Origin of the sequence: Agrococcus pavilionensis RW1, assembly GCF_000400485.1 — a bacterium.
GTDB classification, from domain to species: domain Bacteria; phylum Actinomycetota; class Actinomycetes; order Actinomycetales; family Microbacteriaceae; genus Agrococcus; species Agrococcus pavilionensis.
The window spans coordinates 1-110,329 of the sequence record NZ_ASHR01000032.1; the positions used below are offsets into that span (position 1 = coordinate 1).

The 110,329-nt window shown below is 73.2% G+C and carries 115 protein-coding genes, 3 tRNA genes and 1 riboswitch (1 of these 119 cut by a window edge); of the genes, 35 read left to right on the forward strand and 83 right to left on the reverse strand.

Annotated elements, in window-relative coordinates; genetic code table 11:
- Positions 1–276: 276 nt before the first annotated feature.
- The 3 genes from L332_RS26255 to L332_RS26260 form a co-directional block, all read right to left on the reverse strand.
- Positions 277–468, reverse strand: a complete 192-nt coding sequence (locus L332_RS26255) for a hypothetical protein (protein ID WP_021011309.1) — start codon at positions 466–468, stop codon at positions 277–279.
- On the reverse strand, positions 468–599 hold the full coding sequence (locus L332_RS30885; protein WP_021011310.1) for a hypothetical protein: 132 nt from the start codon (positions 597–599) through the stop codon (positions 468–470). Before L332_RS30885 ends, L332_RS26255 begins: the two co-directional genes overlap by 1 nt.
- A 16-nt stretch (positions 600–615) precedes the next feature.
- Positions 616–691: transfer RNA gene (locus L332_RS26260), tRNA-Asn, on the reverse strand.
- Positions 692–787: 96 nt separating this feature from the next.
- Here L332_RS26260 and L332_RS26265 point away from each other — a divergent pair.
- Both L332_RS26265 and L332_RS26270 read left to right on the forward strand, forming a co-directional pair.
- The gene (locus tag L332_RS26265) at positions 788–1,960 is read left to right on the forward strand and encodes an RtcB family protein (RefSeq protein WP_021011311.1); all 1,173 of its coding nucleotides are present in this window, start codon (positions 788–790) and stop codon (positions 1,958–1,960) included.
- Between the two features lie 295 nt (positions 1,961–2,255).
- Entirely contained in the window at positions 2,256–2,945 is a 690-nt protein-coding gene (locus L332_RS26270; protein ID WP_021011313.1) for a hypothetical protein, read from the forward strand.
- 10 nt (positions 2,946–2,955) lie between these two features.
- Here L332_RS26270 and dnaG read toward each other — a convergent pair whose 3' ends face one another.
- From dnaG to L332_RS26290, 4 genes are read right to left on the reverse strand one after another with little or no spacing between them, the layout of a single operon-like run.
- Positions 2,956–4,821: a DNA primase gene (dnaG, locus tag L332_RS26275; protein WP_021011314.1), complete on the reverse strand. Its 1,866-nt coding sequence runs from the start codon at positions 4,819–4,821 to the stop codon at positions 2,956–2,958.
- Between the two features lie 7 nt (positions 4,822–4,828).
- Positions 4,829–6,070, reverse strand: coding sequence for a deoxyguanosinetriphosphate triphosphohydrolase (locus L332_RS26280; protein ID WP_021011315.1), 1,242 nt, complete (start codon positions 6,068–6,070; stop codon positions 4,829–4,831).
- Positions 6,060–7,211, reverse strand: a complete 1,152-nt coding sequence (dusB, locus tag L332_RS30790) for a tRNA dihydrouridine synthase DusB (protein WP_021011316.1) — start codon at positions 7,209–7,211, stop codon at positions 6,060–6,062. The genes L332_RS26280 and dusB overlap by 11 nt, the downstream gene beginning before the upstream one ends.
- The gene (locus L332_RS26290) at positions 7,208–8,587 is read right to left on the reverse strand and encodes a glycine--tRNA ligase (RefSeq protein WP_021011317.1); all 1,380 of its coding nucleotides are present in this window, start codon (positions 8,585–8,587) and stop codon (positions 7,208–7,210) included. Before L332_RS26290 ends, dusB begins: the two co-directional genes overlap by 4 nt.
- A 189-nt stretch (positions 8,588–8,776) precedes the next feature.
- Between L332_RS26290 and L332_RS26295 the strand changes: the two genes are divergently transcribed.
- Complete coding sequence (locus tag L332_RS26295) at positions 8,777–9,403, forward strand: hypothetical protein (protein WP_021011318.1); 627 nt, start codon at positions 8,777–8,779, stop codon at positions 9,401–9,403.
- A gap of 151 nt (positions 9,404–9,554) precedes the next feature.
- Here L332_RS26295 and L332_RS26300 read toward each other — a convergent pair whose 3' ends face one another.
- The 16 genes from L332_RS26300 to hrcA all read right to left on the reverse strand — a co-directional run bounded on the left by L332_RS26300 (position 9,555) and on the right by hrcA (position 24,776).
- The gene (locus L332_RS26300) at positions 9,555–10,328 is read right to left on the reverse strand and encodes an isoprenyl transferase (RefSeq protein ID WP_021011319.1); all 774 of its coding nucleotides are present in this window, start codon (positions 10,326–10,328) and stop codon (positions 9,555–9,557) included.
- Positions 10,325–11,056 (reverse strand): DNA repair protein RecO, encoded by a 732-nt coding sequence (gene recO, locus L332_RS26305; RefSeq protein WP_021011320.1) that lies wholly within the window; start codon positions 11,054–11,056, stop codon positions 10,325–10,327. Before recO ends, L332_RS26300 begins: the two co-directional genes overlap by 4 nt.
- Before the next feature lie 3 nt (positions 11,057–11,059).
- Positions 11,060–12,823: a 2-isopropylmalate synthase gene (leuA, locus tag L332_RS26310; protein ID WP_021011321.1), complete on the reverse strand. Its 1,764-nt coding sequence runs from the start codon at positions 12,821–12,823 to the stop codon at positions 11,060–11,062.
- 150 nt (positions 12,824–12,973) lie between these two features.
- Positions 12,974–14,374 (reverse strand): ABC transporter permease, encoded by a 1,401-nt coding sequence (locus L332_RS26315; protein ID WP_021011322.1) that lies wholly within the window; start codon positions 14,372–14,374, stop codon positions 12,974–12,976.
- Positions 14,371–15,114 (reverse strand): ABC transporter ATP-binding protein, encoded by a 744-nt coding sequence (locus L332_RS26320; RefSeq protein ID WP_021011323.1) that lies wholly within the window; start codon positions 15,112–15,114, stop codon positions 14,371–14,373. The genes L332_RS26315 and L332_RS26320 overlap by 4 nt, the downstream gene beginning before the upstream one ends.
- Before the next feature lie 102 nt (positions 15,115–15,216).
- A complete protein-coding gene (locus L332_RS26325) occupies positions 15,217–15,960 on the reverse strand; it encodes an alpha/beta fold hydrolase (RefSeq protein ID WP_021011324.1) in 744 nt (247 codons plus the stop codon).
- A 13-nt stretch (positions 15,961–15,973) separates the two neighbouring features.
- Complete coding sequence (locus L332_RS26330; protein ID WP_021011325.1) at positions 15,974–16,621, reverse strand: response regulator; 648 nt, start codon at positions 16,619–16,621, stop codon at positions 15,974–15,976.
- Entirely contained in the window at positions 16,618–17,835 is a 1,218-nt protein-coding gene (locus L332_RS0115585) for a sensor histidine kinase (RefSeq protein ID WP_021011326.1), read from the reverse strand. The genes L332_RS26330 and L332_RS0115585 overlap by 4 nt, the downstream gene beginning before the upstream one ends.
- Before the next feature lie 97 nt (positions 17,836–17,932).
- Entirely contained in the window at positions 17,933–18,823 is an 891-nt protein-coding gene (era, locus tag L332_RS26335) for a GTPase Era (RefSeq protein ID WP_021011327.1), read from the reverse strand.
- A complete protein-coding gene (locus tag L332_RS26340; RefSeq protein ID WP_021011328.1) occupies positions 18,820–20,097 on the reverse strand; it encodes a hemolysin family protein in 1,278 nt (425 codons plus the stop codon). The genes era and L332_RS26340 overlap by 4 nt, the downstream gene beginning before the upstream one ends.
- The gene (gene ybeY / locus L332_RS26345) at positions 20,097–20,573 is read right to left on the reverse strand and encodes an rRNA maturation RNase YbeY (RefSeq protein ID WP_021011329.1); all 477 of its coding nucleotides are present in this window, start codon (positions 20,571–20,573) and stop codon (positions 20,097–20,099) included. Before ybeY ends, L332_RS26340 begins: the two co-directional genes overlap by 1 nt.
- A complete protein-coding gene (locus tag L332_RS26350; RefSeq protein WP_021065087.1) occupies positions 20,573–21,544 on the reverse strand; it encodes a PhoH family protein in 972 nt (323 codons plus the stop codon). The genes ybeY and L332_RS26350 overlap by 1 nt, the downstream gene beginning before the upstream one ends.
- A 34-nt stretch (positions 21,545–21,578) precedes the next feature.
- Positions 21,579–21,923, reverse strand: coding sequence for a histidine triad nucleotide-binding protein (locus tag L332_RS26355; RefSeq protein ID WP_021011331.1), 345 nt, complete (start codon positions 21,921–21,923; stop codon positions 21,579–21,581).
- Positions 21,924–21,948: 25 nt separating this feature from the next.
- Positions 21,949–22,674, reverse strand: a complete 726-nt coding sequence (locus L332_RS26360) for a 16S rRNA (uracil(1498)-N(3))-methyltransferase (RefSeq protein ID WP_021011332.1) — start codon at positions 22,672–22,674, stop codon at positions 21,949–21,951.
- The gene (gene dnaJ, locus L332_RS26365) at positions 22,674–23,762 is read right to left on the reverse strand and encodes a molecular chaperone DnaJ (protein ID WP_021011333.1); all 1,089 of its coding nucleotides are present in this window, start codon (positions 23,760–23,762) and stop codon (positions 22,674–22,676) included. Before dnaJ ends, L332_RS26360 begins: the two co-directional genes overlap by 1 nt.
- Complete coding sequence (gene hrcA / locus L332_RS26370) at positions 23,763–24,776, reverse strand: heat-inducible transcriptional repressor HrcA (protein WP_021011334.1); 1,014 nt, start codon at positions 24,774–24,776, stop codon at positions 23,763–23,765. It abuts the gene before it with no gap.
- Positions 24,777–24,942: 166 nt separating this feature from the next.
- Here hrcA and L332_RS30940 point away from each other — a divergent pair, with 166 nt between their 5' ends.
- Positions 24,943–25,764: a DUF4870 domain-containing protein gene (locus L332_RS30940; protein ID WP_021011335.1), complete on the forward strand. Its 822-nt coding sequence runs from the start codon at positions 24,943–24,945 to the stop codon at positions 25,762–25,764.
- Between the two features lies 1 nt (position 25,765).
- On the opposite strand, the gene hemW is transcribed toward L332_RS30940, so the two are convergent.
- From hemW to lepA, 3 genes are read right to left on the reverse strand one after another with little or no spacing between them, the layout of a single operon-like run.
- Positions 25,766–26,971: a radical SAM family heme chaperone HemW gene (gene hemW / locus L332_RS26380; RefSeq protein ID WP_021011336.1), complete on the reverse strand. Its 1,206-nt coding sequence runs from the start codon at positions 26,969–26,971 to the stop codon at positions 25,766–25,768.
- A gap of 1 nt (position 26,972) precedes the next feature.
- Entirely contained in the window at positions 26,973–27,608 is a 636-nt protein-coding gene (locus tag L332_RS29570) for a DUF1990 family protein (protein WP_021011337.1), read from the reverse strand.
- Positions 27,605–29,455 carry a translation elongation factor 4 gene (gene lepA / locus L332_RS26385; protein ID WP_021011338.1) on the reverse strand — a complete coding sequence of 617 codons (1,851 nt, stop codon included), beginning with the start codon at positions 29,453–29,455 and terminating at the stop codon, positions 27,605–27,607. The genes L332_RS29570 and lepA overlap by 4 nt, the downstream gene beginning before the upstream one ends.
- Before the next feature lie 219 nt (positions 29,456–29,674).
- Between lepA and rpsT the strand changes: the two genes are divergently transcribed.
- The gene (gene rpsT / locus L332_RS26390) at positions 29,675–29,935 is read left to right on the forward strand and encodes a 30S ribosomal protein S20 (protein WP_021011339.1); all 261 of its coding nucleotides are present in this window, start codon (positions 29,675–29,677) and stop codon (positions 29,933–29,935) included.
- A gap of 237 nt (positions 29,936–30,172) precedes the next feature.
- Here rpsT and L332_RS26395 read toward each other — a convergent pair whose 3' ends face one another.
- Genes L332_RS26395 through speB form a run of 4 tightly spaced genes read right to left on the reverse strand, consistent with a single transcriptional unit; the run spans position 30,173 to position 33,620 of the window.
- Positions 30,173–30,844 carry a cyclase family protein gene (locus tag L332_RS26395; protein ID WP_021011340.1) on the reverse strand — a complete coding sequence of 224 codons (672 nt, stop codon included), beginning with the start codon at positions 30,842–30,844 and terminating at the stop codon, positions 30,173–30,175.
- Positions 30,834–32,210 (reverse strand): purine-cytosine permease family protein, encoded by a 1,377-nt coding sequence (locus L332_RS26400; protein ID WP_021011341.1) that lies wholly within the window; start codon positions 32,208–32,210, stop codon positions 30,834–30,836. Before L332_RS26400 ends, L332_RS26395 begins: the two co-directional genes overlap by 11 nt.
- Positions 32,211–32,251: 41 nt before the next feature.
- Positions 32,252–32,650, reverse strand: a complete 399-nt coding sequence (locus tag L332_RS26405; protein ID WP_021011342.1) for a nuclear transport factor 2 family protein — start codon at positions 32,648–32,650, stop codon at positions 32,252–32,254.
- The gene (gene speB, locus L332_RS26410; RefSeq protein WP_021011343.1) at positions 32,628–33,620 is read right to left on the reverse strand and encodes an agmatinase; all 993 of its coding nucleotides are present in this window, start codon (positions 33,618–33,620) and stop codon (positions 32,628–32,630) included. The genes L332_RS26405 and speB overlap by 23 nt, the downstream gene beginning before the upstream one ends.
- A gap of 102 nt (positions 33,621–33,722) precedes the next feature.
- On the opposite strand from speB, the gene L332_RS26415 reads away from it, so the two are divergent.
- Positions 33,723–34,307, forward strand: coding sequence for a helix-turn-helix domain-containing protein (locus tag L332_RS26415; RefSeq protein ID WP_021011344.1), 585 nt, complete (start codon positions 33,723–33,725; stop codon positions 34,305–34,307).
- Between the two features lie 3 nt (positions 34,308–34,310).
- Here L332_RS26415 and holA read toward each other — a convergent pair whose 3' ends face one another.
- The 4 genes from holA to leuS all read right to left on the reverse strand — a co-directional run bounded on the left by holA (position 34,311) and on the right by leuS (position 40,748).
- Positions 34,311–35,294 carry a DNA polymerase III subunit delta gene (holA, locus tag L332_RS26420; protein ID WP_021011345.1) on the reverse strand — a complete coding sequence of 328 codons (984 nt, stop codon included), beginning with the start codon at positions 35,292–35,294 and terminating at the stop codon, positions 34,311–34,313.
- Positions 35,295–35,303: 9 nt separating this feature from the next.
- Complete coding sequence (locus L332_RS26425; RefSeq protein WP_021011346.1) at positions 35,304–37,502, reverse strand: ComEC/Rec2 family competence protein; 2,199 nt, start codon at positions 37,500–37,502, stop codon at positions 35,304–35,306.
- Positions 37,502–38,080 carry a ComEA family DNA-binding protein gene (locus L332_RS26430; protein WP_021011347.1) on the reverse strand — a complete coding sequence of 193 codons (579 nt, stop codon included), beginning with the start codon at positions 38,078–38,080 and terminating at the stop codon, positions 37,502–37,504. The genes L332_RS26425 and L332_RS26430 overlap by 1 nt, the downstream gene beginning before the upstream one ends.
- A 124-nt stretch (positions 38,081–38,204) precedes the next feature.
- A complete protein-coding gene (gene leuS, locus L332_RS26435; RefSeq protein WP_021011348.1) occupies positions 38,205–40,748 on the reverse strand; it encodes a leucine--tRNA ligase in 2,544 nt (847 codons plus the stop codon).
- Between the two features lie 112 nt (positions 40,749–40,860).
- On the opposite strand from leuS, the gene L332_RS26440 reads away from it, so the two are divergent.
- The 3 genes from L332_RS26440 to L332_RS26445 all read left to right on the forward strand — a co-directional run bounded on the left by L332_RS26440 (position 40,861) and on the right by L332_RS26445 (position 42,699).
- Positions 40,861–41,340, forward strand: a complete 480-nt coding sequence (locus tag L332_RS26440; RefSeq protein WP_021011349.1) for an SRPBCC family protein — start codon at positions 40,861–40,863, stop codon at positions 41,338–41,340.
- A 73-nt stretch (positions 41,341–41,413) separates the two neighbouring features.
- Entirely contained in the window at positions 41,414–42,361 is a 948-nt protein-coding gene (locus L332_RS30455) for an SRPBCC domain-containing protein (protein ID WP_021011350.1), read from the forward strand.
- The gene (locus L332_RS26445; RefSeq protein ID WP_021011351.1) at positions 42,358–42,699 is read left to right on the forward strand and encodes an ArsR/SmtB family transcription factor; all 342 of its coding nucleotides are present in this window, start codon (positions 42,358–42,360) and stop codon (positions 42,697–42,699) included. The genes L332_RS30455 and L332_RS26445 overlap by 4 nt, the downstream gene beginning before the upstream one ends.
- A gap of 18 nt (positions 42,700–42,717) precedes the next feature.
- On the opposite strand, the gene L332_RS26450 is transcribed toward L332_RS26445, so the two are convergent.
- Positions 42,718–44,007: an anthranilate synthase component I family protein gene (locus tag L332_RS26450; RefSeq protein WP_021011352.1), complete on the reverse strand. Its 1,290-nt coding sequence runs from the start codon at positions 44,005–44,007 to the stop codon at positions 42,718–42,720.
- Between the two features lie 12 nt (positions 44,008–44,019).
- Between L332_RS26450 and L332_RS26455 the strand changes: the two genes are divergently transcribed.
- Together L332_RS26455 and L332_RS26460 are read left to right on the forward strand one after the other, a co-directional pair.
- A complete protein-coding gene (locus tag L332_RS26455) occupies positions 44,020–44,796 on the forward strand; it encodes an aminotransferase class IV (RefSeq protein ID WP_021011353.1) in 777 nt (258 codons plus the stop codon).
- A complete protein-coding gene (locus tag L332_RS26460; RefSeq protein WP_321163275.1) occupies positions 44,793–45,515 on the forward strand; it encodes a DedA family protein in 723 nt (240 codons plus the stop codon). The genes L332_RS26455 and L332_RS26460 overlap by 4 nt, the downstream gene beginning before the upstream one ends.
- Positions 45,516–45,518: 3 nt before the next feature.
- On the opposite strand, the gene L332_RS26465 is transcribed toward L332_RS26460, so the two are convergent.
- On the reverse strand, positions 45,519–46,163 hold the full coding sequence (locus L332_RS26465; RefSeq protein ID WP_021011355.1) for a TetR/AcrR family transcriptional regulator: 645 nt from the start codon (positions 46,161–46,163) through the stop codon (positions 45,519–45,521).
- Positions 46,164–46,212: 49 nt separating this feature from the next.
- Between L332_RS26465 and L332_RS26470 the strand changes: the two genes are divergently transcribed.
- From L332_RS26470 to L332_RS26485, 4 genes are all read left to right on the forward strand, one after another.
- Entirely contained in the window at positions 46,213–46,905 is a 693-nt protein-coding gene (locus tag L332_RS26470; RefSeq protein WP_031224149.1) for an SOS response-associated peptidase, read from the forward strand.
- Positions 46,906–46,940: 35 nt separating this feature from the next.
- Positions 46,941–47,978, forward strand: coding sequence for an App1 family protein (locus tag L332_RS26475; RefSeq protein ID WP_021011357.1), 1,038 nt, complete (start codon positions 46,941–46,943; stop codon positions 47,976–47,978).
- Complete coding sequence (locus L332_RS26480) at positions 47,975–48,409, forward strand: NUDIX domain-containing protein (RefSeq protein ID WP_021011358.1); 435 nt, start codon at positions 47,975–47,977, stop codon at positions 48,407–48,409. Before L332_RS26475 ends, L332_RS26480 begins: the two co-directional genes overlap by 4 nt.
- 109 nt (positions 48,410–48,518) lie before the next feature.
- The gene (locus tag L332_RS26485) at positions 48,519–49,016 is read left to right on the forward strand and encodes a hypothetical protein (RefSeq protein ID WP_021011359.1); all 498 of its coding nucleotides are present in this window, start codon (positions 48,519–48,521) and stop codon (positions 49,014–49,016) included.
- Here the strand turns inward: L332_RS26485 and L332_RS26490 are convergent.
- Positions 49,013–49,627 carry a hypothetical protein gene (locus L332_RS26490; protein ID WP_021011360.1) on the reverse strand — a complete coding sequence of 205 codons (615 nt, stop codon included), beginning with the start codon at positions 49,625–49,627 and terminating at the stop codon, positions 49,013–49,015. The two genes, L332_RS26485 and L332_RS26490, sit on opposite strands and share 4 nt — an antisense overlap.
- Before the next feature lie 40 nt (positions 49,628–49,667).
- Between L332_RS26490 and L332_RS26495 the strand changes: the two genes are divergently transcribed.
- Together L332_RS26495 and L332_RS26500 are read left to right on the forward strand one after the other, a co-directional pair.
- Positions 49,668–50,552: an acyl-CoA thioesterase gene (locus tag L332_RS26495; RefSeq protein WP_021011361.1), complete on the forward strand. Its 885-nt coding sequence runs from the start codon at positions 49,668–49,670 to the stop codon at positions 50,550–50,552.
- A complete protein-coding gene (locus L332_RS26500) occupies positions 50,552–51,127 on the forward strand; it encodes a GNAT family N-acetyltransferase (RefSeq protein WP_021011362.1) in 576 nt (191 codons plus the stop codon). The genes L332_RS26495 and L332_RS26500 overlap by 1 nt, the downstream gene beginning before the upstream one ends.
- 55 nt (positions 51,128–51,182) lie before the next feature.
- Here L332_RS26500 and L332_RS26505 read toward each other — a convergent pair whose 3' ends face one another.
- From L332_RS26505 to msrA, 7 genes are all read right to left on the reverse strand, one after another.
- Complete coding sequence (locus L332_RS26505) at positions 51,183–52,736, reverse strand: CoA-acylating methylmalonate-semialdehyde dehydrogenase (protein ID WP_021011363.1); 1,554 nt, start codon at positions 52,734–52,736, stop codon at positions 51,183–51,185.
- Positions 52,737–52,787: 51 nt separating this feature from the next.
- Positions 52,788–53,243 carry an acyl-CoA thioesterase gene (locus tag L332_RS26510; RefSeq protein ID WP_021011364.1) on the reverse strand — a complete coding sequence of 152 codons (456 nt, stop codon included), beginning with the start codon at positions 53,241–53,243 and terminating at the stop codon, positions 52,788–52,790.
- Positions 53,243–54,925 carry an energy-dependent translational throttle protein EttA gene (gene ettA, locus L332_RS26515; protein ID WP_021011365.1) on the reverse strand — a complete coding sequence of 561 codons (1,683 nt, stop codon included), beginning with the start codon at positions 54,923–54,925 and terminating at the stop codon, positions 53,243–53,245. The genes L332_RS26510 and ettA overlap by 1 nt, the downstream gene beginning before the upstream one ends.
- Before the next feature lie 4 nt (positions 54,926–54,929).
- Positions 54,930–55,346 (reverse strand): DUF6993 domain-containing protein, encoded by a 417-nt coding sequence (locus tag L332_RS29580; protein ID WP_021011366.1) that lies wholly within the window; start codon positions 55,344–55,346, stop codon positions 54,930–54,932.
- Positions 55,347–55,423: 77 nt separating this feature from the next.
- Complete coding sequence (locus L332_RS30460) at positions 55,424–55,573, reverse strand: hypothetical protein (RefSeq protein WP_021011367.1); 150 nt, start codon at positions 55,571–55,573, stop codon at positions 55,424–55,426.
- A gap of 72 nt (positions 55,574–55,645) precedes the next feature.
- Positions 55,646–56,143 carry a single-stranded DNA-binding protein gene (locus L332_RS29585; protein ID WP_021011368.1) on the reverse strand — a complete coding sequence of 166 codons (498 nt, stop codon included), beginning with the start codon at positions 56,141–56,143 and terminating at the stop codon, positions 55,646–55,648.
- A gap of 67 nt (positions 56,144–56,210) precedes the next feature.
- The gene (msrA, locus tag L332_RS26525; protein WP_021065090.1) at positions 56,211–56,735 is read right to left on the reverse strand and encodes a peptide-methionine (S)-S-oxide reductase MsrA; all 525 of its coding nucleotides are present in this window, start codon (positions 56,733–56,735) and stop codon (positions 56,211–56,213) included.
- An 84-nt stretch (positions 56,736–56,819) separates the two neighbouring features.
- On the opposite strand from msrA, the gene L332_RS0115625 reads away from it, so the two are divergent.
- Positions 56,820–57,071 (forward strand): hypothetical protein, encoded by a 252-nt coding sequence (locus L332_RS0115625; protein ID WP_021011370.1) that lies wholly within the window; start codon positions 56,820–56,822, stop codon positions 57,069–57,071.
- 72 nt (positions 57,072–57,143) lie between these two features.
- On the opposite strand, the gene L332_RS26530 is transcribed toward L332_RS0115625, so the two are convergent.
- The 3 genes from L332_RS26530 to L332_RS26540 all read right to left on the reverse strand — a co-directional run bounded on the left by L332_RS26530 (position 57,144) and on the right by L332_RS26540 (position 58,606).
- Positions 57,144–57,704, reverse strand: a complete 561-nt coding sequence (locus L332_RS26530; protein WP_021011371.1) for a YceI family protein — start codon at positions 57,702–57,704, stop codon at positions 57,144–57,146.
- Between the two features lie 99 nt (positions 57,705–57,803).
- The gene (locus tag L332_RS26535; protein ID WP_021065091.1) at positions 57,804–58,478 is read right to left on the reverse strand and encodes a DedA family protein; all 675 of its coding nucleotides are present in this window, start codon (positions 58,476–58,478) and stop codon (positions 57,804–57,806) included.
- Between the two features lie 55 nt (positions 58,479–58,533).
- Positions 58,534–58,606: transfer RNA gene (locus L332_RS26540), tRNA-Arg, on the reverse strand.
- 66 nt (positions 58,607–58,672) lie between these two features.
- Between L332_RS26540 and L332_RS0115630 the strand changes: the two genes are divergently transcribed.
- The 4 genes from L332_RS0115630 to L332_RS26555 all read left to right on the forward strand — a co-directional run bounded on the left by L332_RS0115630 (position 58,673) and on the right by L332_RS26555 (position 61,028).
- Complete coding sequence (locus tag L332_RS0115630) at positions 58,673–59,545, forward strand: serine hydrolase domain-containing protein (RefSeq protein WP_021065092.1); 873 nt, start codon at positions 58,673–58,675, stop codon at positions 59,543–59,545.
- Positions 59,546–59,585: 40 nt separating this feature from the next.
- Complete coding sequence (locus L332_RS26545; protein WP_021011374.1) at positions 59,586–60,227, forward strand: HAD family hydrolase; 642 nt, start codon at positions 59,586–59,588, stop codon at positions 60,225–60,227.
- Positions 60,228–60,257: 30 nt separating this feature from the next.
- The gene (gene orn, locus L332_RS26550) at positions 60,258–60,881 is read left to right on the forward strand and encodes an oligoribonuclease (protein WP_021011375.1); all 624 of its coding nucleotides are present in this window, start codon (positions 60,258–60,260) and stop codon (positions 60,879–60,881) included.
- A 71-nt stretch (positions 60,882–60,952) separates the two neighbouring features.
- A tRNA-His gene (locus tag L332_RS26555) sits at positions 60,953–61,028 on the forward strand.
- A gap of 53 nt (positions 61,029–61,081) precedes the next feature.
- Here L332_RS26555 and L332_RS26560 read toward each other — a convergent pair.
- The gene (locus tag L332_RS26560) at positions 61,082–61,372 is read right to left on the reverse strand and encodes a DUF3253 domain-containing protein (protein WP_021011376.1); all 291 of its coding nucleotides are present in this window, start codon (positions 61,370–61,372) and stop codon (positions 61,082–61,084) included.
- A 33-nt stretch (positions 61,373–61,405) separates the two neighbouring features.
- Positions 61,406–62,206, reverse strand: a complete 801-nt coding sequence (locus L332_RS26565; protein ID WP_021065093.1) for a siderophore-interacting protein — start codon at positions 62,204–62,206, stop codon at positions 61,406–61,408.
- 129 nt (positions 62,207–62,335) lie between these two features.
- Here L332_RS26565 and L332_RS26570 point away from each other — a divergent pair, with 129 nt between their 5' ends.
- Positions 62,336–62,680: a metallopeptidase family protein gene (locus L332_RS26570; RefSeq protein ID WP_021011378.1), complete on the forward strand. Its 345-nt coding sequence runs from the start codon at positions 62,336–62,338 to the stop codon at positions 62,678–62,680.
- A gap of 5 nt (positions 62,681–62,685) precedes the next feature.
- Here L332_RS26570 and L332_RS26575 read toward each other — a convergent pair whose 3' ends face one another.
- From L332_RS26575 to L332_RS26595, 6 genes are all read right to left on the reverse strand, one after another.
- Positions 62,686–63,576, reverse strand: coding sequence for a phosphotransferase (locus L332_RS26575; protein WP_081646173.1), 891 nt, complete (start codon positions 63,574–63,576; stop codon positions 62,686–62,688).
- A 36-nt stretch (positions 63,577–63,612) separates the two neighbouring features.
- The gene (locus L332_RS29590) at positions 63,613–65,250 is read right to left on the reverse strand and encodes an HNH endonuclease signature motif containing protein (protein ID WP_021065094.1); all 1,638 of its coding nucleotides are present in this window, start codon (positions 65,248–65,250) and stop codon (positions 63,613–63,615) included.
- A 66-nt stretch (positions 65,251–65,316) separates the two neighbouring features.
- Complete coding sequence (locus tag L332_RS26580) at positions 65,317–65,784, reverse strand: nucleoside/nucleotide kinase family protein (RefSeq protein ID WP_041204098.1); 468 nt, start codon at positions 65,782–65,784, stop codon at positions 65,317–65,319.
- Complete coding sequence (locus L332_RS26585) at positions 65,784–66,542, reverse strand: energy-coupling factor transporter transmembrane component T family protein (RefSeq protein ID WP_021011380.1); 759 nt, start codon at positions 66,540–66,542, stop codon at positions 65,784–65,786. Before L332_RS26585 ends, L332_RS26580 begins: the two co-directional genes overlap by 1 nt.
- Positions 66,539–67,915: an ABC transporter ATP-binding protein gene (locus L332_RS26590; RefSeq protein ID WP_021011381.1), complete on the reverse strand. Its 1,377-nt coding sequence runs from the start codon at positions 67,913–67,915 to the stop codon at positions 66,539–66,541. The genes L332_RS26585 and L332_RS26590 overlap by 4 nt, the downstream gene beginning before the upstream one ends.
- A gap of 62 nt (positions 67,916–67,977) precedes the next feature.
- On the reverse strand, positions 67,978–68,601 hold the full coding sequence (locus L332_RS26595) for an ECF transporter S component (RefSeq protein ID WP_021011382.1): 624 nt from the start codon (positions 68,599–68,601) through the stop codon (positions 67,978–67,980).
- Positions 68,602–68,622: 21 nt separating this feature from the next.
- Positions 68,623–68,732: riboswitch (TPP riboswitch) on the reverse strand.
- Between the two features lie 45 nt (positions 68,733–68,777).
- On the opposite strand from L332_RS26595, the gene L332_RS26600 reads away from it, so the two are divergent.
- Positions 68,778–69,539 carry an SGNH/GDSL hydrolase family protein gene (locus L332_RS26600; RefSeq protein WP_021011383.1) on the forward strand — a complete coding sequence of 254 codons (762 nt, stop codon included), beginning with the start codon at positions 68,778–68,780 and terminating at the stop codon, positions 69,537–69,539.
- On the opposite strand, the gene L332_RS26605 is transcribed toward L332_RS26600, so the two are convergent.
- Together L332_RS26605 and L332_RS26610 are read right to left on the reverse strand one after the other, a co-directional pair.
- Positions 69,536–70,390, reverse strand: a complete 855-nt coding sequence (locus L332_RS26605) for a DUF3097 domain-containing protein (protein WP_021011384.1) — start codon at positions 70,388–70,390, stop codon at positions 69,536–69,538. The genes L332_RS26600 and L332_RS26605 overlap by 4 nt on opposite strands.
- Before the next feature lie 28 nt (positions 70,391–70,418).
- Positions 70,419–71,453, reverse strand: coding sequence for an LLM class F420-dependent oxidoreductase (locus L332_RS26610; protein WP_021011385.1), 1,035 nt, complete (start codon positions 71,451–71,453; stop codon positions 70,419–70,421).
- Positions 71,454–71,540: 87 nt separating this feature from the next.
- Here L332_RS26610 and L332_RS26615 point away from each other — a divergent pair, with 87 nt between their 5' ends.
- On the forward strand, positions 71,541–72,470 hold the full coding sequence (locus L332_RS26615; RefSeq protein ID WP_021011386.1) for an LLM class F420-dependent oxidoreductase: 930 nt from the start codon (positions 71,541–71,543) through the stop codon (positions 72,468–72,470).
- 64 nt (positions 72,471–72,534) lie between these two features.
- On the opposite strand, the gene L332_RS26620 is transcribed toward L332_RS26615, so the two are convergent.
- From L332_RS26620 to L332_RS29595, 5 genes are all read right to left on the reverse strand, one after another.
- On the reverse strand, positions 72,535–72,807 hold the full coding sequence (locus tag L332_RS26620) for a GlsB/YeaQ/YmgE family stress response membrane protein (protein WP_021011387.1): 273 nt from the start codon (positions 72,805–72,807) through the stop codon (positions 72,535–72,537).
- Between the two features lie 116 nt (positions 72,808–72,923).
- Positions 72,924–74,435 carry an Asp-tRNA(Asn)/Glu-tRNA(Gln) amidotransferase subunit GatB gene (gatB, locus tag L332_RS26625; protein ID WP_021011388.1) on the reverse strand — a complete coding sequence of 504 codons (1,512 nt, stop codon included), beginning with the start codon at positions 74,433–74,435 and terminating at the stop codon, positions 72,924–72,926.
- Positions 74,432–75,961, reverse strand: a complete 1,530-nt coding sequence (gene gatA / locus L332_RS26630) for an Asp-tRNA(Asn)/Glu-tRNA(Gln) amidotransferase subunit GatA (RefSeq protein WP_021011389.1) — start codon at positions 75,959–75,961, stop codon at positions 74,432–74,434. Before gatA ends, gatB begins: the two co-directional genes overlap by 4 nt.
- Entirely contained in the window at positions 75,958–76,257 is a 300-nt protein-coding gene (gene gatC / locus L332_RS26635) for an Asp-tRNA(Asn)/Glu-tRNA(Gln) amidotransferase subunit GatC (RefSeq protein WP_021011390.1), read from the reverse strand. The genes gatA and gatC overlap by 4 nt, the downstream gene beginning before the upstream one ends.
- A 37-nt stretch (positions 76,258–76,294) precedes the next feature.
- Entirely contained in the window at positions 76,295–77,266 is a 972-nt protein-coding gene (locus L332_RS29595) for a YdcF family protein (RefSeq protein WP_144061091.1), read from the reverse strand.
- Positions 77,267–77,331: 65 nt separating this feature from the next.
- Between L332_RS29595 and L332_RS26640 the strand changes: the two genes are divergently transcribed.
- Positions 77,332–78,405: an Rv2578c family radical SAM protein gene (locus L332_RS26640; RefSeq protein WP_021065096.1), complete on the forward strand. Its 1,074-nt coding sequence runs from the start codon at positions 77,332–77,334 to the stop codon at positions 78,403–78,405.
- On the opposite strand, the gene L332_RS30465 is transcribed toward L332_RS26640, so the two are convergent.
- The 4 genes from L332_RS30465 to ligA form a co-directional block, all read right to left on the reverse strand.
- Positions 78,402–78,572, reverse strand: coding sequence for a hypothetical protein (locus L332_RS30465; protein ID WP_021011393.1), 171 nt, complete (start codon positions 78,570–78,572; stop codon positions 78,402–78,404). The two genes, L332_RS26640 and L332_RS30465, sit on opposite strands and share 4 nt — an antisense overlap.
- A gap of 372 nt (positions 78,573–78,944) precedes the next feature.
- The gene (locus tag L332_RS26645) at positions 78,945–80,096 is read right to left on the reverse strand and encodes an AAA family ATPase (RefSeq protein WP_021011394.1); all 1,152 of its coding nucleotides are present in this window, start codon (positions 80,094–80,096) and stop codon (positions 78,945–78,947) included.
- Positions 80,093–80,599, reverse strand: a complete 507-nt coding sequence (locus L332_RS26650; protein ID WP_021011395.1) for a mycothiol transferase — start codon at positions 80,597–80,599, stop codon at positions 80,093–80,095. Before L332_RS26650 ends, L332_RS26645 begins: the two co-directional genes overlap by 4 nt.
- Entirely contained in the window at positions 80,599–82,983 is a 2,385-nt protein-coding gene (ligA, locus tag L332_RS26655; protein WP_021011396.1) for an NAD-dependent DNA ligase LigA, read from the reverse strand. The genes L332_RS26650 and ligA overlap by 1 nt, the downstream gene beginning before the upstream one ends.
- Before the next feature lie 142 nt (positions 82,984–83,125).
- Here ligA and L332_RS26660 point away from each other — a divergent pair, with 142 nt between their 5' ends.
- Both L332_RS26660 and L332_RS29600 read left to right on the forward strand, forming a co-directional pair.
- The gene (locus L332_RS26660) at positions 83,126–83,536 is read left to right on the forward strand and encodes a DUF4383 domain-containing protein (RefSeq protein ID WP_021011397.1); all 411 of its coding nucleotides are present in this window, start codon (positions 83,126–83,128) and stop codon (positions 83,534–83,536) included.
- A gap of 8 nt (positions 83,537–83,544) precedes the next feature.
- Positions 83,545–84,042, forward strand: a complete 498-nt coding sequence (locus L332_RS29600) for a hypothetical protein (RefSeq protein WP_021011398.1) — start codon at positions 83,545–83,547, stop codon at positions 84,040–84,042.
- Between the two features lie 11 nt (positions 84,043–84,053).
- On the opposite strand, the gene L332_RS26670 is transcribed toward L332_RS29600, so the two are convergent.
- Together L332_RS26670 and mnmA are read right to left on the reverse strand one after the other, a co-directional pair.
- Complete coding sequence (locus tag L332_RS26670) at positions 84,054–84,425, reverse strand: nuclear transport factor 2 family protein (RefSeq protein ID WP_021011399.1); 372 nt, start codon at positions 84,423–84,425, stop codon at positions 84,054–84,056.
- On the reverse strand, positions 84,422–85,546 hold the full coding sequence (gene mnmA / locus L332_RS26675; RefSeq protein WP_021011400.1) for a tRNA 2-thiouridine(34) synthase MnmA: 1,125 nt from the start codon (positions 85,544–85,546) through the stop codon (positions 84,422–84,424). Before mnmA ends, L332_RS26670 begins: the two co-directional genes overlap by 4 nt.
- A gap of 57 nt (positions 85,547–85,603) precedes the next feature.
- Here mnmA and L332_RS26680 point away from each other — a divergent pair, with 57 nt between their 5' ends.
- Together L332_RS26680 and L332_RS0115650 are read left to right on the forward strand one after the other, a co-directional pair.
- The gene (locus L332_RS26680; protein ID WP_021011401.1) at positions 85,604–86,374 is read left to right on the forward strand and encodes a glycosyltransferase family 2 protein; all 771 of its coding nucleotides are present in this window, start codon (positions 85,604–85,606) and stop codon (positions 86,372–86,374) included.
- Positions 86,371–86,964 carry a hypothetical protein gene (locus L332_RS0115650; RefSeq protein ID WP_021011402.1) on the forward strand — a complete coding sequence of 198 codons (594 nt, stop codon included), beginning with the start codon at positions 86,371–86,373 and terminating at the stop codon, positions 86,962–86,964. The genes L332_RS26680 and L332_RS0115650 overlap by 4 nt, the downstream gene beginning before the upstream one ends.
- Before the next feature lie 11 nt (positions 86,965–86,975).
- On the opposite strand, the gene L332_RS26685 is transcribed toward L332_RS0115650, so the two are convergent.
- Positions 86,976–88,103, reverse strand: a complete 1,128-nt coding sequence (locus L332_RS26685) for a cysteine desulfurase family protein (RefSeq protein WP_021011403.1) — start codon at positions 88,101–88,103, stop codon at positions 86,976–86,978.
- Between the two features lie 20 nt (positions 88,104–88,123).
- Here L332_RS26685 and L332_RS26690 point away from each other — a divergent pair, with 20 nt between their 5' ends.
- Positions 88,124–90,262 (forward strand): glycogen debranching protein, encoded by a 2,139-nt coding sequence (locus tag L332_RS26690; protein ID WP_021011404.1) that lies wholly within the window; start codon positions 88,124–88,126, stop codon positions 90,260–90,262.
- Here the strand turns inward: L332_RS26690 and glgP are convergent.
- Entirely contained in the window at positions 90,247–92,787 is a 2,541-nt protein-coding gene (glgP, locus tag L332_RS26695; protein WP_021011405.1) for an alpha-glucan family phosphorylase, read from the reverse strand. The genes L332_RS26690 and glgP overlap by 16 nt on opposite strands.
- A gap of 74 nt (positions 92,788–92,861) precedes the next feature.
- Here glgP and L332_RS26700 point away from each other — a divergent pair, with 74 nt between their 5' ends.
- Both L332_RS26700 and glgB read left to right on the forward strand, forming a co-directional pair.
- Entirely contained in the window at positions 92,862–94,853 is a 1,992-nt protein-coding gene (locus L332_RS26700; RefSeq protein ID WP_031224183.1) for an alpha-1,4-glucan--maltose-1-phosphate maltosyltransferase, read from the forward strand.
- Positions 94,850–97,051, forward strand: a complete 2,202-nt coding sequence (glgB, locus tag L332_RS26705) for a 1,4-alpha-glucan branching protein GlgB (RefSeq protein WP_021011407.1) — start codon at positions 94,850–94,852, stop codon at positions 97,049–97,051. Before L332_RS26700 ends, glgB begins: the two co-directional genes overlap by 4 nt.
- Before the next feature lie 388 nt (positions 97,052–97,439).
- Here glgB and L332_RS26710 read toward each other — a convergent pair whose 3' ends face one another.
- Together L332_RS26710 and L332_RS26715 are read right to left on the reverse strand one after the other, a co-directional pair.
- Complete coding sequence (locus L332_RS26710) at positions 97,440–98,378, reverse strand: tetratricopeptide repeat protein (protein WP_031224186.1); 939 nt, start codon at positions 98,376–98,378, stop codon at positions 97,440–97,442.
- Positions 98,378–100,294, reverse strand: coding sequence for a hypothetical protein (locus L332_RS26715; protein WP_144061093.1), 1,917 nt, complete (start codon positions 100,292–100,294; stop codon positions 98,378–98,380). The genes L332_RS26710 and L332_RS26715 overlap by 1 nt, the downstream gene beginning before the upstream one ends.
- Positions 100,295–100,493: 199 nt before the next feature.
- Here L332_RS26715 and L332_RS26720 point away from each other — a divergent pair, with 199 nt between their 5' ends.
- The gene (locus tag L332_RS26720; protein WP_021011410.1) at positions 100,494–101,561 is read left to right on the forward strand and encodes an AI-2E family transporter; all 1,068 of its coding nucleotides are present in this window, start codon (positions 100,494–100,496) and stop codon (positions 101,559–101,561) included.
- Position 101,562: 1 nt separating this feature from the next.
- Here L332_RS26720 and L332_RS26725 read toward each other — a convergent pair whose 3' ends face one another.
- The 8 genes from L332_RS26725 to rpsB form a co-directional block, all read right to left on the reverse strand.
- Positions 101,563–101,850 carry a hypothetical protein gene (locus L332_RS26725; RefSeq protein ID WP_021011411.1) on the reverse strand — a complete coding sequence of 96 codons (288 nt, stop codon included), beginning with the start codon at positions 101,848–101,850 and terminating at the stop codon, positions 101,563–101,565.
- Entirely contained in the window at positions 101,850–102,524 is a 675-nt protein-coding gene (locus L332_RS30800; RefSeq protein ID WP_235045095.1) for an aggregation-promoting factor C-terminal-like domain-containing protein, read from the reverse strand. The genes L332_RS26725 and L332_RS30800 overlap by 1 nt, the downstream gene beginning before the upstream one ends.
- Before the next feature lie 30 nt (positions 102,525–102,554).
- Positions 102,555–103,103 (reverse strand): DivIVA domain-containing protein, encoded by a 549-nt coding sequence (locus L332_RS26735; protein WP_021011412.1) that lies wholly within the window; start codon positions 103,101–103,103, stop codon positions 102,555–102,557.
- Positions 103,104–103,132: 29 nt separating this feature from the next.
- Complete coding sequence (locus tag L332_RS26740; protein WP_021011413.1) at positions 103,133–104,062, reverse strand: phosphatidate cytidylyltransferase; 930 nt, start codon at positions 104,060–104,062, stop codon at positions 103,133–103,135.
- Positions 104,063–104,084: 22 nt separating this feature from the next.
- Complete coding sequence (gene frr / locus L332_RS26745; RefSeq protein WP_021011414.1) at positions 104,085–104,639, reverse strand: ribosome recycling factor; 555 nt, start codon at positions 104,637–104,639, stop codon at positions 104,085–104,087.
- A 45-nt stretch (positions 104,640–104,684) separates the two neighbouring features.
- The gene (gene pyrH / locus L332_RS26750; protein ID WP_021011415.1) at positions 104,685–105,398 is read right to left on the reverse strand and encodes a UMP kinase; all 714 of its coding nucleotides are present in this window, start codon (positions 105,396–105,398) and stop codon (positions 104,685–104,687) included.
- Between the two features lie 139 nt (positions 105,399–105,537).
- Positions 105,538–106,365 carry a translation elongation factor Ts gene (tsf, locus tag L332_RS26755; protein WP_021011416.1) on the reverse strand — a complete coding sequence of 276 codons (828 nt, stop codon included), beginning with the start codon at positions 106,363–106,365 and terminating at the stop codon, positions 105,538–105,540.
- A 10-nt stretch (positions 106,366–106,375) separates the two neighbouring features.
- Positions 106,376–107,272 (reverse strand): 30S ribosomal protein S2, encoded by an 897-nt coding sequence (gene rpsB / locus L332_RS26760; protein ID WP_021011417.1) that lies wholly within the window; start codon positions 107,270–107,272, stop codon positions 106,376–106,378.
- 279 nt (positions 107,273–107,551) lie between these two features.
- Here rpsB and L332_RS26765 point away from each other — a divergent pair, with 279 nt between their 5' ends.
- Complete coding sequence (locus tag L332_RS26765; RefSeq protein WP_021011418.1) at positions 107,552–108,100, forward strand: murein hydrolase activator EnvC family protein; 549 nt, start codon at positions 107,552–107,554, stop codon at positions 108,098–108,100.
- Here L332_RS26765 and L332_RS26770 read toward each other — a convergent pair.
- The 3 genes from L332_RS26770 to dprA form a co-directional block, all read right to left on the reverse strand.
- Positions 108,037–108,939 carry a tyrosine recombinase XerC gene (locus L332_RS26770; protein WP_021011419.1) on the reverse strand — a complete coding sequence of 301 codons (903 nt, stop codon included), beginning with the start codon at positions 108,937–108,939 and terminating at the stop codon, positions 108,037–108,039. The two genes, L332_RS26765 and L332_RS26770, sit on opposite strands and share 64 nt — an antisense overlap.
- Positions 108,940–109,848 (reverse strand): metallophosphoesterase, encoded by a 909-nt coding sequence (locus L332_RS26775; protein ID WP_021011420.1) that lies wholly within the window; start codon positions 109,846–109,848, stop codon positions 108,940–108,942. It abuts the gene before it with no gap.
- Positions 109,849–109,912: 64 nt separating this feature from the next.
- Positions 109,913–110,329 carry the end of a DNA-processing protein DprA gene (gene dprA / locus L332_RS26780; RefSeq protein ID WP_021011421.1) on the reverse strand. It continues 789 nt past the right edge of the window, so 417 of the gene's 1,206 nt are visible here — the last part of the coding sequence; its start codon lies beyond the right edge, outside the window; it ends in the stop codon at positions 109,913–109,915.

Genomic DNA, 110,329 nt, shown 5'->3' on the forward strand with positions numbered 1-110,329 from the left:
GGGGTGCATCCACGCTTCGAGGTCGCCGGTGGTGATGAGCTCGAGGGACGGTGCGAGCTGGGTGATGGCGGTGGCGTGGAGGAGTCGGAGGCGGATGGTGCGGGGTGCTGCGCCGGTCGCGCGGAGGTGGGTCGCGTAGGCGGTGAGCAGCACCTGGGGAGTGCTGGGGTACATGACCGCATCCTGGGGTACGGGGTGGCGGCTCGCCATAGGGCGAGGGAATCTCAGTACCTCTCCCATAATCGGGACGCTGTTCGCTTGGCGTTCGCGTAGCGGTCAGGCGCGCGCGGCCGTGATGCGCGCGCAGCGCCGGCAGCGGGGGTTGTGGCTGATCTGGCGTGCGCTCGCGCTCTCGGCGACGAGAGCGCCGCAGACGGTGTGGCCGGCGTCGAGGTCGGCGGCGACGTGCACGACCGCCTCCCACGATCCTCGCCGGTAGGAGGCGGTCGTGACCACGTGGACGGGCATCACGCGCTCGGCTTCAGCGTCGAGACGATCGCGAGCTTCGCGCGCTCGGGAGCGGTGGGCGCGGTGCGCGGGTGGAGGGGCACCACGTCGGCACCCTCGCCGTTCTCGGGTGCCGACACGCCGTCTGCCACGTCATCGTGGCCTTCCTGGCTCCTCGACCAAGATTCGAACTTGGAACCTGCCGGTTAACAGCCGGCTGCTCTGCCAATTGAGCTATCGAGGATCGCTGCGGGAGCGACGACCATCGTAGCATCCCGCGCGGGCCGGGGTCACATCGGCCGACCCCGACCGGCACGCTGGCCGCCAGAAGGAGGGCTCCATGACCGTCACCCAAGTCTCGCCCAAGCTCTACAACTGGGCATCGATCATCGACGACCAGACGCTCGAGCAGGCGAAGCGGACCTCGGCGATGCCGTTCGTCCAGCCGCACCTCGCCCTCATGCCGGATGCGCACCTCGGCAAGGGCGCCACGGTCGGCTCGGTCATCCCGACCCTCGGCGCGATCATGCCGGCGGCCGTCGGCGTCGACATCGGGTGCGGCATGATCGCCGTGCTCACCTCGCACACCGCCGCCGCGCTGCCGAGCGACCGATCCATCGTGCGGACGGCGATCGAGCGCGCGGTCCCGCTCTCGGCGGGCCACTACAACAAGCGCCTCACGCCGAGCGCCGGGGACCGCGTCGCCGAGCTCGAGGCGCTCGCGCAGCGCGCCGGCTTCGACCCCGCCGAGTACGCCAAGAACTGGCGCCTGCAGCTCGGCTCGCTCGGCTCGGGCAACCACTTCATCGAGATCAGCCTCGACGAGCAGGACCGCATCTGGCTCTTCCTGCACTCCGGCTCCCGCGGCGTCGGCAACAAGATCGCGCAGCGGCACATCGCCGCCGCGCAGGCCTACGTCAAGGAGCAGCGGATCGACGTCCCCGACCGAGACCTCGCCTACCTCGAGGAGGGCACGCGCGAGTTCGACCGCTACATCGCCGAGCTCGAGTGGGCGCAGCGCTTCGCGCTCCTCAACCGCGAGGAGATGATGGACCGCGTCATCGCCGCCTTCGAGGCCTGGATCGGCGCCGAGGCGGGCGAGCGCGAGCGCATCAACTGCCACCACAACTACTCGGTGCGCGAGCACCACGCGGGCGCAGACGTCTGGCTCTCCCGCAAGGGCGCGATCGACGCGGCCGAGGGCGTCGCGGGCCTCATCCCCGGGTCGATGGGCACTCGCTCGTACGTCGTCGAGGGGCTCGGCAATCCCACCGCGCTCGACTCGGCGCCGCACGGCGCGGGCCGCGAGTACTCCCGCTCGAAGGCGCGGCGCACCTTCACGCGCGCACAGCTCGAGGAGGCGATGCGAGGCATCGAGTGGCGGCGGACGGATGCGTTCCTCGACGAGATCCCACAGGCCTACAAGGACATCGACACCGTCATGGCCGACGCATCCGACCTCGTGCGCGTGCGGCACACCCTGCGGCAGATCGTGAACGTGAAGGGCGACTGACCGCCGACCTCAGGATTCGATCCGGATTGCGGCAATCGCAGCTCGCCGCCCGACCGCGCGCGAGAGCATGGCAGCCCACAGAACGAGGGGGCAGGCCGATGAGCGACGAAGACACCGGTTGTCCGGACCTCGAGCCCGGCGAGCTCGAGGCGATCCAGGCGGAGGACCGGCGGGAGGAGCGCGCGGTCTCCGGCGACGCGAAGGGCTGACGGAGCGCGCATCGTCGTCGATGCTCCGCCGAGCCGTCGCGCGATAGCGTTCGACGCACCACCGCCACCGCTCGACTGGAGTCACGATGCCCCGCTCGACAGCCCGCCGCTCGCCGATCGCGCCGCTCGCCCTCGCGGCCGCGGCCCTGCTCTCGGTCACCGGCTGCGTCGTCGGTCCGCCGCCGCCCGTCGAGCACGGCGAGCCGGAGCCCTCGCTCGAGCCCTCCCCCGACGCATCCCCCGACCCGTCGCCGAGCGCCGACGAGCCGCAGCCCGGCGCGCTCCCCGACGTGCTCGAGCTCGGCATGATCGCCGCCGAGGGTGCGCTGCCCGGGTGGGAGACGAGCATCATCACCGACGGCGACTTCGAGCCGCAGCCCGACTCCGACTTCCCGATCGGACCGACGATCAGCGTCGTCGAGACCGCGACCGGATGCACGTTCTGGGCCTACCAGGGCCAGCAGGACAGCGCCGACCCCGACGAGGTCGCCAATACGCAGGCGACGCTCGCCGCGATCACCGGCACGGCGCCCGGCGACTGGGAGGCCGACGAGTTCGTGCTCGAGCCGTCGGCGTCGCAGGGCGTGAGCGTCGTGCTCCTCTCGATCTTCAGCGAGGCGGACGACGGCGCCGTGCAGGCGGTCTACGCGCGCAACTTCCAGTCGAGCCAGACGACGAGCGCGATCCGCGCGGAGTGCGGGCCGGACGCGGGCGGGATCGACCAGATCGACGACGTCGTCTCGGAGCACTTCCAGATCAACTTCCTGCTCCCCTGACGCCGCCGCGCTACAGCTCCTCGCGCAGCGACCGCCGCTCGCGCTCGAGCTCGAGCAGCTGCTCCTGCAGCCGCTTCGAGCCCTCGGGGTCGGTCGAGCCCAGCCGCTGCAGGCTGCCGAGCATCTCGGCCTTCCGCCGCAGGATGTCGCGATCGACGAGCGAGCCGACGATGCCCTGCACGTAGGCGCGCACCCCCTCGCGCGACGACTGCGGGATGGGCGCCATCGCGAGCGTGCGCACGAGCGGCACGATCTCGGCCGGCACGGTCTGCGCGACGTGCTCCGAGAAGTCGGGCGCCTCGATGCGGTCGAGCGATGCGAGGATGCCGTCGCGCACGACCGCGAGCGACGGGTTCGCGACGTACGCCGACGCACCGCGCGCGGCGAGGTCGCGCCCGACGACTGCCGGCTGCTGCAGGAGCGCCGCGATGGCGTCGCGCTCGAGCCGCGACGCGGGGTCGCGCTCGAGCTGCTGGAGCGCGACATCGGGCGGCGGATGCGCGGGGCCGGCCTCGGCGGGCCGGTCGCCCGACGTCGGCGCGGGCCGGGGCGCCGCGTGCCGCACGGCGCGCCGGACCTCGTCGGGACTCACGCCGAGCCACCCCGCGACCGTGCGCACGTAGCCGTCGGCGAGCGCGCGGTCGCGGATCGACAGCAGCACGGGTGCGGCCCGGCGCATCGCCGCGACCCGGCCCTCGACCGTCTCGAGGTCGTGCTCGGCGACGATGCGACGCAGCATGAACTCGAACAGCGGCCGCCGCTGCTGCACGAGCTTGCGCACGGCGTCGTCGCCGCGCTCGAGCCGCAGGTCGCACGGGTCGAGCCCTTGCGGCGGCACCGCGACGAAGGTCTGGGCGGCGAAGCGCTGCTCCTCGGCGAAGGTGCGCGCCGCGGCCTGCTGGCCCGCCTCGTCGGGGTCGAACGTGAAGATGACGCGGCCGAGCGAGCGGGTGTCGGTCGTCGAGACGTCGCCGAGCACGCGCCGCAGCACCTTGATGTGGTCGACGCCGAAGGCGGTGCCGCACGTCGCGACCGCGGTCGTGACGCCCGCGAGGTGGCACGCCATCACATCCGTGTACCCCTCCACGACGACCGCCTCGTGGCCGCGGGCGATGTCGCGCTTGGCGAGGTCGAGGCCGTAGAGCACCTGACTCTTGCGGAAGATGGGCGTCTCGGGCGAGTTGAGGTACTTCGGGCCCTTGTCGTCGTCGGCGAGCCGGCGCGCGCCGAAGCCGACCGTCGCGCCCGTGACGTCGCGGATGGGCCACACGAGCCGGCCGCGGAAGCGGTCGTAGCTGCCGCGCTGCCCCTCGCTCAGCAGGCCCGCGCCGAGCAGCTCGGCGTCGGTGTAGCCCTTGCCGCGGAGGTGCTGCTTCAGCGCGTCGAACGACTGCGGCGCGAAGCCGACCCCGAAGCGCTCCGCGGCGGCGAGGTCGAAGCCCCGCTCGCCGAGGAATCGCTGCCCGAGCGCGGCGGCGGGCGTGAGCAGCTGCTCGCGGAAGAACGCCTCCGCGTCGCGGCTCGCGGCGAGCAGGCGCACGCGGCCGCTCGTCTCCTCCTGCGGCTTGCCGTCCTCGTAGTGCAGCGTGTAGCCGAGCTGCGCCGCGAAGCGCTCGACCGTCTCCTGGAACGACGTGTGGTCCATCGCCATGACGAACTGGAAGACGTCGCCGTCCTCGCCGCAGCCGAAGCAGTGGTAGCGGCCGACGGCGGGCCGCACGTGGAACGAGGGCGTGCGCTCGTCGTGGAAGGGGCACAGCCCCTTCATGCTGCCGACGCCCGCCGACTTCAGCGTGACGTGCTCCCCGACGACGTCGACGATCGAGATGCGCGATCGCAGCTCGTCGATGTCGCTGCGCCGGATCCTGCCCGCCATGGCCGCTTCAGTCCCCCACGTAGCGCTCGTGCCACGCGAACGCGCCGCGATCGGTGAGGCTCGCGACCTGGTCGACGACCACGCGAGCGCGCGCCGCGTCGTCGGGCGCCGCCGCCCAGTCGTCGGCGTAGGCGCGGTCGAGCGCCGACGGCCCGAGCCGCACGAGCGCGTCGCACAGCTCCTGCAGGATGCGCCGCTGGCTCGCGTAGATGGGCTGGCGCCGCTCGGCGAGGATGAAGCTCGCCGCCGTGCCCTTGAGCACCGCGATCTCGGCGCGCACCTCGCGGGGCACCTCGATCGTGCCGCCGAAGCGCGCGAGCGGCCCCTCGTGGGTCTCGCGCGTCAGCCGGATGGCGGCGTTCGCGAAGCGCCCGATGAGCTTCGACGTGAGGTTCTTGAGCCGCGCGTGGTCGGCGCGCGAGCCGTCGAACGAGCGCAGCCACGTCTCGAGGTCGTCGAGCCGGTCGAAGGCGGCGAGCAGCTCGTCGCGCGTGTACTCCGGCCCCACCCACGTGAGCATCATCGAGACGAGCTCGTCGTGCCCGACGCGGCTCTGCAGCTTCGCGACGTCGACGTAGCCGCCCACGACCGCATCCTCGAAGTCGTGCACCGAGTAGGCGATGTCGTCGGCGAGGTCCATCGCCTGCGCCTCGATGCTCGGGCGTCCCTCGGGCGCGCCCTCGCGCATCCACGCGAACGCCTCGCGATCGTCGTCGTAGTAGCCGAACTTGATGCGGCCGGATGCGTCGTGGACGTCGGATGCGGCGGCCCACGGGTACTTGCAGGCCGCGTCGACGCTCGCGCGCGTGAGGTTGAGCCCGTAGGGCCGCTCCCGGATGACCTTGGGCTCGAGCCGCGTGATGACGCGGAGCGTCTGCGCGTTGCCCTCGAAGCCGCCGATGCCGAGCGCCCACTCGTTGAGGCCCTTCTCGCCGTTGTGGCCGAAGGGCGGATGGCCGATGTCGTGCGCGAGGCACGCGGTGTCGACGACGTCGGGGTCGAGCCCGAGCTCGCCCGCGATCTCGCGGCCGATCTGCGCGACCTCGAGCGAGTGCGTCAAGCGCGTGCGCGAGTCGTCGAAGCCCATCGTGGGCGAGAGCACCTGCGTCTTCTGCCCGAGCCGGCGGAACGCGCTCGAGTGCGTGAGCCGCGCGCGGTCGCGCGAGAAGTCGGTGCGCGACGAGGAGTGCGTCTCGGGCAGCCGGCGCTCGACGTCGTGGTCGCCGTAGCCGCGCGCGTCAGCCGCCACGGGTGTCGCTCTCGTCCTCGATGAGCGCCTCGCGCTGGGCGGGCGTGAGCTCGGGGCTGTCGAGCCAGCCGTCCGGCAGGGCGGGCGTGCGGGGGCTCCCGGCGCGCCCGCGCTGCCCCTCGATGCCCTCGGCGACGTAGGGGATGTCGCGGTCGAGCCGGCCGAGCAGCTCGTCCATGTGCGCGAGCGACTCGACCGCCGCGAGCTCGCGGCGCGCGTCGCCGCCGACCGGGTAGCCCTTGAAGTACCACGCGACGTGCTTGCGGATGTCGCGGCACGCGCGATCCTCCTCGCCGAAGAACTCGACGAGCAGCTCCGCGTGGCGACGGAACGCATCCGCCACCTGGCCGAGCCCAGGGCGGAACCGGGTGTCGGAGCCCGCGAACGCCGCGGCGAGGTCGCCGAAGAGCCACGGCCGGCCGAGGCAGCCGCGGCCGACCACGACGCCGTCGACGCCGGTCTCGTCGACCATGCGCAGCGCATCCTCCGCCTGCCAGATGTCGCCGTTGCCGAGCACCGGGATCGACGTGACCGCTTGCTTGAGCTTCGCGATCGCCGTCCAGTCGGCCTTCCCCGAGTAGTGCTGCGCCGCCGTGCGGCCGTGGAGGGCGACCGCGGCGACGCCCGCGTCCTCGGCGATGCGGCCCGCGTCGAGGTAGGTGACGTGGCTCTCGTCGATGCCGATGCGCATCTTGACGGTGACGGGGATGTCGCCGGCGCGCTCGACCGCGCGGCGCACGATCGCGCCGAAGAGGTCGCGCTTCCACGGCAGCGCGCTGCCGCCGCCGCGGCGCGTCACCTTCGGCACGGGGCAGCCGAAGTTGAGGTCGATGTGGTCGGCGCGGTCCTCGTCGACGAGGATGCCGACGGCCGCCTCGACCGTCTTCGGGTCGACGCCGTAGAGCTGCACCGAGCGCAGCGACTCCGAGGGGTGGTGGCTGATGAGCCGCATCGTCTCGGGCGTGCGCTCGACGAGCGCGCGCGAGGTGATCATCTCGCTCACGTAGAGCCCCGCGCCGTACTCGCGGCACAGCCGCCGGAACGCGGTGTTCGTGATGCCGGCCATGGGCGCGAGCACGACCGGCGAGTCGAGGCCGATGGGCCCGATCGACAGCGCCGGCGTGCTCACGGTGGTCGTCACGCTCCGACGAGCCCCTGCGCGAGGTGCGCCTCGAGGTCGTCGATCGCGACGCGCTGCTGCTGCATCGAGTCGCGCTCGCGCACGGTGACGGCGCCGTCCTCGAGCGAGTCGAAGTCGACGGTGACGCAGAAGGGCGTGCCGACCTCGTCCTGGCGGCGGTAGCGGCGGCCGATCGCGCCGGCGTCGTCGAAGTCGATCGCCCAGTGCTTGCGCAGGCGCGCGGCGATGTCGCGCGCGAGCGGCGAGAGCTGCTCGTTGCGCGAGAGCGGCAGCACGGCGACCTTCACCGGCGCGAGGCGCGGGTCGAGGCGCAGCACCGTGCGGGTGTCGGTGCCGCCCTTCGCGTTCGGCACCTCCTCCTCGACGTAGGCGTCGACGAGGAACGCCATGAGGCTGCGCGTGAGGCCGAACGACGGCTCGATGACGTAGGGCGTGTAGCGCTCGCCGGTCGCCTGGTCGAAGTAGACGAGGTCCTTGCCCGACGCCTCCGAGTGCGACGAGAGGTCGAAGTCGGTGCGGTTCGCGATGCCCATGAGCTCGCCCCACTCGGAGCCCTGGAAGCCGAAGCGGTACTCGACGTCGATCGTGCCTGCCGAGTAGTGCGCGCGCTCCGCCTCGGGCACGTCGAAGCGGCGCATGTTCGCCGGGTCGACGCCGAGGTCGACGAACCAGTCCCAGCACGCCTCGACCCAGCGGTCGAACCACGCAGCCGCCTCGTCGGGGTGCGTGAAGAACTCGATCTCCATCTGCTCGAACTCGCGCGTGCGGAAGATGAAGTTGCCGGGCGTGATCTCGTTGCGGAACGCCTTGCCGACCTGGCCGATGCCGAACGGCGGCTTCTTGCGCGAGACGGTCAGCACGTTCGCGAAGTTCACGAAGATGCCCTGCGCGGTCTCGGGGCGCAGGTAGTGCTGGCCGGCCTCGTTGTCGACCGGGCCGAGGAAGGTCTTCATGAGGCCCGAGAAGAGCTGCGGCTCGGTCCACTTGCCGGTCGTGCCGCAATCGGGGCACGTGATGTCGGCCATCGACTCGGGCTTGCGGCCCTTCTTCGCCTCGAACGCCTCCTCGAGGTGGTCCTGGCGGTGCCGCTTGTGGCACTGCAGGCACTCGACGAGCGGGTCGGTGAAGGTCGCCACGTGACCGGATGCGTTCCAGACGGCCGAGGGCAGGATGATCGACGAGTCGAGGCCGACCATGTCGTCGCGGCCCTGCACGAACGTCTTCCACCACTGGCGCTTGATGTTCTCCTTGAGCGCGACGCCGAGGGGCCCGTAGTCCCACGCGGAGCGGGAGCCTCCGTAGATCTCGCCCGCCTGGAACACGAAGCCACGGCGCTTCGCGAGGCTGATGACGGCGTCGAGACGGTTCTGGACCACGGATGCTCCTCGAGGATGCGGCTGCGCGCGCCTGCTGGATCGCGGCGCGACACGTGAACCTCGATTCTACCGAGCGCGGCGGGCGCTGCCGCCCGCGCTCGAGGTGGGCTGTGCAGGGTGTCGCCATGCGTCGCTGAGATAGTGTCTTCTCTCGGGGCGCGGGCGCCCCGACGTGTGCGAGGAGGTCGGATGCAGAGCGAGGAAGGCCGCGAGCTCTACGGCGCCTGGGCGGAGCGCTGGCCGTCCGACGCGGCAGAGCTGCTCGACGGCTACTCCGGCTCCTGGTGGATCGGCGGCAGCTGGGCGATCGGCGCCGCGACCGGCATCGAGCGGCCGCGCACCGACATCGACATCGTCATCCCCCGCAGCGAGCTGAGCCTGCTGCGCGGCTGGCTCGGCGGCCGCTGGCAGCTGTGGTCGGCCTTCCAGGGCGCGCTCAAGCCGCTCCGCCCGCACGACTCCGACGTGCTGCCGATCGGCACCACGAGCATCTGGCTGCGCCGCAGCGCCTACGGCCAGTGGGAGTACGAGATCCTGCTCGACCCGAGCGACACCGAGTCGTGGCGCTTCCGACGCGACACCGCCGTCACGATGCCGCTCGAGGACGCGCTCTTCGAGAAGGACGGCATCCGCTACGCGAAGCCGCAGATCGTGCTCGCCTACGCCGCTGCCGAGCGGGCCGACGTCTCCTGGCTCGAGGACGCGCTCCCCGCGCTCGATGACGAGGCACGCGCCTGGGTCGTCGACCGCCTCGCCGACGACCACCCGTGGCGGCAGCGGCTCGAGTCGGCGCCCGCCGCCGCCCCCGCCGAGTAGCCGATCCCGCTCATCGAGTAGGCCCCTTCCCGCTCGTCGATTCGCCGCCTCCCGCTCGTCGATTCGCCCTCCGCTCGTCGATTCGCCCCCTCCCGCTCGTCGAGTAGGCCCGCAGGGCCGTATCGAGACGGAGCCGTCGACCGACGGGAGCTCACCGCGACGGGGCGTCGACCGCCGCGCCGAAGCGGCGGTCGCGGCCCGTGTACTGGTCGAGCGCGTGCCAGAGGTCCTCGCGCGTGAAGTCGGGCCACAGCCGATCGAGGAAGACCATCTCGGCGTACGCGCCCTGCAGCGTCAGGAAGTTCGAGATGCGCTGCTCGCCCGACGAGCGGATGTAGAGGTCGACGTCGGGGATGTCGGGGTTGTACACGCGCCGGCGCACGAGCTTGTCGTCGATGCCCGACGGCTTGAGGCGCCCGGCCGCGACGTCCTCGGCGATCGAGCGCACCGCATCCGCGATCTCGTGCGTGCCGCCGTAGTTGACGCACATCTGCAGCGTCATCGCGCGGTTACCGGCGGTGCGGCGCTCGGCCTCCTCGAGCTCGCGGATGACGCTCGGCCACAGCCGCGGGCGCCGGCCGGCCCAGCGCACCCGCACGCCCCACGCATCCAGCTGGTCGCGCTGGCGCCGCAGCACGTCCTTGTTGAAGCCCATGAGGAAGCGCACCTCGTCGGGGCTGCGCTTCCAGTTCTCGGTCGAGAAGGCGTAGACCGAGAGGTGCTGGATGCCGACCTGGAGCGCGCCCGCGACGACGTCGAGCAGCCGCTCCTCCCCCGCCGCGTGGCCCTGCGTGCGCGTGAGGCCGCGCTGGTTGGCCCAGCGGCCGTTGCCGTCCATGATGATCGCGACGTGCGCCGGCAGGCTGCCCTGCGGGTACCGCGGCGGCTGCTGGCCCGTCCAGTCGATCGGCTTGACCTCGCTCACCGCGCTCCCCGGTCGACGTGCTCGAGCGAGCGCAGGCCGCGCTCGAGGTGCCACTGCACGTAGGCCGCGACCGCGCCGGAGGCGCGCGTGCGCACGCCCGGGGGCGACGCCTCCGCGAGCGCCCACTCGCCCGTCAGCAGCGCCCCGAGCAGCTCGAGCGTCGCGGGATCGATGCGGAGCGCGCCCGGCGGGGCCGCCTCGTCGGACACCATGCCGCCGAGCTGCGGCACGAACGCCCGGTGCGGGCCGGGCTCGCCGGTGACGGCGCAATCGCCGAACGACGGCGCCCAACCCGCGATCGACAGCGCCCGCAGCAGGTAGGAGTCGAGCGTGAGCGAGGGGTCGTGCTCGGCGCGCGCGAGCGAGCGGAGCGCCCCGACGAGCAGCAGGTACTGCTGGCGGGAGCCGTCCTCATCGGTCAGCCGGTCGGCCGTCTCGACCATCGCGGTCGCCGCGGTGTAGGAGCGGTAGTCGGCGACGATGACCGGCGCGTACGCCCCGAGCGTCACCGCTTGCGTGATGATGTCGAGGCTGCGCCCGACCGCGAGCTGCAGGTCGGCGACCATGAACGGCTCGAGCCTCGCCCCGAACCGCGACGACGTGCGCCGCACGCCCCGCGCGACGGCTCGCACCTTGCCGTGCTCGCGCGTCAGGAGCGTGACGATGCGGTCGGCCTCCCCCAGCTGGTGGGTGCGGAGGACGACGCCTTCGTCGCGGTAGGTGGGCACGGCTCAGCCGACCGGCTGCGCCCTGCGGTCGTGGATGCGGAGGCCCCGGTTGACGCCGGAGACGATCGCCTTGAGCGCCGCGGAGGTCGAGCTCGGGTCGAGGCCGACGCCCCACACCGCGTTGCCGGCGACGTCGAGCTCGATGTAGCACGCGGCGGTCGCGTCGGAGCCGGCGCTCATCGTGTGCTCGACGTAGTCGGTGAGGGTGACCTCGACGCCCTCCGCGCGCAGCAGCTGGAGCATCGCGTCGATCGGTCCGTTGCCGCTCGCGGCGACGTCGCGCACGCACTCGCCGTCGCGGAGCCGCGCGTGCAGCTGCGCCGAGCCCTCGTGCGACGAGGTCGTCTCGAAGGTGACGAGCTCGAAGCGGCCCCACTGGTCGGCGCCCGTGACCGGGTCGCTCGGCAGGTACTCGTCGCCGAAGATCGACCAGATCTCGTCGCTCGAGACCTCGCCGCCCTCGCTGTCGGTGCGCGCCTGCACGACGTTCGAGAACTCGATCTGCAGCCGGCGCGGCAGGTCGAGGCCGTGGTCGGTCTTGAGCAGGTAGGCGACGCCGCCCTTGCCCGACTGCGAGTTGACGCGGATGACCGCCTCGTAGGTGCGGCCGACGTCCTTGGGGTCGATCGGCAGGTACGGCACAGCCCACGGCATGTCGTCGACGTGCTTGCCGGCGGCGGCGGCGTCCTCCGCCATCCGCTCGAAGCCCTTCTTGATCGCGTCCTGGTGCGAGCCCGAGAAGGCGGTGTAGACGAGGTCGCCGGCCCACGGGCTGCGCTCGTGCACGCGCAGCTGGTTGCAGTGCTCGGCGACGCGGCGGATGCCGTCGAGGTCGGAGAAGTCGATCTCGGGGTCGATGCCCTGGGTCAGCAGGTTGAGGCCGAGCGCGACGAGGTCGACGTTGCCGGTGCGCTCGCCGTTGCCGAACAGGCAGCCCTCGATGCGATCGGCGCCGGCCATATAGCCGAGCTCGGCGGCGGCCACGCCCGTGCCGCGGTCGTTGTGCGGGTGCAGCGAGAGGATGACCGACTCTCGGCGCGCGAGGTGGCGGTGCATCCACTCGATCGAGTCGGCGTAGACGTTGGGCGTCGCCATCTCGACCGTCGCGGGGAGGTTGATGATGACCGGCCGCTCGGGGCGCGCGTCGAGCGTCTCGATGATCGCGTTGCAGACCTCGAGGGCGTAGTCGAGCTCGGTGCCCGTGTAGGACTCGGGGCTGTACTCGTAGTAGACCTTCGTCTCGCCGAGCATCCCCTCGAGCTCGAGGCACAGCTTCGCGCCGTCGATCGCGATCTGCTTGACGCCCTCGCGGTCGGAGCGGAAGACGACGTCGCGCTGCAGCACGCTCGTCGAGTTGTAGATGTGCACGATCGCCTGCTTCGCGCCGTCAATCGCCTCGAACGTGCGGCGGATGAGGTGGTCGCGGCACTGCGTGAGCACCTGGATCGTGACGTCGTCGGGGATGAGGTCCTCGTCGATGAGCTTCCGCACGAAGTCGAAGTCGAGCTGGCTCGCGGAGGGGAACCCGACCTCGATCTCCTTGTAGCCCATCCGCACGAGCAGCTGGAACATCTGAAGCTTGCGGTCGGGCGTCATCGGGTCGATGAGCGCCTGGTTGCCGTCGCGCAGGTCGACGGCGCACCAGCGGGGCGCGCGCTCGATGCGCTTCGAGGGCCACGTGCGGTCGGGCAGCTCGACCTTGATCTGCTCGTGGTACGGGGTGTAGCGGTGCGCCGGCATCCCAGACGGCTGCTGCATGTTCTTCATCGATCGCTCCTGTCGCTTGCTCCTGAGGTCCGGGCAGGACAGCCTCCGCGACGAGGGAGCCCGGGGTTCAGGCCTCGCCGCGGCGACGAAGGAGCAGCACGCTCTGCATGCGATCAGACTACACCCGGCGCCCGAGCGGCGCCGGGTGCGTCACTCCGCGGCGACCGCGGCGAGCGGTGCGATGCGCGCCGCGCGCTGCCCCGCCGGGAGACTCGTCGCGACCGCGACGGCGAGGCCGACGGCTGCGAGCGCGAGCGGCAGCTGCCACGGCAGCGACGGCGCGGTCGAGACGACGCCCTGCACCGACGAGAGCATCGCGTGCGCGCCGATCCAGCCGTAGAGCGTACCGACCGCGAAGCCGGTCGAGACCGCGACGATCGTGATCGCCCCCGCCTCGGCGAGCAGCATCGAGCGCGTCTGGCCGCGGCGGAGGCCGAGCGTGCGCAGCAGCCCGATCTCGCGCGTGCGGCGGCGCACCGAGAGCAGCATCGAGGCGACGAAGCCGAGCACGCCGAGCAGCGCCGAGAACCCGACGATGCCGGCGACGACGCTCGTGACGCCGACGATCAGCTCGCGCAGCTGCTGCTGGAAGAAGGGGTCGCGCTCGATCGTGTGGGCCGCGGTCGTGAGCGACGAGCCGGCAGCGATCATCATCGTGACGACCGCCGTCCCGGCGAAGAGCGAGAGCACGAGGGCCGACGTGCGTCCCGGATGCGTCGCGAGCGTGCCGGCCGCGGCTCGCGCGGGCACGCTCCGCCCGAGCGCCCGCGAGGCGAGCGTCACGAGCGGCGGGGCGATCGCCGGCGCGAGCGCCACGATGCCGGCGGTGGCCACGACGCCGCCGGCGAAGCCGACGAGCACGGCGAGCGGCGAGACGGGGCCGAGCAGCACCGCCGCCGCGAGCAGCACGGCACCCGAGACGAGCGTCACGACGCCGCCGGTGCGACGGCGCGCCACCGTCGTCTCGACGTCGACCGCGGAGCTCCGGAGCGCCTCCAGCGGGGAGACGGCGAGCACCGAGCGGGTCGCGAACAGCGCCGCGAGCACCGCGGCGACCGCGACGATGGCGGCAGGCACCGCGGCCCACGGCTCGACGACGGGCAGGCCGCGCAGGTCGAGCCCCTCGGGCAGCGCCGCGAAGGCTTCGCTCGCGAGGACGGCGCCGCCGACGCCGAGCGCCCAGCCCGCGGCGGCGCCGCCGATGCCGACGATCGCGAAGCCGCCGAGCAGGCGGCGCCGCTCGGCGCGGGAGGACGCTCCGAGGAGCCGCCGCAGCGCGATCTCCGCGCGCCGGTCCTCCACCGCGCCGGTCAGCGCCTGCCGAGTGACGATCGCGCCGACGACGATCGAGACGCCGATGAGGAGCGACTGCGCGAGCGCGAGCAGCAGTCGGCCGGTCTCGCTGCCTGCGATGAGCGCCTCGCCGTAGAGCACGAGCGCGGCGTGCTCCATGACGGTCGACAGCGCGGTGCCGAAGCCCGCGGCGAGCACCGAGACGGCGAACGCGAGCCACAGCCCCGAGCGCGAGGCGCGGCGGTCGGTGCCGCTCATCGGGCGGCCTCGAGCATGCGCTGGGCGACGGTCGAGGCGTCGGTCGCGGGCAGCTCCTCCTCGATGCGCCCGTCGCGCAGGAGCACGATGCGCTCGGCGCGAGCGGCGACCGCGGGGTCGTGGGTGACGACGACGATCGCCTGCCCGGCCGCGGCGCTCGCGACCAGGATGTCCTGCACCTCGCGGGAGGTCGCGGAGTCGAGCGCTCCGGTCGGCTCGTCGGCGAGCACGATCGCGGGTCGCTGCGCGAGGGCGCGGGCGATCGCGAAGCGCTGCTGCTGGCCGCCCGAGAGCTCGTGCGGGCGACGCTCGGCGAGCGCCGCGACGTCGAGGTCGTCGAGCAGCGCGGCGATGCGCTCGTGGTCGGGCGCGCGCCCCGCGAGGCGCGCGGGCAGCTCGACGTTCTCGAGCGCGGTGAGGCTCGGCACGAGGTTGAACGACTGGAAGACCACGCCCACCTCGTCGCGGCGCAGCGCCGTGAGCGCGTCGTCGTCGAGGCCGACGACCGATCGGCCGCCGATGATGACGTCGCCGGCGCTCGGCGCGTCGAGCCCGGCCGCGAGGTGCAGGAGGGTCGACTTGCCCGAGCCGGACGGGCCCATGACGGCGGTGATCGAGCCGGGCTCGATCGCGAGGTCGACGCCGTCGAGCGCGGTGACGACGGCGGCGCCGGTGCCGTAGCGCTTGGTGACGCCGCGCAGGAGGAGGGCGTGCGAGGACGGGGAAGGGTGGCTGTGCATGCTCCCAGTCAAGGCGCGCGGCGACCGCGCGTCGTCAGCCGCGAGCCGGAACCGCGGTCATCCGCCGGGATGATCCGCCCGGTCGACCGAAGCATCCGCCCGTCACCGATCGAGCCGCGCGAGCCGCTCATCGAGCATCGCCGCCATGCGCTCCGGGTGCTCGAGCGGCAGCCCGTGCCCGGCGCGCGGGACGACGCGCAGCTCGCTGCCGGGATGCGCGTCGTGCAGGAGCCGCGCCGAGTCGCGCATGACCCGGCGCTCGGCGCCGCCGACGACGACGAGCGCACTGCCGCTCGCGCCCCAGCCGTCCGGCACGGTGAAGCGCAGGTTCTCCCCCACGCTCGCGAGGAGCGTCGCCCGCGTGATCGCGGCGCTGCCCGCGACGTACTCGGGCAGCAGCTCGTCGGGCACGAGGAGCTCGCGGGCCTGCAGCCGTGCGAACCACGGCACGCGCGCGAGCGGCGCGCTGAGCCCGAGCAGCGCGAGCGTCGGGCCGGCGAGCGGCAGCGGCCTCGCTTGCGCGCTCACGACGACCGCGTCGGCGACGAGCTCGGGGCGGCGGGCGGCGAGCAGCACCGCGAGCTGCGCGCCGAGCGAGAAGCCCGCGACCACCGAGCCGCTCGACGCGCGCTCCTCCAGCAGCACCTCGAGCCCGGCGAGCGTTTCGGCGTGCGAGCGGTAGGGGTCGGATGCGCTGCGCCCGTGCCCGGGCAGGTCGGGCACGAGGGCGCGCACGGGGTGCCGGAGCGCCGCGAGCGTCGGCCGCCACATCCAGCCGCCCACTCCGCCGCCGTGGAGCAGCAGGAGCGGCGGCGCGCCCGCCGGTCCGGTCTCGTCGACGTGCATGCGGCCGGACGCCTCAGCGCGACTCGCCCGCGAGCCCGTGCTCGTAGGCGAAGACGACGAGCTGCACGCGGTCGCGCAGGCCCAGCTTGCCGAGGATGCGCGAGATGTGGGTCTTGACGGTCGCCTCCGAGACGAACTCGCTGCGGGCGATCTCGGTGTTCGAGAGCCCCTTCGCGGCGAGCGCGAAGATCTGCCGCTCCCGCTCGGTGAGCTCGGCGAACGCCGCGGGCGCCGATCGCTGCTGGCGACCGAACGCCTTGAACAGCTCCCGCGTCGCGCTCGCGGCGACGACCTCGTTGCCGGCGTGCACGGTGCGGATCGCGGCGAGCACGAGCTCGGGCTCGGCGTCCTTGAGCACGAAGCCGGATGCCCCGGCCCGGATGGCGCGCGCCGCGGCCTCGTCGAGGTCGAAGGTCGTGAGCACGACGACCCGCACGTCGGGCTGCGCGCGCACGATGCGATCGGTCGCCGAGATGCCGTCGAGCACGGGCATCCGCACGTCCATGAGCACGACGTCGGGCTGCTGCTCCTCGGCGAGCCGCACAGCCTGTGCGCCGTCCGCCGCTTCGCCGACGCACTGCAGGTCGGGCTGCGACTCGACGAGCATGCGGATGCCGCTGCGGAACAGCGCCTGGTCGTCGACGATGAGGACGCGGATCATGCGAGCCCCGCCGGGAACGCCGCGCGCACGCGGAACCACTCGTGCTCGATGCCCGTCCAGACGTCGCCGCCCGCGAGCCTCGCGCGCTCGTGCATGCCGCTCACGCCGTGCCCGGCGGGGCCGGGGGCGGCGGCGAGTCGGTTGTGCACGTCGATCACGACGCCAGGCCCCGCGCTCCTGAGCCGCACGTGCACCGGCTGGTCGCGATCGCCGTGGCGCAGCGCGTTCGTGAGCGCCTCCTGCAGGATCCGGTAGGCGGCGATGTCGGCCGTGCGCGGCAGCGGGGGCCGGCCGCCCACCCGCTCGAGCCGCACGTCGAGGCCGCTGCCGCGCATCCGCTCGACGAGTGCGTCGACGTCGTCGAGCGACGCGACGGGGTCGGGCGCCTCGCTGTGGCGCAGCTGCGCGAGCAGCAGCCGCACGTCGCCGAGCGCTTGCTTCGCGGTGCCGGCGATCGTCTCGAGCGTCGCGTCCTTCACCGCGGGGTCGCGCGTGTAGCGCGCGCCGTTCGCCTGCGCGATGACGACCGCGAGCGAGTGGGCGACGACGTCGTGCATGTCGCGAGCGAGGGCGGCGCGCTCCTCCTGCTCGGTCGCGCGCCGGCTCGAGACCTGCGCGACCTGGACCGCCGCCTCGGAGCGCGCGACCGAGGAGACGCCCCAGCCGATCAGGATCGTCATCGAGAACAGCAGCATCGGCGGCACCCACACGACCACCGCGAGCCGCAGCACCTCGTCGAAGGGCACGAGCACGCCCGGCGAGTAGCCGGCGAGGCCGCCCGTGGTCGTGATCCAGTAGGCCGCGAGCACCGAGGCGACGAGCGAGAGCCCGGCCGCCGCGAGCCTGCCGGGCCAGCGGCAGAAGCGACCGGCGGAGTAGAGCGGCACGAGCACCGCGAACCAGACCGGGAAGAGCGGTGCGGCGAGCGCGACGTGCACGGCCGCGAGCGCGACGAGCCCGGCGAGCGCGAGCAGCGGCCAGCGGCGGCGCGCCAGGATCGCCGCGCCGATCGCGGCGGTCTCGATCACGAGCAGCAGCCAGTGCCAGCCCCAGTTGAAGAAGAGCCCGCCGATGAGCAGCGTCGGCACCGCGAGCATGCCGAGCGTGACGGCCGCGATGAGGCCGTCGGTGCGGAGCGCGTCGCGATCGAGCGGGGCGCGCACCCGCGCCGGGACGGCGGGCTGCGCGTCGGGCGCGAGGGTGTCGGCGGTCACGCCTGCCAGCGTATGGCGGGCAGCGGATGCGTCGGCCTGCGCGGGCGCGGAATCATCCGGGAGGGGGACAAGGCGGTCGCCCGCCCGCACCCGCAGGTCAGAACCCGAAGCGCCCCAGCTGCTTCGGGTCCCCCTGCCACTCCTTCGCGACCTTCACGCGCAGGTCGAGGTGCACCTGGGTGCCGACGATGCGCTCGATCTCGCGCCGCGCATCCGCCCCCACCTGCCGCAGCCGCGAGCCGCCCTTGCCGATGATGATGCCCTTCTGGCTGTCGCGCTCGACCCAGAGGTTCGCGTAGACGTCGGTGAGCTCGCGGTCCTCGCGGCGCACGATGTCGTCGAGCGTCACCATGATCGAGTGCGGCAGCTCGTCGCGCACGCCCTCGAGCGCGGCCTCGCGGATGAGCTCGGCGATGCGCACCGAGAGCGGCTCCTCCGTCGTCGTCTCGGCCTCGTAGAGCGGCGGCCCCTCGGGCAGCAGCTCGACGAGCGCGTCGACGAGCACGTCGAGCTGGTGGCCCGCGACCGACGACAGCGGCACGATCGCATCCCACTCGCGCAGCTCGCTCACCGCGAGCAGCTGCTGCGCGACGCGCTCCTTCGAGGCGGCGTCGGTCTTCGTCACGACGGCGACCTTCTTCGCGCGCGGGAAGCCCTCGAGCTGCTGGTCGATGTAGCGGTCGCCGGGGCCGAGCGGCTCGTCGGCCGGCACGCACAGGCAGATGACGTCGACGTCGCCGAGCGTCGTCTGCACGACGGCGTTGAGCCGCTTGCCGAGCAGCGTGCGCGGCTTGTGCATTCCCGGGGTGTCGACGATGACGAGCTGCGCGTCGTCGCGGTGCACGACGCCGCGGATCGCGTGGCGCGTCGTCTGCGGCTTCGACGACGTGATCGCGATCTTCTCGCCCACGAGCGCGTTCATGAGCGTCGACTTGCCCGCGTTGGGCCTCCCGACGAAGGTGACGAATCCGCTCCGGTGCTCGCTCATGCCTCGGCCTCCGCCGTCGTCTCGGCCTCGACGATGCGCGAGACCTCCATCTCGCCCGCGAGCCGGCCGCGGCCGTCGAGCGAGCGCACCTCGATGCGCAGCCCCGCGACGTGCACGACGTCGCCGACCTCGGCGATGCGCCCGAGCTCCTTCTGCACGAGCCCGCCGACGGTGTCGACCTCCTCGTCGTCGAGCGAGAGGTCGAACAGGTCGCCGAGCTCGTCGATCTGCAGCCGCGCCGAGACGCGCCACGAGCCGTCGCCGACCTCGACGACCTCGCTGCGGCCCCGGTCGTGCTCGTCGTGGATCTCGCCCACGAGCTCCTCGACGAGGTCCTCGAGCGTCACGAGCCCGGCGATGCCCCCGTACTCGTCGACGACCATCGCGACGTGCACGCGATCGGCCTGCATGAGCGCGAGCGTGTCGTCGGCCTTCTTCGACTCCGGCACGAGCACCGCCGGGCGGGCGAGCTCCTCGGCGGTCTCGGATGCGTCGGGGCGCCACGTGCGGGAGCGCACGACGTCGCGCAGGTACAGGATCCCAAGGATCTCGTCGGTCGACTCCCCCACGACCGGCATGCGCGAGAGCCCGTTGTCGAGGAACTGCCGGAGCGCGTCCTGCGCTGTGACGTCGCGCTCGACGACGATCATGTCGGGGCGCGGCACCATGACCTCGCGCACGAGCGTGTCGTTGAACTCGAAGATCGAGTGGATGAGCTCGCGGTCCTCGTCCTCGAGCACGTCGCTCTCGGCGGCGGCGTCGACCATCGACAGGAGCTGCGCCTCGGTCGTGAACGCCGTCTCGCGCTGGCGGCCGGGCGTGACCTTCTCGCCGACGGTCGCGACGAGCATCGCGATCGGCCCCATGAGCACGCGCCAGAAGCGGAGGAAGCCGGCGGAGGCGCGCAGGAGCGCGACGGCGTGCTGGCGGCCGACCGCGCGCGGGCTCGTGCCGACGAGCACGAACGAGACGACGATCATGACGCCGCCGGCGACGAGCAGCGTGATCCACCACTCGGTGACGAGCGAGTCGACGGCGAGGGCGACGAGCACCGCGGCGATCGTCTCGCACATGATGCGGCCGAACTGGAGCGTCATGACGTGGCCGCGCAGGTCGTCGGCGATCGCGAGCATCTTCCGGCCGCGGCGGGCGGCGACGGCCGCCTCCTGCAGCTCGGCGCGCGAGACGACGCCGAGCGCCGCGTCGCACGCGGCGAGCCAGGCGCCGAAGACGATCAGCAGCCCCGCGACGACGAAGAGGACGACCTCGAACATCAGCGGACGCGGCCGGGCGTGCCGCTGTCGGCCGCCTCGAACGCCGCGAGCAGCGTGTCCTGCAGCTCGAACATCTCGTCGCGCTCCGCGGGCTCGGCGTGGTCGAAGCCGAGCAGGTGGAGGAGCCCGTGGGTCGTGAGGAGCCGCAGCTCCGTCATGAGCGAGTGGCTCGCCTCGAGCGCCTGCTGCTGGGCGACCTCGGGGCACAGCACGATGTCGCCGAGCAGGCCCGCGGGCGCGGGCCGGTCGTGGCTGCCGGGCCGCAGCTCGTCCATCGGGAAGGAGAGCACGTCGGTGGGGCCGGGCTCGTCCATCCACTGCACGTGCAGCTGCTCCATCGCGGCGACGTCGACGAGCGCGATCGACACGTCGGCGTCGGGGTGCACGAAGAGCTTCTCGAGGTGGTGCGCGACGAGCCGCACGAGCTGCGCCTCGTCGACCGACGCATCCGTCTCGTTCAGGAGGTCGATCGACATCAGTGCCTCCCTCGCCGCGCGTGGTGCGACTGCTGGCCCTGGCGGGCCTGCCGCGCCATGACCCGCTGGTCGTGCGCCGTGTAGGCGTCGACGATCTCGCCGACGAGCGTGTGCCGCACGACGTCGGCGCTCGTGAGCATCGCGAAGCGGATGTCGTCGATCTTGCCGAGCACTTGCTGCGCGACCTGCAGGCCCGAGGTGCCCGCGGGCAGGTCGACCTGCGTCGCGTCGCCCGTGACGACCATCTTCGAGCCGAAGCCGAGGCGCGTGAGGAACATCTTCATCTGCTCGGGCGTCGTGTTCTGCGCCTCGTCGAGCACGATGAACGAGTCGTTGAGCGTGCGGCCGCGCATGTAGGCGAGCGGCGCGACCTCGACGACGCCTGTCGCGAGCAGCTTCGGCACGAGCTCGGGATCCATCATCTCGTTGAGCGCGTCGTAGAGCGGCCGGAGGTAGGGGTCGATCTTGTCGGTGAGCGTGCCGGGCAGGAAGCCGAGCCGCTCCCCCGCCTCGACAGCGGGGCGCGTGAGGATGATGCGGTTGACCTCCTTGCGGTGCAGTGCCTGCACCGCCTTCGCCATCGCGAGGTAGGTCTTCCCCGTGCCGGCGGGGCCGATGCCGAAGACGATCGTGTGCGCATCGATCGACTCGACGTAGGCGCGCTGGCCCTCGGTCTTCGCCCGGATCGACTTGCCCTTGCTCGTGAGGATCACCTCGCCGATCGCGTCGGCGAGGCTCCGCGAGGTGTCCTGCCGCAGGATGCGGCTGCCCTCGGCGACCTCCGTCTGGCTGAGGGCCGCGCCCTGCCGGACGAGGTCGACGAGCTCCTGCACGAGCCGGCCGGCGACCTCGACGTCGTGCTCGGGCCCCTCGAGCGTGACGAGGTTGCCGCGCACGGCGACGCGCACGTCGGGGTGCTCGTGCTCGAGGCGCGTGAGGAGCCGGTCCTGCGGCCCCAGCAGCCGCACCATCTCGATGCCGTCGATCTCGATCGAACGGGTTGCGTCAGGCAAGCGATCCCTCTCTGAGTGCGCCGGCGAGCACGTGCGCGTGCACGTGGAAGACGGTCTGCCCGGCGAGCTCGCCGGTGTTGAACACGAGCCGGAAGTCGCCCTCGGCGCGCTCCCGGGCGATCGCCTGCGCGGCCTGCACCATCTCGGCCATGAGGTGGGGGTCGCCGGCAGCGAGCTCGACGACGTCGCGGTACTGCGGCGACTTCGGCACGACCACGACGTGCATCGGCGCTTGCGGCGCGATGTCGGTGAAGGCGATGATGCGGTCGGTCTCGAGGACGATCTCCGCCGGGATCTCTCGGGCGACGATCCGCTCGAACACGGTGGGCTCAGCCATGGTCGTCAGCCTACTCGCGCCCGGCTCACCAGCGCCCGAGCCGCAGCGACAGCGCCGCGAGCCCCGCGAGCCCGGCGGTCGACGTGCGCAGCACGTGGTCGCCCATGCGCGCGCGCACGGCGCCGGCCGCGTCGAGCGCCTCGAGCTCCCCCGGGTCGATGCCTCCCTCGGGCCCCACGACGAGCAGCGCGTCGCGCTCGACCGGCACCTCGGCGATCGAGGCCGGCGCGGTCGGGTCGAGCACGACGAGCTGCCAGTGCGCGCCGAGGCCCGCGAGGCCCGCGGTGTCGACGACCCCGACGACCTCGGGCAGCCGCGCCCGGATCGCCTGCTTGCCCGCCTCGCGCACGATGCGCCGCCAGCGCTCGAGCGCCTTGTCGCCGCGGTCGCCCTTCCACTGCACGACGCTGCGCCGCGCTTGCCACGGCACGATGACGTCGACGCCGAGCTCGGTCGAGGCCTGCACGGCGAGCTCGGCCCGATCGCCCTTCGCGAGCGCCTGGGCGAGCGCGATGCGCGGGCTCGGCTGCGGCACCGCCTCGACGCGCTGCAGCACGACGTCTACGCCGTCGCGCTCGACGCGGTCGATGATCCCCTCGGCGAGCGTGCCAGCGCCGTCGCTCACGAGCACGCGCTCGCCGCGGCGCATGCGCGAGACGACGGCGGCGTGGTGCGCCTCCTCGCCCGCGAGCGTCACGACCGCGCCCGGCTCGGCGCCCACGAGCGCGTCGTGCCAGTAGCAGTGGGCCATCAGAGCCGGAGGCGGTCGCGCATCTTCGCGAACAGCCCCTGCTTGAACTGGGCGAGCTGCGGCGCGGGCGCCTTCGTGCGGTCGCGGAGCTCGCGCAGCAGCTCCTCCGTGCGCCGGTCGATGCGCTGCGGCGTGACGACCTGCACGCCGAGCTTGAGGTCGCCGCGGCCGGCGCCGCGGAGGCGCGTGACGCCGCGCTCCCCGATCGTGATGACGTCGCCCGACTGCGTGCCGGGGCGCACCTCGACCTCGACGGGGCCGTCGATGCCCTCGACGGTGCTCCGCGCGCCGAGCGCGGCGTCGGAGATCGACACCTCGAGCGTGCCGAGCAGGTCGTCGCCCGAGCGGGAGAAGACGTCGTGGTGGCGCACGTTGATCTCGAGGTAGAGCGTGCCGGCGGGGCCGCCGGCCTCGCCGACCTCGCCCTGGCCGGGCAGCTGGATGCGCAGGCCCGTGTCGACGCCCGCGGGGATGTCGACGGGGATCGTGCGCTCGGCGCGCACGCGGCCGTGGCCCGCGCACGTCGGGCACGGCTCGGGGATGATGCTCCCGTAGCCCTGGCACGCCGCACACGGCTGTGAGGTGACGACGTTGCCGAGCAGCGACCGCACCTGCCGCTGCACGTGGCCGGAGCCGCCGCACATCGTGCAGCGCTGCGGGCTCGATCCGGGCGTGGTGCACGCGCCGTCGCACGTCTCGCACAGCACGGCCGTCTGCACGCGCAGCTCCCGGTGCACGCCGAAGACGACGTCGGCGAGGTCGAGGTCGACGCGCAGCAGGCTGTCCTGCCCCGGCTGGCGCCGCGAGCGCGGCCCGGCCGAGCGGCCGCCGCCGAAGAACTGCTCGAAGATGTCGCCGAACCCGAAGCCCCCGGCCCCGCCGAGCGACGGGCCGCGGTCGTACTCCGCGCGCGACTGCGGGTCGCCGAGCACGTCGTACGCGTGCGTGACGTCCTTGAATCGCTCGGCCGCGTCCTCGCTCGGGTTGACGTCGGGGTGCAGCTCTCGCGCGAGCCGGCGGTACGCCTTCTTGATCTCGTCCTGCGTGGCGTCGCGCTCGACGCCGAGTGTCTCGTAGTGGTCGCTCACTCAGTCCTCGCTCAGCAGCCGCGTGAGGTAGCGCGCCACTGCGCGCACCGCGGCCATGTTCCCTGCGTAGTCCATCCGGGTCGGGCCCAGGACGCCGACGTGCCCCTCGCTGCCGTCGGCCGTGTAGGTCGAGGCGACGACCGCCGCCTCGCCGAGCGGCCCCGAGAGCTCGCGGCCGATGCGGGTCGCGACCTCCCCCTCGGAGCCCATCTCGTCGAAGAGGCGCAAGAGGGTCACCTGCTCCTCGATCGCGTCGAGCACGGGCGTCACGGTGCCCTGGAAGTCGCGCTCCTCCCGCACGAGGTTCGCGGCGCCCGCCATCACGATGCGGTCGCCGCCGGCCCCCTGCAGCATCTCGGTCAGCGCCTGCGCGACCGCGCCGGTCGCGGTCGCGATCGAGGCGGGGGCGGATGCGGCTGTCGACGAGAGGCGCTGGACGGCCTCGGCGGGCGCGAGCTCGGCGATCGTCTCGGTGAACGCCCGGCCGAGCACCGATGCCTGCTCGGGCTCGATGCGCTGCCCGACGTCGAGCAGTCGCTGCTCGACGCGGCCCGAGTCGAGGATGAGCACCGCGAGCACCTTCGACTCGGTGACCGCGACGAGCTCGACGCGGCGCACGGCGCCCGGGCGCCGGAGCGGCACCTGCACGAGCGCGACCTGGTTCGTGAGGCTCGAGAGCAGGCGCGCGGTGCGCGCGAGCACGTCGTCGCGATCGACCGACTCGTCGAGGAAGCGCGCGATCGCCTGGCGCTGCGCGGGGGTGAGCGGCTGCATGCGCTGCAGGCGGTCGACGAAGACGCGGTAGCCCTTGTCGGTGGGCACGCGGCCCGACGAGGTGTGGGGCGCGACGATGAGCTCCTCCTCCTCGAGGAGCGCCATGTCATTGCGGATCGTCGCCGCGGAGACGCCGAAGGCGTGCCGCTCGACGATCGACTTCGACCCCACCGGCTCCCGCAGGGCGACGTAGTCCTCGACGATCGCCCGGAGGACCTCGAGACCGCGATCCGAGACCATCCCGCGCTCCTTCCCCCCTGCTGGCACTCTCCAATGCTGACTGCCAATCCTACCGCGCCGCGACGCGCCGCGCCCGATCGCTCACCCGTTCTCCAGCCATCCCGGCGCACAATGGCCGTGCGGAACGTCCGCAGATCCTGCGGACCACTCACGAAAGGCACTCCCCATGTCCGACCCCAACGTGCCCCGCCGAGACGACCAGCACGAGCCGACCGACCCCTCGAGCGAGGGCTTCTCGGTCACCGACGAGCAGCACGCGGCCCCCAGCGCGCCCGCCGCTCCGGCGCTCGGCCAGCCGGCCGAGCCCTTCTCCGCTCCCGCGGGCGGCGCCGTGCCGAGCGCGCCCGGTCAGCCCGCGTTCGGCTCCGACGCGAGCCGCGACTGGAGCCAGCCGCAGCCGGGCCAGCAGGGCAGCGCTCCCTTCGACCAGCCCGGGTACGGCCAGGGCGGCTACGCCCAGCCGGGCTACGGCCAGCCGGGGGGCCAGCAGCATGGCGCCCCCCAGTACGGATCGCCGCAGCACGGATCGCCGCAGTACGGATCGCCGCAGTACGGATCCCCGCAGCACGGCGCTCCGCAGTACGGCGCGCCCGGCCAGCCGCAGTACGCGGCCGGCGCCCCCATGTCGCCCGTCGACGAGAAGAACGCCGGCATGTGGGGCCACCTCTCGGGCCTCTCGACGATCGTCACCGGCGGCTGGGGCGGCTGGATCGGCCCGCTCATCGTCTTCCTCATCTACAAGGACCGCAGCGCGTTCGCGCGGCAGGAGTCGAAGGAGGCGCTCAACTTCGGCATCTTCATGACGATCCTGACGATCGGCCTCATCGTCGTCGGGACCATCCTGTCGTTCGTCGGCATCGGGTTCCTGCTGCTGATGATCTGGTGGGTGCCGGGGCTGCTGCAGGTGATCTTCTCGATCATCGGCGGCGTGCGCGTCAACGCCGGCGGCTCCTACCGCTACCCGTTCAACTGGCGGCTGGTGAAGTAGCTCAGGGCAGCAGGCGCCGCACGACGGCGTCGGCGAGCAGCCGCCCTCGCAGCGTCGGGATCACCCGGCCGGCGAGGGCGGCTCTCCCGTCCACGAGGCCGTCGGCGACGAGCCCCGCGACGGCGCGGCGACCCTCGGCGTCGAGCACGTCGATCGCGAGCCCCTCGGCGATGCGCGACTCCAGCAGCACGCGCTCCACGCGACGCGTCTCGGCGTCGAGCACCTCGCGCGCGAGCGCGGGCGAGGCGCCCGCGACGAGCCGGTCGCGGTAGGCGGCGGGGTGCTTGACGTTCCACCAGCGCACCCCGCCGACGTGGCTGTGGGCGCCGGGCCCGAAGCCCCACCAGTCGTGCCCGCGCCAGTAGGCGAGGTTGTGCCGGGCGACCCGGTCGCCCTTCGCCCAGTTGGAGATCTCGTACCAGGAGTAGCCGGCCCGGCCGAGGGTCGCATCCGCCGCCTCGTACATCGCGGCCTGCAGGTCGTCGTCGGGGGCAGCGAGCTCGCCGCGGCGGATGCGCCGCGCGAGCGCGGTGCCGTCCTCGACGATGAGCGCGTAGGCCGAGATGTGGTCGGGTGCCATCGCGACGGCCGCGTCGAGCGAGCGCTGCCAGTCGGCGAGCGACTCCCCCGGCGCGCCGTAGATGAGGTCGAGGCTCACCTCGAGCCCCGCCTCGCGCGCCCACTCGACGACGAGCGGCACGCGCTCGGGGTCGTGCGTGCGGTCGAGCGCCGCGAGCACGTGCGGCACCGCCGACTGCATGCCGATCGAGACGCGCGTCACGCCGCCCGCCCTCAGTTGCGCGAGGCCCGCGAGGTCGATCGAGTCGGGGTTCGCCTCGACCGAGACCTCCGCGCCGTCCGCGAGCCCGAAGGCATCCGTCACGCCCTGCAGCATCGCGACGAGGTCGCCCGACGGCAGGAGCGTCGGCGTGCCGCCGCCGAAGAAGACGGTCTGCATGGGCCGGAGCGGGCCGAGCTCGCCAAGCACCTCGCGCGCGAGGCGGATCTCGGCGGCGACGTCGCCCGGGTAGCCCGCGCGGGTCGCGCCGCGCAGCTCGTCGGCCGTGTAGGTGTTGAAGTCGCAGTAGCCGCACCGCACCGAGCAGAACGGCACGTGGATGTAGGCGCCGAAGGGCGCATCGGCCGCGGTGCCCTCGGGCAGCCGGCCGTCGGCGGGAGCCGCCTCGCCGTCGGGCAGGCGACCCACGTCAGCGCACGTCGATCGAGCGCAGCACGTCCATGTAGCGGTCGTGGTACCTCGAGCGCAGCGCCTTCGAGACGGGAGCGCCGAGCTTGGCGTACCACGCGGCGTTGCGGACGATCGCGCGGAAGTGGAGGAAGACGGTCTCGTCCTCGGCGATCTCGACCGTGAAGCGCTCCTCGCCGGCCTCGGGGTGGCCCTCGAGCGAGCCGAGGATCACGCCGTGGCTATTGGGCTCCTCCTCGACCGCGATGACCCGCATCGGACCGTGGAACTGGATGCCGAGGAAGCGGATGCGCTGGTCGACCGAGTCGCCCGGCTGCAGGAACGGCTCGCCGTCGGGACCGAAGTCCTGCTGCGGCTCGACGCTCGCGGCGCGGGTCGCCTCGCCGTCCTGGAAGCCGACCGGGCGGTAGACGGTGCCCTCCTCGGTGCCGACGACGTCGACCTCGATGCCCGCGAGCCGCTGCACCTTCCAGGTGCGCAGCGCCGCGACGGCGGCGTCGAAGCGCGGCCGGCCGTGGCCGATGCGCGAGCGGCGCTGCACGACCTCGAAGCCCTTCGGCGGGAAGCGCGTGAAGTCGAAGTGCGCCGTCGCGCCGACGGCGCCGTAGTTCGTGGCGCGCTCGCGGATGGGCTTCACTTCGCGTCCTTCTTCGACTCGCCGCTCGAGAGCGCGGCGATGAACGCCTCTTGGGGCACCTCGACGCGGCCGACCATCTTCATGCGCTTCTTGCCCTCCTTCTGCTTCTCGAGCAGCTTGCGCTTGCGGGAGATGTCGCCGCCGTAGCACTTCGCGAGGACGTCCTTGCGGATCGCGCGGATCGTCTCGCGCGCGATGATGCGCGCCCCGACGGCGGCCTGGATCGGCACCTCGAACTGCTGCCTCGGGATGAGGTCCTTGAGCTTGCCCGCCATGAGCACCCCGTAGGCGTAGGCCTTGTCGCGGTGCACGATCGCGCTGAACGCATCCACCTGCTCGCCCTGGAGCAGGATGTCGACCTTGACGAGGTCGCCCTCCTCCTCGCCGTCGAGCTCGTAGTCGAGCGAGGCGTAGCCCTGCGTCTTCGACTTGAGCTGGTCGAAGAAGTCGAAGACGATCTCGCCGAGCGGCAGCCGGTAGCGCAGCTCGACGCGGTCCTCCGACAGGTACTCCATGCCGCCGAGCGTGCCGCGGCGCGACTGGCACAGCTCCATGATCGCGCCGACGTAGTCCTTGGGCGCGAGGATCGTCGCGCGCACCATCGGCTCGACGATCGAGTGGATCTTGCCCTCGGGGAACTCGCTCGGGTTCGTCACCGTGTGCACGACGCGGTCCTCGGTCTGCACTTCGTAGACGACGCTCGGGGCGGTCGCGATGAGGTCGAGGTTGAACTCGCGCTCGAGCCGCTCGGTGATGATCTCGAGGTGCAGGAGGCCGAGGAAGCCGCAGCGGAAGCCGAAGCCGAGCGCGACCGAGGTCTCCGGCTCGTAGACGAGCGCCGCATCCGACAGCTTGAGCTTGTCGAGCGCCTCGCGCAGCACCGGGTAGTCGCTGCCGTCGATCGGGTAGAGGCCCGAGAAGACCATGGGCTTGGGGTCGGCGTAGCCCTTGAGCGGCTCGGTCGCGGGTGCGCGGTAGGTCGTGACGGTGTCGCCGACCTTCGACTGGCGCACGTCCTTCACGCCCGTGATGAGGTAGCCGACCTCGCCCGCGGCGAGCCCCTTCGCGGGCACTGGCTCGGGGCTCGAGACGCCGATCTCGAGCAGCTCGTGGCGCGCGCCGGTCGACATCATCTGGATCTGCTCGCGCGGCTCGAGCCGGCCGTCGACCATGCGGACGTAGGTGACGACGCCGCGGTAGCTGTCGTAGACCGAGTCGAAGATCATCGCGCGGGCGGGGCCGTCGACGTCGCCCTGCGGCGCGGGGATCGTGCGCACGACGCGGTCGAGCAGTGCGTCGACGCCGACGCCCGTCTTGCCGCTCACGCGCAGCACGTCGTCGGGGTCGCCGCCGATGAGGCCGGCGATCTCGGCCGCGAACTTGTCGGGATCGGCGGCCGGCAGGTCGATCTTGTTGAGCACCGGGATGATCTCGAGGTCGTTGTCCATCGCGAGGTAGAGGTTCGCGAGCGTCTGCGCCTCGATGCCCTGGGCGGCGTCGACGAGCAGGATCGCGCCCTCGCACGCGGCGAGCGACCGGCTCACCTCGTAGGTGAAGTCGACGTGGCCGGGGGTGTCGATCATGTTGAGCGCGAAGGTCTGCCCGTCGACCTCCCACGGCATCCGCACGGCCTGCGACTTGATCGTGATGCCGCGCTCGCGCTCGATGTCCATGCGGTCGAGGTACTGCGCGCGCATCGAGCGGTCGTCGACGACGCCCGTGAGCTGCAGCATCCGGTCGGCGAGGGTCGACTTGCCGTGGTCGATGTGCGCGATGATGCAGAAGTTGCGGATGCTCGCGGGATCGGTCGAGGCAGGCTCGAGTGCCTTGGTCGCTCTGGGGCTCACGGGTCCTTCTCGATGGGGGTCTCGATGGAGTGGTGCGGAATGGTCCATTCTCCCACAGCGGATGCGTCGGGCCGCGTTGCGACCGCGGGCCGCGCGCTGGTAGAGTCGTTCGTTGGCTTCCCCTTCTTCTGCGCGCCCGTCGCGCGAGGGCGGGTCGCGGCGGGGCTCATCGGAGCGCAAGCCGCCGCCAACCATCTTCCGAGCAGAACAGGACCCCACGTGGCGAACATCAAGTCGCAGATCAAGCGCATCCTCACCAACCAGAAGGCGACCGACCGCAACCGCGCCGTCAAGAGCGAGGTCAAGACCGCTGTGCGCGAGGCGCGCAAGGCGATCGCCGCGGGCGACAAGGCCGTGGCGCAGGAGAAGGTCGCCATCGCGGCGCGCAAGCTCGACAAGGCTGCCTCGAAGGGCGTCATCCACAAGAACCAGGCCGCGAACCGCAAGTCGTCGATCGCGAAGCAGGCCGCTGCGCTCTGATCCGAGCCGCACACCTCGAAGGCGGGGGCCCCGACGGGCCCCCGCCTTCGTCGTCCTGCCGGGCGGCCACTCCGCGCCCGAGTGGTCACCCGCGCGCCTGAGTGGTCACTTCTGCGCCTGAGTGGTCACTTCCGCGCCTGAGCGGTCACTTCCGCGTTTGCGCGGTCACTTGCGCGCCCGAGTGGCGCCCGCCAGCCACCTGCGGAACGCGCCACTCACCTACGCAAGGGGCTCAAGTCAGTCGAGGAAGGCGACCGCGCGGACCGGGGCGCCGTCGCCGGCGAGTCGCAGCGGGAAGAACCCGACCCGCACCGTCGCCGGCAGCGCCTCGAGGCCCCGCACGTTCTCGACGATGAGGCCATCGGCGCCGAGCACGACCTCGTGGACCGGGAACGACGCATCCGTCGACCCCGTCGGGTCGGGGCTCAGGGTGTCGACCGCGAGCACCCGCATGCCGCGGCGCACGAGCTCGCGCGCGGCATCCGCGCCGAGGGCGGGGTGGCGCAGCGCGCGCTCGGAGCCGAAGTGCGCGGCCCAACCGGTGTCGACGAGCACGATCGGCGGCACTCGCTCCGGCAGCGGGCCCGCTGCCTCGAGCTCGCGCCAGCCGTACACGTCGCCGTCGGCGAGCCCCGCGACGCGCACGACGAGCGCCGCCCCCACGAGCTCGTCGAGCGCGACGTCGGCCATCGTGCGGCCGCCCTCGATCGAGTGGGAGGGCGCGTCGACGTGGGTGCCGGTGTGCGAGCCCATCCGGATGCTCGCGACGTCGACGCCGTCGGCCGCGACCGTGAGCGCGGGCTCGATGCGCACCGCCGGGTCGCCGGGGTAGACCTGCATCCCGTCGACGACGGGATGGCTCAGGTCGACGAGCGTGCCGCGACCCTCCCCCGTGGTCTCAGCGCGCATCCGCCGTCTCGGCCAGGTGCGGCGCGGGCTCCGGGGCTCCCTTCGCACGGCCGGGCAGCGAGAGCGCGAGGTAGAGCACGAACGTGACGACGAAGCTCGGCACCGTCGCGCCGAACGGCAGCGGCCACACGTACGCCCACGCATAGGCGAGCGCGGCGCCGACGAGCCACGAGCCGACCGCGATCCAGTTGACGCCGCCCGTGTACCAGTAGCGGCCGCCGCGCGCCTCGAGGATGTCGGCGGTGTAGCTGCGGCGCTTGAGCAGGTAGTAGTCGACGATCATGATCGCGAACACCGGTGCGAACAGCGCGCTGATCGTGACGAGGAACGTCGTGAACTGGTCGAGCAGGCCGAAGAAGGTCGCGCCGATGATCGAGATGACGCCGAGGATGAGCGCGCTCGCGAGGAACGGCACGCGCTTGCCCGGCAGCGCGTTCACGACCGTCGTGACCATGCCGTAGACGACCATCGTGTTGGTGGCCATGACCGAGAGGAAGATCGCGACGGCGAAGAGCGCGCCGAAGGGCTCGATGATCGCCGTCGGGTCGAACGCGACGGCCTCGCCGCCGCTCAGCACGACGTAGCCGATCGCGGTCGCGCCGACGGTCATCGCGGTGACGGTCGAGAGCGTGTAGCCGACGCCCGAGCCGATCGCGCCGCCCTTCGTCGTGCGGGCGAAGCGGTTGAAGTCGGCCGACAGGACGGTCCACGAGATCGCGGTCGCGAGCACGACGTCGAACATCAGGCCGGGCGTGTAGAACGGCTCGGCGCTCGCGGGGATCTCGGCGAACTCGGCGGGCGTGAAGGTCGTGAACGCGGTGATGAAGACGTAGGCCGAGATCGCGAGGATGACGGCGGCGAACCACGGCTCGATGCGCGCGACGCCGGCGTGGCCGAAGATCGCCAGGATGACCACGATCGTCTGGCACAGCACGGCGAAGATCACCGGGCTCGAGAAGCCCGTGAGCGCCTCGACGATGTAGTCGAGCGAGATGCCGGCGAGCATCGCCTGCACCCAGCTCCAGCCCATGAGGATCACGAGGTTCGCCGCGGCCGGCAGCAGGCTGCCGCGCGTGCCGAAGGGACCGCGCGTGAGCGCCATCGTGGGCAGCCCGGTGCGCGTGCCGATCGCGCCGATGAGCACGAGCACGCACGCGCCGAGCAGCGTGCCGCCGACGATGAGGCCGAGCACGAGGCCGTAGGGCACGTCGGGCACGAAGAGCGTGCCGGTGAGCAGCGTGGTCACGACGAGGTTCGCCGCGAGCCAGATCATGAGCATGCGGCCGGACGAGTAGGTGCCGCGGACGGGGCCGGCGTCGTCGGCGCTCGCCTCCAGTCGGCGTTCGAGGCGGGAGTAGAGCGACATCGGTCTCCTTCGACGGGTGGGGCTGGGGACGGGACTGGGGTTCAGGCGAGCGGCGAGAGGTGCTCGTGCACGGCGACCAGGCGGTCGCCGTCGACGGCGAAGACGATCGACTCGCGCTCGCGGTACGACTCGCGACCCTCGCCGGTCTCGACCGTCGTGTCGACGGTGTGGCTGAAGACGGCGCCGCCGGGCAGCGGCTGCACGAGCCGCTCGCTCGACGCGCACGAGACGACGCGCCAGCCGCTCTCGACCCACGTGCTCCACAGCCGCTCGTACGCCGCGCGGCTGTCGAGCCGGCTCGGCTCGGTGTGGAAGACGAAGGATGCGTCGTCAGCGAAGAGCGCGAAGTAGCGCTCGCCGTCGGTGGCGGCGAAGGCGTCGACGATCGAGGCCGCCGCGGCCTCGACCTCGGCGGCGTCAGGCGTTGGCACTGCCGTCACCGGAGGCATCCGCCGCCGGCGCCATCGCGCTCAGCAGCTCGTAGACGACGTGGCTCGCGGCGATCGCGGTGAGCTGGGCGTGGTCGTAGGCCGGGGCGACCTCGACGACGTCGGCACCGACGATCTGCAGGTCGGAGAGCGCGCGCAGCATGCGCAGCAGCTCGCGGCTCGTGAGGCCCCCCGCCTCGGGCGTGCCCGTGCCGGGCGCGTGCGACGGGTCGAGCACGTCGATGTCGATCGAGATGTAGAGCGGGGCGTCGCCGATGCGGGCGCGCATGCGCTCGATCGCGGCGGCGACGCCGTGCTCCTCGACGAACTCGCTCGTCACGACCGCGAAGCCGAGCCGCTCATCGTCGACGAGGTCCTGCTTGTCGTAGAGCGGGCCGCGGGTGCCGACGTGCATGCTCGCGGTGAGGTCGATGAGGCCCTCCTCCGACGCGCGGCGGAACGGCGTGCCGTGCGTGATGGGGGCGCCGAAGTAGGTGTCCCACGTGTCGAGGTGCGCGTCGAAGTGCAGCACCGCGACCGGCCCGTGCTTCGCGGCGATGTCGCGCAGCAGCGGCAGCGCGATCGTGTGGTCGCCGCCGATCACGACGATGCGGTCGGCGCTGTCGTGCAGGGCGCGCGAGCCCGCCTCGATGTCGGCAACCGCGGCCTCGAGGTCGAAGGGGTTCGCGACGATGTCGCCGGCGTCGGCGACCTGCTGCGCCCCGAACGGGAAGACGTCCTGCGCCGGGTTGTAGGGGCGCAGCAGCCGCGACGCCTCGCGCACGTGCGAGGGGCCGAAGCGCGCGCCCGGGCGGTAGCTCACGCCGCTGTCGAAGGGCACGCCCGCGACGGCGATGTCCGCGCGCCCGACCTCGTCGAGCCGCGGCAGCCGGGCGAAGGTGGCGATGCCGGCGAAGCGCGGCACCGCGCTCGCGTCGATCGGTCCGCGCGGCGCAGAGGGACGATTCTCGGTGGGTTGCATATTGGACAACTTTCGATACGCTTCGTGCAACTAGTGTCGTCACCGTACGCCCGTCCCGAGGCGTCCGTCAAGGCGAGCGAGCGACCAAGAGCGAGGACCGAGATGCGCCCCATCCACCCCGACGCCGACGAGAGCTCGATCGCCCTCGGCGCGAAGCTGCGGTCGGCGCGCACCGCGCAGGGCATGTCGCTCAGCCAGGTCGCCGCGACCTCTGGGCTGTCGAAGGGCTTCCTCAGCCGGCTCGAGCGCGACGAGACCTCGCCGAGCGTCGCGACGCTCGTGCAGCTGTGCCAGGTGCTCTCGCTCCCGGTCGGCGCGCTCTTCGAGGAGCCCGACGTGCAGCTCGTGCAGTGGGCCGATGCGCCGCGCATCAACCTCGGGGGCGTCGGCGCCGATGAGCGCATGCTCTCGCCGCGCGGGCAGGAGCAGCTGCAGGTGCTGCGCTCGGAGCTCGAGCCCGGAGCGCACGGCGGCTCGGAGCTCTACACGATCAGCTGCGAGGTCGAGGTGCTGCACGTCGTCGCGGGCGCGGTCGAGGTGCGCTTCGCCGACCGCACCGTGCTCGTCGGCGCGGGCGATGCGCTGACGCTGCCGGGCCGCGAGCCGCACACGTGGCGCGTCGCGGGCGACGAGCGGGCGGTTGCGATCTGGGTGCTCGCTCCTGCGCCGTGGAGCGGTTCGGCGTAGCCGTCAGGAGCGCGCGGCGAGCTGCCGCACGAGCCGCTCGACGGCGTAGTGCGGATCGCGCTCGGCGCCCTTGACCGCGTGGTCGGCGTGGGCGATCGCCTCGATCGCCTCGCACAGCGTCGCGTCGGTGTAGCCGCGGAGGTCCTTGCGGGCGTTCCGCACCTGCCAGTCCTGCATCCCGAGCTGGCGCGCGGCCTGCGAGTCGCCGCCGCCCGCGCCAGAGACCTTGGCGAGCTGCCGGAAGCGCATCGCGAACGCCGCGACGATCGGCACGGGATCGGCGCCGGTCGCGATCGCGTGCCGCAGCGTCACGAGCGCGGTCGCGACGTCGCCGGCGATCACGGCGTCGACGACGGCGAAGGCGGTCGTCTCGACGCGGCCCGAGTAGTAGGTGCGCACGACCTGCTCGGTCACCTCGCCCTGCGTGTCGAGCGCGACCTGGCGCACCGCGTTCGCGAGCTCCGCGATGTCGGAGTGGAACGCATCCACGAGTGCCGCGATCGCACCGGGCGTCGCCTCGCGCTCGAGCAGCCGCAGCTCGCCGCGCACGAACGGGACGAGCTCGTCGCGCTTGAGCGGCTGGCACACGACCTCGATCGCGCCGGGCGTCTTGCGGATCGCGTCGAGCATCTTCTTGCCGCGCACCGTCGAGCCGTCGTGGCGGATGACGAGGGTCGTGCCGTCGACGGGCGACGCGAGGTAGCGGAGCACGTCGGCGATGAGCGCGTCGGTCGCCTTCACGCCGTTCTCGACCCGCACGAGCCGCGGCTCGTCGAAGAGCGAGGGGCTCGCGATGAGCTCGAGCGCGCCGTCGACGTACTGACCGGCGTCGACGTCGTGGATCTCGAGCTCGGGATCCTCCATGAGCAGGAGCGCGCGCAGGCGCTGCATCGCTCGGTCGGCGAGGAACGACTCCTTGCCGAACACGAGCACGACGGGCGCAGGAGACACCTGCTCCCAGCCGATCTTGGGGATGCTCGCTGCCACGCTCCCAGCCTACGGCGGGCCGCCGACACGCTCCGACCACACGCGGACGCCGCCCTCGTCGACCGCGAGCGCGATCGTCCCCAGCCGATCGGTGCGGAGCGGCTGGCCGCCAGCCTCGCGCACGAGCCGCAGGGACGCATCCGTAGGGTGCCCGTAGTCGTTCTCCCCCACGCCGACGAGCCCCACGGCCGCACCGATGCGGCGATAGAGCGCCGGCAGCTGATCCGCGGAGCCGTGATGCGCGACGACGACGACGGATGCGCCGGGCACGCCCGCGCGCAAGAGCCGAGACTGCGCCTGCGCGCCCAGGTCGCCGAGCACGACCAGCTCGACGCCTCCGTCCGGCGCATCGATCGCGACGGCGACGCTCGCGTCATTGCCGGGCTCCTCGTCGCCGATCGGCCAGAGCGCCTCGATGCGCAGCTCGCCGAGCTCCCACGCGTCGCCGCGGCGGGCCTCGTGCGTCATGGCGCCGGCCGCGGCGAGCTCGGCGACGAGCGCCTCGGAGCGCTCGTCGACCGGCCCGTGGACGAGCAGCCCGACGCGTCCGAGCAGCGCGCTCGCGCCGCCCGCGTGGTCGACGTCGAAGTGCGTGAGCACGAGCAGGTCGACGCGCCGCACGCCGAGCGTCGTCAGGCAGCCGTCGATGCGCGACGGCTCGGCGCCGGCGTCGACGAGCACCGTCGCCGCGCCGTGGCGCATGAGCGTCGCGCTCCCCTGCCCCACGTCGCACTGCGCGATGCTCCAGTCGGCGAGCGTGCCGAGCCGCACGCTCGGCCACGCGGCGGTGCCGGCCGCGACGAGCCCGAGCACGCCGGCGATCGCGACGCCGCGGGCGATTCGGCCGCGGGCCTGGCCCACGAGCACTGCGGCGAGCATGGCGGATGCCGTGAGCGCGCCCCAGGGCGCGACCGGCCACGGCACTTGCGCGGCTGGCAGCTGCTGCGCGACCATCGCGACCTGCGCGATCCAGGCGGCCGGCAGCCACGCGATCCACGCGAGACCGGCTGCGACAGCGGGCGCGAGCGGCGACGCGAGGCATGCCGCGAGACCGACGACCGTGACGATCGGTGCCGCCGGTCCGGCAAGCAGGTTGGCGAGCACCGAGACGGCGCTCACGCTCGCGTCGAGCCCGACGAGCACCGGGAGGCACCAGAGCTGGGCGGCGAGCGGTACCGCGACGAGTGCCGCGATGGGCATCGGCAGCGCGCGGGAGAGCACCTCGGCGATCGGGCGCCCGTGCACGATGAGCCCGCACGTCGCGAACGCCGAGAGCGCGAAGCCCGGGCTCGTCGCGAGGTGCGGCTGCGCCGCGAGCACGAGCAGCACGGCGAGAGAGAGGAGCGCGACGGCGCCCGCGCGCCGGCCGGTCACGATGCCGACGAGCGCGATCGCCGCCATCGCCCCGGCTCGCACGACCGACGGCTCGGGCGTGACGAGCACGACGAAGCCGCCGAGCGCGGCAGCCGCAACCGCGACGCGGACCCTCCGTCGAGCACCCATCGCAGCGGCGAGCTGGAACGCGGCGCCGACGACGATGACGCAGTTCGCGCCCGAGACCGCCGTCAGGTGGCTGAGGCCGGAATCGAGCATCGCCGTCCGCAGCGTCGCGCTCACGCGTCGCTCGTCGCCGATCGTGAGTCCCGGCAGCAGCTCGCCGCCCATGCCGGGCAGCTGCGCGGACGAGGCGAGCAGCCCGTCGCGCAGCGTCCCTGCCCACGACGCCCAGCCGGCCGGCTCGCCGACCTCGAGCCCGTCGCACACCATCAGCCAGCGCGAGCCGTCGAGCCACGCGTCGCAGCGGCCGATCGCGGTCGCGCCGATCGCGAGCGGCGCGTCGGGCGCGCGCAGCAGCATCGCGCTGCGCGCCGTGCCGGCGCCGTCGCACCCGGTGACGACGACCTCGGTCGGCGCCGTCTCGCCGAGCAGGAGCAGGCCGAGCGCATCGCAGCGGTCGAGGGCGCTCGAGCCCGCCGCGTCGGCGCCGAGCAGCAGCGGGCACGCGAGCGCCGCGCCGACCGCGACCGTCCGCAGCAGCGCAGCTGGCCGCTCGCCTCGACGCGCGACGAGGTGGGCGAGCAGCAGGCCAGCAGCAGCGCTCGCGCCGCTCGCGATCGCCCCGGGCCCGAGCACCGCCGGGTGTGGGCTGAGCGCCGCGAGAGCTGCCCACGCGATCGCGACCGGCAGGGCGAGGCGCAGATCGCGCATCAGAGCGTCACGAGCGGCGTGAGCGTCGCGAGCAGCGCAGGCCCGATGCCGGGCACGTCGTCGAGCTGCGCGAGGTCGGTGAAGGGCCCGTGCTCGTCGCGGTGGGCGATGATCGCGAGCGCGAGCGAGGGGCCGACGCGCGGCAGCGACTCGAGCGCCGCCTGGTCGGCGCGATTGAGCGACACGAGCCCGTCGGCACCGACGCCGCTGCCGGGCGCGCCGGGCGGCGGCGCGGCGGCCGCCTCCTCGGCGGTCGGCACGATGAGCTGCTCGCCGTCGACGACCGGCCTCGCGAGGTTCAGCGCGCCTGGCGCCGCTTCGGCGCTCGTGCCGCCGGCTCGCGCGAGCGCGTCGAGCACGCGCGAGCCGCTCGGCAGCCGATAGACCCCCGGCCGAGCGACCGCGCCCTGCACGTCGACGACGAGATCCGAGGCGGCGGTCGCGACCGGCTCCGCGACGATCGTCGCGGGTGCGGCGTCCTGCATCATGCGCTGCGCGACGCCCCCGGCGACGGCACCGAGCACGAGCAGCACAGCGGCCCCCGCGCCCAGCCGCCAGCGCGCATCCGTCCCGGCCATCCGGGAACGGTAGGGCGGATGCGTCGGCGCTGGTGCCGGGGCAGGGAGCGTCTGTGGATCAGCGCGGCTTCGACACGGTCAGCGCGCTGCGCGCGCGGACCGGCTCAGCCAGCGGCCGGTCGGGTCAGCCGACGACGAAGTTCACGAGCTTCGGCGCCCGCACGACGACGTGCCGCACGACCCCGTCGCCGATCGAGCGCGCGACACCCGGCAGCTCCCGCGCGCGGCGCTCGAGCTCGGCGTCGGCGATGTCGACGGGCACCTCGACCCGGTCGCGCACCTTGCCGTTCACCTGCACGATCGCCGTCGTCGACTGCTCGACGAGCAGCGAGCGGTCGGGCTCGCGCCATCCCGCGTTCGCGACCGAGGGCTCGTGGCCGAGGTTCGCCCACATGTCCTCCGCCGTGTACGGCGCGAACAGCGACAGGCCGAGCGCGATCGTCTCGACCGCCTCGCGCACCGCGGGGTCGGCCGCGCCGGCGCCGGAGTCGACGGTCTTGCGCGTCGCGTTCGTGAGCTCCATGAGGCGAGCGACGACGACGTTGAACTTGAGCGACTCGACGAGACCCGGCGCATCCGCCAGGAACCGGTGCGTCTCGCGCCGCAGCCCCCGGTCGCCGCCCTTGGGGTCGGTGCCGCGCTTCGCAAGCGGCTCCTTCGAGAGCCGCCACGCTCGCGCGAGGAACTTCTGCGCGCCCGCGGGGCTCACGTCGCGCCAGTCGATGTCATCCTCGGGCGGGCCGGCGAAGCTCATCGCGAGCCGCACCGCGTCGACGCCGTGCTTCTCGAGCTCGTCCGAGAGCTCGACGAGGTTGCCCTTCGACTTCGACATCTTGCCGCCGTCGAGGATCACCATGCCCTGGTTGAGCAGCGACTCGAAGGGCTCGGTGAAGGGCACGTGGCCCATGTCGAAGAGCACCTTCGTGATGAAGCGCGCGTAGAGCAGGTGCAGGATCGCGTGCTCGACGCCGCCGACGTAGCGGTCGACGGGCGCCCAGCGCTCGACCTGCTCCTTGTCGAACGGCTGGGTGTCGTCGTTCGGGCTCAGGAACCGCAGGTAGTACCAGGAGGAGTCGACGAACGTGTCCATCGTGTCGGCATCGCGGCGCGCGGGGGTGCCGTCGATCGGCGAGGGCACATTGACCCAGTCCTCGGCGGCGCCGAGCGGGCTCGAGCCCTTCGGCGACAGGTCGAGGCCGTGCGAGTCGGGCAGCGTGACGGGCAGCTGCTCGTACGGCACCGGCACCTCCTGCCCGTCGGCCGTGTGGATGATGGGGATGGGCGTGCCCCAGTAGCGCTGGCGGCTCACGAGCCAGTCGCGCAGCCGGAACGACTTCGCCGCGCGGCCGACGCCCTTGCGCTCGAGCAGCTGGATCATGCGGCCGATCGCGTGCTGCTTCGAGAGGCCGTCGAGCTCGCCGGAGTTGATCATGCGGCCCTCGCCGGGCAGCGCGACGCCGGTCGAGGCCGGGTCGAGCGGAGGGAGGTCCTCGGGCAGCACCGCGTTGCCGTGCTCGTCGAGCGGGATCGTCGGCATGACGCCCGTGACGGGCGCGAGCGTGTCGACGACGACCTTGATCGGCAGGTCGAACGCGCGGGCGAAGTCGAGGTCGCGCTGGTCGTGGGCCGGCACCGCCATGACGGCGCCGTGGCCGTAGTCGGCGAGCACGTAGTCGGCGGCCCACACGGGCATCCGCTCCCCCGTGAGCGGGTGGATCGCGAAGCGGCCGAGGTCGACGCCCGTCTTCGGGCGCTCGGTGCTCTGCCGGTCGATCTCCGTCATCCGCCCGACCGACTCCAGGTAGTCCTGGAACCGCATCCGCACCTCGGGGCTGGCGCCCGCGGCGAGCTCGGCGGCGAGGTCGGAGTCGGGCGCGACGACCATGAACGTCGCGCCGTAGAGCGTGTCGGGGCGCGTCGTGAAGACGGGCACGCGCGAGTGGTGGCCCTCGATCTCGAACTCGACCTCGGCGCCCTCGGAGCGGCCGATCCAGTTGCGCTGCATGCGCAGCACCTTCTCGGGCCAGCGGCCCTCGAGCTGGTTGAGGTCATCGAGCAGCCGGTCGGCGTAGTCGGTGATCTTGAAGTACCACTGGGTGAGCTTCTTCTTGACGACCGGGGTGTCGCACCGCTCGCACAGCCCGCCGATGACCTGCTCGTTCGCGAGCACGGTCTGGTCCTTCGGGCACCAGTTGACGTTCGACGGCTTCCGGTAGGCGAGCCCGGCCTTGTACATCTCGAGGAACAGCCACTGGTTCCACTTGTAGTACGAGGGGTCGGAGGTGTGGAGGATGCGGTCCCAGTCGAACGCGGTCGCGTAGAGCCGCATCGAGCGCTTGTGCTGCTCGATGTTGGCCTCGGTCCACTCCTTCGGGTCGGCGCCGCGCTTGATCGCGGCGTTCTCGGCCGGCAGGCCGAACGAGTCCCAGCCGATCGGGTGGAGCACGTTGAAGCCCTGCTGGCGCCAGTAGCGCGCGAGCACGTCGCCGTACGCGTACGACTCGGCGTGCCCCATGTGGAGGTCGCCCGACGGGTAGGGGAACATGTCGAGCACGTACTTGCGCGGCCGGGTGTCGGTCTCGTCGTCGGTCGCGAAGGGGCGCAGCTCGTCCCACACCGGCAGCCATCGCTGCTGGATGCGGGCGAAGTCGTAGGTCTCGTCGGTCACATGGGCTCCTGGATGTCGTCGGCCGGAGTCGGCACGACGGCTTCCCAGTCTACGGGCGCTCGTGCGGCGGCGCCGCGTGGCACAATCGGGGCAGCCGGAGGGAGGCCCAACGGTGCCGGAGTTCGAGAACCCGCCCGCGACGGTCGATGTGCCAGGCGTGCGCGTGACGCGCATCGTCGCCGTCGACGCGGACCGCGGCACGGTGTGGCGCTGCCTGACCGAGCCCGAGCTGCTCGCGCGCTGGCTCGGCGACATCGCCGCGTTCCCCGACGGCGTCGTCGCCGGAGCGACCGGCCGCTTCGCCTGGACGGGTGAAGTCGTGCTCGCCGCGCGCATCCGCGAGCTCGAGCCCGGCTCGCGCTTCGTCTTCGACTGGGCCGAGGGCATCCTCTCGGACAAGGCGTCGACGGTCGAGATGACGCTCCGCGACGTCGACGGCCAGACGCAGGTGCACCTCGTCGAGTCGGGATTCCCGCTCGAGGGCGACGACGCGTCGAAGCGGGAGTCGCTGCGCGCGCTCGCCGCCGGCTGGACGGTCGAGCTCGACGAGCTCGTGGATCTCGCGGAGCACCTGGAGTCGGCGAGCAGCTGACGCAACCCAAGGGTTGCACTTCGCCCCTCGCCGGGTTATCTTGACCTGCAACCAGCCGATTGCAGGAGGAAGCATGCCGCACACGGACCCTGCCGAGCACCGGCACGACGCGCAGGCCGCGATCGACGAGCCGGGCGCGCGCGTGACGCGCACGATCGCCGTCCGCGCGCCGATCGAGGTCGTGTGGGAGTGCTTGACCGACCCCGCTTCCCTCGCCGACTGGTTCGGCGACACCGCGACGTTCCCCGACGGCACCGGCGAGGGCGCCACCGGCTCCTTCGGCTGGAGCGACGCCGGCGAGTTCCCCGCCCGCATCGAGCGCGCCGAGGCGCCGCACGTCTGGGCGTTCCGCTGGGGCCGGCGCGGCGAGCCGCTCCGCGACGAGCACAGCACGCTCGCGACCTTCACCCTCGAGCGCGTCGGCGGCGGCACGCGCGTCACCGTGGTCGAGACCGGCTTCGAGCGGCTCGGCGACGAGGTCGCCGTGCGCGCGGCGCTCGAGGACAACCGCGAGGGCTGGACCTCCGAGCTCGACGAGCTCATCGCGCTCGTCGCGCGCCGCTGGACGCCCGCCGCCATCGACCCGCTCGCAGGCACGATCACGCGCTCGCTCGACGTCGCCGCCCCCGTCGCGCTCGTGTGGCGCCACCTCACCGACCCCGCCTCGATCGAGGCCTGGTGGGGGCATCCCGCCGTCTTCCCCGGCGGCCTCCGCGAGGGCATCACCGGCACCTTCGAGCACGAGGGCGAGCGGTGGCCCGTCGCGATCCGCATGCTGCGGCCCGAGCGCGCCTTCGCGTTCCGCTGGGGCGAGATCGGCGAGGCCGAGCCCGGCCCGACCGCGTGCGACGTGCGCTTCGACCTCGAGCCGCTCGGCGACGGCACGCGCGTCACGGTCGTCGAGTCGGGGTGGATGCGCGTGCCCGGCGACGTGCGCGACGACCGGATGCGCGGCAACGCCGGCGGGTGGGAGATGGTGCTCGACGGGCTGCGGCGGCACGTGCTCGAGGCGGCGCGGTGAGCGGATCCGCCCCCGCGCCCACGCAGCAGCTCGCCGCGCTCGCCGACGACACGCGCTGGGCGATCCTCGAGCTGCTCGGCAGCCGCGCGCGATCCGCGAGCGAGCTCGCCGTGGAGCTGCCCGTCTCCCGGCAGGCGATCGCGAAGCACCTCGCGGTGCTCGAGGCGGCGGGCCTCGTCGAGTCGGCGCGCGAGGGCCGCTCGGTGCGGCACCGCGCGATCGGCGCGAGCCTCAGCGCGCTCGCCGACCGGCTCGATGCGATCGGGCGGCAGTGGGAGTCGCGGCTCGAGCGCGTCGCGCGCATGGCCGAGGAGCGCGCGGCGAGCGAGCGCAGCTGAGCCGCGGGCGCGCGATCGTCACGCGGGGACGAGTGACGCGAGCATCGCCGCCGCCTTCACGTGCAGCTCATCGACCTCGAACGCCGGCTCGGAGAGCGCGGTCACTCCCCCGCCGACGCCGATGTGCGCGCCGTCTGCGTCGGCGACGACCGACCGGATGACCATCGCGAGCTGGCACGACTCCCCCGCGACGACCCCGAAGCATCCGCTGTACACGCCCCGCGGCGCGCCCTCGAGGCCCTGCAGCAGCTCGACCGTGCGGCGCTTGGGCGCGCCCGTCATCGAGCCCGCCGGGAAGAGCGCGCGCACCGCGTCGAGCGGGCCGAGGCCCGGCAGCAGCCGCGACCGCACGGTCGAGACGAGCTGGTGCACCGTCGGGTAGGTCTCGACCGCGAGCAGCCCCGCGACCTCGACCGAACCGGGCTCGGAGACGCGCTGCAGGTCGTTGCGGCACAGGTCGACGATCATGACGTTCTCGGCGCGCTCCTTCTCGCTCTCGAAGAGCTCGCGCGCGAGCGCGGCGTCGTCGTCGGCGCCGCGGCGGCGCGTGCCCTTGATGGGGCGAGTGGTCGCGACGCCGCCCTCGACGCGCAGGAAGGTCTCGGGGCTCGCGCTCGAGACGGTGACGCCGCCGATGCGCAGCAGCCCGCCGTGGTGCACGGGGCTCGCGGCCCGCAGCCGCGCGTGCGTCGCGACCATGTCGAGCGGCGGCGCCTCGATCGCGGTCGTGAGGCACAGCACGTACGAGTCGCCGTCGCGGATGTGCTCGCGGCAGCGCTCGACCTTCGCGGCGTAGCCGGCGTCGTCGTCGCGCCAGCGGAGGCTCGACGGGTCGATGCGCGCGCTCGAGGGCACGCGCGGCGCGGGCATCGCCGGGATCGCCCACGGCTCGCCGTCGCGCGACTGCAGCTGCGCCTCGCCGCCCGAGACGACGATCCACCGGTCGAGCAGCAGCCAGGCCGCCTCGGGGAAGCGCCCGGCCGGGGGCTGCAGCCCGAGCATCCGCACACCGGCCTCGAACCCGAGCCAGCCGACCCACGCGCCGGGCGTCGCGGCGCGCGCGGCCTCGAGCGCCTCGAGCGCGTCGCCGTCCACCAGGCGGCCGTCGAGCGTCGCGCGACCATCCTCGACGAGCAGCACGTGCCAGCCCGTGCCGATGACGTGGTCGCCGCTCGAGGAGGAGTCGAGCCACACGACGTCGCCGCCGGCGGCCTCGAGCGCCGCGAAGGCCGACTCGGGCGTGACGTCGACGGGGAGCGACCAACGAGCGCCGAGGTGCGGCAGCAAGTGCGCAGAGGTCGCTGGCATAGGGTGCATCCTATGAGCGCCGAGCAGCCCGTCCGCGCGTGGTCGGCGGGCGGCTTCGCGCCCGTCGACGAGCCGGTCGGGGCGACGATCGCCGCGGACTCGTGGCTCGTCGCCGACGGCCGCGTGCTCGCGTGGCAGCGGCACCAGCTGCGCTTCGCGGATGCGGTGGCGGAGGTCGGCGGGGATCGCCTCGACGCGATGGCGGCCGTCAGGAGCGCCGTCGAGCTCGCGCCGGGCGAGGGCCGCTGGTCGCCGCGCGTCGACCTCACCCCGGCGGGCATCCGGCTGCGGATGCGCCCGGCCCCCGCGCCGAGCGAGCGCGTCGAGGTCGTCACGGCCGCGCGCGACCCGCGGCGCGCGCCGCTGCGGAAGGGTCCCGACCTCGAGGCGCTCCAGGCGCTCCTGGAGGACGAGTCGGCGAGGGCCGGGCGCGAGGTCGAGCCGGTCCTGTGCTCGGACGGCGTCGTCGCCGAGGGCTCGCGGTCGGCGCTCCTGTGGTGGCAGGGCGGAGTCCTGCACGTGCCGGCCCCGCGCATCCCCCACATGGCCTCGGTGACCGCCGCCGTGATCGCCGAGCTCGCCCGCCTCGACGGCATCGAGCTGCGCCAGGTCGCCGCCCGCCCCGACGAGCTCGAGGGCGCCGAGGTGTGGCTCGCGAACGCGCTCCGCGGCATCCGCGGCGTCACGTCGTGGCACGGCGGCCCGGAGCTCGCGACCCCCTCCCGCGTCGACGCGTGGCGCGCGCGCCTCGACGCCCTCCGCATCCCGGCGACGGCGGCCCGCTCGTGATCGATGACGTCATCGACGTCGTGCTGGAGACCGTCGGATCGATCGACCCGTGGCTGCGCACCCTGCTGGCGTTCATCGCGATGGCGCTCGAGACGAGCGTGCTGCTCGGGCTGCTCGTGCCGGGCGACACCGTCGTCATCATCGCCGCCCTCGCGGTCGAGGAGTGGCCGTGGTGGCTCGCGCTCATCGCCGCGACGGTGCTCGGCGCGATCGCGGGCGAGTCGATCGGCTTCGCGATCGGCCGCTGGCTCGGCCCGCGGATCGATCGCTGGCTCGCGCGCCGCTGGCCGGCGGCGTCGAAGCGCTGGCGCCGCACCGAGCGCTACCTCGCGCGGCGCGGCGGCATCGCCATCTTCCTCTCGCGCTTCCTCCCCGTCGCGCACTCGCTCGTCCCGCTCATCGTCGGCGCCTCCCCCATGCCCTACCGGCGGTTCCTCGCCTGGACCCTCCCCGCGTGCATGCTGTGGGCGACGGCCTACGCGAGCGCGGGCTGGGCGGCCGGCGGCAGCTACCGCGAGCTCGCCGACGAGCTGCACGGCGCGGGCTACGTGCTCGTCGCCGTGATCGTCGCGTTCGTGCTCGCCGTCTGGGGCGTCAAGCAGCTCGTCTCGCGACTCGAGGCGCGGCACATGCGCGAGGACGACGAGGAGGAGCGCTCAGAGGAGGAGCGATCGGCCCGGGAGCGCTCGGCCCAGGAGCGCTCCGGCGAGGAGCGCTGAGCGCTACGCGCCCTCGGCGAGCTGCGGAAGCGCCGCGACGATGCGCTCGCGCATGACCTGCACCCCGAGCTGCAGGTAGCGCGGGTCGCCGTCGGGGTCGTGCAGGAACGCGTAGGTCACGAGCGCGTCGAGCGCGCCGATCGCGAGCTCGAGCGCCTCCCGCTGCTCGTCGTCGAGCTCGATCTCCCAGCGCTCGCGCAAGTGGGCGGCCATGTCGTCGACGAAGGTCGGCGCGACCGGCGGCCGCTCCGTCGGCCCGAGGTCGAGCCCCTCGCCGCCGCGCAGCGAGCGGAACGAGGGCACCGTGCGGAAGGTCTCGACCATCGCGTCGACGACCGCCTCGATCGTCGCCATGAGCGAGGGGTGCTCGGCGAGCAGCACGCGCTCGATCGCGAGCCGGATGCGCTCGAGGTTGCGCTCCGCGAGCGCCACGAGCACCGCGACCCGGTCGGGGAAGTAGCGGTAGACGGTGCCGATCGAGGCGCCCGCGCGCTCGGCGACGAGCGCGGTCGTGAGGTGCTCGATGCCGTGGTCGACGACGACCGCGGCCGCGGCGTCGAGGAGCGCCTCGATGCGGAGCGCGGCGCGTGCCTGCACCGGCTCGTGGCGGACCGTGACGGAGGAGCCGCTGGCCTGACGATCGTTCATGGGCCAATGATGACGCACGTCCGCTCCGAGCGGTGCGATCATGTTCGGCATGTGCGGACGCTACGTCATGGCCACGCCCGCGAGCGACCTCGTGGCGCTGTTCGAGATCGACGAGCAGGGCGAGATCCCCGCGGCGAACTGGAACATCCCGCCGACGACGACCGTGCCGATCGTGGTCGAGCCGTCCCCGCGCGACGACTCGCCGCCCATCCGCCGCCTCGAGCCGGCCCGCTGGGGACTCGTGCCGGCGTGGGCCGACGACATCTCGGTCGGCACGCGCGCGTTCAACGCCCGCGCCGAGACCGCGGCCTCGAAGCCGATGTTCCGCGACGCCGTCCGCGAGCGTCGCGCGCTCGTGCCGGCCGACGGCTGGTTCGAGTGGCAGAAGCGCGGCGAGTCGAAGACGCCGTTCTACATCCACGACGACCACCCCTTGAGCTTCGCGGGCCTCTACGCCTGGTGGAAGCAGCCCGATGGCACGTGGCTGCTCTCGACCACGATCCTCACGACGGCCGCGTCGGGCGCGCTCGCCGACATCCACGAGCGCATGCCGGTCGTCGTCTCCCCCGAGATGCGGGATGCGTGGCTCGACCCCGAGGAGGACGGCGAGGCCGCGCTCGAGGCCGTCGTCGCCGAGGCGGGCGCGGTCGCCGAGTCGCTCGCGATGCACGAGGTGGACCGACGCGTCGGGAGCGTGCGCGAGGAGGGCCCCTCGCTCATCGAGCCGGCGGCGACTCGGTAGGGTCGATCCCGACGACGACCCGGGAGGAGCCGCCCATGGAAGAGCTGGTGCCGCTCGCCCGCATCCCCGAGCCGATCAAGCACGTCGCGGCGCGCGTCGAGGACTGGGTGCACGAGCACCGCGAGGCCGGGGCGCTGCGCGCGGGTCGCCTGCCCGCGATCGTCACGTACCCCGGCTACGGCGGCGAGGGGTGGGTGCGCGTGCTCGCGCGCGTGCTGCTCGTCGAGCCCGGCGGCGAGCGCGGCGCCCTCTACGAGAACGTGCGGGGCTGGCGCTCCTTCACGTCGCTCGCGCTCAACGACATCGACGTGATGATCGAGGCGGGCGGCGAGCGCCACGTCGTGACGGCGGATCGCGGCGGCCTCGTCGATGTCCGCGTGCCGATGCGGCTCGAGCCCGGCTGGCGCGAGGTGACCGTCTCGGTCGCGGGCAGCGCGCCCGTCACCGCTCCCGTGTTCGTGGTCGACCCGGCGACGCGCTTCGGGGTCGTGAGCGACATCGACGACACCGTGATGGTGACGTCGCTCCCGCGGCCGCTGCTCGCAGCGTGGAACGCCTTCGTGCTCGACGAGCACGCGCGCTCCCCCGTGCCCGGCATGGCCGTGCTCTACGAGCGCATCGCGCAGCGGCATCCCGAGAGCCCGTTCATCTACCTCTCGACCGGCGCGTGGAACGCGGCGCCGGCGCTCACGCGCTTCCTCTCCCGCAACCTCTACCCCGCCGGCAGCATGCTGCTGACCGATTGGGGCCCGACGCCCGACCGCTTCTTCCGCTCGGGCAAGGAGCACAAGCGCGCGCAGCTGCGCCGCCTCGCGCGCGAGCTGCCGCACGTGCGGTGGCTGCTCGTCGGCGACGACGGCCAGCACGACGAGGAGCTCTACGGCGAGTTCGCGAGCGCCCACCCCGAGCACGTCCGCGCGGTCGCGATCCGCGAGCTCTCGGCGCAGGAGGCGGTGCTCGCCGGTGGCCGCAAGCACGCCGACACGCGCTCGATGCACCCGTGGGTGTGGTCGTCGAACGGCGGCGGCCTCGCGCAGGAGCTCGGCGCCATCCCCGAGCTCGACATCCTGTGACCGCGGCGCCGCCCGACCGCATCCGCGCGATCGCGATCGCGGTCGTGCGCGATGCCGCCGGGCGCCTGCTCGTGACGAGCACGGTCGACCCCGTCACGGGTCGCACGCTCGCGCGGCCACCCGGCGGCGGCATCGAGCCGGGCGAGCTCGCCGCCGAGACGATCGTGCGCGAGCTCGACGAGGAGCTCGGCCTCGCGGTCGAGGCTCCGCGGCTGCTCGGCGTGCTCGAGAGCGTCCTCGAGTTCGCCGGCCGCACCCTGCACGAGCACGTCTTCGTCCTCGAGATCGAGATGGCTGCGGATGCGGTGCTCCCCTCGGTCACGGACGCGGGCCACCCGGTGTGGTGGCTCCCCGTCGAGCGCTTCCGCGACCCGGAGCTCGACCTCGTCCCCGCGGGGCTGGTCGAGCTCCTCGACGACGCCGACGCCTGAGCCAGGGCAGCGAGCGTCGTCGGCAGGGTACGGTGACCGCAGGGCGACGACGCACCGACCGACGACCGGGGCTCCGCTCTCCACCGACCCTCGAGCACCGGAGCCGCCGATGACCGATCACGAGCAGCCCAGCGCTGCGACTCCGGTCATGCACGTGCCGTGGCGACGCGTCGCTCGCTTCACCGCGGTCGCCTCGGGCGCGCTCATCGTCGCCGCGATCGCCGCGATGCTCCTCGGGGCGGTCGTGCTGGGCCAGCGGACGATCCGCGCCATGCCGTCGCTCGTCATGCTGGCGCTCGGGCTCGGCGGGCTCCTGGCGGTCGCCGCGACGACATCGGCGCTGCGTCGCGTCGAGCGCGTCGGCGTCGACCCGCAGCGCGAGCTCGAGCGGCGGCCCGAGCTGGCGGCGGGATTCGCCGGGGCGACGGGGCTGCTCGCGCTGGCCCTCACCGGCATCGCCTTCGGCACGGCGATGGTCGCGCTGACGGGCAACCCGCGCTCCGCGCTCCCGCTCGCGCTCGGGGCGGCAGTGGCGCTCGGGGCGCTCATGCTGCTGCGACGGGCGACGCGCTCGCTGCGCGCCGCGTCGACCGCGGCGCTCGGCTAGCGGGCGAGCACCTCGCCGGCGCGCCCTGAGGCGCGCGTCCAGCCGCCGGCCGCGGTGACGCGCACCGGCGCATCGCCGAGGAAGCGCATCGCGACGAGCGCGGCCGCCTGGCCCGCGGTGAGCCCGCTCGCATCGACCTGCCGTGCCCACACCGCGCGCTCCGCGCGCCGCCGCACCGCCTCGCCGGGCGATGCGGGCAGCGCCGCCTCCACGTCGGAGGCCGCCTGGACCGCGAGGGCCCGGACCGCCTCGGGCGAGACGTCGCCCGCGTGCGCCCAGCCCGACCGCGGCGGCGAGACCGCGGCCCACGCGGGCCGGGTCACCGCATCCGGGATCTCCACGTCCGCACCGTCGCGCAGCGCATCCCGCAGCGCCGGCAGCGCCACGACGCCGTCGAAGCGCGCCGGCTCGCGCATGCGCGACGCGCGCGCGACGAGGATCGTGGGGCCCGAGTCGAGCAGCCCGGCGGCCGCCGCCATGGGCGTCGTGAGCAGCGCGACCTCGCCGTCGGCGACGAGCCGCACGGTGCCGTCGCCGAAGACCGCGGCGCGGTCGAGCAGCAGGACGAGGTCGGCGCGCGCCCGTTCGTCGAGGGCGAGGATGCGGTGCATGCGCTCCCTAGACTAGGCGCCAGACCGCGAGAGGAACCGAATGAGCGAGCGCATCCGCATCCTGCTGGAGACCCTAGACCTCGTCGACACCGGCGCTCGCACGGATGAGGACATCTTCACCGGCACGAGCCACCCGATGCCGCTCGGTCGCGTGTTCGGCGGCCAGGTGATGGCGCAGGCCGTGGTCTCGGCGCAGCGGACGATCGCCGCGGATCGGCACATCCACTCGGTGCACGGCTACTTCGTGCGGCCGGGCGACGTCGAGCTGCCCATCACGTTCGCAGTCGATCGCATCCACGACGGCCGCTCCTTCTCGACGCGGCGCGTGCAGGCCTACCAGCACGGGCTGCCGATCATGTCGATGATCTCCTCCTTCCAGGACGTCGACCCCGGCCCGAGCTCGCAGCACCCGATGCCGCAGGACTTGCCGTCGCCCGAGGAGCTCCCCTCGTCGGACGACGTGCTCGCGCCCTTCGCCGAGCACCCCTCGGCGCGCGCGGTCATCGCGCGGCCGTTCGACATCCGCCACGTCGAGGGCCCCGTCTACGTGCCCGACCCCTCGCGCCCCCGGCACGGCAAGCAGCACGTGTGGATCAAGGCGAAGGATCGCCTGCCCGATGACGACGCGCTGCACCGCGCGGCGCTCGCCTACCTCTCGGACTACGCGATCCTCGAGCCGATCGTGCGGATGCACGGGGCCGCGTGGTCGACGCCGGGCCTCAAGGCCGCGAGCCTCGACCACGCCGTGTGGTGGCACCGTCGCGCGCGCGTCGACGAGTGGCTGCTGCTCGAGCTCGAGACGAGCTCGTCCGGCGGCGGCCGGGGGCTCGGCCACGGCCACGTCTACAAGGCCGACGGCACGCACGTCGCGACGATCGCGCAGGAGGGCATGGTGCGCGTGCCGGCCGAGGAGCAGCAGGACTGATGCCGGTGCAGCCGATCGCGCCCGCCGAGGCGATGCGCACGCTCCGCGGGGCCCTGCCGCTGCGCACCGAGCGGCTCGTGCTGCGCACCCTCTCCCCTGATGACCTCGAGGCCGTGCGCGGCTACCGCAACGCCCCCGGCCAGCGCCGCTGGACCTACAACCGCGACCAGACCGAGGCCGAGCTCATGGCGTGGACGGCGGGCGGCGCGCCCGTCTTCCTGCGCGACGGCGACGCGGCGCAGCTCGGCATCGAGCTGGACGGTGCGCTCGTCGGCGACCTCATGCTCCGCATCACGAGCCTCGGCAGCCGGCAGGCCGAGCTCGGCTGGATGATCGCGGCAGAGCAGCAGGGCAAGGGCATCGCGACCGAGGCCGCGCGCGCGGCGCTCGAGCTCGCGTTCGCGATGGGTGCGCATCGCGTCATCGCGCACCTCGACGAGCAGAACGTCGGCTCTCGCAAGGTCGCGGAGCGGCTCGGGATGCAGCTCGAGGCTCGACTCGTCGACGACGAGGTCAACCCGGCGACGGGCGAGCTCGGCACGTCGCTCATCTTCGCGGTGCGGCGGCCGGGGTAGGCGTGCAGGTGAGGCGGAGGCCCGAAGGTGCCTCCGCCTCCAGCTCCAGCGCGCGTCAGTCGTGCTGCGGGAAGCCGAGGTTCAGACCGCCGTGGCTCGGGTCGAGCCAGCGGCTCGTGACGACCTTCTCGCGCGTGTAGAACTCGAACGCGTGCTTGCCGTAGGCCTTGCCCTGCCCGAAGATCGAGCGCTTCCAGCCGCCGAACGAGTGGTATCCCACCGGCACAGGGATGGGCACGTTGATGCCGACCATGCCGACCTGCACCTCGTTCTGGAAGCGCCGGGCGGCGCCGCCGTCGTTCGTGAAGATCGCCGTGCCGTTGCCGTAGGGGTTCGAGTTGATGAGCTCGAGCCCCTCTTCGTAGCTCGAGACGCGCACGATCGAGAGCACGGGTCCGAAGATCTCCTCCTTGTAGGCGGCGGAGTCGGTCGGCACGTTGTCGATGAGCGTGGGCTTCAGCCAGAAGCCGTTCGGGTCGCCGTCGACCTCCGGGTCCCTGCCGTCGACGACGAGCGAGGCGCCGTCGTCGGCGGCGGTCTGGATGTAGCCGGCGACCTTGTCGCGGTGCTGCCCCGTGATGAGCGGCCCCATGTCGTTGTCGCGCGTGCCGTCGCCCGTGCGGATGCCCGCCATCTTCTCCTTGATCTTGGCGGCGAGCTCGTCGGCGATCGAGTCGATCGCGACGACGACCGAGATCGCCATGCAGCGCTCGCCCGCCGAGCCGAAGCCCGCGTTGACGGCCGCGTCGGCCGTGACGTCGAGGTCGGCGTCGGGCAGCACGAGCATGTGGTTCTTGGCGCCGCCGAGCGCCTGCACGCGCTTGCCGTGCTTCGAGCCGGTCTCGTAGACGTACTCGGCGATCGGGGTCGAGCCGACGAACGAGATGGCCTGCACCTCCGGGTGCGTCAGGAGCGTGTCGACGGCCTCCTTGCTGCCGTGCACGACGTTGAGCACGCCGTCGGGCAGCCCCGCCTCCTGGAAGAGCTCGGCGATGAAGAGCGACGCCGACGGGTCCTTCTCGCTCGGCTTGATGACGACCGCGTTGCCCGCGGCGAGCGCGACCGGCGCGAACCACAGCGGGATCATCGCCGGGAAGTTGAACGGGCTGATGATGCCGACGACGCCGAGCGGCTGCCGCAGCGAATAGACGTCGACGCCGGTCGAGGCGTTCTCGGAGTACTCGCCCTTCGTCAGCAGCGGGAACGCGGTCGCGAGCTCGACGACCTCGATGCCACGCGCGATCTCGCCGAGCGCGTCGGAGTGCACCTTGCCGTGCTCGCGCGTGACGATCGCGGCGAGCTCGTCCTTGCGCGAGACGATGAGCTCGCGGAAGCGGAACATGATCGACTGGCGCTTCGCGATCGAGAGGTCGCGCCAGGCCGGGAACGCCGCGCTCGCCGCCGCGATCGCCTCGCCGACCTCGTCGGCGCCGGCGAGCGGCACCTGCGAGACGGGCGTGCCGAGCGCGGGGTTGAAGACGGGCGCGGTCTCGCCGGCCCCCTGCCGACGCTGCCCGTCGATGAAGTGCGGGATGCGGTCGGGACCGCTGGGGTCGTCGTGCACCTCGTCGGTGATCTGCTCCTCGGGCTCGACAGCGGTGTCGGTCATGGCGCTCCTCCTCGGACGGCGACGTTGCCCCGCCAGCCTATCGGCGGCGCCTCAGCGACGGCGGAACTCGATCGGCTCCTCGACGTAGGGCGCCCACGCCTCGCGCTCGACCGCCGTGAGCCGACGCGGCCGGCCCGTGGACGCATCCAGCATCACGACCGTCGTCGTCGCCCGCGCGTACAGCTCGTCGCGGTCGGGCGAGCGCACCTCATAGCAGACGAGCATGCTCGCGCCGCCCATCTGGCCGATCCAGGTGTCGACGATGAGCGGCTCGCGGTGGTGCGGGATCTGGCCGAGGTACTCGGCCTCCTGGCGGGCGATGACCGTGATGCTCGTCGCCCCGTGGCCGGCGTCGATGATCGCCGTCGCCGGCGAGCCCTCGGGCCCGCCGGCCCAGAAGGCGGCGACGCGCGCCTCCTCGAGGAGCGTCAGCAGCGATGCGTTGTTGACGTGCCCGTAGGCATCGAGGTCCGACCAGCGGACCGTCACCGGCACCGCGAGGCGCATCAGTCCCTCGTGAGCTTCCGGTAGGCCGAGCGGTGCGGCTTCGCCGCGTCCGGCCCGAGACGCTCGATCTTGTTCTGCTCGTAGGCCTCGAAGTTGCCCTCGAACCAGTGCCAGTTCGCCGGCTCCTCGTCGGTGCCCTCGTACGCGAGGATGTGCGTGGCGATGCGGTCGAGGAACCACCGGTCGTGCGTGATGACGACGGCGCAGCCGGGGAACTCGAGCAGCGCGTTCTCGAGGCTGCCGAGCGTCTCGATGTCGAGGTCGTTCGTCGGCTCGTCGAGCAGCAGCAGGTTGCCGCCCTGCTTCAGGGTGAGCGCGAGGTTGAGGCGGTTGCGCTCTCCACCCGAGAGCACGCCGGCCTTCTTCTGCTGGTCGGGTCCCTTGAAGCCGAACTGCGAGACGTAGGCGCGCGACGGGATCTCGACGTTGCCGACCTGGATGTAGTCGAGCCCGTCGGAGACGACCTCCCACAGGTTCTTGTTCGGGTCGATGTTCGCCCGGCCCTGGTCGACGTAGCTGAGCTTGACGGTCTCGCCGATCTTGAGCGAGCCGCCGTCGAGCGGCTCGAGCCCGACGATCGTCTTGAACAGCGTCGTCTTGCCCACGCCGTTCGGGCCGATGACGCCGACGATGCCGTTGCGCGGCAGCGTGAACGAGAGCCCGTCGATGAGGGTGCGGTCGTCGAAGCCCTTCTCGAGGTCGTTCGCCTCGAGCACGATCGAGCCGAGGCGCGGGCCCGGCGGGATCTGGATCTCCTCGAAGTCGAGCTTCCTGGTGCGCTCGGCCTCGGCGGCCATCTCCTCGTAGCGGGCGAGGCGCGCCTTCGACTTCGCCTGGCGGCCCTTCGCGTTGGAGCGCACCCAGTCGAGCTCCTCGGAGAGGCGCTTGGCGAGCTTCGCGTCCTTCTTGCCCTGCACCTGCAGACGCTCGGCCTTCTTCTCGAGGTAGGTCGAGTAGTTGCCCTCGTAGGGGTAGAGGCGGCCGCGGTCGACCTCGCAGATCCAGCCGGCGACGTGGTCGAGGAAGTAGCGGTCGTGCGTGACGGCCATGACGGCGCCGGGGTACTTCGCGAGGTGCTGCTCGAGCCACAGCACGCTCTCGGCGTCGAGGTGGTTCGTCGGCTCGTCGAGCAGCAGCAGGTCGGGCTTCTCGAGCAGGAGCTTGCAGAGCGCGACGCGACGGCGCTCACCGCCGGAGAGGTTGGTGACGGGCCAGTCGCCCGGCGGGCAGCGCAGCGCATCCATCGCCTGCTCGAGCTGCGAGTCGAGATCCCACGCGTCGGCGGCGTCGATCTCCTCCTGCAGCGTGCCCATCTCGGCCATGAGCGCGTCGAAGTCGGCGTCGGGGTTCGCCATCTCGGCGGAGATCTCGTTGAAGCGCGTGATCTTCGCCGTCAGGTGGCCGAAGGCCTCCTGCACGTTCTCGAGCACCGTCTTCGACTCGTCGAGCTCCGGCTCCTGCATGAGGATGCCGACGGAGTAGCCCGGCGTGAGCTTCGCGTCGCCGTTGGAGGGCGTGTCGAGGCCGGCGATGATCTTCAGGATCGTCGACTTCCCCGCACCGTTGGGTCCGACGACGCCGATCTTCGCGCCCGGCAGGATCGCGGTCGTGACGTCGTCGAGAATCACCTTGTCGCCCACCGTCTTGCGGGCGCGCACCATGGAGAAGATGTACTCGGCCATGCCCTCAGTCTACGGTGACGATCTCGCCCACGAGGCACCGGCCGCCACCGAGGGCGTCGACGCGGAGCGCCGTCGGCTCGCCATCGCCGACCTGGCCGAGGAGGCACGACTCGCCCTGCCGGACGGCGACCTCGAGGAAGGTCACCGGCTCGCCGAGCGAGTCGACCTCGCGCGTGCGCTCGATCGCGGAGCGCTCGAAGCCGGCCGCCTCGACCGCGGCGACGAGCGCCGCTGGATCGGCGGGCGAGTGGCCCTCGAGCGCCGCGCGGAAGGCGTCGAGCTCGGGATCCGTCGCGGCACCGGCCTCCGCGCCGCCGCGCGAGCCGGATGACGACGGCGCGGGTGCCGGCGAGGGCGCTTCGGCTGCGCAGCCGACGAGCGCGAGGACGCCGACGAGCGCGACTGCCGCGAGCTGGCGCACGCGCCCTCCTCCGATGCGTGACGGGACGCATCCAGTCTAGGACGGTGCCGTCTCGCAGCCCCGCTCGCCGCGCGAGCTCAGAGCACCGAGCTCCTGCCGCGCCGCACGCGGCCGGCGACCGAGACGACGAGCCTCGCGAGCACGGCGCTGACCGCGTCGATCGCGAGCAGGAACGCGGTCGCGATCGCGAAGATCAGCACCAGGAAGACGATCATCAGCCATTCCATCGGTGGACCTCCTCGTCGCTCGGGTCGTCGTCACGGTATCCGGCCGCGGCGCCGCGCACCAGGGGTGCGGGCTCAGAACGGCGTCTCGGGCTCGTCGATCGGAGCACCCCAGTGCTCGACGCGCGCTCCGACGAACGCGGGCTCCGGCGTCTCCGGAGGTGACGCCTCCATCGGGTCGGGCGAGGAGCCGGGCTGCTCGGCCGCGCGCTGCTCGGCATCGTCGCGGGGGCGCCGGTCGCGCGACGTGGGGCTCACGCGCATGGAGTGGCCGATGTGGTCGGCGCGGATCTTGACGCTCGTGCCGCGGCGCTCCCCCGACTCCCACTGGTCGACCTTGAGACGGCCGAGCACGACGACGAGGTCACCCTTCCGGACCGACGTGATGACGTTCCGCGCGAAGCCGCCCCACGCCTCGACGGTGAACCAGTTGGTGTGGGCATCGACCCAGTCGTCGCCGTCCTTGCGGCGCGACTTGCAGGCGATGCGGAACTCGGCGACCTGGTCGCCGGCGACGGACTTCAGGATGGGGTCGGTGCCGATGGACCCGACCACGGAGATTGCTTCGCTCATGCGGGCGAGGATGCACCGGCGCGAGCGGAGCGCGCAGACCTCGGCGGGAGGCCTGTGGAGAACGGCCTCAGCCGCGCAGGTACTCCGCGAAGCCGGCTCGGATCTTGTTGACCTTCGGAGCGGCGACGGCCAGGCAGTAGCCCTGCGTCGGGTTCTTCGCGAAGAAGTCCTGGTGGTGGTCCTCGGCGTCGTAGAACTCGCCGAGCGGCTCGAGCGTCGTGACGATCTCGCCCGGCCACCACTCGCCCGCCCGTGCGATCGCGGCCTCGAAGCGCTCGCGCTCGGCATCGTCGCGGTAGAACATCGCCGAGCGGTACTGCGTGCCGATGTCGTTGCCCTGGCGGTTGAGCTGCCGCGGGTCGTGCATCGTGAAGAACATGTCGAGCACGACCTCGGTCGGCAGCCGCTCCTCGTCGTAGACGACCTTCACGGCCTCCGCGTGGCCCGTCGAGCCCGTGCACACGAGCTCGTAGCTCGGGTGCGGCACCGAGCCGCCCGTGTAGCCCGACACGACGTCGTCGACGCCGTCGACGACGCGGTAGGCGGCGTCGAGGCACCAGAAGCAACCACCGGCGAGCACGATCTCCTGCATGCCGCCAGCGTAGCGGCGCACGCTGTGGGATCCCGATGTGGGCGGCCGCCCCTAGCGTCGCAGACAGGAAGGAAGGAGCACGCCATGGCCATCATGTCGACCGCCCAGCGGCGCACCGCCCCGCACGCGCCGCACGTCGCGACCAAGCGCGTGCGCGACGACCTCTGGAGGGTGGTCAGCGCATCCGGCCTCGCCCTCGGCTACATCGCGCGCATCGACGGCGCGCACGGTCCCGCCTTCGAGGCGCGCCGGCTCGTGCCCGGCGGCACCGCGATGCTCCCGATCGGCCAGTGCTGGTCGCTCGACGACGCCCTCGCGTGCTTCACCGGTCCCTGACGCGCAGCGACGGCGAAGGGGCGGGGCCGAGGCTCTCGCCCCGACCCCGCCCCCGTTCGCGGCGCGAGCAGCTCAGGCGCTGACGGGCGCCTGCTGGATCGCGGAGATCTCGATCTCGACGTCGACCTCGTCGGAGAGCATGACGCCGCCCGTCTCGATCGCGACGTTCCAGCTGATGCCGAAGTCGGAGCGCTTGATGCGCGTGCGAGCCGAGGCGCCGGCGCGGGTGTTGCCCCACGTGTCGGGGCCGATGCCGCCGAACTCGACGAGCAGCGCGACGCGCTTCGTCACGCCGCGGAGCGTCAGGTCGCCGTCGACGTAGAGGTCGTCGCCCTCGATGCGCCCGCCGGTGGAGACGAAGGTCCACTCGGGGTGCTCGTCGATGGCGAAGAAGTCGTTGGACCGCAGGTGCTGGTCGCGGTCGGCATTCTTGGTGTTGATGGTCGACGGGTCGACGGTCGCGGTGATCGACGACTCCTCCGGATTCTCGGCGAGCACGATCGTGCCCTCGAGGCCCTCGATCTCGCCGCGGACCTTCGCGACCATCATGTGGCGAACGGAGAAGGTGACGTTCGAGTGCGAGCCGTCGATGACGTAGGTGCCGGGCTGGTAGCCGGGGAAGCTGTGCTGCATGGGTGCCTTTCGGAAGCGGTGGTCAGGTCGTACGAATTCGAACAACGCGCTCGCGCGCCCGGCCATTCCCGATCCGCGACGACGCTTCCCCGCGAGAGGTCACTCCCCCGACAGCAGCGGCTTCCCCTCCTTGCGGTTCTGCAGCATCCGGTGCACGACGAACCACACGAGCACGACGATGACGAGCCCGATCACGACCCACTGCAGCCAGTCCATGTAGGGCTCGATGACGTGGTAGTTCCGGCCGAGGAAGACGCCGATGAGGATGAAGATGGTGTTCCAGATGGCCGAGCCGACGAGCGTCAGCCCCAGGAACAGCAGCACCGGCATGCGCTCGATCCCCGCGGGGATCGAGATGAGGCTGCGGAAGATCGGCAGGAAGCGGCCGAAGAGCACCGTCTTCCAGCCGTGCTTGGCGAACCAGGCGGTCGTCTTGTCGATGTCGCTCGCTCGCACGAGCGGCATCTTGCGGGCGATCGCGGCGAGCCGGTCGTGGCCGAGCCAGCGGCCGAGCAGGTAGAGCACGAGGGCGCCGACGACCGAGCCGATCGTCGTCCAGATGATCGCCTCGGCGACGGTGAACGTGCCCTGCGCCGCGCTGAAGCCCGCGAGCGGCAGGATGACCTCGCTCGGGATGGGCGGGAACAGGTTCTCCGCGGCGATCGCGACCGCGGCGCCGGGGGCGCCGATCGCGTCCATGAGGCCTACCGCCCAGCCGGCGACGCCGCTCAGCTCTTCGGAGGACTGGGTGGACTGCAGGATCGTCGGGAGCACCACGACAGCCTACGGTCGCCGATCGGGTCAACCCATCAGAGAAGGGCTCCGGATGCGCCCCCGGCGGGAGTCGAACCCGCGACAAAAGGATTAGAAGGCCTCTGCTCTATCCGCTGAGCTACGGGGGCCCGATCAATCTACCGGGAGCTCGTGCGGGCCCGATCTCGTGGCGGCGTGGGTGGCAGAGTAGGTCGGTGAGCATCCTCGCCCGAGACCGGAGCACCGCAGCGCGGCTGCGGGACGGCGATCGCGTGGTGGCCGAGCGGATCGGCCCGCTGCACCGAGGCGCGCCGATGCTCGAGTGGGGCTCGATCACGAAGACGGTCACGGCCGCGATCGCCGCACGGCTCGCCGAGGCCGGCGAGCTCGACCTCGACGCGCCCGTCGCCACGCTGCTGCCGGCGACGCTGCTCCCCGACGCCGTGACCGTGCGCTCGCTCATCGAGCACACGTCCGGACTCCCTCGCGTGCCGGTGGGCATGACCGACCCGCTCGACCCCTACGCCGCCTTCTCGACCCAGCGCTTCGACGCCGAGGTCGTGCCGACGCTCGCGGCGCGGCGTCGCGAGCCGAGGCCCACGCCCGAGTACTCGAACCTCGGCTACGCGGTGCTCACGCGCGCCCTCGAGGACCTCACCGACCGGTCGTGGTGGCAGCTCGCGCGCGAGCGCGTGCTCGAGCCGCTCGGGGTGCTCGACGTCGACGTCGTCCCTCCTGCCGAGCGACGCCCCGTCGTGCGCGGCTGGAGCGGCGCCCCGCGCGCGCCGTGGACGATGCACACCGGACCGTTCGTCGGCGCGGGCGGGCTCTGGGGCGCCTTCGATGGACTCGAGCGCTACGCGAGCGCCGCGCTGCGGGGCACAGGGGCGGATGCGTGGGCCCCTGGCTGGCAGGTCTCGGGCACGCTGCGCTGGCACAACGGCCACGTGCGCGACTCGGGCTCCTTCGTCGCCGTCGACACCGCATCCGACCGGGTCGTCACGGTGCACACGCTCGGCCGCTTCGTCGGCACGGCCGATCGCGTCGCGCAGCGGCTCGCGCGCCGCCATCGCCGCGACGCTCGCTGAAGCGGTCGGGCGCGCCCCCGCGGCATGCCAGGCTGGAGGCATGCCCGGCGCACTCCTGTTCGACATGGACGGCACGCTCATCGACTCGGAGCCGCTCTGGCACGCGGAGATGCGTCGCTTCGCCCGAGTGCAGGGCATCGAGTGGACAGCCGAGGACGCGCACTGGACGACCGGCAGGCCGATGGTCGAGTGGGCCGACCGGATGCGCGAGCGCGGGGTGACGCTGGAGCGCGCGTCGATCATCGCCACCGTCGCGGGCACCGTCGCCGCCGCGGTGCGCGAGGAGACGCCGTGGCTGCCCGGCAGCCTCGCGCTGCTCGAGCGGGTCGCGGAGGCCGGCGTGCCGGCCGCGCTCGTCACGAACGCGACGCGGGAGAACGCGGAGGCGCTCCTCCAGGCCGCTCCGGAGGGCGCGCTGCGATTCGCCGTCACCTCGGAGGACGTCGAGCGCTCGAAGCCCGACCCCGAGCCCTACGCGCTCGCCGCCCGGCGCCTCGGTGCCGACGCGACCGCGAGCATCGCCTTCGAGGACTCGGGCAGCGGCGCGCGCTCGGCAGCCGCGGCCGGCGCGCGGCTCTGGTTCCTCACGACCCAGCTGACCGCATCGCCCGTGCCCGCCGAGCGCACGATCGCGACGCTCGCCGACATCGACGCCGACGAGCTCTTCGCGCAGCTGGACTGAGCCCCGGCGGCCCGCCCGTAGACTCGGCGTGTGGCTGCCGCTGACCGGATCGTCTGGATCGACTGCGAGATGACGGGCCTCGACCCCACGGTCGACGAGCTCGTCGAGGTGGCGGTCGTCGTCACCGACTTCGAGCTGCGGGTGCTCGACCCGGGCCTGCAGGTCGTCATCAAGCCGTCGGACGCCGCGCTCGAGCAGATGAACGACTTCGTGCGCCAGATGCACGCGACGAGCGGGCTCGACGCCGAGCTCGAGCACGGCGTCTCGCTCGCCGAGGCCGAGCTGCTCGTGCTCGAGTACGTGCAGCGCTTCGTGCCGCTCGAGCGCTCCGCCGCCGTCGGCGGCAACACGATCGGCACCGACCGGATGTTCCTCGCGCGCTACATGCCCGCGCTCGACGGCTTCCTGCACTACCGCTCGATCGACGTCTCGAGCATCAAGGAGCTCTCGCGCCGCTGGTTCCCGCGCGCCTACTTCCAGAGCCCGGAGAAGGCGGGCGGCCACCGCGCGCTCGCCGACATCCTCGAGTCGATCCGCGAGCTGCGCTACTACCGGCGCGCGGTGTTCACGGATGCGCCGGGTCGCTCGAGCGAAGAGCTCCAGGCGATCGCGGCCGACGTCGTCGACGGCTTCGGGGAGCACCTCGGCAGCTGACACACCATCCCGCCGATGTCGTGCGGGCGTCGTGGATGTCGTATGCTGTCATGGTTGCGCTCGCGCACATGGTGGGTATAGCTCAGTTGGTAGAGCGCCTCGTTGTGGTCGAGGAGGCCGCGGGTTCAAGCCCCGTTACTCACCCCACGCGGAAGGCCCGGAGGATCATGTCCTCCGGGCCTTCACTCGTCCCCGGCTCGTCACGCGGGCTCGTCCGCCGCTCCCGGCGGGCGCACGAGGCGGATGCGGATGGGTCCCCTCGCGCTGTCGAGGTCGACGACGCTGCCGCGCTGGGTCACCTCGACGGCGCCCGCGGCGACGAGCCGCCTCGCGGCGTCACGCGCCGCGTCCATCTGCGGTCGCCAGTCGGCCTCGTCGGAGCCCGCGACGGCCTTCGCCGCGTCGCTCGGGCAGATGGTCGCGCCTTCGCGGCGCTGTGCGAGGAGGTCGAGGATGGCCGACTCCATGAGCTCGTCCTGCGCGCGCGTCATGCGGTCAGTGTGACCGGCTGCGCTGAGGGTCGGCTAGGAAGCGGCGTGCTCCGGCGGCAGGATCTGGCCGATGGGCTCGCGCTTCTCGGCCTGGAAGCGGTCCTCCGTGCGGCCGAGCGCCCAGTAGCCCGAGAGCGAGACCTGGGAGCGCTCGAGGCCGCGGCGCACGAGCAGCTCGTCGCGGAGCGCCTTCATCGACTCGCGCTCGCCGTGCGCGAAGACCTGTCCGCGGCCGGCGGGCAGCTCGAGCGCCGCGGTCTGCTCGGCGAGCAGGCCGACGGTCGCAGCACTCGCCTCACCGCGGTGCAGCCACCGCACGTCGAAGCCGACGGGAGCCGAGAACGGGATCTCCTCCGACGCATCCCGCACCTCGATGAGCGCGGCGCCGCGAGCCGTCGCCGGGAGCGCCTCGACGCTCCGCGCGATCGCCGGGAGCGACGACTCGTCGCCGAGGAAGAGGTGCCACGCGGCGGTCTCGTCGGGCGCGAAGGCACCGCCCGGTCCGCCGAACACGACGCGCTCCCCCGGCTGCACGCGCGCGGCCCACGGGCCCGCGAGCCCCTGGTCGCCGTGCACGACGACGTCGATCGCGAACGAGTCGTCGGCGATCGCGCGCACGGTGTACGTGCGCGTCACCGGCAGGTCGTCGGGCGCGAGCGACTCGCGGAGCGCCGCGACGTCGTAGGGCGGCTCGAGGCCGAGCTCGGGCTTGGCGAACCAGAGCTTGACGTAGGCGTCGGTGAAGGCGTTGGGCGCGAAGCTCGCGAAGCCGTCGCCGCCGATCCAGAGCCGCACCATGCTCGGGGCGATCCGCTCGGTGCGGACGACCTCCATCACGTGCTGCGGACGGTTGGGACGAGGGGGACGACCAGGGTTGCTCATGTCGCTCTCGACGCTATCAGCGAGGGTGCGGACGCTCGGCCTCGGTAGGCTCACGATGAGGATGCAGAGGAGGCGGTCGCGGTGCTCGAGCTCGACCACGACGCGTTCGAGGCGCTCGTCACCGACGTGCTCGACGAGCTGCCCGACGAGATGGTCGAGGGCCTCGACAACGTCGTCTTCCTCGTCGAGGACGAGCATCCCGAGGAGGACCTGCTCGGCATCTACGAGGGCGTCGCGATCACCGAGCGCGGTCAGTACGGGTTCGGTGAGCTGCCCGATCGGATCATGGTCTACCGGCTCCCGCATCTCGACTCCACGGACTCGCTCGAGGAGCTGCGGGCCGAGGTGCGGACGACGATCGTGCACGAGATCGCGCACTTCTACGGGATCGACGACGAGCAGCTGCACGAGCTCGGCTGGGCCTAGTCGCCTCAGGCGGTCTCGCGGTACAGCTCGAGCAGCAGCCGGTGGCCGAGCTGCTCGAACTCCGCGTCGCCGACGCCGTAGGCCCAGACGGCCGTTCCCACCGCTTCGGCCACGAGGGCGCGCCGCCACTCCTCCGGTTCGCGGGGGTCGCTGCCGTACCCGTCCAGGAACGCCGCCTCCAGCGCCGGATCGCGCGCGAAGTCCTGTCGCGCGAGTCGGACGAAGTCGTCGGCCGCGGGGCGCAGGTCGGCGCGGCCGAAGTCGATGATCCTGACGACGCCGTCGTCGATCAGCCAGTTCCGGGGCTGCCAGTCGCCGTGCGTCGGCACCACGCGAGCCCCGCCGTCGGGCCAGGCGGACAGCTCGGCCCGCACGCGCCGCACGACCTCGGGATCGATCCGGTGCGGCAGCGCGAGGTGCCGCACGACGCGTCGGCGGAGCCGGTCGTTCCACTGCTCGTCGAAGAGCGACGCCTGGCCGTGGAAGGCGGCGAGGAGCGAGCCCGCCTGCCGGTAGACCTCCGGATCGTGCTGCGCCCCGGTCCCCTCCACGAGCGTGCCCGGGAGGTACCGCGTGACCAGCAGCTTCTCGGCGTCGTCGCCGAACAGCAGCTGCGGAGCGCGTCCGGTGGCGACCCAGGGCCGGACCCACTCCCGATGCGCCCGCAGCTCCCTTCCGATGTGGTGGTCGTCGCGGCCGCCTGCCTTCACGATGCATCGGCCCTGCGAGCTGGCCACGTCGAGCACCGTCGTCTCGACGAGCCCCCAGCCGAGATCGGCGAGGACCGTCGCGTCGGGGAGCCAGCGAGCCAGGAGCGCGCGCTGCTGCGGCCTCAACGGGTACGGCTCATCGATCACGAGGAGCGATCCTAGGTGCACGACGGCGCCTTCGGGCATGCCGATGCTCGAGTGATCGCGTCGCGCTGGCGGAGGTCAGAACGGCAGCGGCGGAGCGTTCGGATCGCCCTGCGCGGCTGGTTCGAGCGGGGCCCCGTGCCACTCGCGCAGCACCGCGGGATCGGGCTCGGTCCAGGTCGTCGGATCATCCCAGCGGCCGAGCCGCTCGAGCGCTGCGCGCTGGTCGGCACGCCGCTCGGCGCGAGTGCGGGTGGGCGGTCTCGGCTTCGTGCGCGGCATGTCGGTGAAGACCGGGCCGGCCGGCTCCGGCAGGTCGTCGATCACCTGGCCGAGCGGTGAGGTCCAGCGCAGCACGCCACCGGGCAGCTGCTCGACGGCCCAGCGGGAGCTGTGCTTGAGCACGTGATCGCGACGGCAGACGAAGCCGAGGTTGTCGAGGCTCGTCGCGCCGCCCTCGGCCCACGCGAGGGTGTGGTCGAGGTCAGCGCGGCGGGCTGGATGCGGACAGCCGGGTGCTCGACAGCGCTGATCGCGCCCGAGCAGGACGTGCCGCTGCGCCGCGGTCGGCGTGTACGAGTCGACCGTGACCGCGACGCCCGTGACAGGATGCGTGAACAGCCGCAGCCACGTCGGCGCCTCCCCCGCCAGCCGGCGCGCCGTGTCAAGATCGACGATCACCTTCCCGTCGAGCATCGCCGGGAACCGGTGCCCGGCCACCTCGGCCTCCGCCGCCGTGCCGTCGAAGCACAGCCCGCCCGCGGGGATCGCGATCATCGGCTTCACCCGGATGCCGGCCGTCCCGTGCAGGTCCTCCGGCACCACACCCGACAGCAGCAGCTCCTGGAACGCATCCGCCCGGAACTGGTCGAACGAGCGAAGATCCTCCTTCGGCTTCCCGCGCGCCGCCTGCGTCAGCCGATCGTGCACCGCGTACGCCTCCAGCGCAGGCAGGAACGCGTACAGGTGCGCCATCCCATCACCCGCATCCGACACCTCCACCCGCCGCCGCTGCCGCGCCGAATCGTGCCGGACCTGCAACGGCGTCGAGAGCACGTCGTTCACGACTTGCTTCGCCTTCGACCGCAGCCTCGCGGTGCTCGTGCGCTCGGCGACGTCTACGAGCTCGGCGACCACCCGGTCGCGATCGGCCGGAGCGACGTCCGCGTCGTCGCGCAGCGCGCGGGTCTCGGCCTCGATGATCCGCAGGTGGCTCGTGGTGATGCGCCCCTCGGCGGCTGCCTCGTGCGCGGCGGGGAGCTCGCCGACGATGGTCCACGCGTCGGTGATGTGCCGCTCGACGGTCGGGGTCGTCAGACCGAGCTCGACCGCTGCGAACGACGCGATCTCGCGCAGCATCGCGCCGGTGTCGCCGGCCTGGTCGATCATCCGCTGCATGTGCTCTGCGAGCAGCGCTCGCCGGCGGCCCTCGAGCCGCGCCGACTGCGCCTCGATCGCCACGAGCTCGCAGACGAGCTCCTCGTCGAGCCGCAAGCGCCGTTCCGCCGCCGACTCGGGCGCTCGCGGCAGCGGCGGGATCGGCGCGCCGCGCTCGGCCGCGGCCTCGACCTGCTCCGCCGACATCTCGGCCACCTGCGCCGACAGCTCGGCGAGGAACGCGTCGAGCTCCTCGTCTGCGGCGATCTCGGCCGCCGAGCGCGGCTCGAGCTGGGACGTCTCGAGCGCCTCCGCTCCGCCACCGGGCTCCGACTCCATGCCCCGATTCTCCCCGGCACCACCCACACGCGAGGGGCCGGAGCACGCCGCTGTGGAGAGCGCGGCTCAGGTGCGGATGACGTCGTCGGCGAGCGCGGCGGGATCGTTCGCGGCGATGTGCGCGTCCTCCTGCTCGCGCCACAGCATCCACCACGAGTCCTCGCCGTCGCGGGCGAGCGCGCGGGCGTGCCGCACCTCCTCCGGCGCCTCGAGCCACAGCGCCCGGTCGGCGTGCTCGCGCGACTGCAGCGTGAGCGAGCCGCAGCCCTCGACGATGAGCGGCTCGCCCGGCTCGGCGCGATCCTCGGCGCCCCAGTCGCCGATCGCCCAGTCCCACCGCCGCCACACCGCCGTGCGGCCGGCGGCGAGCGGCGCCAGGATGCCGCGCTCGAGCAGCCTCGAGCCGGTCGCGAGGCCGTGCCAGCCCGCGTAGAGGTCGTCCATGTGGATGACGCGCGCGCCCGACTCGGCCGCGAGCCGCGCGGCGAGCTCGGTCTTGCCCGCGCCGGAGCGCCCATCGACGATCGTCAGCATCACGCCCCCTCCCACACCGGCGAGAACGATCCTGCCGCGAGCGAGACGCCGAGCGCGGTCGCCGCCACGAGGGCGACGAGCAGCACGAGCACCGCATCGCGCCAGCCGAGCGTCGACGGCCGGGCCCACGTGCGCTCCGGCCCCCCGAAGCCGCGCGCCTCCATCGCGGTCGCGAGCGTGCCGCCCCGCCGCAGCGCGACGACGAGCAGCGCGAACGCCGCTTGCAGCGACCGGCGCACGACGCCCGTGTCGCCGAGCCCGCGCGCCCGCCGCGCGAGCGAGATCTGCCGCCAGTCCTCCCCGAGCACGCCGAAGAGGCGCGTGCCCGCGAGCGCGGCGAGCACGAACCGGTGCGGCAGCCGGGCGACTTGCGCGAGCCCGTCGGCGAGCCGCGTCGGATCGACGCCGACGAGCGCGACGAGCGTCGGCACGCCGACCGCCAGCACGCGCAGGCCGATCGCGAGCGCGAGCTCGATCGAGCGGTCGCTGATGACGGCGAGCCAGACCTGGGCGTGGATGCGTCCGGCCGGCTCGGCGTAGAGGAGCATGCTGACGGCCGAGAGCGGCGCGGCGACGAGCAGCGGCCACGAGCGGCGCACGACGGTGCGGGGGCCGATCCCGACGCTCGCGAAGACGATCGCCCACGCGGCGAGCGCGACGGCCGCGCTGACGACGTCGATCGTGAGCAGCATCGGGATGGAGTAGAGCACCGCCGCGAGGATGGGCGTGACGGGGTTCACCCGCTCGAGCGCCTTCACGCGGCGCCCAGCCGCAGCACGCGATCGCCGAGCACGCGCTCGACGTCGGCGTCGTGGGTCACCGCGACGACCGCGCATCCGTCGTCGTCGACGAGCGACGCGATGAGCCGGACGAGCTCCTGCCACGTGCGGCGGTCCTGCCCGAACGTCGGCTCGTCGAGCACCATCACGCGCGGCGCGGGCGCGAGGACCGTCGCGACCGAGAGCCGCCGCTGCTCGCCGCCCGAGAGCGTGAAGGGGTTGACGTCGGCGAGGTGGGCGAGCCGCAGCGCCGCGAGCAGCGCGTCGACGCGCTCGCTCACCGCGGCGTCGCTCCGCCCGAGCGCCCGCAGCCCCGCCGCGACCTCGTCTCGCACGCGCGCCGCGACGAACTGGTGCTCGGGCTGCTGGAACACGGTGCCGATGCGGGTCGCGAGTTGCTTCGGCCGCCAGCGGATCGGCGCCTCGGCCGCTGCGCCGCCGCGCAGCGCCGTCGTCGCGCGCACCGCGCCCGCGACCGGCGGCAGGAGTCCCGCGAGAGTGAGCGCGAGGGTCGACTTGCCGGCGCCGTTCGGGCCGGTGACGACGAGCGCCTCCCCCGCGCGCACCTCGACGTCGACGGGCTCGTGCACCGCCTCGCCGGCGCGGCCGGAGCGCAGCGTCTCCGCGACGAGCAGCGCCGGCCCGGCCGCGCGGCGCGCGCGATCGACCTCGACCGGGATCCCCGGCACCCACACGCCGCCCACGGCGAGCGGCTCGGCGTGCACCTCGAGCACCGCGTGCGGCGAGCCGTCGACCGCGACGCCCGCGCCCGGCTCCAGCACGACGACGCGGTCGACGACCGGGATCCACGTGTCGACGCGGTGCTCGACGACGACGAGCGTCGCCCCGGTGTCGGCGGCCACGCGAGCCACCGCATCCCGCACCTCGGCGACGCCGACGGGATCGAGGTTCGCGGTCGGCTCGTCGAGCAGGATGAGGCCGGGCCGCATCGCGATGACCCCCGCGAGCGCGAGCCGCTGCCGCTGCCCGCCCGAGAGCGCCGCGGTCGAGCGGTCGAGGTCGACGTCGAGGCCGACGGCGCCGAGCGCATCCAGCACGCGCGGCCAGATCTCGTCGCGCGGCACCGCGAGGTTCTCGCAGCCGAAGGCGACGTCGTCGCCGACGCGCGACATGATCGTGTTGGCCTGCGGGTCCTGCAGCACGAGCCCGGCGAGGCCGCGCCGGCTCGCGGGGTGGGCGCCGTCGACGAGCAGCTCGCCGGTCTCCTCGCCCTCCTCGTCGCCGCCGAGCACGCCGGCGAGCGCCGACAGGAGCGTCGACTTGCCCGCGCCGGAGGGCCCGAGCAGCAGCACGCGCTCGCCGGGCTCGACGTCGAGGTCGAGCCCGGCCACGGCGGACGCTTCCCGACCGGCGTGCCGCCACCCCCACCCGCGAGCGCGGATGCGGGAGCCGGTCACCGGCCGCGCGACCGACCCGACGCGAAGCGGTCGAGCACACCGGTCGCCGCCAGCGCCCGTGTCAGCAGCCAGCCGACCACGCCGGCGAGCAGGGCGCCCGAGACGACGAGGCAGCCGAGGTAGATCATCAGGAACTCGCCGCTCATGGCGAGGTTGCCCGAGATGAACAGCTCGATGGTCCACGCGGCGACGGCGGCGCCGATGCCGGCGAGCATCGCGACGCCGAGGCCGAAGCGTCGGTAGGCGAACAGCAGGAAGATCAGCTCGGCGCCCAGACCCTGCGCGATGCCGGAGTAGACGGTCTCGATCGACCACTGGCTGCCGAGCAGCATCGACACGGTCGCCGCCAGCAGCTCCACGAAGAGCGCCGCGCCCGGCTTGCGGATGATGAGCCCGCCCAGCACGCCGCCGATCAGCCAGATGCCGACGGCGAGGCCGCCGAAGCCGGGTGTGAGCGCGTCCATGACGCTGAACCATGCGTAGCCGACGCTGTTCCAGAGCACGAACAGCAGGCCGGTTGCGACGCCGAGCACGGCGGCGACGACGATGTCGACGACCCGCCAGCGGCCGATGCGGCGGCGCCCGGTCGACGAAGCGGATGCAGTGGATGCAGTGGTCATGAAGTGCCCTTCTCGGTGGAATGGCACGGGTGCGTGTCCTCCCTGCGCTGGCATGATCCAGATCAGGTTTGACGGTCGAAGGCTTCAGCCTTCCTCTCAGCCCGGCGCACCGGACTCCCGTGTCGCCAGCCAGTCTAGCCGGGGCGCCGCGCGGGTGGCGCGCGTAGGCTCGACGGGTGCAGCACATCGGATCCTTCGTGGCCATCGGCGACAGCTTCACCGAGGGCGTGGGCGACGAGCTGCCCGACGGCTCGGTGCGCGGCTGGGCCGACTTCGTCGCCGCGGGCCTCGCGACCGCGCAGGGCGCACCGGTGCGCTACGCGAACCTCGCGATCCGCGGCCGCAAGCTCGGGCAGATCCTGCACGAGCAGCTCGACGCGGCCATCGCGCTGCGCCCCGACGCGATCAGCATCAACGGCGGCGGCAACGACATCCTCCGGCCGAAGGTCTCGATCGACCACGTCGGGGAGCGCCTCGCGGATGCCGCGCACCGCATCGCGGCCGCAGGCATCCGCCCCATCATGCTCTCGGGCGGCAACCCCTCGGGCGTCATGCCCATCGGCGCCGTCATGCAGCGCCGCGGCGATGCGCTCGCGCGCGCCGTCGTCTCGCGCGTCGCCGACCTCGACGCGCCCTACGTCGACAACTGGTCGGACGTCGAGCTGCGGAGCCCCCGCTTCTGGTCGCGCGACCGGCTGCACCTCAACGCCGCCGGGCACGCGCACGTCGCCCGCAACGTGCTGCGCGCGCTCGGGCACCCTGCGCCCGAGTCGTGGCGCGACCTCGCCGCGATCTCGACGGCCGAGGGCCGCCGCGACGTCGCCTACTACCGCGAGTTCGTGCTGCCGTGGCTCGGCCGCCGCTTCACGGGCCGCTCCTCCGGCGACGGGCGCGACCCGAAGCTGCCGGGCTTCGTCGAGGTGCCGCCGATCGCCTAGCCGCCCGAGTGGCCCGTCGTCACGAAGTCGATGAGCTCCTCGACGCGGGCGAGCAGGGCCGGCTCGAGGTCGTTCCAGTCGCGCACGCGGCCGCGGATGCGCTGCCATGCGCGCGCGACGTCCTCCTGGGAGCCGTGCGGCATCCCGAGCCGCTTGAGCGTGCCCTGCTTCCAGCCCTCGCCTCGCGGCACGTCGGGCCAGCGCTCGATGCCGAGCCGCGCGGGCTTGACGGCCTGCCAGATGTCGATGAACGGATGCCCGACGATGCGCACGTGCGCGGCGTGCGGACCGCGCTCGACCGTCTGGGCGATCCGGGTCTCCTTCGAGCCGGGCACGAGGTGGTCGACGAGGATGCCGAGGCGGCGCGTCGCCGTGGGCGCGAACTCCGCGACGATGCCCGCGAGGTCGTCGACGCCGTGCAGCGGCTCGACCACGACGCCCTCGACCCGCAGGTCGTGGCCCCACACCTGCTCGACGAGCTCGGCGTCGTGCGTGCCCTCGACGAGGATCCGGCTCGGGAGCGCCACGCGAGCCTTGAGCCCCTCGACCGCGCGCGAGCCCGACGCCGTGCGGGTCGGCGCGCTCCGCTCGACCGCGGGCGGCACGAGCTCGACCTCGACGCCGTCGACGAGGAAGCCGCGGCCGAGCGGGAAGAGCCGCACCTTGCCGCGCCGGTCCTCGAGCTGCACGTGGCCGGCCTCGATGCCGACGACGGCGCCGACGTAGCCGTCGTGCCGCTCGACGACGAGGTCTCGCTCCGCCGGCACGCGCTTCGGCGGCGCTGGCTTCCTGGCCGCCTTCGCCTCCGGCGAGAGCACGTCGCCGCCCCACGAGTCCCAGTCGATCAGCACTCGATCGATCGTAGAGGCGACCCGGTGGTCAAGCGCGGAGGCTCGCGACCGCCTCGAGGGTGCGGAGGTCGCCCTGCACGAGGATCCGCGTGACGACCGACTCCTCCCAGCGCGCGAGGCCGTCGCGCACGCGCTCGATCGGTCCGACGAGCGCGATCTCGTCGACGAGCCGCGTCGGCACCGCCGCGATGGCCTCGGCCTTGCGCCCGGCGAGGTAGAGCTCCTGCACGCGCACGCACTCCGCCTCGAAGCCGAGCCGCGCGACGGCGTCGAAGTGGAAGTTGGCGCCCTTCGCGCCCATCCCGCCGACGTAGAGCGCGATCATCGGCCGCACGCGGTCGGCCGCGGCCTCGACGTCGTCGTCGACGACGATCGGCACCGGCACCGAGACCTCGAAGCGATCCGCGGGCGGCAGCGCCGCGTCGCGCTTCGCGAAGCCCTCCTCGAGCAGCGCGCGCGACGCCGCGTCCTGCGCGGGCGAGTAGAGGAACGGCAGCCAGCCGTCGGCGATCTCGGCCGCGAGCGCCGTGTTCTTCGGCCCCTCGGCGGCGAGGTGGATGGGGATGTGCTGCCGCAGCGGGTGCAGGGTCGAGATGAGCGGCTTGCCGAGCCCCGTCGTGCCCCCGCCCGTGAGCGGGAGCGGCAGCTGCGGACCGGGCGCCGTGACGGGGGCCTCGCGGGCCATGATGCTGCGCAGGATCGCGACGTACTCGCGCGTGCGGGCGAGCGGCTTCGGGAACGGCTGCCCGTACCAGCCCTCGACGACCTGCGGCCCGCTCACGCCGAGCCCGAGGATGACACGACCGCTCGAGAGGTGGTCGAGCGTCATCGCGGTCATCGCCGTCGAGGCGGCCGTGCGCGCCGAGAGCTGCGCGATGCCCGTCGCGAGCTGCACGCGCGAGGTCGCCGCACCCCACCACGCGAGCGGGGTGAACGCATCCGACCCGTACGCCTCCGAGGTCCAGATCGAGTCGAAGCCGAGCCGCTCCGCCGCCTGCACCGCCTCGAGCGCCCCCGCGGGCGGCGCGGCCTTCCAGTAGCCGAGCATGTAGCCGTAGTCCATGGTGCCCATCCTGCCCACCCGGGCCCCGCGCAACCGACCGGTTGTGCCGGATGCACGAGCGGCGCGCCGCTTCCGTAGGCTCGCTCCATGGACTTCCGCATCTTCACCGAGCCCCAGCAGGGCGCGTCGTACGACGAGCTGCTCGCGGTCGCGCTGCGCACCGAGCAGCTGGGCTTCGACGGCTTCTTCCGCTCCGACCACTACCTCCGCATGGGCGACGGCGACCCGGGCTACGGGCCGACGGATGCGTGGACGACGCTCGCGGGCCTGGCGCGCGACACCGAGCGGGTGCGCCTCGGCACGCTCGTCTCGTCCATCACCTACCGGCTCCCCGGCATCCTCGCCGTGCAGGTCGCGAACGTCGACGCGATGTCGGGCGGCCGCGTCGAGCTCGGCCTCGGCACCGGCTGGTTCGAGCAGGAGCACCGCGCCTTCGGCATCCCCTTCCCCGAGCGCCGCTTCGACCTGCTCGAGGAGCAGCTCGCGATCGTGACGGGCCTGTGGCAGACGCCCGGGGGCGCGCGATTCTCGTTCGACGGCGACCACTACCGCCTCGAGGACTCCCCCGCGCTCCCGAAGCCCGTGCAGGAGCGCATCCCCGTGATCGTCGGCGGGCTGGGCGCGAAGCGCACGCCGCGCCTCGCCGCGCAGTTCGGCGACGAGCACAACCTCTCGTTCCCGCCCCTCGAGCGCATCCGGCCGCTGTTCGCCGCGCTCGATGAGGCGATCGAGCGCGAGGAGCGCGAGCGCCCGGTCGTGCGCTCGGTCGCGCTCGTCGCGTGCGTCGGCGACGACGAGGCGACGTTCCGGCGACGGGCGGATGCGATCGGTCGCGCGCCCGAGGAGCTGCGCGAGCACGGCGTGGCCGGCTCGCGCGCCGAGGTGGAGGACCTGCTCGGCCGCCTCGCCGACGACGGCGTCGAGCGCGTCTACCTGCAGGTGCTCGACATGACCGACCTCGACCACCTGGACGAGCTCGCCTCGTTCGCGGGCGTCGCCGCTCCCGTCGCGGGCTGAGACGCGGCGGCACGCGGAAGGGGGCTGCCCGCAGGCAGCCCCCTTCCGTGCGTCGCGACGGCGGTTATGCCGTGGTGCGACCGCGGTTCTTGGTGATCAGGCCCCAGATGAGGAGCACGATGATCGAGCCGCCGATGGCCAGCAGCCACGTCGACAGGTCCCAGAACTCCTCGATGCCGACGCCGAAGATCATCGAGCCGATCCAGCCGCCGAGCAGCGCGCCGACGACGCCGAGGATCAGCGTGACGATCCAGCCGCCGCCCTGTCGGCCGGGGAGGATCAGCTTGGCGATGGCACCGGCGATGAGGCCGAGGACGATCCAACCGAGAATGCCCATAGTGTGGTCCCTTCTCTCTGCAGCGGTGCAAGGGTTTCACTCCGCCGAGCCCCGCCTGTGCGGAACTGGAGACAACACTCGCGCAGGTTCCTGGAAGGTTCCTGGGCTGTACCTGACTAATCCATAGCCCGCTGAAGGACGATCTCCCGCACTCGAGCGGCGTCGGCCTGGCCGCGCATCGCCTTCATGACGGCGCCGATGACCGCGCCGGCGGCCTGCACCTTGCCGTCGCGGATCTTCTGCAGCACGTCGGGCTGGCTCGCGAGCGCCTCGTCGACCGCCGCGACGAGCGCCGACTCGTCGGTGACGACCTTGAGCCCGCGCGCCTCGACGACCTCCGCGGGAGCGCCCTCGCCGGCGATGACGCCCTCGAGCACCTGCCGCGCGAGCCTGTCGGTCAGCGCGCCCTCGTCGACGAGCGCCTGGAGCTGCGCGACGTGCTCGGGCTCGACGAGGCTCGACGCCTCGACGCCCTGCTCGTTCGCGAGCCGGGCGATCTCGCCCGTCCACCACTTGCGCGCGGCCTGGGGCGTCGCGCCCGCGACGACCGTCGCCTCGACGAGGTGCAGCATGTCGCCGTTCACGACGTCCTGGAACTCGAGGTCGGTGAAGCCCCACTCGGCCTTGAGCCGGCGGCGGTGCGCGACGGGCTGCTCCGGCAGCTGCGAGCGCAGCTCCTCGACGAGCTCGCGGCTCGGCGCGAGCGGCAGCAGGTCGGGCTCGGGGAAGTACCGGTAGTCGTCGGCGTCCGACTTCGGCCGGCCGGGGCTCGTGGCGCCCGTGTCCTCGTGCCAGTGCCGCGTCTCCTGCACGATCGTGCCGCCCGCGGCGAGGATCGCCGCCTGCCGCTGGATCTCGTAGCGCACGGCGCGCTCGACAGAGCGCAGCGAGTTGACGTTCTTGGTCTCGGTGCGGGTGCCGAGCGCCTCCTGGCCGCGCGGGCGCAGGCTCACGTTCGCGTCGCAGCGCAGGTTGCCGCGCTCCATGCGCGCCTCGGAGATGCCGAGCGAGAGCACGATGTCGCGGATCGCCGCGACGTAGCGCTTCGCGATCTCGGGCGCGTCGTGCTCGGCGCCGAAGATGGGCTTCGTGACGATCTCGACGAGCGGCACGCCCGCGCGGTTGTAGTCGACGAGCGAGTACTCGGCGCCCTGGATGCGGCCGGTCGAGCCGCCCACGTGCGTGAGCTTGCCCGCATCCTCCTCCATGTGCGCGCGCTCGATCGGGATCGAGACCTGCCGCCCGTCGGCGAGCTCGATCTCGACGGCGCCCTCGAACGCGATGGGCTCGTCGTACTGCGAGATCTGGTAGTTCTTCGGCGTGTCCGGGTAGAAGTAGTTCTTCCGCGCGAACCGGCACGACTGCGCGATCTCGCAGCCGAGCGCGAGCCCGAGCGAGATGGAGTAGCGCACGGCCTCGGCGTTCACGACCGGCAGGCTGCCGGGCAGACCGAGGCTCAGCGGGTCGACGAGCGTGTTGGGCTCGGCGTCGTGGAAGTCCGGATGCGCGGGGTTGGGCGCGGCGGAGAACATCTTCGTGCGCGTGCCGAGCTCGACGTGCACCTCGAAGCCGAGCACGGGCTCGAAGCGCTCGAGCGCCTCGTCGAAGTCCATCAGCTTGTCCTTCATCGGCCCGCTCCGTCCTGCTCGCGGCCGGTCAGGGCCGGCGCCTTCGTGGTGAGGATGCCGCCCCAGCGCTCGGCGAGGAGCGCCTCGATCGCGGCGCCCGCGCGGTAGAGCCGCTCGTCCTCGAACATCGGCGCGAGCAGCTGCAGCCCGACGGGGAGCCCGTCGTCGCCGAGCCCCATCGGGAGCCCCATGCCCGGGATGCCCGCGAGGTTCGCGGGGATGGTCGTGATGTCGTTGACGTACATCGCGAGCGGGTCGTCGAGCTTCTCGCCGAGCTTGAACGCCGTGGTCGGCGCGGCCGGGCTGATGAGGATGTCGGCCTGCTCGAACGCGGCGTCGAAGTCGCGCTGGATGAGCGTGCGCACCTTCTGCGCCGAGCCGTAGTAGGCGTCGTAGTAGCCGGCGGAGAGCGCATAGGTGCCGAGGATGATGCGCCGCTTGACCTCGGCGCCGAAGCCCGCCTCGCGCGTCGCGGCCATGACGTCCTCGACCGTCTGCCCGGCCTGCTCGACCCGCAGGCCGAAGCGCACGGAGTCGAAGCGCGCGAGGTTGCTCGACGCCTCCGCGGGGAGGATGAGGTAGTACGCGGCGACCGAGTACGCGAACGACGGGCACGAGACCTCGACGACCTCCGCCCCCGCATCCGTCAGCACCCGCACGGTCTCCTGGAAGCGCGCCTGCACGTCGGCGGCGATGCCCTCGGAGTCGAGCTCCTTGACGACGCCGACCCTGAGGCCCGCGAGGTCGCCCCTCGACGCGCCCTCGCGCGCCGCCGCCGCGAACGACGGCCACTCGCGCTCGAGGCTCGTCGAGTCGAGCGGGTCGTGGCCGCCGATGACGTCGTGGATGAGCGCCGAGTCGAGCACGGTGCGCGTCACGGGGCCGACCTGGTCGAGGCTCGAGGCGAGGGCGATCGCGCCGTAGCGGCTCACGCCGCCGTAGGTGGGCTTCATGCCGACCGTGCCCGTGACGGCCGCGGGCTGGCGGATCGAGCCGCCGGTGTCGGAGCCGAGCGCGAACGGCGCCTCGAACGCCGCGACCGCTGCCGCCGAGCCGCCGCCCGAGCCGCCCGGGATGCGCTCGAGGTCCCACGGGTTGCGGGTCGGGCCGTACGCCGAGTGCTCGGTCGACGAGCCCATCGCGAACTCGTCCATGTTGGTCTTGCCGAGCGCGACGAGGCCGGCCTGCTTGAGGCGCGCGACGACGGTCGCGTCGTAGGGCGGGATCCAGCCCTCGAGGATGCGCGAGCCCGCGGTCGAGGGCATGCCGACCGTGCAGAGCACGTCCTTGATCGCGACCGGGGCGCCGGCGAGCTCGTGGAGCTCCTCACCGGCGGCGCGGCGCTCGTCGATCGCCCGCGCCTGCTCGAGCGCGGCCTCGTTGACGTGGAGGAACGCGTGCACGTCGCCGTCGACCTCGGCGATGCGGTCGAGGTGGGCCTGCGTCGCCTCGACCGACGAGACCTCGCCGCTGACGAGCAGCGCCGCGAGCTCGTGGCCCGCGAGGCGCGTGATGTCGGCGGTCACTGCTCCTCCCCCAGGATCGCCGAGACCCGGAAGCGCTCGCCGTCGTGGCTCGGGGCGCCAGCGAAGACCTGCTCGGCCGAGAGCGTCTCGCCGACCTCGTCGGCGCGCATGACGTTCGAGAGCGGCACGGGGTGGCTCGTGGCCGGCACGTCGGGACCGGCGATCTCGCTCACGGTCGCGATCGCGTCGACGATCGCCGACAGCTCGCTCGTGAGGCTCGTCACCTCGTCGTCGGTGAGCGCGATGCGAGCGAGTCCAGCCAGGTGCTGGACGTCCTCGCGAGTGATCTCGGACATGCGTCTCCTCGTCGGCAGCGGGGGTTCGCCCTCGATCCTACGGCTCGACGACGAGCGCCCAGACCGCGAGCGCCTCGATCACGAGGGCCGCCGCGAGGCACCACCGGCGCGCGTCGGCGGCGATCGCGAGCGCCTCGCGCACGATGGCGCCGGGCCGGTACGAGGGGCGGGTCCAGGCACCGACGACGGCGCCGTCGATGCCGAGCGCGGCGAGCAGCCACGCGGTGCGATAGGCGTGGTAGCCGCTCGTGACGACCGCGAGCGGCGCGCGCTCCCCCGTGAGGAAGGGCCGCGAGAGCTCGAGGTTCTCGCGCGTCGAGGTCGACGCCTGCTCGAGGTCGATCGCGCCGGACGGCACGCCGAGCCGCTCGGTGAGGTGCTCGGCCATCGCCGACGCCTCGGTGCGCACCTCGCCGGGCCCCTGGCCGCCGGCGACGACGATGCGGGCGTCGGGCCGGCCGGGCAGCGCTGCGCGCCAGACCTCCGCCCCCCGCTCGACGCGTCGGCGCAGCAGCGGGCCGACCTCGCGTCCCCGGAGCCCCGCGCCGAGGATGAGCACGGCGCCGGGCGGCTCGTGCAGCGGCGCGCGCGCGTGCAGCAGCATCGCGCCGACGAGCACCGCGAAGCCGAGGCCCGCCGCCCAGAGCGGCGATGCGAGCAGCAGCGCGGCGCGCGCGAGCGCCGGCTCGATCCCGACCGCGGCGACGATGCCGGCGCCGAGCAGCAGCATGCCGGCTCCGAGCGCCGCGATGAGCCGGTCGAAGAGCCGCACGCGCACGAGCCGCGTGAGCACGAGGCCGTGCCACGCCGAAGCGCCGCCGAGCGTGGTGGTCGCGACCACCGCGGCGACGACGACGGTGCTCCAGAGCGGCTCGCGAGCGTCGGCGTCGAGCCAGCGCGCGACCGGCGCAGCCACGAGGACGCCGGCGATCGCGACGATCGCGATCACGACCGCACCGGAGACGATCGCGGGAGCCAGCACGCGCATCCGCCCCCGCACCGCCGTCACGCTGCGACACTAACCGGGCGGCGCGCCGCTTGCGGCGAGATCGAACGTGTGTTCGAATGGCGGCCATGCGATGGGAGACGCAAGCCGCGACGCACGTCGACGACGACGCGCTGCCGGGCCTCGAGGAGCGCTCGAGCGTGCTCGAGTCATGGCCGACTCCGGGGTTCGACGGCATGTCGTTCCTCGAGATCACGGCGAAGAGCGCGCTCAACCACGTCGCGGGCGACGGCTTCATGGGCGGCGCGTGGACGATCAACCCCTACCGCGGCTGCCAGCACGCGTGCCGCTACTGCTTCGCGCGCAACACGCACACCTACCTCGACCTCGACGCGGGCGCCGACTTCGACTCCCGCATCGTCGTGAAGGCCAATCTCGTCGACGTGCTCGAGCGCGAGCTCGCGGGGCCGCGCCGCGACGTCGACGCCGTGCAGCTCGGCACCAACACCGACCCCTACCAGCGCGCCGAGGGCCGCTACCGGCTCATGCCCGGCGTGCTGCGCGCGCTCGCGCGGCACGGCGCCTCGATCTCGATCCTCACGAAGGGCACGCTCCTGCGGCGCGACCTGCCGCTGCTGCAGTCGATCGCGCGCGACGTGCCAGTCTCGATCGCGATGTCGATCGCGATCTTCGACGACGAGCTGCAGCAGGAGGTCGAGCCCGGCACGCCGACGACGCGCTCCCGGCTCGAGACCGTGCGCGCGGTGCGCGAGGCGGGGCTCGACTGCGCGGTCTTCGCGATGCCGATCCTCCCCGGCCTCACCGACACGCGCGAGCACCTCGAGCGCGCGTTCGCGGCGATCGCCGAGGCGGGCGCGACGAGCGCGATCGCGAGCGCCCTGCACCTGCGACCCGGCGCGCGCGAGTGGTACCTGGAGTGGCTCCGCGCCGAGCATCCCGAGCTGCTGCCGCTCTACGACCGGGTCTACCGAGACGCGCGCGGCCGCTTCGGCTCCTACGCGCACCCCGACTACCGCTCGTGGCTGCGTGACCGCATCCGCCCGCTGCAGCGCCGCTATGGGCTCGGCCGCACCGTCGTCGCCCCCGGCACCGGCATCTCGGCCGTCGCGCCGAGCAACCGCGCGAAGCAGCTGCCGAGCACGTCGGGCGAGCCGATGCTCGCGGCGGCGACGCTCTTCTAGGCGCCAGTCCCCTCGACGCTCGTGACGAAGGCGCGGATGCGCTCCGCGCAGTCGGGGTGATCGGCGACGGCGTGGCCGTGCCCGACGAGCACCTCGTGGGCGGCGCCGAGCTCGACGAGCGCCGCCGCGACCTCCTCGTACTCGGCGTTCCAGCCGCCCGTGAGCACGAGCGTGCGGGTGCGCGCGAGCGCGGCCGGGTCGACGGGATGCCGCCAGGCGCGCCGTGCACTCTCGCGCGGCGGGCGGAGCGCAGCTCCTCGGGCGAGCGCGCGGCGCCGATGTCGTCGCCGGTCAGGGCGAGCATGGGCGCGCTCGAACGACTCGTCCGAGGGGCTCGCGTCCCGGTAGACCGGCTCGACCCGCTCGATCGCGGCGGCGCACGCGGACCGGTCGCGCGACCTGGTAGAGGGCCGGCTCGATGAGCACGAGCGACCGGAACGGCACGAGGGAACGCCGCGGCCTGCAGCGGGCACGCCGCGGCGCCCGCGCGGCCCGCGCCGTGCGCGAGTGGAGCGCGGGGCCCTCACCGGATCGGGCGCTCATCGCGCCGGCCAGCGCCAGGCGGGCACGTCGAGCGGACCTTCGCGGCCGGCGACGAGCGTCTCGCCGTGCTCCTTCTCGAGCTCGATCCGGAGGCCTGCGAGCGCATCGGCGAGCTGCTGCTGATGCGTGACGACGATGATCTGCGTGCGCTCAGCCGCGCGGCGGATGAGGGCGGCGAGCGGCGCGACGAGCTCGACGTGGAGGCTGCGCTCGGGCTCGTTGAGGACGATGAGCCCGGGCTGCTCGACCGAGGTGAGCGCCGCGACGAGCAGCAGGAACTGCAGCGTGCCGTCCGAGAGCTCGGCAGCCGAGAGCGTGCGCAGCACGCCCTGCTGCCGCAGCGCGGGCGTCATGCGACCGTCGGCGGCGACGATCTCGAGCTCCGCGCCGTCGAACGCGTCGGCGATCGCGCGGGCGATCCCGTCGCCGAGACCCGCCTCGATCGAGGTGCGCAGCACCGCCGCGACGTTCGCGCCGTCGTCGTCGAGGCGGGGGCTGCGCGTGCCGATCTGGGGCTGGCGCGCGGGCGCGCCCGCATCGGTGCGGAACGCGTCGTGGAACCGCCACGAGGCCATAGCGCGCCGCACGCCCGCGATCTCGGGCGCATCCGCCGCCCCCTGGTGCTCGTCGAGCACCGACGCCCACGGCGCCATGCTGCGGCTGAGCTCGCGCCAGCCGCCGTCGGCCTGCACCCGGGCGAGCGGGCCGGATCGCTCGACGAGCACGGCGGCCGGGCGCGGCTCGAGGCCCGCGAAGACGTGCTCCTGCTTGATGACGGGGTCGCGATCGAACATGCTCGCGGCCGCGACCGGGATCCCGAGGTCGATCGCATAGCCGAGCCCGTCCGCCGAGCCGAACCCGAGCCGCAGCGCGATGGGTCCCGACCGCACGAGCCCCTGCGTCGGGGCGCCCTCCCGCACCGCGCGCGAGATGCGCTCCGGCCCCGCCCAGCGCACGGCATCCATGCCCCCGTCAGCGGCGAGCTCGCCGACCGCCTGCGCGCGCCCGGCGGCGGCGAGCAGGCGCAGCGCGCGGTAGAGGCTCGACTTGCCCGTACCGTTGCGCCCGGTCACGACCGTGAGCGGCGCGAGGTCGACGACGAGCGAGCGGATCGAGCGGTAGCCCTCGATCGCAAGCCGGTCGATCACGCGCCGAGCTGCCCGCGCGCGTAGCCCGCTTGGCCGACGTGCTGCACGCCGTCGTCGACGATGCTCACGAGCCGCACGCCGAGCGTCACCGGCGGGTCGAAGGATGCGTCGACGACGCGGTCGAGGTCGGCCTCGGTGAGCGTGGCGAGATGCGCGCGGGTCGCCTCGACGACCGCGTCGAGGTACTCGAGGAGCGCCTCGGCCGACTCGGGCCGCACGGAGCGGACGTCGTCGGGGCCGTGCCCGTAGCCGGTGTCGTCCGGGTCGGGCGCGCGGCCGAAGCGCGCTGCCCAGTCGCCCGCGAGATAGACCTGCTCGGCGCCGGTGAGGGCCGCGACCTGCGCGTCCTGGCCGCGCCCGATGTGCCACGCGAGCCAGCCGATCGGGTTGGCGCCTTCGGTCGGCGCCGCGACGAGCTGCGCGGGCGAGAGCCCCTCGACCGCGCGCCGGAGCCCGTCGGGAATGCGTGAGAGCGCCTCGGTCAGCACGCCGACCGCATCCATCAGGACTCCTCCGTCGGGCCGAGCGCATCGGGGCCCTCGGTGACGAGCACGTGGAACTGCGCGGCATCGATGATGCGCACGCCGAGCGACTCGGCCTTCGCGAGCTTCGAACCGGCGCCGGGACCTGCGGCGACGAAGTCGGTCTTCTTCGAGACGCTCGAGGCGGCCTTGCCGCCCGCTGCCATGATCGCCTCCTCGGCGCCCTCGCGCGTGTAGCCCTCGAGCGAACCGGTCGCGACGACCGTGAGGCCCGCGAGCACGCCGCCGTGCTCGGCGGCCGCGCCGGGGCCCGGGTGCCCGGGGATCGCGAAGCGCACGCCCGCCGCCCGCCAGGCGTCGACGATCTCGCGGTGCCAGTCCACCGCGAGCCACTCGACGACCGCGTCGGCGATGATGGGGCCGACCCCCTCGACCTCGGCGAGCTCGGCGGGGCTCGCGGCCTCGATCGCCTCGAGCGAGCCGAACCAGCCGGCGAGCGCTCGCGCCGCGACAGGGCCGACGTGGCGGATGTTGAGCGAGACGAGCTGGCGCCAGAGGTCCTTCGTCTTCGCCCGCTCGAGCTCGGCGAGGAGCGTCTCGGCCTGCTTCGACGGGTACGCGACCTCGACCTTCGTGATGCCCGCCTTCCGCCGCTCGGCGGGCGTCATCGACTCGGCCCCCGCCGGGTACTCGCGGCGGACGACCTGGAAGGGGCGGCGCACGACCGGCTCGCCGTCGTCGTCGAGCTTCGGCTGCCCTGTCTCGGCGTCGCGCACGACGACCTCGATCGGCACGAGCTGCTCGAGGGTGAGCGCGAACAGGCCCGCCTCGGTCGGCAGCGGCGGCTCGGCCGGCACGCGCGGCTGCGTGAGCGCCGCGGCGGTGACCTCGCCGAGCGCCTCGATGTCGAGCGCACCGCGGCTGCCGATGTGCTCGACCCTGCCACGCACCTGCGCGGGGCAGTCCTTCGCGTTCGGGCAGCGGAGGTCGATGTCGCCCTCCTTCATCGGCCGCAGGGTCGTGCCGCACTCGGGGCAGCCCTCGGGCATGACGAACTCGCGCTCCGTGCCGTCGCGCAGCTCGACGACGGGGCCGAGCACCTCGGGGATCACGTCGCCGGCCTTCCGCAGCACGACGGTGTCGCCGATGAGCACGCCCTTGACGCGCACGACGTCCTGGTTGTGGAGCGTCGCCTGCCGCACGACCGAGCCCGCGACCTGCACGGGCGCCATGTTGGCGTAGGGCGTCGCCCGCCCGGTGCGGCCGACGCTCACGACGATGTCGAGCAGCTTCGTGTGCACCTCCTCCGGCGGGTACTTGTAGGCGATCGCCCAGCGCGGCGCGCGGCTCGTGATCCCGAGCTCGGCGTGGAGCGAGAGCTCGTCGACCTTCACGACGATGCCGTCGAGCTGGTGCTCGATCGAGTGCCGCTGCTCGCCGAAGCGCTCGACGTAGCCGACGACCTCGTCGACGCTCGCGAGCACCTCGACGTGCGGGCTCGTCGGCAGCCCCCACGACTCGAGCAGGCCGTAGACCTCGCTCTGCGCCCGCACGGGCGGATCGCCCCACGCGCCGAAGCCGTGCACGTACATCGAGAGCGCCTCGATGCGCGCCTCGCCCGCCTCGCGCTCGAGCCCGGTCTTCTTCTCGAGCTGCTGCCGCAGGCCGCCGGAGGCGGCGTTGCGGGGGTTCGCGAACGCGGGGAAGCGCTTCGCGGCGCGATCGGCGGCGCGCTCCTCGTCGAAGTCGCCGCGGCTCGCCGCCGATCGCTTCTCCCACTTCGCGCGGTCCTCGGCGATCGAGCGCTCGCGCAGCTCGGCCTGCAGCGCGTTGAGCCGCTCGAACGCGGCGACGGGAATGAAGACCTCGCCGCGCACCTCGACGAGCTCGGGGTGGTCGTCGCCCGCGAGCCGCTCCGGGATGCCGGCCACCCGCAGCGCGTTCGTCGTCACGACCTCGCCGACGCGACCGTCGCCGCGCGTCGCGGCCGAGGTGAGCCTGCCGCGCTCGTAGCGCAGCGCGATCGCGAGCCCGTCGATCTTGAGCTCGGTGAGCCACGCGACCTCGCGGCCGGCGGCGGCCTCGGTCTTGGCGCACCACTCGCGCAGCTCGTCGATCGAGAAGACGTTGTCGAGGCTCAGCATGCGCTCGCGGTGCTCGATCGTGGGGAGCCCGCTCGTCGTGCCGCCCTGCACCGACTGGGTGGGCGAGTCCTGGCTCTGCAGCTCGGGGTGCTCGCGCTCGAGCGCGTCGAGCTCGCGGACGAGCGCGTCGTACTCGGCGTCGGACATGATCGACGCGTCGCGGTCGTAGTAGGCGGCGCTCGCCTCCTCGATCCGCGCCCGCAGCTCCTGCGCGCGGGCGTTCGCGTCGCTCAGAGCGACCTCTCCTCCAGTTCCCACCATGCGCCCATTGTGCACGCCGCGTCCGACAGCGATCCTGACGACGTCCGGGCAATCCGGCCGGGCTCGGGCTCCGAACCCACCACGACCGGCGCCCGCCACCGAGGTGGGCTCGACGCCACCGGCCGGACCTCAAGGAGGAGCCATGTCCCGCTCACCGAACCGCCTCGTCGCCACGATCTTCGGCGCCGTCTACCTGCTCGTCGGCCTCCTGGGCCTCTTCGTCGCCGGCACGAACGTCGTCGGCGAGGAGGGAGCCCTGCTGCTCGGCGTCTTCCAGGTCAACCACCTCCACAACATCGTCCACCTCGCGATCGGCGCGGCGCTCCTGCTCGCGGGACTCCGCAGCACGCCCGCGGCGAAGCGCGTGAACGTCATCGTCGGCGCGGTCTACCTGCTCGTCGGCATCGTCGGCTTCTTCATCGTCGACACGCCGGCGAACATCCTCGCCCTCAACACGCCCGATCACTTCCTCCACCTCGGCTCGGCGATCGTGCTGCTCGGCGTGGGCCTCGCCCTCGACCGCGACGCGGCTCCGCGCCGCGCGGCCGTCTAGGCGCGACGGTGGCGTCGCTGACGCAGCTCTGCGGCGCCATCGCCGCGCTCGGGGCGGCGCTCATCGCTCTCGCGGTGGGGGCCGCCGCTCCGCTGTGGCTCGCCGTGCCGCTCCTCGCAGCCGGCGCCGGCCAAGCGGTCGTCTCGGTGCTCGCGCTCCGCGGCGCGCGGCTCCCGCTCGCGGCCGTCGCCGCTCCGCTGCTGCTCCCGACCCTCGCGTGGCTCGCGACGCTGCTCGTCGTGCGCGATGCCGCCGCGACCCTGCCGCTCGGGCCGATGCTCGCCGAGTCGGCGCTCGCGCTCACCGCCGCCGGCCTGCTCGCGCGACGACCGCGCACGGACGACGCCCCGGGGCCGATCGCGGCGCTGCTCGTCCTCGTCGGCGCCGCAGTCGTCGTCGCTCCCGTCGCGACGATCGCGCTCACCGGCACGCACGCGGGCGCCTTCGCGCAGCCGCACGGCGAGCACGGCGCCGTGCTCGAGGTCGAGGAGCACGTCGGGCACTAGCCCGAGCTCGCTCAGCCCTCGACGGGACCGGCGAGCGTCTGCTGGTAGAGCGCGAGCCGCCACTCGCCGTCGACGCGCACGTACGCGCTCGACATGCGGGCGACGAAGTCGGTGCCGTCGCGCCGCGCGACGCCGGTGTAGACGAGCGCAGCCGACTCCGCGCCGAGGGTGACGATGCGCGGCTCGCGGATCTCGAACGTCGCCCACGGCGGCGCCTGCCCGAGCGAGGCGACGACCGCTGCGCGGTCGAGCACCGATCCGTCGACGAGCACCATCAGGCCGTCGTCGGTCATGAGGCGGCCGTAGAACCCATCGCCCGACGACTCGCACAGCGAGCGCCAGCCGGCGCGCTCGAGCTCGAGCAGCTCGTCGAGCACGCTCACGCCGCGTCCGCCTCGGCGAGACGCTCGGCAGCGTCCGCCGCCACCGTGCGGTCGATCGTCACCTGCCCCAGCACGCGCGTGCCCTCGTAGAGCACCGCCGACTGCCCGGTCGCGACGCCCGAGAGCGGCTCGGCCGGATCGATGACGAGCTCGTCGCCGACCATCCGCGCGCGAGCCGGCGCGGGGTCGGCGTGGGCGCGGATCTGCACCTCGACGTCGAGGCCGTCGGCGAGCTGCGGATGCGGTGCGCCGGCGTGCGAGATCCGGGTGCCGGCGAGGCGCACGACCGCGAGCGCCTCCTTCGGGCCGACGACGAGCTGCCGCGACTGCGGCTTGACCTCGAGCACGAAGCGCGGGCGGCCGTCGGGCGAGGGCACGCCGAGCGACATGCCGCGCCGCTGGCCGACTGTGTAGCCGTGCACGCCCTCGTGCGAGCCGACGACGCGACCCTCGCGATCGACGATCTCGCCCGGCTCGGCGCCGAGCCGCTCGGCGAGGAAGCCGCGCATGTCGCCGTCGGGGATGAAGCAGATGTCGTGGCTGTCGGGCTTCTGCGCGAGCAGGAACCCGCGCTCGGCCGCCTCGGCTCGCACCGCCGCCTTCGTCGGGGTGTCGGCGAGCGGGAACCAGCAGCGCTCGAGCTGCGCGCCTGTGAGGACCCCGAGCACGTACGACTGGTCCTTCGCCCAGTCCGCCGCGCGGTGCAGCTCGGGTCCGCGCTCGGTGTGCTCGACGCGCGCGTAGTGGCCCGTGACGACGCGGTCGAAGCCGAGCCCGATCGCGCGGTCGAGGAGCGCCTCGAACTTGATCTTCTCGTTGCAGCGCAAGCACGGGTTGGGCGTGCGGCCCGCGGCGTACTCGTCGACGAAGTCCTGCACGACGTCGTCGTGGAAGCGCTCCGAGAAGTCCCACACGTAGAAGGGGATGCCGAGCCGGTCGGCGACGCGACGCGCATCCATCGCGTCCTCGACGGTGCAGCAGCCGCGGCTGCCCGTGCGGAGCGTGCCGGGCATGCGGCTGAGCGCGAGGTGCACGCCGACGACCTCGTGCCCGGCGTCGACGGCGCGCGCGGCAGCGACGGCGGAGTCGACCCCGCCGGACATCGCGGCCAGCACCTTCATCCCGACAAGGCTATCGAGCACCAGCGATCTCGTGGCCGGAGGTGCCAGGCTGTCAGCGTGACCGCTGCGCCGCTCACGATCTCGGTCGTGATCCCCGTGCTCGACGACGAGCGCGCGCTCGCGCGCTGCCTCGAGCGGTTCGCCGCGCAGTCGGTCGCGCCGCTCGAGGTGGTCGTGGTCGACAACGGCAGCGCCGACGGCTCGGCCGACGTCGCGCGCGCCGCGGGCGCGCGCGTCGTGGAGGAGCCGGTGCGCGGCATCCCCGCGGCGGCGGCAGCGGGCTACGACGCGGCGGTCGGCGACGTCATCGCGCGCTGCGATGCCGACTCGGTCGTGCCGCCCGACTGGGTCGAGCGCATCCGGGACGCCTTCGCCGCCGATCCCGCGCTCGAGGGCCTCACCGGGCCCGGCCGATTCATCGACCTGCCGCGCCCGTGGCGCGGTGTCGCGAGCGTCGCCTACGCCGTCGGCACGTTCGGCGCGAGCGGCGCGGCGATCGCGAACGTGCCGCTGTGGGGCTCGAACATGGCGCTGCGCCGCACCGCGTGGGCGGCGGTCTCGGCGGAGGTGGAGCGGCTCGACGCAAGCGTGCACGACGACCTCGACCTCACGATGCGGCTCGGCCCGCGCGCCCGGCTGCGCTTCGAGCCGCGGCTGCAGGTCGGCGCCGAGGGGCGCATGTTCCACAGCCGGGATGCCGCTCGCCGACGCGTCGCGATGGCGATGCGCACCTTCCGCCGCAACTGGGCGATCGACGGCTCGGCGGGCCGCCGCTGGCTGCACCGCGTCTCGGGCCGCGGGCTGCTCGTCGGGGAGGCGCAGCGATGAGCTGGCTCGAGGGGCAGGACCGCTGGCTGGCGACCGACTGGCTGCGCGTCGCGATCGCCGTCTCGGTGCCGGCCGCCTACCTCGTCGCGGGCGGACCGGCGGCCGCCGCGATGCTGCTCGCGCTCGGCGGCACGATGGCGCTGCGCTTCGCGCGCATGAGCGTGCCCGCCGACGTCGTCGGGCAAGCGGTGCTCGGCGGCTCCGCCTGGTTCGCGGCGATCGGCGCGTACCAGGTCGTGCCGGGCCTCGACCTCGCGGCGCACCTCGCGAGCGGCGCCGTGCTCGCGCTGCTGACGCGCACGATCCTGCTGCGCACGGGGCTGCTGCCCGCGGAGCCAGGCGGCCGGGCGGCCCGCGTGCTCCACGTCACGACGGCGGTCGCGATGCTCGGCCTGCTGTGGGAGCTCGGCGAGTGGGCCGGCCACGCGCTCATCACGCCCGACATCGGCGTCGGCTACGAGGACACGCTCACCGACCTCGTCGCCGACGCGATCGGCGCCCTCATCACCGTGCTCGCGGTCGAGGCGGGTGAGCGGCGCGAGCGCGGCCGGGCGACCGCCGACCCCGCCGGCGAGCTGCGCGAGCGCTGACCCGCGCGCCCTCAGCCGAGCGACCGCGCGCGCTCGATCGCGCCGGGGAGCGCCGCGAGCAGCGCGTCGACCTCGGCCGCCGTCGTCGTGCGGCCGAGCGAGAGCCGCAGCGGCGCCGCGCCCTCGACGCCGCACGCGCGCACGACGTGCGACTCGCGAGCGACGCCCGCCGAGCACGCCGAGCCGTTCGAGACGGCGAAGCCCGCCTCGTCGAGCAGGAACTGCAGCGCCTCGCCGCTCGCGCCCTCGACGACGAGGTGGGCGATGTGCGGCAGCCGCGCCTCGGCCGTGAGGATGCGCACACCCGGCAGGCTCGCGGCGGTCGAGCGGATGCGGTCGGTCATGGCCGAGAGGCGCGTCGCCTCCGCGTCGAGCTCGGCGAGCGCCTCCTCCGCGGCGAGCGCGAAGAGCGAGGCGCCGAGCGCGTCCTGCGTGCCGGAGCGCAGGCCGCGCTGCTGCCCGCCGCCGTGGTGGAGCGCCTCGATCCGCACGTCGCGGCCGACGACGAGCGCGCCGACGCCGTGCGGGCCGCCGATCTTGTGGCTCGCGACGCTCATGAGCGATGCGCCGGAGTCCACGAACCGCAGCGGCACGTGCCCGAAGGCGCCCACGGCGTCGAGGTGGAGGGGCACGCCCGCGCGCGCCGACGCATCCGCCGCCTCGCGCACGGGCTGGAGCGAGCCGACCTCGTTGCTCGCGACGAGCATCGTCGCGACCGCGGCGCCGCCCTGCTCGAGCGCCGGGCGGAAGGCGTCGAGGTCGGTCACCGCCTGCTCGTCGACGCGCACCCAGCGCACGGGCGCGCCGTGCGCCTCGAGCCACGCGACGGCGTCGAGCGTCGCGTGGTGCTCGGCGACGGGCACGACGATCGCGCCTGCGGCCCCGGCGTCGCGAGCCGCCCACCACGCGCCCTTGAGCGCGAGGTTGATCGACTCGGTGCCGCCGGAGGTGAGCACGACCTCGGTCGGGTGGCACCCGAGGGCGATCGCGAGGCGCTCGCGCGCCTCCTCGAGCACCGCCCGGGCGCGCTGGCCCTCGCGGTGCGTCGACGCGGGGTTCGCGAGCGGCGCCGCCGTCGCGAGCGCCTGCCGCACCGACTCGCGCATCGGCGTCGAGGCCGCGTGATCGAACTGGTGCACGCTCCCCTACCCTAGAGCGCGTGAGTGCGGGCGACGAGCGGGTGCGGGGCATCGCGCCCACCGCGATCGGCCACCGGCTCACCGTCTGGTCGCGCCACGCGACGGCGATGGAGCTGCGGGTGTTCGACGCGGGCGACCCCGACTGGCTGCTGCACTCGCTGCCGATGGAGCACGTCGGCGACGAGTTCACGATCGACACCGAGCTGCTGCAGGTCGGCACGCCGTACGCGATCGGCGTGGAGGGGCCGGTGGGGCCGGGGCACGCCTTCGATCCGGCGCGGAACGCCATCCCGCCGCACGCGCGCGGCATCGTGCGCACGCCCCACGGCCAGCACCGCGCGACGGTCACCGACGACGCCTTCGACTGGGGCGACGCCCCGCGGCCGCGCGTCCGCCGCGACCGGCAGGTGATCTACGAGGCGCACGTCAAGGGCATGACGAAGCTCAGCCCCCACATGCCGCCCGAGCTCCGCGGCACCTACGCGGGCCTCGCGCATCCGTCGACCATCCGGTACCTGCAGGAGCTCGGCGTCACGACCGTGCAGCTGCTGCCGATCCACCTGTTCGTCTCAGAGCAGCGCCTGATCCGCCAGGGCAGGGTCAACCACTGGGGCTACAACTCGCTCAGCTGGTTCGCGCCGCACAGCGCCTACGCCTCGCGGCAAGCGCAGTTCGACGGCACGGGCGGCGTGCTGCGCGAGGTCAAGGGCATGGTGCGCCTGCTGCACGAGGCGGGGCTGCAGGTCTTCCTCGACGTCGTCTACAACCACACGTCGGAGGAGGGCGCCGACGGCCCGCCGTCGAGCCTGCGGCTCATCGACAACGCGTCGTACTACCGCCTCGACGACGAAGGACGGCCCATCGACTGGACCGGCTGCGGCAACACCCTCGACGCCTCCGAGCCCGCCGCGCAGGAGCTCGTGCTCGACTCGCTGCGCTACTGGCACCGCGAGATGCAGATCGACGGCTTCCGCTTCGACCTCGCGGTCACGCTCGGGCGGGGCACCGACGGCGCCTTCGACCCTCGGCATCCGCTGCTGCAGCGCATCCTCGCCGACCCCGCGCTCTCGGGGGCGACGATGATCGCCGAGCCGTGGGACATCGGCCCCGACGGCTGGCAGACCGGCCGCTTCCCCACCGGCTTCTCGGAGTGGAACGACCGCTTCCGCGACACCGCCCGGCAGTTCTGGCTCAGCGACTACCGCTCCTTCCGGCAGGGCGGCGACGGCGCGACGGGCGTCGGCCCGCTCGCGCACGCCGTCTCGGGCTCGGAGGGCCTGTTCGCCTCCGAGCGCGGACCCGTCGAGAGCGTCAGCTTCATCACCGCGCACGACGGGTTCACGCTCGCCGACCTCGTGCGCTACGACCGCAAGCACAACGAGGCCAACGGCGAGGACGGCCGCGACGGCGCCGACGACAACCGCTCCTTCAACCACGGCGTCGAGGGGCCGAGCGACGACATCGGCATCGAGCTCGACCGCCGGAAGTCGATGCGCAACCTGCTCGGCACGCTGCTCGTCTCGGCCGGCCTCCCGATGCTCACGATGGGCGACGAGATCGCGCGCACTCAGCGCGGCAACAACAACGCCTACAACCAGGACTCGGCCCTGACGTGGATGCGGTGGGAGCTCGAGGACTGGCAGGTCGCGTTCCTCGAGCAGACGAAGCGCCTGGTGCGGCTGCGGCGCGAGCACCCGGCGCTGCGGCCCCGCGAGTACGGCCAGGGCGGCCAGCGCGTCGCGGGGGCCTCGCGCCTCGACTGGTACAACGCCGACGGCCTGCACATGACGATCGACGACTGGGACCACTCCCACGACCGCACGATGCAGATGCTCGCCGAGTCGACGTCGGTCGACGAGCCCTACTCGCGCGTGCTCGTCGTCTTCCACGGCTCGCCGCGCGAGCGGATCGTCGTCGTGCCGGAGGCCGACGGCGCGACCGGCTTCGAGCTGCTGTGGGACTCGGCGCTCGACGGCGCGGGCGACGAGCTCGTCGCGCCGGGCGGCGAGATCTCGATCACGCCGATGAGCCTCCGCGTCTACGCCGTGCACGGGATGCCCGCGGCCGGAGCGCCGGAGCCGACGGTCGCGCGCTACCGCACGCCGCCGTCGGCCCCGACGACCGAGCAGGGCTCCCCGAGCGGTCAGCCCTTCGCGTAGGCGACGAGGCCGAGCTCGACCTCGGAGTCGAGCAACGGGTGCTGCGGCACGACGCGCACGGTGTAGCCGAAGGTGCCGGCGACCGGGAGCTGCACCTGCACCTCGAAGCGGTGCGCGTCGCCCTCGACCGCGATGGGCTCGAGCGCGTAGCGGCGCGTGCTGCGCAGCTCCCCCTCCTCGGTGATCCTGCCGGCGACGACCTCGACCTTGACGTCCGACTCCGCGATGCCGTCGAGCGCGACGTAGGCGCGCACGAGCACGGTGTCGCCGATGATCGGGGGTGTGTCGACCCCCTCGACCTCGACGTGGCGCACCTCGATGCGCCCGAACGACTCCCGCATCCGCCCCGTGAACGCCGCGAGCTCGCGCCCCGCCCGGTGGCCGTCGGCCGTCGCGAGCGCCGAGGCGCGCGCCGCCGGCGCGTAGAGCCGCGAGACGTACTCGGCGAGCATCCGCTCGGCCGAGAGCTCGGGGCTCAGGGTCGCGAGCGTGTGCCGGATCGACTCGATCCACGCGGTCGGCAGGCCGCGCTCGTCGCGCTCGTAGAAGCGCGGCGCGACCTGGTGCTCGATGATCTCGTAGAGCGCGTTGGCCTCGAACGCGTCGCGCTGCGCCGCATCCATCTGCTCGTGCGCCGACGGGATCGCCCAGCCGTTCTTGCCGTCGAAGTACTCGTCCCACCAGCCGTCGAGGATCGACAGGTTGAGCGAGCCGTTGAGCGCCGCCTTCATGCCCGACGTGCCGCACGCCTCGAGCGGCCGCAGCGGGTTGTTGAGCCACACGTCGCAGCCCGGGTAGAGCGACTTCGCCATCGAGATGTCGTAGTTCTCGAGGAAGACGATGCGGCCGCGCACCTCGGGCTCCTGCGAGAAGCGCACGAGCTCCTGGATGAGGCCCTTGCCAGCCTCGTCGGCCGGGTGCGACTTGCCCGCGATGATGAGCTGCACGGGGCGCTCGGGGTGCGTGAGCAGCGCCCGCAGGCGGTCGCGGTCGTGGAGCATGAGCGTGAGCCGCTTGTAGGTCGGCACGCGGCGCGCGAACCCGATCGTCAGCACGTCGGGGTCGAGCATCGCGTCGATCCAGCGCGGGGCGACGCCCTCGTTGCGCTCGTGCTTGACGCGCGTGCGGGCGCGCGCATCCTCGATCGTCTGCCGGCGCATCTCGTTGCGCGCCGCCCAGATCGTCTCGTCCGAGACGGCGTCGGAGGCCCAGTCGCAGCGCGTCGTGTCGAGCGTGCCGAGCTCGCGCTCGGCGAGGTGCTTGAGCACGGGCGAGGTCCAGGTGGATGCGTGCACGCCGTTGGTCACGGACGTGATCGGCAGCTCGTCGGTGTCGAAGCCGGGCCAGCGGTCCTGGAACATCGATCGGCTCACGGCGCCGTGGAGCTTCGAGACGCCGTTCGCGCGCTGCGCGATCGAGAAGCCGAGCTGCGCCATGTTGAAGATGTTCGGGTCGCTCTCGCGGCCGAGCGCGAGCACGCGGTCGACGTCGATGCCGGGCACGAGCTCGCCCGTGAGGTGGCTGCGCACGAGCTCGACGTCGAAGCGGTCGATGCCCGCGGGCACGGGCGTGTGGGTCGTGAAGACCGTGCCGGCGCGCACGACCGCGAGCGCCTCGTCGAAGCCGAGGCCCTCGCGCGAGATGAGCTGCGACATGCGCTCGACGCCGAGGAAGCCGGCGTGGCCCTCGTTCGAGTGGAAGACGCCCGGCCGCGGCGCGCCCGTGAGCTCGCTGTAGACGTCGAGGGCGCGCACGCCGCCGATGCCGAGCAGCAGCTCCTGCTGCAGCCGGTGCTCGCCGCCGCCGCCGTAGAGCCGGTCGGCGACGCCGCGCAGGTCGTCGTCGTTCTCGTGGATGTTCGTGTCGAGCAGGAGGAGCGGCACGCGGCCGATCGTGGCCTGCCAGATGCGCGCGTGGAGCGTGCGGCCGCCGGGGAGCGCGATCGACACGGTCGCGTGCTCGCCGTCGGGGCGCCGCAGGATGGTGAGCGGCAGGCCGTCGGGATCGAGCACGGGGTAGGCCTCCTGCTGCCAGCCCTCGCGCGAGATCGCCTGCTTGAAGTAGCCGGCCTGGTAGAAGAGGCCGACGCCGACGATCGGCACCCCGAGGTCGCTCGCGGCCTTGAGGTGGTCGCCCGCGAGGATGCCGAGGCCGCCGGAGTACTGCGGCAGCGCGCTCGTGATGCCGAACTCGGGCGAGAAGTACGCGATCGACTCGGGCACGTCCTCGAGCGACTGGTACCAGCGCGCTTGCGACAGGTAGTCGTCGAGCTCGTCGGCGAGCGCGTCGACGCGGGCGACGAAGGCGTCGTCGGCGGCGAGCTGGCCCAGCCGCTCGGTGCCGACCCAGCCCAGCAGCTGCAGCGGGTCGTGCCCGGTCGCGCGCCAGCCCTCGAGCGAGATCTCGCGGAAGAGCTCGCGGGTCGGCTCGTGCCACGACCAGCGCAGGTTCGAGGCCAGCTGCTCGAGGCGGCGCAGGCGCTCGGGGAGGGACGTGCGGACGGTGAACTTGCGAATCGCTCTCACGAGTCCAGAGCCTAGTCGGCGACTGTCCGCGCGCTTGCAGGAGCGATGGGTAGGTTGTGCTCGTGGCGAAGCAGATGGATGTCCTGTCCGGCCGGATCCCGGTGCTCGACCTGTACCCGCAGCAGCCCGGGAACACGTTCCCCGCGAAGGCGGTGGAGGGCGACGTCATCCCGTTCCGCGCGGTCGCGTTCCGCGAGGGTCACGACCGCATCGGCGTGACGCTCGTGCTGCGCTCCCCCTCCGGGCGCGAGCGGCGCGTGCCGATGGAGCCGCTCGGCGACGGCTTCGACCGCTGGCAGGCGCTCGCGCAGGTCGACGAGCGCGGCACGTGGCGATGGCACGTCGAGGCCTGGGCCGACGAGTGGGCGACGTGGCACCACAACGCCGAGATCAAGATCCCGGCCGGCATCGACACCGAGCTCATGGCCACGATCGGCGCGCAGCTGCTGAGCCGCGCGGCGAAGGGCGCGACCGGGGCCGACGCTACGCTCCTCGCGGGCGCGGCGAAGGCGCTCGGCGACTCGCGCACACCCATCCTGCAGCGCTGGGCGTCCGTCAACGACCCCGACATCCTCGACGCGGTCGACCGCCACCGCCCGCGGTCGCTCGAGACCGCATCCGCCGAGCTCGAGCTGCGCGTCGAGCGCACGCGCGCGGCCGTCGGCGCCTGGTACGAGTTCTTCCCGCGCTCCGAGGGCGCCGAGCGGCGCAGCGACGGCTCCTGGCGCTCCGGCACCTTCGAGACGGCCGCCAAGCGCCTGCCGGCCGTCAAGGCCATGGGCTTCGACGTGCTCTACCTGCCGCCCGTGCACCCGATCGGCGAGGTCAACCGCAAGGGCCGCAACAACACCCTCACGCCGCAGCCGGGCGACCCGGGCAGCCCGTGGGCGATCGGCTCGAAGCACGGCGGTCACGACGCGATCCACCCGGACCTCGGCACGATCGACGACTTCCGCGCGTTCGTGGCGAAGGCGGCGGATGCCGGGCTCGAGGTCGCGATGGACCTCGCCCTCCAGGCCGCGCCCGACCACCCGTGGGTCACCGAGCATCCGGAGTGGTTCACGACCCTCCCCGACGGGTCGATCGCGTTCGCCGAGAACCCGCCGAAGAAGTACCAGGACATCTACCCGATCAACTTCGACAACGACCCCGAGGGGATCGTCGCCGAGGTGCGGCGCATCCTCGACCAGTGGATCGCGTGCGGCGTGCGCATCTTCCGCGTCGACAACCCGCACACGAAGCCGCTGTGGTTCTGGGAGCGCATCATCCGCGAGGTGAACGAGGAGCACGGCGACATCGTCTTCCTCGCCGAGGCGTTCACGCGGCCCGCGGTCATGCAGGCGCTCGGCAAGGTCGGCTTCCAGCAGTCGTACACGTACTTCGCGTGGCGGAACACGAAGGCAGAGCTCGAGGAGTACCTGCAGGAGGTCTCGGGCGAGCAGGCCGCGTGGTTCAAGCCCGCGTTCTGGGTCAACACGCCCGACATCCTCACCGAGTACCTGCAGTTCGGCGGCGTGCCGGCGTTCAAGGTGCGAGCGGCGATCGCCTCGACCGCGGTGCCGACGTGGGGCATGTACGCCGGCTACGAGCTCATCGAGGCGGTCGCGCGGCCCGGCGCCGAGGAGGCGATCGACAACGAGAAGTACGAGCTCAAGCCGCGCGACTGGGAGCAGGCGGAGCGCAACGGCACGACGATCGCGCCGTACATCACGCGGCTCAACGAGATCCGCGCGCAGCACCCCGCGATCCGGCAGCTGTGGGCGCTCGACGTGCACTGGTCGGACGACGACGCGATCCTCGTCTACTCGAAGCGCGTCGAGGGCCGCTTCACCGAGTCGGGCGAGGACGACACGATCATCGTGGTCGCGAACGTCGACCCGCACTCCGCGCGGCAGACGACGGTGCACCTCGACCTGACGAAGCTCGGTCTCAAGCCCGGCGACCGGTTCGAGGCGCACGACCTCATCACCGGCGAGAGCTGGACGTGGAGCGACCACAACTTCGTGCGGCTCGACGCCTTCGTCGAGCCGGCGCACATCATCCACGTACGACGATCGGAGGCATGATGCTCGACGACGCAACCCTCCGCCGCCTCGCCGAGGGCGCGCATCCGCTGCCCCACGACCTGCTGGGCGCGCATCCGATCGACGGCTCCACGCACCTCGTGCGGGCCGTGCGCCACCTCGCCGACGCCGTCGCGGTCGTGGGCGAGGCCGAGACGCCCATGGAGCACCTCGGGCACGGGGTGTGGGAGGCCACGGTGACCGGGCCCATCCGCCCGTACCGCCTGCGCACGACCTACGGCGACGGCGGCTCGTGGGAGTCGGAGGACCCGTACCGCTTCACGCCGACGCTCGGCGAGCTCGACCTGCACCTGTGGCGCGAGGGCCGGCACGAGCAGGCGTGGAAGGTGCTCGGCTCGCGGCTGCGCGAGCACGAGGGGGTGCGGGGCGCGGCGTTCGCCGTCTGGGCGCCGAACGCGCACGCCGTGCGCATCATCGGCGACTTCAACGACTGGGTGGGCCGCGGTCACGCGATGCGCTCGATGGGCGCGAGCGGCGTGTGGGAGCTGTTCGTGCCGGGCGAGCTCGAGCACGCCGCCTACAAGTACGAGATCCTCACCGACCACGGCTGGGTGACGCGCGCCGACCCGATGGCGCGCTACACCGAGGTGCCGCCCGCGACCGCGTCGAAGGTCGGCATGAGCCGCTTCGCGTGGAGCGACGACGAGTGGATGCGGTCCCGGGCCGCGAGGGACCCCCACAACACCCCGATGTCGGTCTACGAGCTGCACTTCGGCTCCTGGCGGCCGGGCCTCGACTACCGCGAGATGGCCGATGCGCTCATCGAGCACCTCGAGGTGACGGGGTTCACGCACGTCGAGTTCATGCCGCTCGCCGAGCACCCCTTCGGTGGCTCGTGGGGCTACCAGGTGACCGGCTACTACGCGCCGACGAGCCGCTTCGGCCACCCCGACGACATGCGCTACCTCATCGACCGGCTGCACCGCGCCGGCTACGGCGTGATCATGGACTGGGTGCCGGGCCACTTCCCGAAGGACGAGTGGGCGCTCGCGCGCTTCGACGGCCGGCCGCTCTACGAGCACCCCGACCCGCGCCGCGGCGACCAGCCCGACTGGGGCACGCACGTGTTCGACTTCGGCCGGCCGGAGGTGAAGAACTTCCTCGTGGCGAACGCCGTCTACTGGATGGAGGAGTTCCACATCGACGGGCTGCGCGTCGACGCGGTCGCCTCGATGCTCTACCTCGACTACTCGCGCAAGGACGGCGAGTGGCTGCCGAACGTGCACGGCGGGCGCGAGCACCTCGAGGCGATCGCGCTGCTGCAGGAGGTCAACGCGACGGTCTACCGCCGCTGCCCCGGCATCGTCATGATCGCGGAGGAGTCGACCTCGTGGCCGGGCGTCACGAAGCCGACGGACGTCGACGGGCTCGGCTTCGGGCTCAAGTGGAACATGGGCTGGATGCACGACACGCTCCAGTACATGGCGGTCGATCCGATGTACCGCTCGCACCACCACGGCGACATCACGTTCTCGTTCCTCTACGCGTTCTCGGAGCAGTTCGTGCTCCCGATCAGCCACGACGAGGTCGTGCACGGCAAGGGCTCGCTGCTGAACAAGATGCCCGGCGATCAGTGGCAGAAGCTCGCCTCGGTGCGCGCCTACCTGACCTTCATGTGGGCGCACCCGGGCAAGCAGCTGCTGTTCATGGGGCAGGAGTTCGGGCAGCCGAGCGAGTGGAGCGAGGCGCGCGGCCTCGACTGGTGGATCCTCGACCAGCCGGTGCACCGCGGCCTCATGTCGCTCGTCGGGCAGCTCAACCGCGTCTACCGCGAGACCGAGGCGCTCTGGCTGCGCGACAACGAGCCGGGCGGATTCGAGTGGATCGACGGCGGGAACTCCTCCGACAACGTCGTGGCATTCCTGCGCTGGGGCGCGGACCGCGACCCGGTCGCGGCGATCGTCAACTTCTCGGGCCGCCCGATCGAGGGCTACCGGATGGGGCTGCCGTTCGCGGGCGAGTGGGAGGAGGTCGTGAACTCCGACGCCGTCGAGTTCGGCGGCTCGGGGGTCGGCAACCTCGGCACCGTGCACGCGACCGACGAGCCGTGGGGCGGCCGCCCCGCGTCGGCGACGATCACGATCCCGCCGCTCGCTGGCCTGCTCCTGAAGCCGAAGGCTGCGCCCACCCCGGCGCCCGCCGCTGCGACGAGCGAGGTGACCGCCTCCCCCGCGAAGTGACCGCCGCCTCCCGCGGCTGAGCGGTCATTCCCGCACGTGAGTGGCGCCTCCCGCGTTCGAGTGGCGCCGCTCGCGTCTGAGTGGCGCCTCCCGCATTCGAGTGGTCACTTCCGCGTCTGAGTGGTCACTTCCGCGTCTGAGTGGTCACTCCACGCGCGGACGGCCGAGCGCGAACGACCGCTCAAGTGCAGGCGTGACCGAGCCCATCCCGGACTGACCACTCACATCCCGGAGTGACCACTCACCTGCCGGAGTGACCACTCACCCGCGGGAGTGACCACTCACCTGCCGGAGGCGCCACTCACCTGCCGGAGGCGCCACTCACCTGCCGGAGGCGCCACTCACCTGCCGGAGGCGCCACTCGAGCCGCAGCGGGCCGCGGCAGGCGTCAGTAGAGGAGGGCCGTGAGGCGCTTGCGGGCCGCGACGACGCGCGGGTCGTCGAGGCCGACGATCTCGAAGTGGTCGAGGAGGCGCAGCCGCACGTCCTGCTTCTCGTCGCCCGAGAGCGTCGCCATGAGCTCGAGCAGCCGCAGGAACGCATCCTCGACGTGCCCGCCCGAGAGGTCGAGATCGGCCGCGAGCATCTGCGCGTCGATGTCGCGCGGGTCCGCGGCCGCGGCCGCGCGCACCTCGTCGGCGCTCTTGCCCTGCAGGCGCGAGAGCAGGCTCACCTGCGCGAGGCCGGCGATCGCCTCGGCGTCGCGCGGGTTCTGCGCGATCGCCTTCTCGAACGCGGCGATCGCGGCCGGCAGGTCGCCGATCTCGAGCGCGTCGTACGCCTCCTGGTGCAGCGGCGGCACCGGCTCGGGCGCGGGCTCCGCGGGAGCCTCCTCGCCGTCGCCGACGGGGACGCGCCCCGTGATGCCCTGCTGCTCGGCGAACGCGAGCACCTGCTCGAGCACGTCCTTCACCTGCTCCTCCGGCAGCGCGCCGGTGAAGAGCGGCGCCGGCCGGCCCCCGATGACAGCCGCGACCGTCGGGATCGACTGCGCGTTGAACGCCTGCACGAGCTGCGGGTTGGCGTCGGCGTCGACCTTCGCGAGCACGAGGCGGCCGCCGTGGCCCTCGATGAGGCGCTCGAGCACGGGCGAGAGCTGCTTGCACGGCCCGCACCACTCGGCCCAGATGTCGATGATGACCGGCACGCGGTTCGAGAGCTCGACGACCTGCGCGAAGTCCGCGTCGGTGACGTCGATGATCGCGCTCGGCACCCCTCCGGGCGCTCCGCCGCTCGCGGGCGCGGCCGCTGGCTGCTCGTGGCGGGCGGCGAGGGCCGACAGGTCGACCGCTCCCCCCATCGACGCTGGCAGTCGAGCCTCCGACATCACTGGACCTCCCTTGCGCTGACGAGCGACTGGCTGTAGCCGACGACCTGGATCTGCGTGCCCTCCGGCGCATCGGCCGGCGGCACCGAGAAGAGCACCTGGATCTGGTAGGTCGTCTCGATCCCGGTGTCGGACTGCTGCACCCCCGCGAGGATGCCTGCGCCGGCCTGCGCCTCGATCTCGACGCCGCTCTCCGTCGGCGTCGTGCGCTGCGTCTCGAGGAACGACGTCGCGAGCAGCGCGCCGCCCTCGTTCGTGACGAGCAGCATCGGCGCCTGCTCGTCCTCGGCGACGCTCCACTCGAGGTTCGAGAGCTCGAACTCGGGCAGCGCGCGCATCGCGTCCTTCGCGGGACGGCCGATCTCGGCGCGAAGCGCATCGCCCTCCTCGCGGAACCACGCGTTGTACTGCGAATCGGTGCCGTTCAGGATGACGTCGGCGTACGCCCCCGTGATCTCGTTCGGCTGGTGCAGCAGCAGCGGGGTGTCGCCCGGCAGGCTCGCGGCGCCGATCGTCGGGCTCGCGACGGCCGGCAGCTGCACGCCCGAGGCGAGCGTCGTCATGTAGACGAGCCGGTAGTTCGAGCGCGCGTCGGGCTGCTGGAACATGAGCGCCGACTGCGCCTGCGCGCCGTCCTGCCAGCCGACGACGGCCATGACCGAGCGCGGCCACACCTCCGTCTGCTGCGGCAGCAGCAGCTCGACGTCGCCGTCCGGGATCCCGGGCGCCTCGGCGAGCTCGGCGTTCTGCGCGCGCACCTGGTAGTTCGTCCTGCGGGCCTCGAGCATCGGGCCCGCGAGCCGGCGCTCGGCGATCGCGGCGTCGAGCGCCGCGTCGGCCTCGGCGACCGTCTCGCGCGTCGACTCGAGCACGCGGTCGAACTGGTTCTCCGTGAGCGCGACGGGCGGCAGCGTCTCCTCGAGCGTCGACGGCGTCGGGGCGTCCGTCGGGGCGGCCTCCGACTCGCCGCCCGGCCAGTACTGCGGCCCGCAGCCCGTGAGGCCGACGATCGCGACGACGGGCAGCGCGACGAGGCCGAAGCGGCTGCGGCGCGAGCGCGTCCCGCGGCGCTCGCGCGTGCCCGACTCGCGCCCGGGGGCGTCGGGGGCGGATGCGGTCCCGGGCTCGGGAGCGGATGCCGCGGCATCCGGCTCGGAGGGCGTGGCCGACGCGGCGTCCTCGCCTGCCGGCGCCGACGCATCCGCCTCGATCGCACCCTGCTCACCCGCGCGGGAGGGCGAGATCGGCTTCGCGGGCAGCGGCAGCCCCTGCTGCGCCTCGCGGCGCAGCGCGCGGCGCTCGGCGCGCGAGAGCTCGCGGTGGCTGCGGCGCTGCGGGCCGCGACGGCGGCGGTGGTGGCGGAGCGCGAGCAGCAGGAACAGCAGCGCGAGCGCGAGGAAGACGAGCCCGGCGGTGATGAGCGGGCCGAACAGCGGCGTCTTCGCGTCGAACGGCCACGCGACGCCGATCGCGGCGGGCGCGGCCTCGCCGGGCGCGCCGGTGATGGCGACCGCGAAGCCGACCGGCAGGTCGATCGTGAGCTCGAGCGATCCCTCGCCCTGCGCCTCCTCGATCCACATGTCGCTGCCGGCGATCGCGGGCAGCGGCTCCTCGTCGCCGCGCTGCTCGTCGAGCACGAGCGCGTCGGTCTCGTCGACGCTCGCGATGGCGTGGGCGCTCTCGCCCACCCAGCCCTCGACGTCGTGCGCGCGCCCGACGACCGCGGTGATGGGTCCGTCGCCCTCGACGGTGAGCGTCTGCACGCCGTCGTGCGCGTTCATGGCCTCGCCCGGGATGACGACGACCTGCGACTCGGGGGGCTCCTGCAGCTGCGCGACGATCGTCTCCGGCGGCGCCCAGATCGTGCGCTGCCCGATGCCGAGGCCGAGCAGCACGAGCGAGATCACGAGGCTCACGGCCGCGAGGATGTATCGCACGGGTCAGAGGTCCTTTCACGCTCGCCGCGGGATGCGGCGGGCCGTCCGGCCGGACGACGCAGAGCAGGCAAGCCTCCAGGGTACCGACGCACCCTGGGTGCTGCCAAGCCCGCCCCTGCGCCGTCCCGGCCGCGCGCCGTGCAGGGAGCAGGCCCGGGCGTCCGCCTAGGATTCGGATGTGAAGATCCGCAACGCCTTCGTGCTCGGCCTGCTCGGCGGCCTCGGCGTGCTCCTCGCCATCGCCATCGGCGCCGCGGTGCAGCAGATCGGCACCGTGCTCGTGTGGGCCTTCGCGGGCATCTTCCTCGCGCTCGGCCTCGAGCCGGTCATCCAGTTCCTCATCCGCCGCCGCGTGCCGCGCTGGGCGGCCGTGCTGCTGATCTTCATCGTGATCGTCGCGGCCCTCGTGGGCGCCGGCTGGCTCATCGTGCCGACGATCATCGCGCAGTTCTCGCTGCTCGTGCAGGCGATCGTGCAGGAGGTCGAGAGCGGGCTGCTCGACAGCGTGCTCGACTGGGTGCGCGAGACGTTCCCGGCGTTCGACGTCGACGGCACCCTCGACCAGCTCGGCGGCGCGCTCACCGACTTCAACACCTGGTCGTCGCTGCCCCCGTGGATGGCGGAGGTGGTCGGCTCGATCGTCGCGAGCATCGGGCAGGTCGCGTTCGCGATCGGCGGCGGGCTCATCGTCGTCGTGCTCATGCTCTACTTCACGGGCTCGCTGCCGGCCATCAAGTCGGGCATGTACCGCCTCGTGCCGGCGTCGTCGCGGCCGAAGTTCATCGAGATCGCCGAGCAGATCATGAAGTCGGTCGGGCGCTTCGTGCTCGGGCAGGGCGCCCTCGGGCTGCTGAACGGCACGCTCTCGCTCATCGTGCTCTCGATCGTCGGCTCCGAGCTCGCGGGCGTCTACGCCTTCATCGCGCTCATCGCCTCGACCATCCCGCTCGTCGGCACCATCACCGCATCCGTCGTCATCTCGTTGCTCGTGCTGCTGCTCGACGGTCCGCAGACGGCGCTGCCGGTCGCGATCTGGTACCTCGTCTACATGCAGCTCGAGGCGTACGTCATCAGCCCGCAGGTCATGAACCGCGCGGTGAAGGTGCCGGGCGTCGTGGTCGTGCTCGCGGCCCTCACGGGCGGCACGCTGCTCGGCATCCTCGGCGCGCTCGTCGCGATCCCGGTCGCCGCGGCGATCCAGCTGATCCTGAAGGAAGTCGTGATCCCGAAGCAGGACCTCAAGTAGCTCAGGCGGCGCGCCAGCAGCCGGTGTGCCAGTGGCGCCGATCCTCGATCGCCCGCTCGCCGAAGATCGAGTCGGCGCGCCAGACGACGACGTGCGCGGTGCCGGCCGTGACGGACTGGCCGCAGCCGGGGCACGAGTAGTCCTTCACCGCGGCGTGCGCGGCCATCGGCTGCACGTGCCACTCCCCGCCCGCGCGGCGCTCGACGCGCCGCACGCCCTGCATGAGCCGCTCGACGTCGAGCGGCACGTGCTCGGTGGCGCGGCGACGGGACGGCCGCCGCGACGGCATCAGTACCAGCCGACCCGCTGCGAGTGGCCCCAGGCGCCGCACGGGGTGCCGTAGCGGCCCGAGATGTAGCCGAGGCCCCACGTGATCTGCGTCACGGGGTTCGTCTGCCAGTCGGCGCCGGCCGAGGCCATCTTCGATCCGGGCAGCGACTGCGGGATGCCGTACGCGCCGCTCGAGCGGTTCTGCGCGTAGACGTTCCAGTTCGACTCCTTCTGCCACAGCGAGTAGAGGCAGGAGTACTGGTCCTCGCCCCAGCCGCGGGCGAGCACCATCTGGCGCGCGATCGCCTGCGCGGAGCCGGGATCGGGCGCGGCGACCGCGGGGATCGGCAGCGCGGCGCGAGCCGCCGTGCCGCCGCTCGAGGCGGCAGCGGGTGCGGCCGCGACGGGCGCGGGCTCGGGGGTCGGGGTGGGCGTCGGGGTGTGCACGACGATCGTGTCGCGGACGAGCGACGCCTGCTCGCCCGTGACCTCGCCGAGCGCCTGCCCCGGTCGCGGCTCGCTCAGCAGCGTCGCCGGCTCGGCGGCGACCTGCGCGCCGGGGGTCGCGGCGACGGAGACGAGCACGAAGCCCGCGGCGGCGACGAGCGAGACGCCCGAGAGCACGCCGCGAGTGCGCGTCGAGCGCGCGGAAGCGGTGGCAGATCGGGTGAACACGAGGATCCACGTTATCACGGAATGGTAACGACGCCGAGGGTGCGAGGGTCAGCGCACCGCCAGCATGAGCCCGACGACCGAGTCGAGCATCGCATCCACCTCGTCCTCGTCGTAGCCGCCGAACTGGGCGTCGAACTGGGCGGTGCGCACCTCGCGGGCCGACATGTCGGGCCCGTCCTCGAGGTAGTCGGCGATGCGGAGCGCGAACGCATCGACCTCCGCGACCCGGTAGCCGCGCGAGATGCGGCTCACGCGCCGGAACCGCTCGCCGTCGGGGCGGCGCAGCTGCTCGAGCACCTGCACGGCGCGCTCGCGGATCTGCGCGTACCAGGCCTCCTCGCCGTGCTCGGCGATGCCGCGCTCGTGCTCCCGCCGCGCGAACGCCTCCTCGAGCCGCTCGAGCGCGGCGTCGACGTGCGCGGGCGAGTAGCCGCCCTTCTGCATCGGGAAGCTCGTGCGCCGGATGCTCGACGAGTCGATCGCCGTGGCCGCGCGGGCGTCGGTCGCGTAGGCCCGTCGAGCGTCCTCGAGGAAGTCCTCGACCTGCTCGATGTCGTAGCCGGGCTGCGACCGCTTCGCCCTCGGGAACGTGCTCATCGTCACCATCATGCCAGGGGCGGCTCGCGTCAGGCGTGCACCACCTGGAAGAGCGCCATCATGACGACCGCGCTCGGCAGGATCGAGTCGAGCCGATCGAGGAACCCGCCGTGGCCCGGCAGGAACGACCCGATGTCCTTGATGCCGAGGTCGCGCTTGATGATCGACTCGGCGAGGTCGCCGACCGTCGCGGTGACGACGAGGAGCGCGGCGAGGATGAAGCCGAACCACCACTCCTGCCCCAGCAGCCACACCGAGAGCGCGATGCCGGCGAGCGTCGCGGCGAGCGCGCCGCCCGCGAGGCCCTCCCACGTCTTGCCGGGGCTGATGCGCGGCGCGAGCTTGTGCTTGCCGAGCCACACGCCGGCGGCGAGTGCGCCGGTGTCGATGACGGTCGTCATCGCGATCATCGCGAGCGTCCACCACTGCCCGCCCTCCTGCGCGGTGAGCAGCACGGCGAAGCTGCCGAGCACCGCGATGTAGGCGATGCAGAGCGCGCCGCCCGTGACGTCGGCGAAGACGGCGGATGCGCCGGTGCGGGTGCGCACGTCGGCGAGCTCGAGCACGCGCACGAGCGCGACGAGCGCGATCGCGCCGAGCGTGGACCACCACAGGCCCGCGGCGCCGAAGTACCACGTGATCGGGACGATCGCGCTGCCGAGCAGCACGAGCGGGATGCGCGGCACGTCGCGGCCGGCGAACCGCAGGGCGCTCGCGAGCTCGTAGAGCGCGAAGCCCACCATGACGGTGCCGAGGAGCATGAAGAGGGTCTTGACCCACAGCAGGCTCGCGAGCAGCAGCCCGCCGAGCAGGAGGCCGATGCCGATCGCGGCCGCGAGGTCGCGCCCCGTGCGCTTGTTGACGCGCGCGCGGGCCGCCTCGATCTGATCCCTGGCCGCGTGGATCTGCGCCTGGATCTGGGCGTCGATCTCGGCGGCGCTGCGATGCTCCTTGCGCATCCGTCGCCTCCCGAGCCCTCGATCAGACCTCGAGGAGCTCGGCCTCCTTCTTCTTGAGCGCCTCGTCGACGCCCTCGATCGACTGCTTCGTGATCTGCTCGAGCTCCTTCTCGGCGCGCGCGATCTCGTCGTCGCCGACCTCGCCGGTGAGCTTGTCGAGGTCGGTCATCGCCTGGCGGCGCACGTTGCGGATCGCGACGCGGGCCTGCTCGGCCTTGTCCTTGACGATCTTCACGTAGTCCTTGCGGCGCTCGGCCGTGAGCTCGGGCATCGTGATGCGCACGATCTGGCCGTCGTTCGAGGGCGTGACGCCGAGGTGCGGCGCGTTGACGATCGCGCGCTCGATGTCCTTGAGCGCCGACTTGTCGAAGGGCGTGATGACGAGCACGCGGGCCTCGGGCTGCTGGAACGACGCGAGCTGCATGAGCGGCGTCGGCGTGCCGTAGTACTCGACGTTGAGGCGCTGGAACAGCGCGGGGTTCGCGCGGCCGGCGCTCACCGTCTGGAAGTCGTCCTTCGCGACCTCGATCGACTGCGTCATCTTCTCCTTGGCCGAAGCCAGAACGTCGCTGATCACGTGGTTCCTTCCGTTGCTGTGGATTCTAGTGCGCGGATCGCGCGATCAGGCGCGCACGAGCGTGCCGACCGGCTCGCCGAGGATCGCCTTGGCGAGCGCGCCGTCGCCGTCCATGCCGAAGACGCGCATCGGCATCCGGTTGTCCATGCACAGGCTGAACGCGGTCGAGTCGACGACCTTGAGGCCGCGCACGAGTGCGTCCTGGTACGTGATCTCGTCGAAGCGGGTCGCGCTCGCGTCGAGCTTGGGGTCGGCGCTGTAGACGCCGTCGACGCCGTTCTTGGCGACGAGCACCTGATCGGCGTCGATCTCGAGGGCGCGCTGCGCCGCGACGGTGTCGGTCGAGAAGTAGGGCAGGCCGGCGCCCGCGCCGAAGATCACGACGCGGCCCTTCTCGAGGTGGCGCTCGGCGCGGCGCGGGATGTACGGCTCGGCGACCTGCGTCATCTGGATGGCCGACTGCACGCGCGTCTCGGCGCCCGCCTGCTCGAGGAAGTCCTGCAGCGCGAGCGAGTTCATGACCGTGCCGAGCATGCCCATGTAGTCGGCGCGGCCGCGGTCCATGCCGCGCTGGCTCAGCTCGGCGCCGCGGAAGAAGTTGCCGCCGCCGACGACGATCGCGATCTCGACGGTCTCCGCCGCCTCGGCGATCTGCTTCGCGATCGCGGAGACGACGTCGGGGTTCACGCCGAGGCTGCCGCCGCCGAACGACTCGCCCGAGAGCTTCAGGAGGACTCGGCGGCGCGACTGTGCTGGCATGGACTCCTCCTGGATCGTGACCCCCGGCGGGCCTCCAGAAGCCTACCGCGACCGCCGGACGGCGCGGTCCGGGCACTGCTCCGTGCCGGGGGACGACGGAGGGCCGGGGTCTCCCCCGGCCCTCCTGTCGAGCGTGCTGCTACGCGCCGACCTTGAAGCGCGCGAAGCCGGTGACCGTGAGGCCGGCGGCCTCGAGGACCTTGCCGACGGTCTGCTTGCTGTCGCGGGCGTAGTCCTGGTCGAGCAGGACGATCTGCTTGAAGAAGCCGTTGAGGCGGCCCTCGATGATCTTCGGCAGGGCGCCCTCGGGCTTGCCCTCGCCGCGAGCGATCTCCGAGACGAGCTCGCGCTCCTTCTCGACCTGCTCGGCCGGCACCTCGTCGCGCGAGACGAAGGTCGGGTCGAACATCGCGATGTGCTGCGCGACGGCGCGCGCCGTCTCCGCGTCGTCGCCCGAGTAGGCGACCACGACGCCGACCTGCGGGGGCAGGTCCTTCGACGTGCGGTGCAGGTAGACGGCGTGCTGCTGGCCCTCGACGCGCGTGACCTTCGTGAGCTCGACCTTCTCGCCGATGGTGGCGGCCTGCTCCTCGATGATCGACTTGACGGTGCCCGACTCGGCCGGCGCGGCGAGCGCCGACTCGAGGTCGGTCGCGCCCGCGGCGGCGACCGCTGCGACGACGCGCTCCGAGAGCGCGATGAACTTCTCGTTCTTCGCGACGAAGTCGGTCTCGCAGCCAAGCGCGATCATCGTGACGGCGCCCTCGCCCTCGGCGACGGCGACGAGGCCCTCGCTCGTGGAGCGGTCGGCGCGCTTCGCGTTGCCCTTCGCGCCCTTGAGGCGGAGGATCTCGGTCGCCTTCTCGACGTCGCCGCCGGCCTCCTCGAGGGCGGCCTTCGTGTCGCTCATGCCGGTGCCGAGCTGCTCGCGCAGCATCTTGAGGTCGGCGATGCTGATGTTGGCCATGCGCTGCTCCTTAGTTCGACTCGGACGCGGTGGCGTCCTCGGTGGTCTCGGCGGCGGGCGCCTCCTCGGCCGGAGCCTCGGCGGCGGCCTCGGCCGGCGCCTCCTCCGCGGCGGGCGCGGCGTCGGCGGCGGGCGCGGCGGCCTGCTCGGCGTTCGCCTGCTCGAGGAGCTCGCGCTCCCACTCGGCCATCGGCTCGACCTCGCCGTCGGCACCGCCGCCGTGGCGCTGCATGAGGCCCTCGGCGGCCGCGTCGGCCACGATCTTCGTCAGCAGCGCGACCGAGCGGATCGCGTCGTCGTTGCCCGGGATCGGGTAGGCGACGTCGTCGGGGTCGCAGTTCGTGTCGAGGATGGCGATGATCGGGATGCCGAGCTTCTTCGCCTCGTCGACCGCGAGGTGCTCCTTGTTCGTGTCGACGATCCACAGCGCGGACGGCGTGCGCTGCAGGTTGCGGATGCCGCCGAGCGACTTCTGCAGCTTGAGGAGCTCGCGCTTCTTGAGCAGCAGCTCCTTCTTCGTGTAGCCCTGCGTCGTGTCGTCGAAGTCGAGCTCCTCGAGCTCCTTCATGCGGCTCAGTCGCTTCGAGACCGTGTTGAAGTTCGTGAGCAGGCCACCGAGCCAGCGCTGGTTGACGTAGGGCTGGCCCACGCGCGTCGCCTGCTCGGCGATCGACTCCTGCGCCTGCTTCTTGGTGCCGACGAAGAGCACGCTGCCGCCGTGGGCGACGGTCTCCTTGACGAAGTCGTACGCCTTGTCGATGTGGGCGAGCGACTGCTGCAGGTCGATGATGTAGATGCCGGAGCGCTCCGTGAAGATGAATCGCTTCATCTTGGGGTTCCAGCGTCGGGTCTGGTGCCCGAAGTGCACGCCGCTGTCGAGCAGCTGGCGAGTCGTGACGACGGCCATGGCCGCCTCCTTCTTCTGTTCTGGTTGCCGGCTCGACCGGTCGGCCGAGCCCCTGGCGCCCTGACGCACCCCCACCAGGCGTTCGAGCACGGAGCGTGCAGGCTCTGTGCTCGAGAGCTGGACCAACGGAGGTGTCGTCGCGACGGGCGCGCGTAGTCATCGCCGAGAGGCGACGCCCTCCCATGCTACACGCCGCGGGGCCCGCCGTCGCGGGCGCGTTCTCCACCGGTGCCGCGCGCATCCGCCCCGCCCCGCCGCCCTCCGCGGCACGCTGTCGGGATGCGCGCCCTCGCGATCCTGCTCGCGCTCGCCGTCGCGCCGTGGGTGTGGCCGGTCGAGCCGGCGGTCGTGGCGCGCGCGTTCGACATGGCGGCCGGGCCCTACGGTCCCGGGCATCGCGGCATCGACCTCGAAGCGGCACCGGGGTCGGCGGTCGTCGCGCCCGACGACGGCACGGTGCGGTTCGCCGGCCCGGTCGCCGGCCGGCCGGTCGTCTCGATCGAGCACGCGGGCGGGCTCGTGTCGAGCTTCGAGCCGGTCGAGCCCGCCGTCGCGCGCGGCGATGCCGTGCGCCGGGGCGAGCGGATCGGCACGCTGCTGCCCGGCCACGTGCCGGGCGCGACGAGGCTGCACGTCGGGGCGCGGCTCGCCGGGCAGTACGTCGACCCGCTGCCGCTCCTCGGCGTCGAGCGGCCGGTGCTGCTGCCCATGCGGGGCGGCAAGCGCACCCTGGCACGCGGATGCGCTCGGGCGCGCGGGTGCGCTCAAGCGCGCGGGTGGGCGGTGCGGTACGCCTCGGCGAGGCGCTCGAGCGAGACGTGCGTGTAGATCTGCGTCGTGCCGAGGCTCGAGTGGCCGAGCATCTCCTGCACCGCGCGGAGGTCGGCGCCCCCGTCGAGGAGGTGCGTCGCCGCGGTGTGGCGGAGGGTGTGCGGCCCGTGCGGGCCCGAGCCCGGCGTCGCCTCGAGCAGCGACGTCACGAGCTCGTGCACGCGCCGCTGCCCGAGGCGCCCGCCCCGCGCGCCGAGGAAGAGCGCCGGCTGCGAGCGCGCGGCGCTCACGAGCCGCGGCCGGCCGCTGCGGAGCCAGTCGACGATCGCGTCGAGCGCGGGCCGGCCGAAGGGGACGACGCGCTCCTTCGACCCCTTGCCCGTGACGCGCACGGTGAGCCGCTCGAGATCGACGTCGTCGACGTCGAGCCCGACGAGCTCGCTGACCCGCAGCGCGCTCGCGTAGAGCAGCTCGACGACGGCGACGTCGCGGAGCGCCGTCGCGTCGCCCTCGGCAGCCGCTGCGTGGAGCGACGCCAGCACGGCGTCGATCGCTTGCCGGGAGAGCACGCGCGGCAAGTGGCGATCGCGCTTCGGCGTGCGCAGCCGCGCCGCGACGTCGTCGCCGCCGTGCGCGGCGAGCCACCGGCTGAACCCGCGCGCCGCGGCCGAGCGCCGGGCGATCGTCGACTTGCCCATGCCCGACTCCGCGCTCGCGTAGAGCCAGTCGCGGAGCGCGTCGAGGTCGACGTCGGCGGCGTCGCGGATGCCCGAGCGCTCGCAGTGCTCCTCGAGGCTGCGGAGGTCGCCGCGGTAGCCGCGCACGGTGTTGGCCGAGTAGCCGCGCTCGCGCTCGAGGTGGGCGAGGTAGCCCTCGATGCCCTCGGCGAGCAGCACTCAGGCCTCGTCGGCGGGAGCGGGCTTGCGGCTGAAGCGGTCGAGCCGTTCGGCGGGCTCGAGCGCGTCGACGGCGCGCGCGAGCTCGGCGGGCACCGTCTCGCGCGAGTCGTGCGGCAGCGCCGGCACGACCGAGTGGGCGATCGCGTCGGCGTACACCTCGACGAGGTTGAACGACTGGGTCGCGTCGATGCCGTGCATCGCCGGCGGCGGGCCGGCGAGGTCGTCGGCGTAGCTCGTCGCGCTCGCGAGCACGACGGGCACCTCGGCGAAGGTGCCCGAGCCGCCGATGTGGAGGTGGCCGGAGAGGATCGCGCGCACGTCGGCGCCGTCGACGACCTCGCGCAGGCGCTGCTCGTCGCGGAACTCGAGCAGCCGCATCAGGCGCGTCCGGTACGGCAGCGGCGGGTGGTGCATGACGAGCACGCAGCCGAGCGCGGGCGGGTCGGCGAGCGCGTCGGCGAGCCACGCCGCCTGGCCCTCGTCGAAGCCGCCGTGGTGCCAGCCGGGCAGGCTCGAGTCGAGCGCGACGATCCGCAGCCCGCCCACCTCGACGATCGAGTCGATCGGGTCGAGGGGCCCGCCGCCGAGGCCGAGCGCCTCGCGCATCGCGGGCCGCTCGTCGTGGTTGCCGGCGGTCCAGACGATCGGTGCGCCGATCTCGGCGGCGACGGGCTCGAGGATCTCGCGCGCGAGCGCGTACGCGCCGGGCTCCCCGAGGTCGGCGACGTCGCCCGAGACGACGATGACGTCGGCGTCCGCGGCCGCGACGCGCAGCCGCGCCGCGGTGTCGCGGAGGTGTGCCTCGGTGTCGACGAGGTCGGCGAGCGGCGCGCCGCCCGCGAGCAGGTGCGTGTCGCTGAGGTGCGCGATGACGACCGCCGCGTCCGGGTGCATGCCGTAGGTCACGCGCTCAGGCTAGTCACGCGCGGCGCGCGGCTCCGGCGAACGCGCCGGACGGCACCGCCACCGCCTACCGCGCCGCTTTCACCCAACCACCCGCGCGCTCGACGGCTCGCGCGCCGAGCTCGAGGAGCGAGAGCGACGCGACGACGTCGCCGCGCGCCATGCCGGTGCGCACGGCGAGTTCGTCGACGTCGCGCGCCGCCCTCGCGCTCAGCGCGTCGAGCACCCGCAGCTCGTCGCTCGAGAGCCCGCCGATCGGCGGCTGCTCCTCCCCCGGCCCGTCGACGAGCTCGACGATGTGCTCGGCGCGCTCGATCACCGCCGCGCCGTAGTCGCGCAGCAGCCGGTGGCAGCCGGTGCTCGCGCCCGAGGTGACGGGGCCGGGCACGGCGCCGAGCGGCCGCCCGAGCGCCGCGGCGTGCCCCGCGGTGTTGATCGACCCGGAGCGGCTCCCCGCCTCGACGACGACGGTCGCGCTCGCGAG

Excerpts from the sequence above, each read along its gene's own strand:
- gatB (WP_021011388.1), bottom strand. The coding sequence starts at position 74,435 with ATGAAGGACAAGCTGATGGACTTCGACGAGGCGCTCGAGCGCTTCGAG.
- speB (WP_021011343.1), bottom strand. The coding sequence starts at position 33,620 with ATGCAACCCACCGAGAATCGTCCCTCTGCGCCGCGCGGACCGATCGAC.
- L332_RS26580 (WP_041204098.1), bottom strand. The coding sequence starts at position 65,784 with ATGCTGACGATCGTCGATGGGCGCTCCGGCGCGGGCAAGACCGAGCTC.
- L332_RS26360 (WP_021011332.1), bottom strand. The coding sequence starts at position 22,674 with ATGGCCCACTGCTACTGGCACGACGCGCTCGTGGGCGCCGAGCCGGGC.
- L332_RS26505 (WP_021011363.1), bottom strand. The coding sequence starts at position 52,736 with ATGACCGACACCGCTGTCGAGCCCGAGGAGCAGATCACCGACGAGGTG.
- dnaG (WP_021011314.1), bottom strand. The coding sequence starts at position 4,821 with ATGGCGGGCAGGATCCGGCGCAGCGACATCGACGAGCTGCGATCGCGC.
- msrA (WP_021065090.1), bottom strand. The coding sequence starts at position 56,735 with ATGCAGGAGATCGTGCTCGCCGGTGGTTGCTTCTGGTGCCTCGACGCC.
- L332_RS26270 (WP_021011313.1), top strand. The coding sequence starts at position 2,256 with ATGCCCCGCTCGACAGCCCGCCGCTCGCCGATCGCGCCGCTCGCCCTC.
- L332_RS26450 (WP_021011352.1), bottom strand. The coding sequence starts at position 44,007 with ATGCCAGCGACCTCTGCGCACTTGCTGCCGCACCTCGGCGCTCGTTGG.
- L332_RS26660 (WP_021011397.1), top strand. The coding sequence starts at position 83,126 with ATGTCCCGCTCACCGAACCGCCTCGTCGCCACGATCTTCGGCGCCGTC.
- mnmA (WP_021011400.1), bottom strand. The coding sequence starts at position 85,546 with ATGAAGGTGCTGGCCGCGATGTCCGGCGGGGTCGACTCCGCCGTCGCT.
- L332_RS26735 (WP_021011412.1), bottom strand. The coding sequence starts at position 103,103 with ATGAGCACGTTCCCGAGGGCGAAGCGGTCGCAGCCCGGCTACGACATC.
- L332_RS26620 (WP_021011387.1), bottom strand. The coding sequence starts at position 72,807 with ATGGGCATTCTCGGTTGGATCGTCCTCGGCCTCATCGCCGGTGCCATC.
- L332_RS26500 (WP_021011362.1), top strand. The coding sequence starts at position 50,552 with ATGCCGGTGCAGCCGATCGCGCCCGCCGAGGCGATGCGCACGCTCCGC.
- L332_RS26530 (WP_021011371.1), bottom strand. The coding sequence starts at position 57,704 with ATGCAGCACAGCTTCCCCGGCTACCAGCCCGGCACCTACGTCATCGAC.
- L332_RS26355 (WP_021011331.1), bottom strand. The coding sequence starts at position 21,923 with ATGGCTGAGCCCACCGTGTTCGAGCGGATCGTCGCCCGAGAGATCCCG.
- L332_RS26565 (WP_021065093.1), bottom strand. The coding sequence starts at position 62,206 with ATGGAGGTCGTCCGCACCGAGCGGATCGCCCCGAGCATGGTGCGGCTC.
- L332_RS26740 (WP_021011413.1), bottom strand. The coding sequence starts at position 104,062 with ATGCGCAAGGAGCATCGCAGCGCCGCCGAGATCGACGCCCAGATCCAG.
- L332_RS26700 (WP_031224183.1), top strand. The coding sequence starts at position 92,862 with ATGGATGTCCTGTCCGGCCGGATCCCGGTGCTCGACCTGTACCCGCAG.
- L332_RS0115625 (WP_021011370.1), top strand. The coding sequence starts at position 56,820 with ATGGCCATCATGTCGACCGCCCAGCGGCGCACCGCCCCGCACGCGCCG.
- L332_RS26510 (WP_021011364.1), bottom strand. The coding sequence starts at position 53,243 with ATGCGCCTCGCGGTGCCGGTGACGGTCCGCTGGTCGGACCTCGATGCC.
- L332_RS26575 (WP_081646173.1), bottom strand. The coding sequence starts at position 63,576 with ATGCCCGAAGGCGCCGTCGTGCACCTAGGATCGCTCCTCGTGATCGAT.
- hrcA (WP_021011334.1), bottom strand. The coding sequence starts at position 24,776 with ATGGTCTCGGATCGCGGTCTCGAGGTCCTCCGGGCGATCGTCGAGGAC.
- L332_RS30940 (WP_021011335.1), top strand. The coding sequence starts at position 24,943 with ATGTCCGACCCCAACGTGCCCCGCCGAGACGACCAGCACGAGCCGACC.
- L332_RS26395 (WP_021011340.1), bottom strand. The coding sequence starts at position 30,844 with ATGCGCGCTGAGACCACGGGGGAGGGTCGCGGCACGCTCGTCGACCTG.
- L332_RS26400 (WP_021011341.1), bottom strand. The coding sequence starts at position 32,210 with ATGTCGCTCTACTCCCGCCTCGAACGCCGACTGGAGGCGAGCGCCGAC.
- L332_RS26415 (WP_021011344.1), top strand. The coding sequence starts at position 33,723 with ATGCGCCCCATCCACCCCGACGCCGACGAGAGCTCGATCGCCCTCGGC.
- L332_RS26430 (WP_021011347.1), bottom strand. The coding sequence starts at position 38,080 with ATGGCCGGGACGGATGCGCGCTGGCGGCTGGGCGCGGGGGCCGCTGTG.
- L332_RS26255 (WP_021011309.1), bottom strand. The coding sequence starts at position 468 with ATGCCCGTCCACGTGGTCACGACCGCCTCCTACCGGCGAGGATCGTGG.
- L332_RS26615 (WP_021011386.1), top strand. The coding sequence starts at position 71,541 with ATGGACTTCCGCATCTTCACCGAGCCCCAGCAGGGCGCGTCGTACGAC.
- L332_RS26640 (WP_021065096.1), top strand. The coding sequence starts at position 77,332 with ATGCGATGGGAGACGCAAGCCGCGACGCACGTCGACGACGACGCGCTG.
- L332_RS26595 (WP_021011382.1), bottom strand. The coding sequence starts at position 68,601 with ATGACCACTGCATCCACTGCATCCGCTTCGTCGACCGGGCGCCGCCGC.
- L332_RS26650 (WP_021011395.1), bottom strand. The coding sequence starts at position 80,599 with ATGGATGCGGTCGGCGTGCTGACCGAGGCGCTCTCACGCATTCCCGAC.
- L332_RS30455 (WP_021011350.1), top strand. The coding sequence starts at position 41,414 with ATGCCGCACACGGACCCTGCCGAGCACCGGCACGACGCGCAGGCCGCG.
- ybeY (WP_021011329.1), bottom strand. The coding sequence starts at position 20,573 with ATGTCGATCGACCTCCTGAACGAGACGGATGCGTCGGTCGACGAGGCG.
- L332_RS26265 (WP_021011311.1), top strand. The coding sequence starts at position 788 with ATGACCGTCACCCAAGTCTCGCCCAAGCTCTACAACTGGGCATCGATC.
- L332_RS26295 (WP_021011318.1), top strand. The coding sequence starts at position 8,777 with ATGCAGAGCGAGGAAGGCCGCGAGCTCTACGGCGCCTGGGCGGAGCGC.
- L332_RS26725 (WP_021011411.1), bottom strand. The coding sequence starts at position 101,850 with ATGCCGTCGCGGCGGCCGTCCCGTCGCCGCGCCACCGAGCACGTGCCG.
- L332_RS26470 (WP_031224149.1), top strand. The coding sequence starts at position 46,213 with ATGTGCGGACGCTACGTCATGGCCACGCCCGCGAGCGACCTCGTGGCG.
- rpsB (WP_021011417.1), bottom strand. The coding sequence starts at position 107,272 with ATGGCCGTCGTCACGACTCGCCAGCTGCTCGACAGCGGCGTGCACTTC.
- L332_RS26765 (WP_021011418.1), top strand. The coding sequence starts at position 107,552 with ATGCGCGCCCTCGCGATCCTGCTCGCGCTCGCCGTCGCGCCGTGGGTG.
- glgB (WP_021011407.1), top strand. The coding sequence starts at position 94,850 with ATGATGCTCGACGACGCAACCCTCCGCCGCCTCGCCGAGGGCGCGCAT.
- L332_RS26455 (WP_021011353.1), top strand. The coding sequence starts at position 44,020 with ATGAGCGCCGAGCAGCCCGTCCGCGCGTGGTCGGCGGGCGGCTTCGCG.
- L332_RS30460 (WP_021011367.1), bottom strand. The coding sequence starts at position 55,573 with ATGGAATGGCTGATGATCGTCTTCCTGGTGCTGATCTTCGCGATCGCG.
- L332_RS29590 (WP_021065094.1), bottom strand. The coding sequence starts at position 65,250 with ATGGAGTCGGAGCCCGGTGGCGGAGCGGAGGCGCTCGAGACGTCCCAG.
- L332_RS26545 (WP_021011374.1), top strand. The coding sequence starts at position 59,586 with ATGCCCGGCGCACTCCTGTTCGACATGGACGGCACGCTCATCGACTCG.
- L332_RS26485 (WP_021011359.1), top strand. The coding sequence starts at position 48,519 with ATGACCGATCACGAGCAGCCCAGCGCTGCGACTCCGGTCATGCACGTG.
- L332_RS26330 (WP_021011325.1), bottom strand. The coding sequence starts at position 16,621 with ATGATCCGCGTCCTCATCGTCGACGACCAGGCGCTGTTCCGCAGCGGC.
- leuA (WP_021011321.1), bottom strand. The coding sequence starts at position 12,823 with ATGAAGAACATGCAGCAGCCGTCTGGGATGCCGGCGCACCGCTACACC.
- gatC (WP_021011390.1), bottom strand. The coding sequence starts at position 76,257 with ATGTCCGAGATCACTCGCGAGGACGTCCAGCACCTGGCTGGACTCGCT.
- L332_RS26710 (WP_031224186.1), bottom strand. The coding sequence starts at position 98,378 with ATGTCGGAGGCTCGACTGCCAGCGTCGATGGGGGGAGCGGTCGACCTG.
- era (WP_021011327.1), bottom strand. The coding sequence starts at position 18,823 with ATGAGCGAGCACCGGAGCGGATTCGTCACCTTCGTCGGGAGGCCCAAC.
- L332_RS26340 (WP_021011328.1), bottom strand. The coding sequence starts at position 20,097 with ATGTTCGAGGTCGTCCTCTTCGTCGTCGCGGGGCTGCTGATCGTCTTC.
- L332_RS26465 (WP_021011355.1), bottom strand. The coding sequence starts at position 46,163 with ATGAACGATCGTCAGGCCAGCGGCTCCTCCGTCACGGTCCGCCACGAG.
- L332_RS26495 (WP_021011361.1), top strand. The coding sequence starts at position 49,668 with ATGAGCGAGCGCATCCGCATCCTGCTGGAGACCCTAGACCTCGTCGAC.
- L332_RS26315 (WP_021011322.1), bottom strand. The coding sequence starts at position 14,374 with ATGAGCGGCACCGACCGCCGCGCCTCGCGCTCGGGGCTGTGGCTCGCG.
- ligA (WP_021011396.1), bottom strand. The coding sequence starts at position 82,983 with ATGGTGGGAACTGGAGGAGAGGTCGCTCTGAGCGACGCGAACGCCCGC.
- L332_RS26325 (WP_021011324.1), bottom strand. The coding sequence starts at position 15,960 with ATGCACGTCGACGAGACCGGACCGGCGGGCGCGCCGCCGCTCCTGCTG.
- L332_RS26560 (WP_021011376.1), bottom strand. The coding sequence starts at position 61,372 with ATGACGCGCGCGCAGGACGAGCTCATGGAGTCGGCCATCCTCGACCTC.
- L332_RS26320 (WP_021011323.1), bottom strand. The coding sequence starts at position 15,114 with ATGCACAGCCACCCTTCCCCGTCCTCGCACGCCCTCCTCCTGCGCGGC.
- L332_RS26350 (WP_021065087.1), bottom strand. The coding sequence starts at position 21,544 with ATGGTGCGGCTGCTGGGGCCGCAGGACCGGCTCCTCACGCGCCTCGAG.
- L332_RS0115650 (WP_021011402.1), top strand. The coding sequence starts at position 86,371 with ATGAGCTGGCTCGAGGGGCAGGACCGCTGGCTGGCGACCGACTGGCTG.
- L332_RS29585 (WP_021011368.1), bottom strand. The coding sequence starts at position 56,143 with ATGAGCGAAGCAATCTCCGTGGTCGGGTCCATCGGCACCGACCCCATC.
- L332_RS26475 (WP_021011357.1), top strand. The coding sequence starts at position 46,941 with ATGGAAGAGCTGGTGCCGCTCGCCCGCATCCCCGAGCCGATCAAGCAC.
- L332_RS26425 (WP_021011346.1), bottom strand. The coding sequence starts at position 37,502 with ATGCGCGATCTGCGCCTCGCCCTGCCGGTCGCGATCGCGTGGGCAGCT.
- tsf (WP_021011416.1), bottom strand. The coding sequence starts at position 106,365 with ATGGCCAACATCAGCATCGCCGACCTCAAGATGCTGCGCGAGCAGCTC.
- L332_RS26490 (WP_021011360.1), bottom strand. The coding sequence starts at position 49,627 with ATGCACCGCATCCTCGCCCTCGACGAACGGGCGCGCGCCGACCTCGTC.
- L332_RS26610 (WP_021011385.1), bottom strand. The coding sequence starts at position 71,453 with ATGGACTACGGCTACATGCTCGGCTACTGGAAGGCCGCGCCGCCCGCG.
- pyrH (WP_021011415.1), bottom strand. The coding sequence starts at position 105,398 with ATGCCAGCACAGTCGCGCCGCCGAGTCCTCCTGAAGCTCTCGGGCGAG.
- ettA (WP_021011365.1), bottom strand. The coding sequence starts at position 54,925 with ATGGCCGAGTACATCTTCTCCATGGTGCGCGCCCGCAAGACGGTGGGC.